Raw genomic sequence first — 115,343 nt, 5'->3', positions numbered from 1 at the left:
GGCATCCACATGTGGGCGCAAGCGGCTGAAAAAGCCAAGTCCACCGATGTCGACAAAGTCCGCGAAGCCCTGGCTGGCCAGACGTTTGCCGCGCCATCGGGTTACACACTGACTATGGACAAGACCAACCACCACCTGCACAAGCCGGTGATGATCGGCGAGATCCAGGCCGACGGTCAGTTCAACGTGGTCTGGCAGACCGAAGGACCGATCCGCGCCCAGCCGTGGAGCCCGTTCATCTCGGGCAACGACAAGAAGCCGGATTATGCGGTGAAGAGCAACTAAGCCACTGGATGTCGGGTCCCGAGCACTCCACTCGGGACTACACAAATCCCTGTGGGAGCGGGCTTGCTCGCGAATGCTGACTCACATTCAACATCTGAGTCGCCCGACACACCGCATTCGCGAGCAAGCCCGCTCCCACATTGTCCGCGCAAGGCCAATGACATGCCCACTGCCCTTTACCGTTTTCTCCTCGCGATCACACTATTGTTGCCGATGGCCGTACAGGCCGGCGACGCCGAAGACTTCGTCGCCGCCAATCCCGTGCAGCAAGCCAAACTGCTGGAAGCCTGGGCCGCGCAGCCCGAGCCGGCGCGCATCGAATTGATCAATGCCCTGCAACAAGGCGAATTGACCGTCGACGGCCAAGCCAAAACCCTGCGCCTGAACAATCGCCTGCGAGGTCTGATCGACACCGCACTGGCCAGCCATCAACTGCTCGCCGCTGACCCAAAAACCCGTCTGGCCGCCGCGCAGCAATTGCAGAAAAGCGCCAAACCGGCGCAACTGACATTCCTCGACCGGCAACTGGCCGGCGAAAAAGACGAAAGCGTTCACGCCGCCCTGAGCCTGGCCCTGGCCAATCTGCAACTGGTGGATACCGACCCGGCCGTGCGCCTCGCCGCCGTGCGCTTGCTCGGCGAAACCGGTGACCCGCTGGCCCGCACCCGCCTCGAAAGCCTGCTCGAACCGGGTGTCGAAGCCGACGCCAGTGTGCGCACGGCGGCCGAAACCAGCCTCGCGCAAGTCAAACGCAAACTGCTGATCGGCGAGCTGCTCGGACAGGCGTTCAGCGGCATGTCATTGGGTTCGATTTTGCTGCTCGCTGCATTGGGCCTGGCGATCACCTTCGGCCTGCTCGGCGTGATCAATATGGCCCACGGCGAGATGCTGATGCTCGGCGCGTACTCGACGTATGTGGTTCAGTTGATGTTCCAGCGCTTCGCTCCGCAAGCCATCGAGTTCTATCCGCTGATCGCCTTGCCGGTGGCGTTTTTCGTCACCGCTGCCATCGGCATGGCGCTGGAACGCACAGTGATTCGTCACCTCTACGGCCGTCCGCTGGAAACCCTGTTGGCGACCTGGGGCATCAGCCTGATGCTGATTCAACTGGTCCGACTGGTGTTCGGCGCACAGAACGTAGAGGTCGCGAACCCGGCCTGGCTGTCCGGCGGGATTCAAGTGCTGCCTAACCTTGTGCTGCCCTACAACCGCATCGTAATTATCGCTTTCGCCCTGTTTGTGGTGGTGCTGACCTGGCTGCTGCTGAACAAGACGCGACTGGGCCTGAACGTGCGCGCCGTCACCCAGAACCGCAACATGGCCGCGTGCTGCGGTGTGCCGACCGGGCGCGTGGACATGCTCGCCTTTGGCCTCGGCTCGGGCATTGCCGGCCTTGGTGGCGTGGCGCTCAGCCAGATCGGCAACGTCGGCCCGGACCTCGGCCAGAGCTACATCATCGACTCGTTCCTGGTGGTGGTGCTCGGCGGCGTCGGTCAGTTGGCCGGCAGCGTCCTGGCGGCCTTCGGCCTGGGCATCGCCAACAAAATACTTGAGCCGCAGATTGGTGCGGTGCTGGGCAAGATCCTGATCCTCGCGCTGATCATTCTGTTTATCCAGAAGCGTCCGCAAGGCCTCTTCGCATTGAAAGGACGGGTGATCGACTGATGAACCAGCCCCTGTTGCTCACGGCCACACAAAAGGCCGGCCCGAAAGTCACGATTGCCGTTGGCGCGGTGATCCTTGTCTTGCTGTTGGCGTTACCGCTGATGTCGCTGTTATCGCCCATCAGCGTGTTTCATGTCTCGGCCTACACGTTGACGCTGGTGGGCAAAATCCTTTGCTATGCCATCGTCGCCCTGGCGCTGGATCTGGTCTGGGGTTACGCCGGCCTGTTGTCGCTCGGTCACGGCCTGTTCTTCGCCCTCGGCGGCTACGCGATGGGCATGTACTTGATGCGCCAAGCCTCGGGCGATGACTTGCCGGCGTTCATGACGTTCCTGTCGTGGACCGAATTGCCGTGGTACTGGACCGGCACCAGCAGCTTTCTCTGGTCGATGTGCCTGGTGGTGTTGGCGCCTGGGTTGCTGGCACTGGTGTTCGGTTTCTTCGCCTTCCGCTCGCGGATCAAGGGCGTGTATTTCTCGATCATGACCCAGGCCCTGACCTTCGCCGGAATGCTCCTGTTTTTTCGCAACGAAACCGGCTTCGGCGGCAACAACGGCTTCACCAATTTCCGCACCATCCTCGGTTTCGGTATCACAGAACCTGGCACCCGCGCCGTGTTGTTTTTCGCCACGGTGGCGTTGCTGGTGGCGAGTTTGTTCATCGGCTGGCGACTGGCGCAGAGCAAGTTTGGCCGGGTGTTGACGGCGCTGCGCGACGCCGAAAACCGCCTGATGTTCTGCGGCTACGACCCACGCGGGTTCAAGCTGTTTGTCTGGGTGTTGAGCGCGGTGTTGTGCGGCTTGGCCGGCGCGCTGTATGTGCCGCAAGTCGGGATCATCAACCCGAGTGAAATGTCGCCGACCAACTCGATTGAAGCCGCAGTCTGGGTCGCACTGGGCGGCCGCGGCACGCTGATCGGGCCGCTGCTTGGCGCTGGTGTGGTCAACGGGATGAAGAGCTGGTTCACCGTGGCGTTCCCGGAGTATTGGCTGTTCTTCCTCGGGGCGCTGTTCATCATCGTGACCTTGTACCTGCCCAAAGGCGTGATCGGCCTGCTGAAAAAAAGGGGTGAACAATGAGAGTGACTGCGACGGCTGAATTCATGCTCGAACCGGCGTTTTTCCCGCCGCTGGAACCCAACCGGGACGCCGGAAGCAGCCGCGACGTCATCGGTCTCGGGCAACGTGTCGGTCCTGGCCTGGATACGCGCCACGGCACGATCCTGACCCTGGAAGACATCAGCGTGAGCTTCGATGGCTTTCGCGCGCTGAACAATCTGAATCTGTACATCGGCGTCGGCGAGTTGCGCTGCATCATCGGCCCCAACGGTGCCGGCAAGACTACCCTGATGGACGTGATCACCGGCAAGACACGCCCCAGTCACGGCAAGGCCTGGTTCGGTGAAACCCTGGACCTGACGCAGATGAGCGAGGTGCAAATCGCCCAGGCCGGCATCGGTCGCAAGTTTCAGAAACCGACGGTGTTCGAAGCGTTGAGCGTTTTTGAGAACCTGGAGCTGGCGCAGAAAACCGACAAGTCAGTGTGGGCCAGCCTGCGGGCCCGGTTGAGCGGCGAGCAGAAAGACCGCATCACCGAGGTGCTGGAAACCATTCGCCTGAGCGCGTCGGTCAATCGCCCGGCGGGGTTGTTGTCCCACGGTCAGAAGCAGTTTCTGGAAATCGGCATGCTGCTCATGCAAGACCCGCAATTGTTGCTGCTCGATGAGCCGGTGGCGGGCATGACCGACGCCGAAACCGAGTTCACCGCCGAGCTGTTCAAAAGCCTCGCCGGCAAACATTCGCTGATGGTGGTGGAACACGACATGGGCTTCGTCGGCTCGATTGCCGACCACGTCACCGTGTTGCACCAGGGCAGCGTGCTGGCCGAAGGGTCGCTGGAACAGGTGCAGGCCGATGAGCGTGTTATTGAGGTTTACCTCGGCCGCTGAGAATTGATCGTTCCCACGCTCTGCGTGGGAATGCATCCCGTGACGCTCTGCGTCACATAACGGCGGACGCGGAGCGTCCATGGCGGCATTCCCACGCAGAGCGTGGGAACGATCACTGAGGGAGAACGTTGAACATGCTGCACGTCGACAAGCTGCATCAATACTACGGCGGAAGCCACATCCTGCGCGGCCTGACGTTTGAGGTGAAAGTCGGTGAAGTCACCTGCCTGCTCGGGCGCAACGGGGTGGGTAAAACCACGCTGCTCAAATGCCTGATGGGTTTGCTGCCGGCCAAAGAAGGCGCGGTGAACTGGGAAGGTAAACCGATCACCACGTTCAAGCCGCACCAACGGGTTCACGCAGGGATCGCTTACGTTCCGCAAGGGCGGGAAATTTTCGGGCGGCTGACCGTGGAAGAAAACCTGCTGATGGGCCTGTCGCGTTTCCCCGGCAGCGAAGCCAAGGAAGTCCCGGCATTCATCTACGAGCTGTTCCCGGTGCTGCTGCAAATGAAGCAACGCCGTGGCGGTGACTTGTCCGGCGGTCAACAGCAGCAACTGGCGATTGGTCGAGCCTTGGCCAGTCGTCCGCGCTTGCTGATCCTCGACGAGCCCACCGAAGGCATCCAGCCGTCGGTGATCAAGGAGATCGGCGCAGTGATCAAAAAGCTCGCGGCCCGCGGCGACATGGCGATTTTGCTGGTGGAACAGTTTTACGACTTCGCCGCCGAGCTGGCCGATCAGTACCTGGTGATGTCCCGGGGCGAGATCGTGCAACAGGGTCGCGGTGAAAATATGGAAGCCGAAGGTGTGCGCGGCCTGGTTACGATCTAGTCTGTAGCGTCCTGACGATTATTAGAAATCATGAATTTACCTTTACTGCCCCTGACCAAAGAGCCGGCCCTGTTTACCCCGAGTTGGCACGCCGAGCTGGAGCTGGGTTATGCCCGCTTCGGCGAGAGCACGCGCCCGGTCCAGCGCCGGCACCAAGGCCCGTTGCGGGTGCAAAAGCACCTGTACGCCGAAGGGCCCGAGGTGTGCCAGCACATCATCGTTCACCCGCCGGGCGGGATTGCCGGGGGTGATCGACTGGACATCAGCGCCAGCGTCGGCGCTGACGCCTGGGCACAAATCACCAGCCCCGGCGCCGCCAAGTGGTATCGCGCTGCAGGGCCCGCTTATCAGCAGCTGGATTTGCACGTCGCGGCCGGTGCGACACTGGAATGGCTGCCCCAGGAGACGATCATTTTCAGCGACGCCCAGGCCGAACTCAGCACCTCGATCAACCTTGAGGGCGATGCCCGACTGTTCTACTGGGACGTGGTGGCGCTGGGTCGCCCGGCCAGTGGTGAGCGCTTCGACCTCGGGCATTTCCAGGCGCAATTGAATATCCGCCGCGACGGCCAGTTGCTCTGGCACGAACGCCAGCGCATTGTCGGGAATGATGGTTTGCTCGACTCTCCGATTGGCCTGGACGGGCAACCGGTTTTTGCCACGCTGCTGGTGACGGGCGAAGTCGATAGCGAGTTGCTGGAGACGTGCCGCTCGCTGCCCAATGAAGTGCGCGGGGACCTGACGCAGTTGCCGGGGCTATTGGTTGCCCGGTGCCTGGCCAGTGAAGCGCTGTTGGCACGGGGTTGGCTTATTGAATTGTGGCGATTGCTGCGGCCTGCGCTGTTAGGCCGAGAAGCCGTCCCGCCAAGAATATGGAGCACCTGAAATGCAATCCCACAGGGGGTTTGTATTTACAGATCCGAATACTTTTTTATCTGCCCAGATGGATTCCAACGATGGACCTGACCCCACGTGAAAAAGACAAGCTGCTGATCTTCACCGCTGGCCTCGTGGCCGAGCGGCGTCTGGCGCGCGGCGTGAAACTCAATTACCCGGAGGCCATGGCCTACATTTCCGCCGCGCTGCTCGAAGGTGCCCGCGATGGCCGGACCGTGGCCGAGCTGATGCACTTTGGCACCACCCTGCTGAGCCGCGATCAAGTGATGGAAGGCATCCCGGAAATGATCCCGGAGATCCAGGTCGAAGCGACGTTCCCCGACGGCACCAAACTGGTCACCGTCCACCAACCCATCGCCTGAGGCCGAGCCATGACTTACATCATCCGTGATGCCGTGCATGCCGACCTGCCGGGAATCCGCGACATCTACAACGACGCCGTGCTCAACACCACGGCGATCTGGAACGAACAGGCGGTAGACCTGGGCAACCGTCAGGCCTGGTTCAGTGCGCGCCAATCCCAGGGTTATCCGATTCTGGTGATCGTCGACGGCGATAACAGCGTGCTGGGCTACGCTTCATTTGGTGACTGGCGGCCGTTCGACGGTTTCCGCCACACCGTCGAGCATTCGGTCTACGTGCGCAGCGACCAGCGGGGCAATGGCCTGGGTCCGCGACTGATGGACGTATTGATCGAGCGCGCCAAAGGCTGCGACAAGCACGTGATGGTGGCCGCCATCGAAAGCGGCAACGCCGCTTCTATTCGTCTGCATGAACGGGCTGGATTCGCGATCACTGGTCAGATGCCCCAGGTGGGCACCAAATTTGGCCGCTGGCTGGACCTGACCTTCATGCAACTGACCCTCAATCCTGGCGCGGAGCCGCCGACTGCCAGCAAGGAGTAACGCCCGATGAACCCCGCCCAACTGCGACGCGTCAATGTTGAAAGCTTTGCGCACTACCGTCAGGGATTGATTGACCTGTTGCTCGACGCCGTCGGTTATGGCGCCAGCGTCGGGTTCATGGCCAATCTGGACGCCGCCCAGGCGCGCGCCTATTTCGATGAGGTTCAGGACAACCTGAACAAGGGCAACGTGTTGTTGTGGGTGGTGGTCAAGGACGAACAGGTCCAGGCCAGCGTGCAACTGACCCTGTGCCAGAAAGCCAACGGCCTGAACCGTGCCGAAGTGCAGAAATTGCTGGTGCGCGAACACGCACGTCGCCGGGGTCTGGGCCAACAGTTGATGAACGCACTGGAACAGGCAGCCCTCCAGCACAAGCGCGGCATGCTTTACCTCGACACCGAGGCCGGCTCCCCCGCTGAAGACTTCTACAAAGCTCTGGGCTACACCAAGGCCGGTGAAATCCCAGACTACGCCTGCGACCCGAGCGGCCAGTACAAACCGACCGCCCTCTACTACAAAATTCTCCAAGGAGCCCATTGATGATTCCCGGTGAATACCAGATCCAGCCCGGCGACATCGAGCTTAACGTGGGCCGACGCACGGTCAGTCTGAAAGTGGCCAACAGCGGGGACCGGCCGATCCAGGTCGGCTCGCATTACCACTTTTTCGAAACCAACGACGCCCTGACTTTCGACCGCGCCGCCAGCCGCGGCATGCGCCTGAACATCCCCGCCGGCACCGCCGTGCGCTTCGAACCGGGGCAAAGCCGCGAAGTCGAGTTGGTCGAGCTGGCGGGGTTGCGTCGGGTATTCGGGTTTGCCGGCAGAATCATGGGCGACTTATAGGTCGACTTCAGCAGCAAGTGACAAGCCTCAAGCTGCAAGAAAGAGCAGTTTGCGGCCCCCCTATCCGCTTTTACTTGAGGCTTGCAGCTTGAAGCTTGCAACTCAATTACGAGGAACGAGTAATTGAAGATTTCCCGTCAGGCCTACGCCGACATGTTCGGTCCCACCGTCGGTGACAAGGTCCGTCTGGCCGATACCGAGCTGTGGATCGAAGTGGAAAAAGACTTCACCACCTATGGCGAAGAAGTGAAATTCGGCGGCGGTAAAGTGATCCGTGACGGCCAGGGCCAAAGCCAGTTACTGGCGGCTGAAGTCGTCGATACGGTGATCACCAACGCGCTGATCGTCGACCACTGGGGCATCGTCAAAGCCGACGTCGGCCTCAAGGACGGCCGCATCGCCGGGATCGGCAAGGCCGGCAATCCGGACGTGCAACCGGACGTGACCATCGCCATCGGTGCAAGCACTGAAGTGATCGCTGGCGAAGGCATGATCCTCACCGCTGGCGGCATCGACACGCACATCCATTTCATCTGTCCGCAACAGATCGAAGAAGCGCTGATGAGCGGCGTCACCACCATGATCGGCGGCGGCACCGGCCCGGCAACCGGCACCAATGCCACAACGTGCACCTCCGGGCCGTGGCACCTGGCACGCATGCTTCAGGCCGCCGACGCGTTCCCGATGAACATCGGTTTCACCGGCAAGGGCAACGCGAGCCTGCCGGAACCGCTGATCGAACAGGTCAAGGCCGGCGCCATCGGCTTGAAGTTGCACGAAGACTGGGGCACCACGCCCGCGAGCATCGACAACTGCCTGACGGTGGCCGACCAATACGACGTCCAGGTCGCCATCCACACCGACACCCTCAACGAGTCCGGTTTTGTCGAAACCACCCTCGCCGCTTTCAAGGGCCGCACGATTCACACCTACCACACCGAAGGTGCGGGCGGCGGTCACGCGCCGGACATCATCAAGGCCTGTGGCTTTGCCAACGTGTTGCCGAGTTCGACCAATCCGACCCGGCCGTTCACCCGCAATACCATCGACGAACACCTCGATATGCTGATGGTCTGCCACCACCTGGACCCGAGCATCGCCGAAGACGTGGCCTTCGCCGAAAGCCGCATCCGCCGCGAAACCATCGCCGCCGAAGACATCCTCCACGACCTCGGCGCGTTCTCGATGATCAGCTCCGACAGCCAGGCCATGGGCCGCGTCGGCGAAGTCATCACCCGCACCTGGCAGACCGCCGACAAGATGAAAAAACAGCGCGGCGCGCTGCCGGAAGATGGCGAAGGCAACGACAACTTCCGCGCCAAACGCTACATCGCCAAGTACACCATCAACCCGGCGATCACCCATGGCATCAGCCATGAAGTGGGCTCGGTCGAAGTGGGTAAATGGGCGGATCTGGTGCTCTGGCGCCCAGCGTTTTTCGGCGTCAAACCGACGCTCATCCTCAAGGGCGGCGCCATTGCCGCCAGCCTGATGGGCGATGCCAATGCCTCGATTCCGACACCGCAACCGGTGCATTACCGCCCGATGTTCGCCAGCTACGGCGGCTCGCTGCACGCCACCAGCCTGACCTTTATCAGCCAGGCGGCGCAGGCAGCTGGATTGCCCGAAGCGTTGGGTCTGAAAAAGAAAATCGCAGTGGTCAAAGGCTGTCGCGAGGTGCAGAAAACCGATCTGATCCACAACGACTACCTGCCGAAGATCGACGTCGATCCGCAGACCTATCAGGTCAAGGCTGACGGCGTACTGCTGTGGTGCGAACCGGCGGATGTGTTGCCGATGGCCCAGCGGTATTTTCTGTTTTGATTTCCAGTCAGGCATAAAAAACCCGGCACGAAGGGCGTCAATCTTCGTGCCGGGATGGCTGTATTGTCAGGTCAATCAGTTGCTCGGTTTGACCGTAAAGGGAATTTACACCCTTTGCAGTTTCGCCCGATCCATCGCCTGTTGGGTCAGGGTTTTGAGCAGTGTCTTCATTTCGTTATAGATCAAGTCCAGCTCGGCGGAATAGGCCTCGTGAGTCATGATCTGTCCTGGGGCAATCTCGCTTTCCGGTTTGCCCAGCTCTGCGGCGAGCACCCTCAGTTCCTCTTTCAGGCCGGCCTTTGCCTCAAGCGAAAGATCCTGTTCGTTGGCGCGCTTATCAAGCGCCATGAAAAACTCCGTCGTCGCATCGATTCGACGCCTGAACACCTTGAACGCGCGACGATTCGAGCCCTGGACGTAAGACGCCCAAAATGGCTGTTCAACGATGGAATCACGCAGCAAATCGCCGGCCTCCAGATCCAGTACCCGCCGATAGGCATCTTCGATCATCTCAGACGTGACGCCCGTGTGCGTGCGGAACTGCAGATCACGGGATTGCCAGGGCAGATCCAGTCGCTCGGCCAGGTCCGTCATGTAGCCCAGATGTACCTGGACCTCATCGATGGTCCCCGAAACTTCGCCATTGGCATCGATCACCATGAATCGTTCACCGCCCGCCAGTCGTTTGGCGACCACTTGGTGGGCAATCCTGCTCAACTCATCCAGACGGGATTTGCCTCTGGCAAGCTGCACCAGTTCAGCCTCCACCAGGCTTGGACTCCCCAGCGCATAAGCTTCGTGGATCAGCACCTCCACACCCATTGAATTGAACAACTGGGCCCCGGCATCCACACAGTTGGTAGCCTCGTCCCTGCCCATGACGAAAAGGTTGCGCCGCAACTCACTGTCCTTGGACATCGCTTCCAGCATTCGCCAGACCTTGCTCGTCATGTCCACTCTGAATGCGTTGTCGTTCTGGAAATGGCTGGACTCAGTGAGCTTCCTGATCTTATTGAAAAAATGCACCGAGCCGAACTCGTCCTCGACACTGTTCCATATCGCCTGTTTGGCGACCCAATCTCGTCGCGTCAGGCCTGCCTCCCAATCAAGGCTGTCGCGCACACCACGAGGCGGATACGGACGATCGGGGTCCAGGCCGACGGACCTGATGTAGTTTCTGAGCGTGTTCAGAGTATCGGCCGACATCCACTGCCGTTCCCGGCTCACTACCGTCCGAGCCAACATCTCCGCCCCGACAGAGCCGGGCGTAGCCTGAGGGATGACCGTCAGTTCATTGCGTTGAAGATTCAAGTAAAAATGCCGGAATCGGGGTTGAGAAAACAATCCGTCCGGCCAGGTATTAATACCCGTCTCACCCAGCATAACTAAATGCAGCAGGCGCATGCCGCCGATATCCGGCACTCGACCCAACGGGTTTCCCTGAAGATCCAGACTTTGAAGCCGGGTAAGCCATCTCAAATACGTAGCGCCCTGCGCATCCAGCACAATCCGGTTATCGCCGAGGAACAACTCCGTCAGCCCTACCATTCGACCCACCGAAGGAGGAAATTGCGTGAGCCGGTTGCGGGTGAGATTCAGCGAACGCAGGCGCGGAAAATGGTCAAGAAAGGTGATGTGTGCGTCGGTCATCTCAGTGCCCAGCAAGTTCAGGCTGGTCACGTGCTGAAAATCGGCTTCCAGAGGGGGCATGGTCCCCAAGTGCCGCCCCATGGGCATATTGCTGAGGTCAAGCACTGTTCCCTGCAGAATCTCGTAAGAGTCCACATGCCTGGGCCCGGTTTGCTGCCAGCACTGACGAATGGCCTTGTACAACTTGTTTCTGGACTGCCATTCGGCAACGCCCGCAGGGCTGAACCTGTACGCTTCGGTCGGCGAATTCAGCCAGCGCTGGAAGTTGGTATTGAGGCGGTTGAATTCCGCTTCCAGCGCGCTGGCCCGCAGCTCCGGGTCAGCCTCGTCGCCAGCACCGTCCAGATAAGCCTGGGCTTGCTCCTCGGTCCAGCCCGGCCGCACGCTCCTGACGCGTTCCTGCAACGTCAGGCGTCCGGTGAGCCGTCGAATGCCTTGAGGAAGAGGCATTCCACCGAGCAGCTTCATCGTTTCGGGATCATAGGCAGGCTTGCGCAGTGGGCTGTCCGCCAGCATCGGGCGCAGCTGGTCACGCCCCAATGGTGCATTTTGAACGGTGTGCTTGAGTGTCGCGCCTTGATTGATTTCAAAACCCAGTGCTTTGCGTTCAGCGTCAGGCAGGGCATGCAATACCGAAGAAAACAGGTCATCGGCGCCGTGCAGATGGTTGTCCTCGGCATCCCGCACTTCATAACCGTTCTCCGTGCTGACCAGGACTTTGCGCACATCCGCTTCTTCTGGGCCAATGCTGTCGCGCAGACGGCCAGTGAAAGAATGCTCGCGAATTTCGATGCGCACCTCCGGCGGCCAGTTCGGCAAGCTTTCCAGGCTATGCAGTGCCAGTTTTTCCGTATCCAGCGCCTGCAGTGAATCAAGGAACAGCCCTTCATAGGCACGCGACAGACGCACCTCCAGCGAGGCGGCGCGCGCCTGCTGCCTGAGGTGCAAGCCAATACGCTGTTGCTCGGCCAGCACTCGCAAGTCATCCGGATCAGCGGCGCTCAGTAGCTCCTCTGCCATGTTGGCGGGCAATTGCGTGAAGGTATCCTGAAGCGTTCTGGCGTCGGCAATGTTTGACTGGGCGTTCTCAGGCAGTTTCCCCGTTTCCGCCCACACCTTGAACCGGTTGAGGGTGTCGACCAGCAACGCGGGCGGCGCTTCGTTTTCGACATGCAGCCGACGCAACACATCTTCTTCGATACCACTGGCGATACGGATGCGTTCAAGCATTGCATCTTCGAACGCTTCTGACTTCGTCCCCAGCCCACGCATGAGGTCGGCCGAGGTCCACTCGACAGGGCGGTCGAGTTCGGTGTGCCAGGTACCGGCGCCATCGTGGTCAAGCTTTGGCTGGTAAGCTGTGGGCCGGTCCGGATGCTGCATCCTTGGTTCGCCGGTCAGTGGATCGTCCTGCACCGCGAAATATTTGCCGTCGCGCGGCAGCAACTCCTTATCGCCGTGCGCGTGAAGGCCTCGCTCGTTGGGCGTCGAGTCGGAACTCAAACTGACTTGATGCTCATACGGGCTCAAGTCCGGGTTCCAGAGGCGGGTCTTGCCGTCAGCGAGTACGACCGGCTTCAACTGGTCGACAAATGCCGAAAGCTTGATCGCGGCCGCTGCGCCCGTCGGCAACACATGCCCTGCTCCCATGATTGCCAGCTGGGCCGCATTGATCAGGACGCCAGTCAATAATGCCGCCGCCTCGTCCTTGTCGCCCTTGCTCCAGTCTTCGATGCCCTCCATGGTTTCAAGCAGCATTTGCCCGATCATGATGCCCAGCATGGCTTCTCCCAGGCCCGGCACCAGCATCGCGCCGAAGTTGAATACATTCCAGCCGATGCTCACGTAGCTGCTCAATCGCGCCCAACGGGCGTTGGCATCTTCATCGCCAGTGGGAACGGCAATGTGCCGCGAATCCGCGATGGCCTTATCGCACCGCCATCGGCCGAGCGCCGGCCAGAGCAAACCGTCAATCAGGTTGGTGACCGGCTCGGCATCGGGGTTCTCCACCGCAGTCTCTCGCCACCACGGCCCCATGCTCAACGGTTCGCGCTGTTGCCAGGTGAAGGTGCTAAAGCGCTCTTTGACGCGAGTGAAAAACTGTCCTTTGTCTTTTTGCGGTACGAAGCGGCTGAAAAATTGTTGGTAGTCCGAGGAGCGCAACTGGCTCGTCAGCTCCTTCATGAAATCGGTGAAGGATTTATATTCCTTGAGAGGATGCTCAGGATCGTCGGGCACATAAACGATCAAGGTACCGTCGAGCCGACTTTGATTATCGATATCTTTGCGGCGCAGCATCTCATCGACGGCACCGCTGGGACCGTTGGCAAAAAAGGCTTTGAGAAACTTGAACTGGTCAAATTCCTGCCCGGGCAGAATGAGCAGTTTGCGTGCCCAATCCACCATTATTCGTTGATGTGTCGGCTCCAGGGCGTCGTAAATCTTTTTGATTTTCTTTGGATCTGCCACAGCACTGAACAACACGATACCCGACAGTTTCACGCCCATAAGGGTCAGTCGATGAGACTGTAACGGGCGCTTGCCCATCGTGATGTTTGTCTGGTTGTCTCGCAGTTGCTGCAACTTGCCGTACGCATATGAAGTGATATCGCCCTTCAAATATGCAATCAGCGCCGACTCATTGAACGCGGCTTTTTCGGTGCCGATGAAGTGTCGCTCGAGGGACGCCTTGGCATCGGCCCGGGCAGGACTCAACAGACCAGTGATGTGCCGCTGATACTGCGCACCGAGATCCAGGTCCCGACAAAGGCTTGCAAAACTTTCGATGGTCAACGAATGACGTTGCAGCTCACCTTCGGCATCGGTGGTGAAAATTCCCGAGCCATCGCGAAAGGCGCCGGCACGGGTTTCAGCGTCCTCGAAGTTATGCAGCGCAGCCTCCAGCAACGTTGACTCCCTGAGCCGGCTGGCATTGTTGTCGATGCCAAACCCCAGCAGGGCTGGCACGTAAAGCCGAACCGTCGTGGCCCGCACATCCAGTTTCAGGCTCAGCTTTTCTTGCAGGGCTTGAACGAGCAAGGGCTCTGCGAACTCGTTGATGTCCTTTTTCAGATCACCCAGCGTGTCATCCAGATCGCCTTGCAATCGCCAGCGCTCGTTGCCGAGTTCCTTGAGGTATTGACGGTCAATGGCGCTTGCCTTGACGTACCACTCAGGGAAGTCGACTGCCTGGGTTGCCGTCGCTACACGTTTAGACAGAGTAGGGCTTTTTATAAGCGCTGGAACGTTGGTTGCCAGGTAACTCAAATACCGATTGTCGCCTGCCGGATTATTGGCAGAAATATCCGACACAGATCCTTCTGATGATTCGTTCATTGCGCATGTATCCCTATGCGTTCAATAGAGCGTCCAGCTTATTCAATGACGGCAAAAACAAAAGTTTAAATAACTGCTGGGAAACGGCCCGAAAACCAATAACAACACCTAACTTAAGCACCTTAAAAACAACTAAATACCACCCAGGGAATGGCCAGGCATGATCCGACTTGCCAGCGGTAGTTTTTACCCGTGTGCAAAGGAGATAAGATGCCAAGACTTTTCAGCCAGGAAACGGTCATGCGCTTATCCGAATTCATCAGGCAACACGTAGACCGTATCGTTGATGAATGGGAACAGTTCGCTAAAACGATCACCCCGGCCGCCATTAACATGGACCGCGTTGCCTTGCGCGACCACGCCAAGGCGATTCTGCTGGCGGCGGCACGGGACATGACCACCGCGCAAACCGCCAGCGAACAACTGGCGAAAGCCAAGGGCGAAGGCCCGGAAAAAACCCCAAGCCTGGATGAAGCGGGGGCCAGTCATGGTGAGTTGCGCCATACCGTAGGGTTCGACCTGGTGCAGATGACCAGTGAATTCCGCCATTTGCGCGCTTGTGTGATTCGGATGTGGGTCAGCAGCCTGGAAGTGCCGGACCTGGCTTACTTGCAGGACATGATCCGTTTCAACGAAGCGATTGATGAGGCACTGGCAGAGTCCACCGCGGCGTACGCCGAACAGGTCAATCACTCGCGGGATCTGTTCCTGGCGATACTCGGTCATGACCTGCGAGCGCCGTTGCAGGCCATAAGCATGTCCACCGAGTTGCTGTTGCGCAAAGCGCCGCTTGAAGGTGATGCGCTGACGTGCGCAATCAATATCAAGCGTGGCGCGCGGCACATGGCGGTGATGGTCAGCGATTTGCTGGAGCTGGTCCGTAGCCGGTTGGGCAAGAGCCTGCCGATCGAGCCCAAGCCCATGGACCTGGCCGATGCCGCGCATGCGGCGATTGCCGAGGCATGCGCCGGTAACCCGGAATGCGATCCAATAATCAGGGTGGTCGGCGATACCCGCGGTGTCTGGGATGCCGGGCGACTCGATCAGCTGTTACAGAACCTGATCGGCAACGCGTTACAGCATGGCTTGAACAAACGTGATGTGACCGTCACCGTCACCGGCGAGCCGGACTCGGTGCGCCTGACTGTGCATAACTTTGGCGTACCGATTCCCGACGATGCCATCCCCACCCTCTTCGATCCATTGGTGCGCAGCGCCAGCGAAGACCTCGGGCAACCGACGACCAGCCTTGGCCTGGGATTGTTTATCGTCAAGGAAGTGGTCGACGCCCACGGCGGGACCATCGACGTCAGCTCGAATCAGACCGATGGCACGCTGTTTACCGTGGTGTTGCCCAGAAACCAGTAAGGCCAAGGGCCGCGAAAGGGCCCTGAGGCAATACAAACACAAAGTGCTTACTCGACCACCAACCGCCCCAGCCGCTGCCTGAGCATGCGGTTCTCGGCCCGCAGTTGCTGGACCTCGTCAAGCAGGTTCAGCGCCAGGGCGACGCCTTCCCATTCCAGCTCCAGATCGCGCCGCAGCTTGGCGGCACGCTTGGCCAGCACCAGTTCATAATCGGTGAAACGCCAATCCTTGGGCTGCTTGCCCTGAGGTTCGAGGATGCCGTGTTCGACGATTTCGATCACGTAGACGTCCGACAGCTCGGTCGCCTCACAGAATTCTGCCATGTCCAGTTGAACGATCAGGGGGTTGCTCATGATGGGCTACTCCGTCTCTTGGATCAGAAGTTTTCTCTTGGGTTGAAAGCGGCTTTTTTCGCCAGCTCTTCCCACAGCGCCTTGACCTCGTCGTTCGAGGTTTTGGGCATGACGGCCTTGAGCTGCACGAACAGATAACCTCGATGACCGGCCTTGTTCAGCAAACCGTGCCCCTTGGCACGCATGCGCTGACCATTCTGGCTGCCGGCCGGCACCTTGAGGTTGATCTTGCCCGTCAGGGTCGGCACTGCCACTTCGGCGCCCAATGCCAATTCCCACGGTGCCAGCGGCAACGTGATAATCAGGTTTTCGCCTTCCACATCGAATTTCGGATGTGGCGCAAAACGAATGATCAGGAACAAGTCGCCATTAGCCCCGCCACCGATACCCGGCGCGCCCTGGCCCTTGAGGCGGATACGCTCGCCGTCGGCCACGCCGGCCGGGATCTTCACGTTCAGGCTTTTGCTGGTATTGCTGACATGTTGACCAGCAGCGTTGTACTGCGGCACCTGGAAAGTGACCTTCTTCGACTCGGTCGAGAGGGATTCTTCCAGGAAAATCGGTAGTTCCATTTCCACGTCTTGCCCTCGACGCCCGGCGCTTCGGCCCGACTGTGCACCACCAAAACCACCGCCGCCACGGTTGCCAAAGATCGAACTGAAGAAGTCCGAGAAATCCCCCGTGTCCTGACCACCGCCAAAACCGCCACGCCCCTGCCAACCTGGCGGGCCCTGGAACGGTTGGCCGTGCTGGCCGTATTTGCGCAAGTCGTCATATTCGGCACGCTTGTCGGCGCTTTTCAGCGCTTCATAAGCCTCCGAGGCGTCCTTGAACTTGGCCTCGGCATCCTTTTCCTTGCTGACGTCCGGGTGGTATTTGCGCGCGAGCTTGCGATAGGCGGCCTTGATCGCCTTATCGTCAGCCGTCGGCTCCACACCGAGAATCTTGTAATAGTCTTTGAAGTCCATCGAGGGAATCACCATCCGTTATCGAAATCGCGCTACCGCTGTCAGCATGCGCTCATTACCAGCCGCCAGCTTGACCAATCTCAAGTTTGTGACCGGGCAGCGCATCAGAAGTTTATCGGCAGCAGTCGGGGGTTCTTTCGACCGTCCGGTGGCTGCCAGGCCCAATGCAGACAAGTTTGGGGCAAAGGATAGTCTTTCAAGGCGCTAATAGCCGAGATTTAGCGGATAGTCGGCCTTCGAATATTCGCCGCACTGGCATACACTGCGCGGCCGTTTTTTAACCGGAACTCGAAAGACATGAAAAACGCATCTCCAGCCCGTGCCTGTGGTATCGACTTCGGCACGTCCAACTCCACCGTCGGCTGGCTGCGCCCCGGCATGGAAACGCTGATCGCGCTGGAGGACGACAAGATCACCCTGCCCTCGGTGGTCTTCTTCAATATGGAAGAACGTCGCCCGGTGTACGGACGGCTGGCGCTGCACGAGTACCTGGAAGGCTACGAAGGCCGGCTGATGCGCTCGCTCAAGAGCCTGCTCGGCTCCAAGCTGATCAAGCACGACACCAGCGTCCTGGGGACGGCCATGCCGTTCAAGGACCTGCTGGGTCTGTTCATCGGCCAGTTGAAGAAGCGCGCCGAGACCGCCGCCGGTCGCGAGTTCGAGGAAGTGGTGCTGGGTCGTCCGGTGTTTTTCGTCGATGACGATGAAATGGCCGACCAGGAAGCCGAGAACACCCTGGTGGACGTGGCCCGCGCCATCGGCTTCAAGGATGTGTCGTTCCAGTACGAACCGATTGCGGCGGCGTTCGACTACGAGTCGACCATCGAAAAAGAAGAGTTGGTGCTGATCGTCGACATCGGCGGTGGTACGTCCGACTTCTCGCTGGTGCGCCTCTCGCCAGAGCGCCGCAACCACGACAACCGCCACGACGACATCCTCGCCACCGGCGGCGTGCACATCGGCGGGACTGATTTCGACAAGCAGTTGAGCCTGCAAGGGCTGATGCCGCTGTTCGGCTACGGCAGCCGCATGAAGAGCGGCGCCTACATGCCCACCAGCCACCACATGAACCTGGCAACCTGGCACACCATCAACTCGGTGTACTCGCAGAAGTCGACCCTGGCCCTGGGCAGCATGCGTTACGACATCGAAGACACCGGCGGCATCGACCGCCTGTTCAAGCTGATCGACCAGCGCGCCGGTCACTGGCTGGCCATGGAAGTGGAAGAAACCAAAATCCAGCTGACCCACGCCGACAGCCGCCATGTGCCGCTGGACCGCATCGAGCCGGGATTGAGCGTTGAGCTAAGCCGGGCGCTGTTCGAATCGGCCATCGACAACCTGCTGGAGCGCGTGCGCAACAGCGTCACCCAACTGCTCAACGATGCCAATGTGCGCGTCGATCAGGTCGATACGGTGTTCTTCACCGGCGGTTCGAGCGGGATTCCGGCGCTGCGCAACAGCGTGTCGGCGATGTTGCCGAATGCACAGCATGTGGAAGGGAACATCTTTGGCAGTATCGGCAGTGGCCTGGCGATTGAGGCCATGAAGCGTTACGGCACGATGGACTGATCCTGAATCGAGTCGCGCCCTTCGCGAGCAAGCCCGCTCCCACACTGACCGCGTTCTACATTTGAAATGCGGTCAACTGTGGGAACGGGCTTGCTCGCGAAGGCGTCAGATCAGGCAATACATCACTTGGATCAAACCATCCCGATCTGTCTTAACTCGCTCTTCAGATACGCGTAATAAATCGGCCCCGCCACCACTCCCGGCAGGCCGAACGCGGCCTCGAACACCAGCATCGCCAGCAGCAACTCCCACGACTTGGCTCTGATCTGCCCGCCGACGATGCGCGCGTTGAGGAAGTATTCGAGCTTGTGGATAAAAATCAGATAACCCAATGCCGCCACGGCGACCCAGATCGACAGCGACAAGCCGACGATGGTGATCAGCGTGTTCGACATCAGGTTGCCAATGACCGGCAGCAAGCCAAGCAGGAAGGTCAGCACGATCAGGGTTTTGGTCAGCGGCAACTTGATCCCGAACAGGGGCAAGACCACCACCAGGAAAATCGCGGTAAAAAAGGTGTTGAGCAGGGAAATCTTGATCTGGGCAAACACGATATTACGAAACGCCTGGACCACCAGGTGCAGGCGATCGAACAGCGCGGCAGCCAGTGGTTTGCGCTTGGTCACGTCCGGCGCGCGCTGCAAGGCGATGATCGCGCCCAGCACCATGCCGATCAGCAACGTCACAAACATGTGCGCTGCGTCCTTGCCCACCAATTGCAACTCGCTCAGGTGCTTGCTCATCCACTCGCCGATGGCCACGCGGAATTCGGCGGCACTGGCCGGCAGATAGGCATCGATGAACGGTGGCAGTTGCCCCCGTGCACGGTCGACCACGTGCATGAATTTATCGAGGGAAGCGCCGGGGTTTTCCGCCTCGTGCAGCAGAAAGCTGATGGCACCGGCAAAGATCAGCGCCAGCACACTGACCACTAACGTCCCCAGCAACGCCACCGCCAGCCAGCGTGCGCGCCGACCTTCGATCAATCGCTGCAGTTGCGGGGTGAGCATGTTGACCAGTTCGAACACCAACAACCCGGCCAGCAGGCTGGGCAGCAATCGCAGCGGGATCACCAGTAGCAAGCCACCAAAGATGATGATCCAACTGATAAGCAGCAAGACGTGACGTTGAGAAAACGTTGGCATACAGCCTCAAAACGAACGGCGTAAAAGGATTGGCAGTCTGCCAGCGTTCCGGTGCCAGCACTAGGGATTGTGTGGGTCGACCTTGGTCGGGAGCCCAGCGGTTTTTTTACAACGCCCATTCCGGTCCCATCGCGAGCAGGCTCGCTCCCACAGTGGGTCTGTGTTCACCGCACCAATGTGGGAGCGAGCCTGCTAGCGATGGGGCCACCCTACATCTTCCAGCCAATGTTTATTTTTTCTTCAGGCAATCACTCATGAACGCCTTGCGCGCATCACCTTTCAGCGCTTTGGTGGTGGCATCGGCATTACAGGTTTTCATCTTTTCTTGCTGAGGTGTAAGGGTTTTGGCGTCGTTGGCGGCCGGCGCGGCTTTGAGGCAGGTGCTCATGAAGGCTTTGCGTTCATCGCCCTTGAGGCTTTTTGCGGTGGCGTCGGCGTTGCAGGTGGTCATCTTGTTCTGTTGTTCAGTGGCGGCGAAGCCTTGGGCGCAGAGCAGTAAACCGATCATCAACAAAGGGACACGCAACATCTTCATGGAGTTTTCTCCTTGTTGCCGCACCGAGGGGTACGGCCTCATTCAGGAGTGTAGACAACCCCTGTTACACCTTCCTGCTTTCAAGGTGGCTGCGTCGATACTGCTCAGGTGTGCAGCCGGCCTGACGTTGAAACATCGCGATGAACGCCGAGCCGGTGCTGTAGCCCATGTCGAAGGCGATTTCCTGAATGCTGCGTTGACTGTCCAGCGCTTCGATGGCCGCGAGAAAACGCAAACGTTGCCGCCACTCGCCAAAACTCATGCCCAGTTCGCGAACACATTGCCGCGCCAGGGTGCGCTCGCTGACATGGATTTGCGCCGCCCAGTCTGCCAAGGGCCGGTTATCGCCCGGCTCGGCCTGCAAGGCTTCCAGTATCCCGAGTAATCCCGAGCTGCTGGCGTAGGGCAAATAGCACTCGTGGATGGGCGCCTGTTGCAGCTGATCCACCAGCACCTGGGCCAGGCGTTTGTCCGCCTCGTGCTCGGGCACCTTGACGTCGCGGGCGGCGAAGTCCTTGAGGATCGCCTTGAGAATGTCGCTGATCGCCAGGGTGCAGGCCTGGGGCGGCAGATCGCGACACAACAGCGGATCCAGGCAGACGGCGCGATAGTTGATCGGCTGGTTGCTGTAGAAACTGTGCTCGGTCTGTGGCGGCACCCACACCGCGTATTGCGGCGGCGACATGAAACGGCTGCCGCCGATTTCCATGTGCAGCACGCCGTGGGCCGAATACTCCAGCGTGCCCCACGGATGACGGTGCGCCGAGGCAAAACGGTGCGCATCGAAATCGGCGTAGCGAAAGTAGACCGGCGCTGGCAATTCGCTGAAATCCAGCAGGTCGATGTGTTTACTGTTCATGCTGTCCGTCATCAGGGGCAGGTTGTCTGGATCGAAGTATAGGCTTGCATCCAGACAAGGGATAATTGCCCCTCATTAACGCTCTGGTTTTCTCTGATGCAATACGCTTACCCCCTGCTGGCCATTTTTATCTGGGCCGGCAACACCGTAATCACCAAAATGTCAGCCGGGGCGATCTTCCCCGCCGAGATTGGTTTCTATCGCTGGCTGCTGGCCGGGTTACTGTTCACGCCGTTCATGCTCAAACCGGTGATCGCCCATTGGCCGTCGATCCGCCCGAACCTCGGCAAAATCTTCATCCTCGGTGTGCTCGGGATGGCGGTCTATCAGAGCCTGGCGTACTTCGCCGCGAGCCTGACCTCGGCCACCAACATGGGAATCATCCTGTCGCTGATGCCATTGATGTCGCTGGCCATGGCGATTGTCAGCCTTGGCCAACGCCTGACGGCGGGGGCGCTGGCCGGTGCAGTGTTGTCGTTTGCCGGCGTGCTGGTGGTGGTGTCGTCCGGCAGCCTCGGCGTACTGCTTGAACACGGGATAAACCTGGGCGATGCAATGATGCTGATCGCCACCCTGGCCTATGCGATCTACAGCACGCTGCTGAAAAAATGGCAGCTGCGCCTGCCGCCGCTGGTATTGCTGTATTTACAGGTGCTGGTGGCGGTGGTGGTGCTGTTTCCGCTGTTTATGGCTTCACCGAAGACTGGTCTGACTCTGCAGAATATTCCGCTGGTGTTGTACGCCTGCCTGCTGGCCTCGATGATCGCGCCGTTGGCGTGGATGCAGGCCGTGGTGCGCCTGGGGCCAAGCCGGACCACGCTGTTTTTCAATCTGCTGCCGTTGATCACCGCGTTGATTGCAGCGCTGGTGCTGCATGAGCAACTGGCGCTGTATCACTTGGTGGGCGGGGTGTTGACGTTGGGTGGGGTGATACTGTCGGAGCGTTGGACCACCGTGTTAGGCCGCAAGATTTGCGTTGCCTGACCTGACGCCATCGCGAGCAGGCTCACTCCCACAGGGCATGCGCTCAACTGTGGGAGCGAGCCTGCTCGCGATGAACGATAACGCGGTCTAGACCCCTGCCGCTTTCAACCGGGCGGCATGCTCGACAAACAATCGCACCGGATCAGCCCCTTTGCCCACCAGTCCCAGCGACTGATTGACGATGTCGAAGTGATCCAGCGGATACTCATCGCCAATCACCGTCCCCAAGTGCGAGCTGTAACGCCCGACCATTCCGTCGCAATGCCCGGTTTCGCGCACAAAGGTTCTGGCAAACAAGCGACAGCTGCGATTTGTCCCGTCGAACAGGTTACCGCCGCGATCGGTCTTGCCCGGCTGCAACGTCCCCGACCATGAGTAATAGCGCACGCCATTGACCTCTTCCGGCCCCTGCCCGCCCCAGGTTTCAGGCAGGCCCTGTGGATAACGCTGGTTGAACAGCGCCACGCCCTTACTAGTCAGCGCCTGATGCGAAGCCGGGATATCCACAGGCAGTTTCGGCCCGCGATATCCGGTATCCAGCAGGCTCATCAACGCACCGACCCAGCGCAGCAAGACGCTGAGCACACGCCCCCTGAAGCTGTTTTCCGGGTAGTGTTTTTCCAGGTAATCGGCAAGCTCGGAGCCATGATTCGGCCCGGCCACCGAGGTCACGGAGGCCACGCGATCCGGGCGTTTGGCGGCCGCGTAACGCGCCGTCAGCGAGCCTTGGCTATGCCCGATCAGGTTGACCTTTTCAGCCCCGGTCTCGCGCAGGATCTCCTCGATCCGCGCCAGCAACTGCTCGCCACGCACCTCACTGGAATTGAGCGGCGAGACCTGCACCGCAAACACGATCGCTCCGCCCCGGCGCAATGCCGAAATGATCCCGTACCAATACGGATAGAACACCAGGCGGATGAATCCGAGCATCCCCGGGACCAACACCAACGGGTAGCGCGTAGCGGAACCTTGCGACATGGGCGAACGTCCTTGTGATCGGAGAGATGAGGCAAGGCGCGATGCAAGACGTCAGCCAAGCATCGTCACCCAAGATGACAACTCGACGACCAGTCTATGACATCCCGCCTCACTTCAGCCCCACCACACCCGCCACGATCAACCCCACCGACACCAGTTTGAGCGCTGTGAGGCTTTCGCCCAGCAGCGCAAAGCCCAGAAACACCGTGCCCAGTGAGCCGATGGCAGTCCAGATCGGGTAGGCGATGCTCACCGGCAACTCGCGCATGGCCAGGGTCAGGGTCAGGAAGTAAATCCCGCCCACCGCGGCGACCACCGTGATCAGCGACGGCCAGAGCCGGGTGAAGCCTTCGGCGTACTTCATGCCCATGGCGAAGGTAACTTCAAACCCGGCGGCGATCAGCAAAAACAGCCAGGCCATCTAGAACTCCCTGGCCAGCGCGAGCAAACGCTGTTCGGCCTCCGCCGCCGAAAGCTCGAAGGTGCGCGCGGCGGATTCTTCGCCCTCGGCGGCGACCACGGTGATGTCGCTGATGCCGATGAATCCCAGTGCCGTACGCAGCAACGGGTCGGCATGGTTCATCGCCTCCAGCTCGCCACCCGGGCCGAAGCCGAATCCGCCACGGCTGGTGACGATCAGGGCTTTCTTGCCCTGCACCAACGGCTCGTACTGGGCGACGCCGTTGTCCAGGGTGTGATTGAAGGTCAACCCGAGACGCACAATCTGATCTATCCAGGCCTTGAGGCCACTGGGCACGCTGAAATTGTGCATCGGCGTGGAGATCACCAGCAGATCGTGGCCCAGCAACTCAGCGACCAGTTCATCACTGAATGCCAAGTCAGCTTGCATCGACAACGGTCGCGTATGGGGCTCGGGGTAAAACGCCGCGGCGACAAACGCTTCGTTCACCGGTGGAATCAATGCCCGACCGACTTCGCGACGCGTCAGCTGCGACTGAGGATTACGTGCCTGCCAGGCCGCCAGAAACACCTCGGCCAGACGCCGGGAGTGGGAACGTTCACCGCGAGGACTGGCGTGAATAGCAAGAATTTTACTCATCTGATTCTCCTTGAGGACTAAACTCGAACTGCTGTGTGATTCACAGCTTGACGCTCGTGAATGCACCTCTTCAAATGAGCAGAAATCAGTCTGAATGAATTCATTTCATCCATGGAGTGTTCCCATGTTTGCCTCGTTGCCGCTGACCGCCCTGCGCGCCTTCGAATCCGCCTCGCGCCTGCTGAGCTTCAAGGCTGCCGCCGAAGAACTCTCGGTAACGCCGACGGCGGTGTCCCACCAGATTCGCTCGCTGGAGAACTGGCTCGGCGTGCCGCTATTCGAACGGCTGCCACGGCAAGTGCGCCTGACCGATGGCGGCGAACGGCTATTTCGCAGCTTGCACGGCGCGTTGCTGGAAGTGGCACAAAGCGTCGACACCCTGCGCCCGCAACGCAGCGGCGCGAGCCTGACGATTTCCACCACCGCCGCCTTCGCGGCGCTGTGGCTGGTGCCACGACTGGGACGGTTTTACGCACGCCATCCGACTATCAACGTTCGGCTCGATACCCATTGCGAGGTTATCGATTTGCATCAGGACGCCAGCGTCGATCTGGTGGTGCGTTACAGCCTGGATGACTATCCGAACCTGTATGGGTTGTGCCTGTTCGATGAGTCCTTCGGCGTTTACGGCTCGCCCGAGCAGGTGGCCCTGGCCGCTGGCCGGGCACCGACGCTGATCAGCGTGCACTGGCACAATTCCAAGCTGTACGCCCACGGCTGGGAGGCCTGGTGCGCGCAATCCGCTGAGACCTGGCTGACGGGGCAACCGGCGGTCCGTGAATACGACGAAGAGCATTACGCCCTGCAAGCGGCGATCGCCGGGCAAGGGCTGGTGCTGGCGAGCAATATTCTGGTGTCGCAAAGCGTGGCCAGTGGTTTGCTGGTGCCTTATCGCGGCGAGATCCAGGTCGATGGCGCCAGCTACAGTGCGCTGTGCGTGCCCGGGCGTGAACGGCATCCGCCAGTGCGGGCATTTTTTGCGTGGCTGCGCGAAGAGGCGCTGCTGTCGGGGCTGGCACTGGCGTGATCGTCTCGGTCACGGCTTGCGATTGCCAAATTACATAAAACTTTTCGCCGCGCCCGTCACTCACACTTTAGGCAGCGATCACTTCCCCAGAAGGTGACGCAAACCGGATTAGCCTCAGGAGAACGAGATGAGCGACATGCATTTGTCTGATGTAACCACTCTTCGCGAACGTGCCCGCAAGAACGTCGAGAATGGTGCGGTGACCGAAAGCTACAGCGCCGACCGCGAAGAAGTCCTGCGCCTGCTCAATGAATCGCTGGCCACCGAACTGGTCTGCGTCTTGCGCTACAAGCGCCACTACTTCATGGCCAGCGGCTTGAAAGCCAACGTTGCCGCCGACGAGTTCCTCGAACACGCCACACAGGAAGCCGAGCACGCCGACCGACTGGCCGAGCGCATCGTGCAACTGGGTGGCGAGCCTGAATTCAACCCTGACCTTCTGTCGAAAAACTCCCACGCGCAATACGTGGCCGGTAATTCACTCAAGGAAATGGTGTACGAGGATTTGGTGGCCGAACGCATCGCCATCGACAGCTATCGCGAGATCATTCAGTACATAGGCGATAAAGACCCGACGACCCGGCGCATCTTCGAAGACATTCTGGCTCAGGAAGAAGAGCATGCCGATGACATGGCCGACATCCTGAAAGATCTGTAGCGCCTGTCAGATCGCCATCGCGAGCAAGCCCGCTCCCACAATTGAACTGTATTTACAGAACCAATGTGGGAGCGGGCTTGCTCGCGATGGCGTCTTCATAGACGCCGCAAATTACTTGGTAGGTTTAACGGTCACAGGCGCCTTACCCGCCTTCATCTGCTCCAGCAACGGCGCACACTGGTTCGGCTCTCCACCACTGGGCGCCACCAACGCCAACAACCCGGCCGCCGGTGCCGCGATCACGCCCAGCGCCACCATCCCCGCCCCACGTAACATCAGCGGTACTGCCTTCACACCGGCATCGGGCTTGATGAACTTGCCCCGCACATACAGCGGCGAGCGCAGTGAAATCAATCGCCAGCCCTTGGATTCCGGGGTGATGATCAGGTCCAGTTGCTCAGTAGCCATGTTCGCCGTGCCGTCGATATAGATGATCGCGTTCTCGGTATCGAACACGAACAACCGCGTGGTCGCCAACCCGGCCTTGATGTCGAAGTCGGACGCCGCGCAGTTGATCTTCACTTCCTTGTCGCCAAAGATCTTGCCCACCACGTAGTTGCCGACGTTGAGCCCCGCCAGTTCCATCAGCTCACGGCTGATGGCGCCATCGTTGATCAGCATCTTCAGAGTGCCGTTGGCGCTGCCCAGCAGCTTGGCCACCGAATTGCCACGACCGGTGATGTCGGCATCGCCATTCAGCTCACCGAAGCTGGTTTTCATCGGTTCGAAGGTGGGGAACAACTGCTTGAGCTTGAACTTGCGCGCGGTGAGTTTGGCCCGGCCTTCCAGGGGCTCAGTGCGGCCATTGAGGCGAATCTGCGCATCGAGGTTGCCGCCCGCCACGCCGAAACGCAGGGGTTCGAGGCTGAGGACACCGTCAGTGAGCACCAAGTGAGTGTAGAGATCGTTGAACGGCAGCTTTTCGCTGTGGACGATGCGCTTGCCGGTGAACTCGACGTCGGCGTCCATGTCGCGCCAGCGTTCGGTCTTGAACTCCTCGACCGGCAACACCTTGTCCGCCGGCTGCTTGCTTTCGCCACCCCGGACTTTTTGCTTGGCGTTGGAGTCGGCGCCGATCAGCGGCGCAAGGTCGGCGAACAGCAGTTGATTGGACAGCAACGAGCCACTGAGCTTGGGTCGCGGCTGGCTGGCGACATAGGCCAGGCTGCCATGAATGTCGCTGCCGCCGATCTTGCCGTTGAACTCGTCATAACGGAACACCGCGCCGCCCGCGTCATGCAGCTTGGCAATCAAATGCCCGTCGGTCTCGTACGGCGGCGTAGCCGGCAGGGTTACGCCGGTCAACGGGTAGAGCGTGCTCAGGCTGGCACCGGCCAGTTTCAGGCGCAGGTCCAGGGCACCGAGGTTCAGCGGATCGGTCAGCGTGCCGGCCAGTTCGACGCTGGTGTCGGCAATTTTTACCTGGGCCTGAAGGGGGAACGGCTTGGCGGCGTCTTGCAACGCCAGCAATCCGCCGATCTTGCCTTCGCCCGCGAGTTTCTGGTCGTGGTATTGGCCTTTGACCTTGAGGGCAAACGCGTAGTCCTGCGGGGCCGCACCTTTTTCCAGCGCGGCTTTCGCGGCTTTGTCGCCGACGATATCGCTGAACGGAATGGGTTTGCCCAGCGGATCAATGATCAAGTCGAGCTGAGTCTTGAGATTTTGGTCGTCGAGGGTGACGTGGCCTTTGTCGAAACCGATAGCACCGATATCCACCACCCAACTTGAAGGTGCGGCGTTCGGGTCTTTGGGGTCGAATTTGAACGTCCAGTTGGCACGTCCGTCGGCCAGACGCTGCAGGTCCGCACTGGGTTCGGTCAGGTCAATGCGCGGGATCACCACCCGCTGCGCCAGCAGTGCCAAGGGTGAAATGCGCAGTTCGACGCGTTTGAGCGTGACCATCTGCGGCTTCTTCGACCAGTCGGGGTTGCCCAGGCTCAGGTCTTCGGCCACCACATGCGGCCATGGCACCCAGGACCGCCAACCGCCCTCGTCGGGTTCGCGCCGCCAGACCACCGCCAGGTTGCCGTTGATGGCGAAAGGACGATGCAGTTCATCAGAGACTTTGGCATTAAGGGACGGTTTGATGCGGTTCCAATCAAAGAACACGATGATCAGAACCAGGACCGCCAGCAACACAACCAGACTGGCGAAGGTCCAGGCAACTATTTTACGAGTGCGCGTCATTGCACAGGGCTCCTGATACGACTGAGCGCCCTGACTGCGACGCGTATGTGAAACGTTAGGCCGGAACCGGCCTGCCATGGAATCTACGACTGAAAAACGGCCCGCAGGTTTAACAGAAAAGTCGATTAATCCTCAAATAATCGGCCAGGGAGAGACTGCGCCCGAATCCAGCGTTACCGCCCCGCACTTTCGTGCGGCACGAGTGAGTCGAAAATACCCACCTCAGTGCAAAAACGGTCGCCGGAAACGCCCGTTCTAGAGCGCTTCAGTGGAACAATCAATTCCGTTGATTATTACCATTGCGTTTATGAACTTTTATATCGACTTATCGAGAGTAGCATTGCCCTCGTACCCACTTTATCGCCCTCCCAAGGAGCACCCCATCATGAAACGCCAATTACTGCTTAGCCTGTCACTCTCACTGCTAGCCAGCACCGCTTTTGCCCTGCCAGCCGCTGACCAGGCTACCCCACAAGTCAAAACCAGCTACTCGGTATTCAGCCAAACCGTCGCTGCCGATGGCTCCGAGCGCACTCCACAAGGTCAAACCCTGGCCGAAGGCGGTAACGATCGCCTGAAAGAAAAAGGCCTGATCACTCAAGACGGTTCTGATCGCACCCCACAAGGCCAAACCCTGGCTGCTGACGGTTCAGAGCGCACTCCACAAGGTCAAACCCTCGCTGAAGGCGGTTCCGATCGCACTCCACAAGGCCAAACCCTCGCTGAAGGCGGTTCCGATCGCACTCCACAAGGCCAAACCCTTGCTGAAGGTGGTTCTGATCGCACCCCACAAGGCCAAACCCTCGCCGAAGGTGGTGGTGACCGTGTAATCGAACGCAACAGCGCCTTGAGCTAAGCCCATGGCGGCCCTGAAAAAAAGCCCAATCACCGGATTGGGCTTTTGACTTTTACAGAAGCTGCATTTCCCCGCCTGATCCTCCGATAATTGCCCCCGATAGTCGTTCGACGCCACCGAAGCCGATTTGCTAGAGTGCGTCGCTGTCCTGTCCAGAAAACACTTTTGCGATGCTGCCCCGCGCCGAACAGAAACAACAAACCCGCAACGCCTTGATGGACGCTGCCCGTCACCTGATGGAATGTGGCCGCGGATTCGGCAGCCTGAGCCTGCGCGAAGTGGCGAAAACCGCCGGGATCGTGCCCACCGGTTTCTACCGGCATTTCGCCGATATGGACGAACTGGGCCTGGTGCTGGTGAGCGAAGTCGGCCAGACCTTCCGTGAAACCATTCGCCTGGTGCGCCATAACGAATTCGTCATGGGCGGCATTATCGACGCTTCGGTACGAATCTTCCTCGACGTCGTCTCGGCCAATCGCTCGCAGTTCCTGTTTCTGGCCCGCGAACAATATGGCGGCTCACTGCCGGTGCGTCAGGCCATTGGACGTTTGCGCGAAGACATCAGCTCCGACCTGGCCGCAGACCTTTCCTTGATGCCAAAACTTCAGCACCTGGACATCGCCGGCCTCAGCGTCATGGCGGATCTGATTGTTAAAAGTGTGTTTGCGACCCTGCCGGACATCATCGATCCACCGGCTGAGGCTTTGCCTGAGCACCTGACGCCACAGGCAAAAATCACTCAGCAACTGCGCTTCATCTTCATCGGCCTCAAGCATTGGCAAGGTCTCGGCAGTACCGAGTAAAACTTAGGGAGCAGGCTCGCTCCCACAAAAAATCCTCAAGGCATCAATTTGGTGCCACTCAAAAACCCCCGCACCATTCTGGCTCAAAATTCCGCAACATCCTGAAACACCCACTAAGCTCCGACGGGTATTTCCTACGTATCGTCTGATTGGCAAGCCCCTTGCTCTAGCCTGAGCATTGTCCATTGCTGGAAGCCTTCCGATGCTGGTGATTCATCGCAGAATCGACCCTCAACCCGTCTGGGCCGCCGAGTTGCACCTGAACTTCGAAGCCCGGAGCAAAAGCCGTTTGCGCTGTTTCAGTGCCGAGGGCGAAGACGTCGGGTTGTTTTTGGAGCGCGGTCAGCCACCGCTGTATGACGGTGAATGCCTGCAAGCCGAAGACGGTCGTGTCGTGCGCGTCTGCGCCCGCCCCGAACAACTGCTGCACGTCACCTGTGCCAATGCCTTCGAACTGACTCGCGCCGCCTATCACCTGGGCAATCGCCACGTGGCCTTGCAAGTCGGCGATGGCTGGTTGCGACTGCTCGACGATTACGTGCTCAAAGCCATGCTCGAACAGCTCGAGGCCAAGGTCGAGAACATCGAAGCCCCGTTCCAGCCGGAACACGGCGCCTATGGCGGCGGCCATCACCATTCCCGTCACGGCGACGAGGACTTCAACTACCCGCCGAAACTGCACCAGTTCGGCGTGCGTTCATGAACCCAGCCTGGGCGCTGCTGCGTCTGGCCAGCCCGCAGCTGCCGATTGGCGGCTACAGCTATTCCCAGGGTCTGGAAATGGCGGTGGATAACGGCCGGGTCAATGATGCCGCCAGCGCACGTCGCTGGATCAGCGATCAACTGCTGCTCAACCTCGCTCGTTTCGAAGCGCCGCTGCTGCTTGCTCATTGCACCGCCGCCGCGGAAGAGAACTGGGGCGAGTTGCTGCAACGCTGCGAAGAACATCGCGCCAGCCGGGAAACCCGTGAGCTGCATCAGGAAAGTCGGCAAATGGGCTATTCCCTGCAGCAGTTGCTCAACGGTTTGCCGGAACTCGATGGTCCGGCCCGCGCCTTTCTCGAACAACGTCCCGAGCCTCACCTGGCCCTCGGCTGGGCGCTGGCCGCTCGCGCCTGGCAGATCAGACCGCAAGACGCGCTGGCCGCGTGGCTCTGGAGCTGGCTGGAAAACCAACTGGCGGTGTTGATGAAAACCCTGCCGCTGGGCCAGCAAGCCGCGCAACGCCTGACCAGTGAATTGCTGCCATTGCTGCAACAAGCCCAGCAAGACGCTACCCGAATCAACCCCGAACACTACGGCAGCGCCGCTTTCGGCCTGTCCCTGGCGTGCATGGCCCATGAGCGCCAGTACAGCCGTCTGTTCAGGTCCTAGGGCCTTTAAATTTGGAGAACCACATGAACACACAACCCCTGCGTGTCGGCATCGGCGGCCCGGTCGGCTCCGGCAAAACAGCGCTGACTCTGGCGCTGTGCCTGGCCCTGCGCGAGCGCTACAACCTGGCCGTCGTCACCAACGACATCTATACCCGCGAAGACGCCGATTTCCTGGTGCGCAACGAAGCCCTGGCGCCCGAACGCATCATCGGCGTGGAAACCGGCGGCTGCCCGCACACCGCGATCCGCGAAGACGCGTCGATCAACCTTGAAGCCGTGGATCAACTGAATCGACGCTTCCCCGGGCTGGACCTGATTCTGGTTGAGTCAGGTGGCGACAACCTCTCGGCGACCTTCAGCCCGGAGTTGTCCGACCTGACCATCTACGTGATCGACGTCTCGGCCGGCGACAAGCTGCCGCGCAAGGGCGGTCCTGGCATCTGCAAATCCGATTTGCTGGTTATCAACAAAGTCGACCTCGCGCCGTTGGTGGGCGCCTCGCTTGAAATGATGGACAGCGACACCAAGCGCATGCGCAACGGCAAGCCGTTTGTTTTCAGTAACCAAAAGACCGGCCTTGGCCTGGAAGAAATCATTGCGTTCATCGAACGCCAGGGTTTGCTGACCGCCGCCTGATCGAAACTTATCAACAAGGAAGCTTATTCATGACACTCAAACGTATCCTGGGCGCCATCGCCCTGCTGCTGACCCCAGCCATCGCCTTCGCCCACCCGGGTCATGGTGATAACGGTCTGATCGCGGGCATCAGCCACCCAATCGGCGGCCTCGATCACTTGCTGGCAATGGTTGCCGTCGGTCTGTGGGCGGCGCAGCAAAAAGGCGCGGCGCGCTGGGCGCTGCCGTGCACATTCGTTGGCACCATGCTGATGGGTGGCTTGCTCGGATTTGAAGGGCTGAACCTGCCGGCGCTGGAAAGCGGGATCGCGGCGTCGGTGCTGGCGCTGGGCCTGGCAGTTGCGTTGGCGGTGCGTCCGCCGTTGAGTGTGGCGGTGGCGGCGACGGCATTGTTTGCACTGTTCCACGGCGTGGCCCATGGCCTGGAACTGCCGGACATGTCGAGCCCTTGGGCCTATGCCGCAGGGTTTGTGGCAGCGACGGCGGCATTGCATGCCGCGGGTTACGCGGTGGTGCGAGTGTTGCCGCAAGCGGCTGCTCCACTGGTTCGGTTGGCGGGCGCGGCTTCGGCGGCGACCGGGGTCTGGTTGCTGGCGGGCTAAGTCTCCAAAGATCGTTCCCACGCTCTGCGTGGGAATGCAGCCCGGGACGCTCTGCGTCCCAGGAGCCGAACGCGGAGCGTCCGTTGAGGCATTCCCACGCGGAGCGTAGGAACGATCAATGCGTTCACTCTGCTAACATGTCGCGCAATTAACCCTGCCGTGACGACGCCAGCCAATGCCGCCTGTTTCCCGCTCCGCCTCCGCGCCTGAATTGACCGCTCTGTTTGCTTCTGTGCAACAGCATTTCCAGGAAGTGATCGTGCCGCTCTGGCAGGGCCCAGGCTGGAATGCGGACATGGCGCTGCCCTATGAAGCGCTGGACGCCGGGCATCAACCGCTGCCTCCCCAACGCTATCGGGCCATGGCCTGCGCCCGTCAGCTCTACCTTTTCTCCAGCCTGATCGGCGAGGTGCCGGCCGCCGAAGCGCGCGCCGCAGCGCTGTTCCGTTCCTTGCAACAGCATTTCCATGACGCCGAACACGGTGGCTGGTTCTACAGCATCGATCCGCAAGGTGCGCCGCTGGATCGGCGCAAAGACCTGTACACCCACGCTTTCATCCTGTTCGCCTGCGCCCACTACTGGTCCAAGGTGCGCGAGCCACTGGTGGAGTCGGTGCTCAACGCGGCACTGGAAGTCATCGGCCAGCGCTTCGCGACAGGCGACGGCCTGTATGAAGCCAGCCTCGACCGTAACTGGTCGTCGCTTGCGTCCGGCCCTCTGCAAAATCCATTGATGCACCTGGCTGAAGCCTTCCTCGCGACCTTGTCGGTGCGTGAAGACATCGCCGTGCAGCGTGCGCTCGTCGAGTTATGCACAGCCATGCACAAGCGTTTCATTGACCCACAACAGAATGTGTTGATGGAGAAACCGCTGGGCGCTGTGGATAACTGGTTTGAACCGGGGCATCAGTTCGAATGGTATTTCCTGCTGGAGTCTTCGCCATTGCTGCGCGGTTGCAGACTGCACACGTCGCTGGATCGTGCATTTGCGCTCACCGAACAACTGGGCGTAGATCCACAGACAGGCGCGGTAGCCGCCATGCTTGATCTGGACGGCTGCGCGAAGGATGCCACTCAACGCATCTGGGCTCAGGCTGAATACCTGCGCGCGCTGACCTTGCGCCCGAACAGCGAAGCCTCGGTGCAGCGCCAGTTAAAGGCGTTGCAGCAGCGTTTTTTGCATGCGGGCGGTTGGCATGAGTGTCGGGATGAGAACGGTGAAGTCAGCCGTAAGGACATGCCGTCGACGACGCCTTATCACTTGGCGACCTGCTATCAAGGGCTGGTTGACTATCTCGGTTGACTGACCGATCGCCTTCGCGAGCAAGCTCGCTCCCACAGGGATTGCGCTGAACCTGTTGAAGCGGGCTTGCTCGCGATGGCCGTTACGCGGTCTTAAGACTTGGCATTGCGCTCAATCGAAAAACCAGCCCACGTCTGGCTTACCGGCATCAATTCCAGGCTATTGATGTTGATGTGCGCCGGCGCATTGAGCACCCAGAAAATGGTCTCGGCGATGTCCTGCGGCTGGATCGGTTCGGCACCGGCATAGGTCGCGTTGTAACGCTCCTGGTCACCGGCAAAACGCACCAGCGAGAACTCGCTTTCGCACAGGCCCGGCTCAATGTTGCTGACCCGCACGCCAGTGCCCTGCAGGTCGCAGCGCAGGTTCAAGGAGAACTGTTTGACGAACGCCTTGCTCGCGCCATACACGTGGCTGCCCGGGTACGGGTAGTTGCCGGCGATAGAACCCAGGTTGACGATACCGGCGCCACGACCGTGGGCGATCAGGCGCGGCAACAGCAGACGAGTGCTGTACATCAGGCCTTTGATGTTGGTGTCGACCATGGTGTCCCAATCGTCGAGGTCGCACTTGGGCGCCGGATCAACACCCAGCGCCAGGCCGGCGTTGTTGATCAGCCCGCGCAGCTTGGCAAAGGATGGCGGCAGGTTGGCAATCGCTTCCTCCATCGCCTTGCGATCACGCACGTCGAGCACCAGGCCATGCACTTCGGTCTGCTTCGACAACTCGGCGCACAGGGCGTTGAGGCGCTCTTCACGACGACCTGTCAGCACCAGCTTCCAACCCGCCTCGGCAAAACGACGGGCACAGGCTTCACCAAAACCGGAGGTCGCGCCGGTAATAAACAGGGTGTTGGACATCGTGTTCTCCTTGCTTCGGCTGATCGGCAGCCATTGGAATAGAAAATCAGCTGGCAGCATGCCCGCCCCGGCTTCTACGGGCAACCTTCGTATTGTTGTATAAAAAACAACCAACCATGGCTACGCCTTGTCCGCCGTGGCTTGTAGCCATGTACGCGCACCTTATCCACAGGCCGGTCCACAGTTTCCGGGGGCAAGTCGAAAAGCTGAAGGCCGCTATCCACAAGGCTTTGCGGGCAATTTGGAAATTTTTTTGCTTGACCCTGAACGGTCGGCTGTGTAGCCCCATGGCAATTTGCACGATTGGCGGTAAAAGCGGCGATGGCGCCAAGCCAGTAACTACGGCCCTCAGCCGAGTCTTTCCAGAGTTTAACCACAGACTTATCCACAGGCATGGCGAGCACATGCCGAGCCTTTTATGCGACCAACAAAAAGGTTGACAAAGCCAAGTCAGACTCCAGTAAAAACGCCTGATCAAAAAACAACCACATCGCTGCAAGCCACGGATTCAAAGGCTCTCAGACAGCTACTCCCACGTTATTCACAGCCAGCTCCACAGCAAACGGGGACAAGTCAAAACCGTGACAAAACAACTATTTGCAGCGGCTTTATGTCGCGCTTTGAGAGCTTGTGAATATTGTTTTCCACAATTTCCCTTTACCGCTTTTCCAATTCCCCTGTAGGAGCTGTCGAGTGAAACGAGGCCGCGATCTTTTGATCTGTTTTTTTTAAAAGCAAAGTCAAAAGATCGCAGCCTCGTTTCACTCGACAGCTCCTACAAACGGGCATAAAAAAACGCCCTGAGTTCGTCAGGGCGTTTTGGGGGTTTTACGGTTAGTGGCCGCCGAGATAAGCGTTACGCACCTCCTCGTTCACCAGCAGCTCCTTGCCGGTGCCCGTAATGCGGATCTCGCCGTTGACCATCACGTAAGCGCGGTCCGACAGCTTGAGTGCATGGTTGGCGTTCTGCTCGACCAGGAAGATGGTCATGCCGGTACTCGCCAGTTCCCGCAGGGTCGCGAAAATCTGTTTCACCACGATTGGCGCCAACCCCAGGCTCGGCTCATCGAGCAACAACAGCTTGGGCCGGCTCATCAACGCACGGGCGATGGCGAGCATTTGCTGCTCGCCGCCAGACATGGTCATTGCACGCTGGTTGCGCCGCTCTTCGAGTCGCGGAAACAACTTGAACATGCGTTGCATGTCTTCCTTGGCGTACTTGTCGCCAATCGGGATGGTGCCCATCAACAGGTTTTCCTCGACGGTCATGTCGGGGAACACGCGCCGGCCTTCAGGCGATTGAGCGATGCCGTTGGATGCGATGTAGTGGGAGGATTTGTGCGTGATGTCCACGCCCTGATAGATGATCTGCCCGTCAGCCGCCCGAGGCTGACCGAAGATCGACATCAGCAGGGTCGATTTACCGGCGCCGTTGGAACCGATCAGGCTGACAGTTTCACCTTCATTGATGTGCAGCGAGACATTCTTCAGGGCCTGGATCGGCCCGTAGAACACGTCCAGGTCCTTGAGTTCGAGGATCGGCTGACTCATAACACCACTTCCTCTTCATCAGCGCCCAGGTAGGCCGCAATCACTTTCGGATCGTTACGGATCGCATCAGGTCCGCCCTCGGCAATGACGATGCCGTGGTCCAGCACCACGATGTGGTCGGAAATGCTCATTACCATGCCCATGTCGTGTTCGATCAGCACCACGGTCAGATCGTGTTCGTCGCGCAGCAGACGGATCATCGCGCTCAGCGCTTCGGTTTCCTGAGGGTTGAGGCCGGCAGCCGGTTCGTCGAGGCAGATGATCTGCGGCCGGGTGCACATGGCCCGGGCGATTTCCAGACGGCGTTGTTGCCCGTAGGACAGTTCACCAGCCAGACGGTTGGCGCAATCCACCAGGTCGACCACTTCCAGCCAGTAAAAGGCATGGTCCAGCGCATCGCTTTCGGCCTTGCGGTAGGCCTTGGTGTTGAGGATGCCGGACAGCATGTTGCGGTTGACCCACATGTGTTGGGCCACCAGCAGGTTTTCCAGCACCGACATTTCCTTGAACAGTCGAATGTTCTGGAAAGTACGTGCCAGGCCGGCGCGGTTGACCAGGTGGGTGCCGCCGAACATTTTGTAGAACAGGCGCGTGGCGAAAGATTTCGGCGAGACGAAATCGATTGGCTTGAAGGACTCGCCCAGCAACTGGATGACGTTGGTCCGTTCGCCACGCACATTGAGTTCGATCTTGCCGCCGGAGGCCTTGTAGAACCCCGTCAGGCAGTTGAACACCGTGGTCTTGCCGGCACCGTTGGGGCCGATCAGGGCAAAGATCGAGTTGCGGTGGACTTTCAGGCTGACATCACTCAACGCCTTGATGCCGCCGAAGTGCATCATCAGCTTCTCGACCGAGAGTACGACTTCGCTCATGGCGCTACTCCTTTACGCGGGGTCACACCGGTACGGCTGATCCGAATCAGGCCGCGCGGTCGCCAGATCATCATCAACACCATCAGCACGCCGAACAGCAACACGCGATATTCCGCGAAGCCACGCAGCAGTTCCGGGGCGACGGTCAGCACGAACGCCGCAATCACCACGCCAATGGTCGAACCCATGCCGCCGAGTACCACGATGGCGAGGATCAGGGCGGATTCGAAGAAGGTGAACGAGGTCGGGTTGACGAAGCCTTGATAGGTGGCGAAGAACACACCGGCCAAACCGGCAGTCGATGCCCCGATGGTGAACGCCGAGAGCTTGACCAGCACGTGGTTCAGGCCCATGGAGCGGCAGGCGATTTCGTCTTCACGCAAGGCTTCCCAGGCGCGACCGACCGGCATGCGGGTCAAGCGATGCTTGATGTAGAGCACAGCCAGCACGACCAGGAACAACACCGTATAGATGAAGTAGTACTTCACGTCAGGGTTGTAGGCGATGCCGAAGAACTCATGAAACGGTATGCCGCCATCCTTCGCTCTTTTGCCGAACTCAAGGCCGAAGAACGTCGGCAGCGGTGCCGGCATGCCGTTCGGACCGCCAGTCAGCGACAGCCAGTTGTTGAGGATCAGCCGGATGATTTCACCGAAGCCCAGGGTCACGATCGCCAGGTAGTCACCGTGCAGTCGCAGTACCGGGAAGCCAAGGATGCAGCCAGCCAGCCCCGCCGTGATCGCCGCCAGTGGCAGCACGGTCCAGAAACCCAGCCCCAGGTATTGATAACCGAGCGCCAGACCGTAGGCACCGATCGCATAGAACGCCACGTAACCGAGGTCGAGCAGACCGGCCAGGCCGACCACGATGTTCAGCCCCAGGCCGAGCAATACGTAGATCAGCCCGAGGATGACCACGCCCAGCAAGTAGGAGTTGGAGAAAAACGGGAACACCACGGCGATCAAAATCACCAGCGGCACGATCCAGCGCAAACGGGATTTGTAATCAGGTGGCAGTACATGAACCCCGGAGCCGGTGGTTTCAAAGCCTTCAAGGATTCTCAGGCCCTTGGGCGTTTGCAGGAACAGGCTCAGGGCAAAGCGGCCCGCCATGACGATGGCGACAATCCACGCCACTCGCTTCGGTTCCAGGTTGAAGCCGTAGCCGTCGAGGACCACGCCGACAATCGGACCGAACACTATGAGCGCTACAAGGCCGGCAAGAATCGCGTCAACCAGGCTTCTTTTGATATCAATGGTTTTTTTAGTGGTTGAAGACATCGCTTACACCTTCGACACAAGAGGACGGCCGAGCAGGCCTTGAGGCCGAAAGACCAGAACGAGAACGAGCAGCGAGAAGCTGAACACGTCTTTGTAGTCCGAGTTCACCAGGCCCGAGAACAGCGACTCGGAAATCCCGAGGATGATCCCGCCGAGCATCGCGCCAGGCAGCGAGCCGATCCCGCCGAGTACCGCCGCGGTGAACGCCTTGATCCCGATGACGAAGCCTGCGTAGAAGTCGAACGTGCCGTAGTTCATGGTGATCAGTACGCCGGCCAGGGCCGCCATCGCTGCACCGATGATGAACACGTAGGAAATCACGCGATCGGTGTTGATCCCCAGGATCGAGGCCATCTTGCGGTCTTGTTGGGTCGCGCGGCACATGCGGCCGAGCTTGGTGTACTTGATGACATAGGTCAGCAGGCCCATACCGACGAACGCAGCGACCAGGATGAAGATCTTGGTGTAGGTGAGCTGGACGAAGCCGGTCCCGACTTCAACGCGCCATGCACCGGTCAACAGTGTTGGCACGCCTTGTTGGCGGGCGCCCTGGGCGATCTGTGCATAGTTTTGCAGGATCAGGGAAATACCGATGGCGCTGATCAGCGGAGCCAGTCGTGTGGAGTTACGCAGCGGTTTGTAGGCGACACGCTCGATGACCCAGCCGTACACCGCCGTGACGACGATAGTGAAGACCAGTGTGCCGAGCATCAGCAGAGGGAAGGATTCAATACCGAAGTATGCCAGCAGAGCCAGACTGATCGCCGCGAGGTACGCAGAGATCATGTAAACCTCGCCATGGGCGAAGTTGATCATGCCGATGATGCCATAGACCATTGTGTAGCCGATGGCGATCAGGCCATAGACCGACCCGAGGGTCAGGCCGTTGACCAGTTGCTGCAGGAAAATACCATCCATAACGCAATCTCACGCATTTGAGAGACTGCACAGAAGCGGGTTGCTACGGACCGGGGTTCAGCCGCCGACGCAACACGGTTGTGTGCAGCTCTACGAGAAAAGACAGGTACTGCACGGACATGTTCTTTGATTGCCCGGCGCACAAGGCGCCGGGCATCAGCTCATATCACTTCTGTTTTTCCAGCTGGTGGTATTTGCCGTCCTTGTCCCACTGGTAAACCACGTAGTCGGAGACTTTCAGGTCGCCCTTGCTGTCCCAGGTCTTCTCGCCCATGACGGTTTTGACCGGGTGTGCTTTCAGCCATTTGGCAGCGTCTTCACCCTTGTTGGATTTGGCACCGTTGAAAGCTGCAGCGAGGGTCTGGACCGAAGCATAGGCATACAGGGTGTAGCCTTCAGGCTCGGTGCCTTTTTTGCGGAAATCGTCCACCACTGTCTTGCTGTCTGGCAGCAGGCGAGGGTCGGCGCCGAAGGTCATCAGCACGCCATCGACGTATTGCGGACCGCCAGCGGTGGTTACCAGTTCGTCGGTCACGATGCCGTCGTCGGACATGAATTTCACGTCCTTGAGGCCTTCGGTACGCAGCTGTTTAACCAGTGGACCGGCTTCCGGGTGCAAGCCGCCGAAGTAGACCACGTCGGCACCGGCCGCACGGATCTTGGTGACCACGGCGCTGAAGTCTTTCTCGCCACGGGTCAGGCCTTCATACAGCACCGGCGTTACGCCGCGCTTGACCAGTTGAGCCTTGGTGGCGTCTGCCAGGCCTTGGCCGTAGGTGTCCTTGTCGTGCAGTACGGCAACTTTCTTGCCCTTGAGCACGTCGACGATGTAGTCGCCGGCGACAATGCCTTGCTGGTCGTCACGCCCGCACATACGGAACATGGCGCTCAGGCCGCGTTCGGTCACTTGTGGGTTGGTAGAGCCCGGGGTGATTGCGATGATGCCCGCTTCGTCGTAGATCTCGGAGGCCGGGATGGTCGACGAGGAGCAGAAGTGACCGACCACGCCGGCAACTTTCTGGTTGGTCAGGTCCTTGGCGACCGTCACAGCCTGTTTCGGTTCGCAGGCGTCATCGCCCTTCACCAGTACGATTTTTTCCCCGTTGACGCCGCCCGCCGCGTTCACTGCGTCGGCTGCAGCCTGTGCACCCTTCATGTACTGCTCGCCAAATGCCGCGTTGGCACCTGTCATCGGACCCGCCACACCGATTTTCACATCAGCCTGTGCAAACGCAGAAACACCCAAAGCAGTTGCCACTGCGAGGGCCAGAAAGCCTTTCTTGTAAAACGTCTGGGACATGAGGTGGTGCTCCAAGGTTTTTTTTTAGTTGGCACTGCGACTTCACTGAATGCTCAGAGCAAGGGCCGTGCCATCGGTTTTTTATTCTGAGAAAAGTCGCTGCTTTATTGTTTTTTCGACTGTTTCGATCCCATTTTCATTGGGCGTGCAACCGTCTAAACCGCGGAAGGTGAAACCTTTTATTTTTAACGGCGCAACCCACGCGCGCCATCATTGCAACCGCGGCGCCAAACGACGTGCAACCAGCCTGTAACAACCAGCGTCACCGAAGTGCACACTGCTGGTGCGGTACTGCTACAACCCGCACCTTTTACAGGCTAGTCGCTGCGCGAAAAAGCGCCGCTTCAAGCAACAAATTTCAACAATCAAATAACGATCCGCAAGCACTGGCCTGCGTGATACAGCGAGAACCCGGCTTCGTACAAACAGCTGCGCAACCCCACCCCCGCAAGCGGCTGCATGGGGGCGAAGGGAATCGGCAGCGCCTGAGGATTTCCGTTACACAGATAGTCGGCAAATGCCTTGCCGACCACCGTCCCCGTCGTCACACCCCGACCGTTATAGCCAGTGACTGCCACTAAACCGGGCGCCGGTTCGAACAAACGCATCAAGTGGTCAGGGGTAAATGCAATGCAACCGGTCCAGGTGCACTCCCACTCCACAGGTTTGAGGTACGGAAAGTAGTGCTGCTGAACCCTGTCGGCCCAGGCCTTGAGGAACCAGGTCGGCTTCTGGTTGCCATTGCCCAGGCTACCCAGCAACAATCGCCCGTCCTTGTCGCGACGGATACTGCTGAGGACCTGCCGAGTGTCCCAGGAACCCTGGCCGCCGGGCAGAATCTGCTGTGCAGCCTCTTCGGTCAGCGGGACCGAGGCCACTTGGTAGTAATAACCGGGGAAGAAATTGCGTCGAAGTTCGGTCCAGTCGCCCTCGGTGTAGGCGTTGGAAGCGATGACCACTTGTTCGGCAAGCACCGAACCCTGAGCAGTTTGCACCGACCAGCGCTGACCCTGACGTTCGAGCCGGGTGACCGCAGAATGATCGAACAGCTGACCGCCGAGACTGATGGCCGCTTTGGCCAGTCCGGTCGTATACGCCATCGGGTTGATCGTGCCCGCACGCCGATCAAGCAGCGCCGCAGCAATCTTTTTGGTCCCCGTCGCTTGCTCACACGCTTGCCCGGTCAACAGTTCGACCGGGGCGCCACGACGTTTCCATTGTTGTTCACGACTGCGCAGATCGGCTTCGCCACGGGCGTTATGCGCCATGTGCAGCGTGCCTTCACGGCGTAACTGGCAATCGATGTTGTATTTGTCGACCAGGCTGAACACCAGGGAAGGTGCCGCCCCCAGCATGCGGTTGAGCTGACTGCCGACCGCTTCGCCGAAGCCGGCTTCGATCTCGTCCGGTGGAATCCACATACCGGCGTTGACCAGCCCGACATTGCGTCCCGAACCGCCATGACCGGCGCGATGGGCTTCCAGCACACACACCGTCTTGCCTTGCTCCAGCAGATGCACCGCCGCCGACAGACCGGTGAAACCGGCGCCGATGACGCAGACATCGACTTTGACTTCGCCCTTGAGCGCCGCATTTTCAGGCCTTTGCGGCGTCAGTTTTTCCCACAGACACTCTTCGCGTAACCGCATTGCCAGACTCCGACAGAAACCTAACTAACACACACTTCCCAGTGTGGGAGCGGGCTTGCTCGCGAAGCGGTGTGTCAGACAACATTAATGTCGACTGACAGATTGCATTCGCGAGCAAGCCCGCTCCCACAGGGGATCACCGCTTGACTCAATACTTAGTCGAACGTAATGCCCTGAGCCAACGGCAACTCCAGCGAGTAGTTCACGGTATTGGTCTGGCGACGCATGTAGCCGCGCCATGCGTCGGAGCCCGATTCACGACCACCGCCGGTTTCTTTCTCGCCACCAAACGCGCCACCGATTTCCGCGCCGCTCGGGCCGATGTTGACGTTGGCGATGCCGCAGTCGCTGCCGACCGCCGACATGAACTGCTCGGCTTCACGCACGTCGGTGGTGAAGATGCACGAGGACAGGCCTTGCGGTACGGCGTTGTTCAGGCGCAGGGCTTCGTCGAAATCCTTGTAGCCGATCACGTACAGAATCGGTGCGAACGTTTCGTGGCAGACCACATCGCTCTGTTCCGGCATTTCAACGATGGCCGGCGCGACGTAGTAAGCGTTCGGGAATTTATCTTCCAGCTGGCGTTTGCCGCCGAACACTCGGCCGCCTTCGCTCAAGGCCTGCTCCAGCGCGTCCTGCATGTTTTCGAAACTGTTTTTGTCGATCAGCGGGCCGATCAGGTTGCCTTCCAACGGATGGCCGATGCGCACTTTGGAGTACGCAGCTTTCAGGCGGGTAACAATTTCTTCCTTCACCGACTCGTGAGCGATCAGGCGACGCAGCGTGGTGCAGCGTTGACCGGCGGTGCCGACGGCGCTGAACAGGATGGCGCGAACGGCCATGTCCAGGTCGGCGCTTGGGCCGAGGATCATCGCGTTGTTGCCACCCAGTTCCAGGATGCTGCGGGCGAAACGTGCGGCGATTTTCGGCGCCACTTCACGGCCCATGCGGGTGCTGCCGGTGGCGCTGATCAGCGCGACACGCGGGTCATCGACCAGTGCTTCGCCGGCATCGCGACCGCCGATGATCACTTGGCTCAAGTGTGGCGGGGCGTCGCTGAAGTTCTTCAGTACGCGGTCGAACAGTGCCTGGCAGGCCAGCGCGGTCAACGGGGTTTTCTCGGACGGCTTCCAGATCACCGGGTTGCCGCACACCAGCGCCAGCGTGGTGTTCCAGGCCCAGACGGCGACCGGGAAGTTGAAGGCGCTGATCACGCCGACGACGCCCAGCGGGTGCCAGGTTTCGCGCATGTGGTGGCCCGGACGCTCGGAGGCGATGGTCAAACCGTACAACTGACGGGACAGACCGACCGCGAAGTCGCAGATGTCGATCATTTCCTGAACTTCGCCCAGGCCTTCCTGAGTGATCTTGCCGGCTTCCCAGGACACCAGCTCGCCGAGGTCGGCCTTGTATTCACGCAGGATATCGCCCAGTTGACGCACCAGTTCGCCACGGCGCGGGGCCGGGACCTTGCGCCACAATTCGAACGCATGATCTGCACGACTGATGTGCTGCTCGACTTCGGCAGCGCCTTCCCAGTTCACGGCGGCGATCTGGCTGCCATCGATCGGCGAATGCACCGGCACTTTGCCGTTCTGGTACAGGGCCGGGTTCACACCAAGACGATCAAGCAATGCGGCAACCATGGGTCACTCCTCAAGCAAAAAACAGAAAACGTGCAGCCGTAATTTCACGACTGATCAGACCTGTAGTTTTAGCTCGCCCGAGGTTACCCAACAAACGACCTTTAAGAGAGATATCATTCCGTTTATTCATGCTTTGAATTGCTGGTAGTAAAAGAAACAAGAAAAAGGACCGTCCATGCTGAATAAACGCTACCTGCCGTCGATCACTGCCCTCCAGTGTTTCGAGGCCGTCACCCGGCATTTGAGCTTCACCCGGGCCGCCGAAGAGCTGAACCTGACCCAAAGCGCTGTCAGCAAGCAGGTGGCGCAACTTGAAGAGCTGCTGCAACACCTGCTCTTCCGCCGGGTCCGTCGACGCCTGCAAATGACGCCCGCCGGTGATTTGTACCTGGTGGAAGTGCGAAAAATCCTCACCCAGGTCGAGATGTCGACCCATTACCTGCGTTCCTACGGCGGCGAAACCGAAGTCTTGCGGGTCTCGACGCCGCCGACCTTCGGCGCGCGCTGGCTGGTGCCGCGCTTGAAAGGCTGGCGCCTGCGTCATCCTTCGATCCATCTGGACCTGTGCAGCGAACAGGAAGCCGACGACTTGCTGCAAGGTCGCAGCGACCTGGCGTTCTATTTCGGCCAGGGCTCACGCCCCGGCACCGAATGCCTGAAGCTCTTCGGCGAAGAGCTGGTGCCGGTTTGCGCACCGGGCAGCATGCCGGACACGCCGTTCACCGATCCCACGCAGCTCACTGACCTGGTCCTGCTGCAAAACGCCTCCCGGCCCCAGGCCTGGCACGACTGGTTCGACAGTCAGGGCTACCACACCGAACACAGCTACCACGGCCCGCGCTTCGAAACCTTCTACATGTGCATCCGCGCCGCGCAAGTCGGCTGCGGCGTCGCGCTGTTGCCGAGGTTTCTGGTGGAAGAGGAATTGGCCGACGGCAAACTGGTCATACCGTGGCAGCACGCAATGCCCAGCACCGATGCCTATTACCTGGCGTATCCGGAGCATTCGGCGGAAGTGCCCAAGGTTCGGGACTTTGTGAAGTGGATGCTGGAGCAGATTGACAACCCGGATACCCCGCAGATTTAGCGTCGCCTCACCCCCTGTGGGAGCGGGCTTGCTCGCGAAAGCGGTGTGTCAGGCAACGTTGATGTCGACTGGAACTCCCTCTTCGCGAGCAAGCCCGCTCCCACAGGGATCTGCTATAGCCAAAAAAATCGCTGGCAATCACCACTGCCGATATGCGCCACTAGCCCCATTCATTGAAGCAGCTGAAACGTCGTGGCCACGGGCCACGGCCCGCCTGGAGAACCCCCGTTATGAGCGAGAGCGTGTTTGGCGATCGCATCGTGCAGAACCTGCTCGACACCGACTTCTACAAACTGACGATGATGCAGGCGGTGCTGCACAACTACCCGAACGTAGACGTCGAATGGGAGTTCCGTTGCCGTAACAGTGAGGATTTGCGTCCCTACCTGGCCGAAATCCGCTTCCAGATTGAACGTCTGGCCGATTTGAGCCTGAGCCCCGATCAATTGAGCTTCATGGAGCGAATCAGCTTCATGAAACCGGATTTTTTGCGCTTTCTCGGGCTATTTCGCTTCAACCTGCGCTACGTCCACACCGGCATTGAAAACGGCGAGCTGTTCATCCGGCTACGCGGGCCGTGGTTGCATGTGATCCTGTTCGAAGTGCCGCTGCTGGCGATCGTCAGCGAAGTGCGCAACCGCTATCGCTACCCGCAAGTGACGATGGAACAGGTGCGCGAGCAGCTTTATCGCAAGTTCGACTGGCTGACTGCCAACGCCAGCAGTGACGAATTATCCGAACTTCAGGTCGCCGATTTCGGCACACGCCGACGCTTTTCGTTCCGTGTGCAGGAAGAAGTGGTGAACGTGCTCAAGCACGATTTCCCCGGGCGTTTCGTCGGCACCAGCAACGTGCACCTGGCACGAGAGCTGGACATGAAGCCGCTGGGCACGATGGCCCACGAGTGGATCATGGCGCACCAGCAACTCGGGCCACGGCTGATCGACAGCCAGATTGCCGCCCTCGATTGCTGGGTGCGCGAGTATCGGGGGCTGCTGGGGATCGCCCTGACCGACTGCATCACCATGGATGCCTTCCTCAACGACTTCGACCTGTTCTTTGCCAAGCTCTTCGACGGCCTGCGCCATGACTCTGGGGATCCGGTGATCTGGGCAGAAAAGGCGATCGCCCACTATCAAAAGCTCGGCATCGACCCGATGAGCAAGACCCTGACGTTCTCCGACAGTCTGACGCTGCAAAAGTCGCTGGAAATATTTCGGGCGCTGCGTGGTCGGATCAATGTCAGCTTTGGTATCGGGACTAACCTGACGTGTGACATTCCGGGTGTTGAACCGATGAGCATCGTGCTTAAAATGGCCGCCTGCAACGATCAGCCCGTGGCCAAGATTTCCGATGAGCCGGGCAAGACTCACTGCAAAGACCCGAATTTCGTCGCCTACTTGCGACATGTTTTCCAAGTACCTGCCGCCCTTTCCAGCGCATCCAGTCTATCTAGCAAGGAGTGAATTCATGCAAGCCGTACAGCGTGAGATTGCTGAGCAGCTCAAGGTTCAACCACCGTTCGCCGACCATGCCGCCCTCGAGGCGGAAATCGCCCGGCGCATTCGTTTCATTCAGGATTGCCTGGTCAACTCCGGGCTCAAGACGCTGGTGCTGGGCATCAGCGGCGGTGTCGATTCGCTGACCGCCGGCCTGCTGGCCCAGCGCGCCATGCGCGAATTACGCGAGACAACCGGTGATAAAAGTTACAAATTCATCGCCGTACGCTTGCCGTACGAGACTCAGTTCGATGAACACGACGCTCAGGCTTCGGTGGACTTCATCGCCCCGGACGAACGTCACACGGTGAACATTGGCCCGGCAGTCAAATCCCTGGCCAATGAAGTCGCGGCGTTTGAAGGCAAACACGCCGTCTCCGTGGACTTCGTGCTCGGCAACACCAAGGCGCGGATGCGCATGGTCGCTCAATACACCATCGCCGGTGCGGCCCACGGGCTGGTCATTGGTACCGACCACGCGGCGGAAGCCGTGATGGGGTTCTTCACCAAATTCGGTGACGGTGCCTGCGACCTCGCACCACTCAGTGGCTTGGTGAAAAACCAGGTCCGTGCGATCGCCCGCCAATTCGGCGCCCCCGAGTCGCTGGTGGAAAAAGTCCCGACGGCCGACCTTGAAGACTTGTCGCCAGGCAAACCGGATGAAGCGTCCCATGGCGTGACGTATGCCGAGATCGATGCGTTCCTGCACGGTCAGCCCGTACGTGAGGAAGCGTTCAAGATTATTTGCGACACGTACAAGAAGACTCATCACAAGCGAGTGATGCCGTTCGCACCCTAAACGCCAAGCTCCTACAGGGATGAGCCAGGCACAAAAAAAGCGTCCCAAGCGGACGCTTTTTTTATGCGCTCAATTCGATTACTTCAGGGTGACAGTGCCTTTCATCATCGAGATGTGGCCTGGGAACGAGCAGAAGAAACCATAGGTTTCGCCAGCAGCCAGTTTCGATACGTCGAAGGTCACTGAATCCGTCTCGCCGGCACCAATGACTTTGGTGTGAGCGATGATGCGCGCATCACCTTCTTTCAAGTAGTTCTTGTCGATACCTGCGGACAGGCCGTCGGTAGCAATCGGTTGCATATCAGCTGTTTTGCTCAGCACCCAGTTATGGCCCATGACGTTTTTCGGCAGGCTGCCCGAGTGCTTCAGGTCCACGGTGAACGTCTTGCAACTCTTGTCGATGCTGATCTCCTTGGTGTCATAGGACATCTGATCAGTCGAGTCGACAGTGACCTTGCATTCAGCAGCCATCAATTGACTGCTGGCCAGTGTCAGCAGGGATACCGCAACAAGTTTGGCAAACATGGTGAATCTCCAAGGCAGGGTTAACAGAAGTGCTGATGGACAGAAGACTGCCTGAAAACTTCGCAAGTTCCTATGACCTGAATCAAAAATTGTATACAACTTTCGGGCTATGACACCTATCGAAACAATCTACCAGCCAGACGTCTAGGTCGGCCCTATCATCAGGTCGTCATCTCTCACCCGGAGCGTCAGTCATGTCCATCAACAGCTTTTTGTGCAGTTTGCTCGCCGCCTACGCCTGTGGCGCCAGCGGCACCTTTGAAACACCTGAACGCGAAGTTTAGCCCTTGGATCGCCGCTTGCCTGCCATTACTCTGTGGCCATCCTGACCATGGAGTAAGGCATGTCTTTAGCGTCCGTTTGTGTATTTTGCGGTGCCAGCACCGGCACCCACCCGGCTTATCGTGAAGCGGCTGTCGCCCTCGGGCAGGCATTGGCCGCGCGCAAGCTGACCCTGGTCTATGGCGGCGGCGCCGTCGGGCTGATGGGGATCGTCGCCGATGCTGCGCTGGCAGCCGGCGGTGAAGTCATCGGCATCATTCCGCAAAGTCTCAAGGACAAGGAAATCGGCCACAGCGGCCTGACCCGTCTTGAAGTGGTCGACGGCATGCATGCACGCAAGGCGCGGATGGCCGAGCTCAGTGACGCGTTTATCGCGCTGCCCGGCGGCCTCGGCACCCTGGAAGAACTGTTCGAAGTCTGGACCTGGGGCCAACTCGGTTACCACGGCAAACCGCTCGGCCTGCTGGAAGTGAACGGTTTCTACAGCAAATTGACGGGTTTTCTTGATCATATCGTCGGTGAAGGCTTCGTTCGCGAACCACACCGTGACATGCTGCAAGTGAGCGAATCGCCGCAAACCCTGCTCGACGCACTGGATGCCTGGCAACCCTCGGTACCGCCAAAATGGGCCGAGCAAAAACCCAGCTAACGGCTCGGTGCCGATACAGGGCAGAATATGCGCCGCTCAACCTCACCTTCGACCCCAGAGGATCGCCCATGGCTAAACCTAATTATTCCTTCGCCAAACGTCAGAGAGACTTGGCCAAGGAGCAGAAGAAAGAGGAAAAGCTTCAGCGCAAGAAAGCTACAGCTGAAGAAGAAGCAGCAGCACTGAACCCGGATGCAGAAGGCGAAGTGGCTACAGACGAAACTGAAGCACCGAAAGATCAGGCGCCCGACGCCTGAGACCCTCAGGGCCCGATGATCTGATCAGGCCCACCGGATCTGTGTCCAGGGTCAGCAGTCACTTTGCTGACCCTCACAGTCCCCTCTGAAATACCCCTTCTCAAGAATTGCACATTCCCTTGTGGGAGCGGGCTTGCTCGCGAAAGCGGCGGCACATCCGACATCTATGTGACTGTGTGATCGCTTTCGCGAGCAAGCCCGCTCCCACATTTGATTTCTGTTACTCCAGTGGCATCACGGTGACGCGCACTTCCGGGTCATGATTCCCGCCACCCAGAATCACCCCACGCAGTGGCGAAACATCGGAAAAATCCCGCCCCCAGGCCAGGGTGATGTGTTCCAGTGCCGGCTGCACGTTGTTGGTCGGATCGAAATCCACCCAGCCCAGCACCGGACAAAACACCGAAACCCAGGCATGCGACGCGTCAGCGCCGATCAGTCGCGGCTGGCCCGGCGGTGGCTGGGTCAGCAGGTAACCGCTGATGTAACGCGCCGCCAACCCACGGGAGCGCACACACGCGAGCATCAGGTGAGCGAAGTCCTGGCAAACCCCGCGCCGACGCTCCAGCACTTCCACCAGCGGTGTCGCCACTTGAGTGGCTTCGGCGTCGAAGGTGAATTCGCTGAAGATTTTTTCCATCAATGCCTGGACGCCCAACAACAAGGGCTGACCCACCGGGAAGCAACTTTCCGAGAATTCGACAAAGTTGCTTTTCAAATGCACGTAGGGCGACTCGAACCGGAAACGGCACGCTTCCAGCAACTCAGGCGAAAGTGGCTGGCTGCTATAGCTCAATGCGTTGCGGGTTTCTTCCCATGCCGGGGATTGATTGAAATCCAGCGTCGGCCGGGCCAATATCTCGACCGTGAGACTCGCGTTGACCAGCAATTCATCGTGCGGCCTCTCGAATGCCAACCGGGTCAGCGGATTGCCGAACACATCCAGCTCATCGCGGCGCGAGGTCGGGTCGGGGCTGATCTGCAGCTGCCGCTCGGTACAGCGTTGCCAGGCACAGGCGCGCGGCCACAGGTGCGCGAGTTGCTGCGCCAGGGATACCGGGCTGTCGTAGTGATAATGGGTGTCGTGGAAAATCTGGTAATGGGCGCTCATCAGACGGACACCGTGCGCTGGCTGACATCATCGACGTGGGCGAAATGGCGCAACGCCAGGCGATCCGACACCTGCCCGCTGGCATCGGCGATCTGTTGCAGCAAATCGGCCAGCCCCTCGATGGCGGCGCGAACGCTGGCTTCGCCGAACAACGAGTTCTCCAGGCAGCCCAAGTCGAACTGCGCCAACCGTTCGACCATTTGCGGCAGCCCGGCTTCGCGCGGCACGCCAAAGTCATCGTTCAAACGCTTGAGCGTGCGGGTCACCAGTTTCAACTGGAACAGCACCGCGTGCGGGTTTTGCTCATCGAGCAGCAACAGGTCGAGCACCGGAATCAACTGGGCCACGGCCAGGTACCGCGAGCGGTAAGTGATGCTGCTGTTGCCCAGCTCCAGCAGCCATTCCAGACCGGCCTGATCAAACGCGCCGGCTCCGCGCAGAAACGCCGCCAGGCTGCCACTGAGAAACTGCAGTCGCTCGATCCGCCGGCCGATCATCAAAAAGCGCCAGCCTTCGTCTCGCGTCATGTCATCCAGGGCGAAACCGGACAATGCCGCGAGAGACATCACCAGGCGGTTGAGGAAATCCAGCAACTCGCCGAAATCCGGCTCCTCGGTTTCCAGCTCCACGGCCTCACGCTGCAACTCCACCAATGCCTGCCAGTTTTCCCGCGAGAGCTTGCCCCGCACCTGGGATGCCGCCCATTGCAAGCGCTGCAAGTTGGAACGCAGGCTGAACGGCCAGTCGTCGCCGAGCAACGCGGCCAATAACCGCTCGGGCAATGTGCCTTCGTCCGGCAACAGGTTCAGGCGCTCGCCGAGATCGACTGCCGCTTCCAGCGCCTGCGGGTCGTCTCCATCGACATAGCGTGCAAGCATGATCCGCAGCAGTCGGGCGCTGTCATCACAACGCTCGCAATAGCGGCCAAACCAGAACAGGTTTTCCACCACCCGCGACGGCAGATAGGGATCACGCCGCACCAGATCATGCACGCCGATCGTGCGCTGGGTTTTCCATTGTTCGCCGCTCGGCGGACGATCCCCCAGCACCCACGTGTCCTTGCTTGCGCCACCGCGTTGCATCGACACCACTTCGGCGTCTGCCTCTGCAGCAACCCGAGTCAAACCACCCGGCAATACCCGGTAGCCGTCGCGGCTGGCCACCGCATACATGCGCATGCCGATGGCACGTGGTTGCAGCTGACCATCCTCGGCCTGCCAGATAGGCGCCTGAGACAATTGCGCCAATTCTTGCGCGACATAGGCATAAGGCCGCGCCTGCATGCGCTCTGCCAACGCCTCGCGCTGTTTTTCACTCAAATCCCGGCCAAATACCGGAGCAAAGCTTTGCGACGGAAAGGCCGGTTTGATCAGCAACTCGGGCAGTTTTTCCAAGGCCTGAGCCAGCACTGGCGCTTCACCACACCACCACGTCGCGATGGACGGCAGGATCAGCTCTTCGCCGAACAGGAACTGATTGATCCGCGGCAAAAAGCCCAGCAATCCCGGCGATTCCAGCACGCCGCTGCCGAGGGCATTGGCCACCAGCACGCGCCCCTGTCGCACCGCTTCAAGCAGACCCGGCACGCCAAGCGCCGAGTCGGTGCGCAGCTCCAGCGGATCGCAAAAATCATCGTCAAGGCGACGCATGATCGCGTGGACGCGACGCAAGCCACTGAGGGTTTTCAGGTAGACCGTGGCATCGCGCACCGTGAGGTCGCCACCCTCAACCAGCGGATAACCGAGCTGACGCGCCAAATAGAGATGTTCGAAATAGCTTTCGTTGAACCGCCCCGGCGTCAGCAGCACAATCAGCGGCGCCTCATCATCACTTGGCGCCTGGCGGGCAAGGGTTTCCTGAAGCGTGCGGAAGAACCCGGCCAGATGCTGCACCTTCAAATCGCGATACAACTCGGGAAACGCCCGGGACACGATGGTGCGGTTTTCCAACGCATAACCGGCACCGGATGGCGCTTGAGTGCGATCTGCCGTGACCCACCAGCGGCCATCAGGCGTGCGCGCCAGATCCACGGCGTACAGATGCAGAAAGGTCCCGTCGGGCGGCGCAATGCCCTGGCAAGGCCAGAGGAAGTTGTTGTGGCCGAAGACCAGTTCCGCCGGCAGCAGACCTTCGGCGATCAGCCGTTGCGGCCCATAGAGGTCCGCCAGCACAGCATTGAGCAAACGTGCACGCTGGGCGATCCCGGCCGATAACCGTGCCCATTCATCAGCGGCAATCACATGCGGCAGCAGGTCAAGTTCCCACGGGCGGTCAGCGCCCTTGGGGTCGGCGTAGACGTTGTAGGTCACGCCGTTTTCCTGGATCTGCCGGGTCAACAGCGCCTGACGCTGCACCAATTGCATTGGCGTGCTGCGTTGCAATTGGTCGAACAGACGACGCCAGTGCGGGCGTACGCCACCGCTGTCGTCGAGCAGTTCGTGATAAGTGCCCGCCGTCAGCGGGTAGCGGTCAAGCAGGTCAGGCATGGAAAGCTCGGCAGACAGCAAAGAACGGTCAGACTAACGCAGGCTCATGACACCCGGATAGACGAAAGATCCGGGCGTCGCGTACGGTTTAGAAACGTCGTAAATCGAGCGTCATAGGCAACTCGTCGTTTATTTCCAGGATCGGTACAGGCAGTTTCCCAGGCGTGTGCCCGATACGGAAAAACCGCGCCATCCGCCGGCTTTCGGCCTCATTGGCGTTCACCGGCAGGCTGTCGTAGTTGCGTCCGCCTGGATGGGCGACGTGGTACTGGCAGCCACCCAGCGAACGTTGCATCCAGGTGTCGAGCAGGTCGAACACCAACGGTGCGTGAACCGGGATGGTGGGTTGCAGGCAGTTGGCCGGTTGCCACGCGCGGAAACGCACGCCGGCAACAAATTCGCCAACCCGCCCGGTAGGCTGCAAGGGCACCGGGACGCCATTGCAGGTCAGCATGTAACGCTGCGGCGCGAGACCTGTGAGCTTGACCTGCAAGCGTTCCAGCGACGAATCGACGTAGCGCACCGTGCCGCCGACCGCGCCCTCCTCGCCCAGCACATGCCAAGGCTCCAGCGCCTGGCGCACTTCAAGCTCGATGCCACTGACCGCGTAATCGCCGACCTTGGGAAAGCGAAACTCCAGATGCGCCGCAAACCATTCCGCCCGCACCGGATAACCGGCGGCATTGAGATCAACGATCACATCAGCGAAGTCCTGCTCGATAAAGTGTGGCAACAGGAACCGGTCATGCAGCTCGGTGCCCCAGCGCGCCAGCTTCGGCGGCGCATAAGGCTCACGCCAGAACCGCGCGACCAGCGCCCGCAGCAATAACTGCTGAGCCAGACTCATGCGCGCATGCGGCGGCATTTCAAATGCTCGCAATTCAAGCAATCCAAGCCGCCCCGTCGCGCCATCCGGCGAATAGAGTTTGTCGATGCAGAACTCGGCGCGGTGCGTATTGCCGGTCACGTCGATCAGCAAGTTGCGCAACAACCGGTCGACCAGCCACGGCGCACACGCCTCGCCCGGTTCGGGCATCTGGGCGAAGGCGATTTCCAACTCGTACAACGCATCGTTGCGCGCTTCATCGACACGCGGCGCCTGGGACGTCGGGCCGATGAACAATCCGGAAAACAGGTAAGACAGCGACGGATGGTTATGCCAATAGCTGATGAGGCTGCGCAGCAGATCCGGACGGCGCAGAAACGGTGAGTCCGCCGGCGTTGCGCCACCCAGCACGAAATGGTTACCGCCGCCGGTGCCGGTGTGTCGCCCGTCGATCATGAATTTCTCGGTGGTCAATCGGGTCTGGCGCGCCTCTTCGTACAGAAATTCGGTGCGCTCGACCAACTCGTCCCACGTGGCGGACGGCTGCACGTTGACCTCGATCACGCCCGGATCGGGGGTAATGCGGAAGTTGCTCAGGCGCGGATCGCTCGGCGGTTCATAGCCTTCCAGCAATACCGGGCAATGCAGTTCTTGAGCCGTGGCCTCGATGGCTGTGACCAGTTCCAGATAGTCTTCGACCCGTTCCAGAGGCGGCATGAACAAGTACAACCGCCCTTCCCGGGCCTCGGCGCAGAACGCGGTGCGGGTGAGCCAATCAGCGGACTCATCGACCTTCGGCGTCCGCTCAACCGCGTCGGCCGGCACGCCCGGGCTGTTCAGCTGCATCGTGTCTGGCAGTGCCGAAAATTCCTGGTTCGGATCGGCAGGATGGATGAACGGATACTCCGCCGCCTTCACCCAAGGCTGCGAGCCCAGCGGCAAGCGGTAGCCCAGCGGCGAGTCCCCCGGCACCAGCCGGCAATGTTCGTCGCGCAGATACCAGCGACCGCTTTGCCACTGATCACCTTTGGCGGTCCGTGCCAGCGGCAAGACCTGCCCAATGACTTTATCCAGGCCCTGGCCGAACACTTTGCGCAGGCGCGCACGCTCCAACGGTTCTTCCAGACGTGAGTCTTCGGCGCTGACGTTCAGCGGCAAAGTGCCTTCGCGCCACAAGTAATAGAAATTGTCTTCGTAGGCCGGAAACACAAAGCGTGTCGGAATTTTCAGGCGTTCGGCGACACTCGCCAGAAAACGCCCGGCCAGTTCGCCATCGGCGCCATAGTCTTCCTGCTCATCGGCGATCAAGGCGCTGTTGTGCCAGATCGGCACGCCATCGCGGCGCCAGTAGCAATTCAGTGACCAGCGCGGCAATTGTTCGCCGGGGTACCACTTGCCCTGACCGAAATGCACCAGGCCTTGGGGCGCGTAATGCTTGCGCATGCGCTGGAACAGCTCGGCGGACAGGCGTCGCTTGTCCGGCCCTAGCGCGGCGGTGTTCCATTCGGCACCGTCCGGGTCATCGATGGACACGAAAGTCGGCTCGCCGCCCATGGTCAGGCGCACATCGCCTTCGAGCAGGTCGGCATCAATCTGCCGGCCCAGGGCCTGGATCGCCAGCCACTGCTCTTCGGTGTAGGGCTTTGTGACCCGCGGCGCTTCCCAGATCCGCTCCACGGACATTTCGTGGGTGAACTCACATTCGCACGGCTCCACCAAGCCACTGATCGGTGCCGCAGAGCCCGGATCGGGACTGCACGCCAACGGAATGTGTCCTTCCCCGGCAAACAGCCCTGAGGTCGCGTCCAGGCCGATCCAGCCAGCACCGGGCAAATACACCTCGCACCAGGCGTGCAGGTCAGTGAAATCCACTTCGGTGCCAGAGGGGCCGTCGAGGCTTTTGACGTCGGCGGTCAGCTGGATCAGGTAACCGGAAACGAATCGAGCCGCCAGGCCGAGATTTCGCAGCAGTTGCACCAGCAACCACGCCGAGTCGCGGCACGAGCCAGAGGCGTGTTCGAGGGTGTGTTCCGGCGTCTGCACGCCCGGTTCCATGCGGATCAGGTAGCCGATGTCTTCGCTCAAACGCTGGTTGAGCGCCACGAGGAAATCCACGCTGGGCAGCGGCGTGCGGTCGATGCCGTCCAGATAGGCCTTGAACTTCGGCGTCAGGGGCAAGGTTTCCAGATAGGGCGCCAGTTCCTTGCGCTCATCCGCGGCGTAAGCGAAAGGGATCTTTTCCGCGTAGGGCTCGAGGAAGAAGTCGAAGGGGTTGAACACCGCCATCTCCGCCAGCAGATCGACTTCGATCCGCAGCTCGGAGGTTTTTTCCGGGAACACCAATCGCGCCAGGTAATTGCCCTGGGGGTCCTGCTGCCAGTTGATGAAGTGCTGCTCGGGCGAAACTTTCAGCGCATAGGAGAGAATCCGCGTGCGACTGTGGGCGGCCGGGCGCAGGCGAACGATCTGCGGACCGAGCTCGACGGCGCGGTCGTAGCGGTAATGCGTGACGTGGTGCAATGCGACATGAATCGACACGGCGTGCCTCCTGCGAGCCTTAAGCGTATTGGAAAGCGCGCAAGACTTATGCCATCCCGTGGCGCTGGCGCTTTCTTCCTTTGCTTGAGGCAGTACAGCACCAAAATCGGGCGATGCGGGAAATTGGTTGGGGGCAGTTGCACGAAAATGTTGCGAAGGGAGGGTTGAGGGCTTGATCGTTCCCACGCTCCCGCGTGGGAATGCAGCCCGTGACGCTCCGCGTCACTGGACGCGGAGCGTCCCTTGAGGCATTCCCACGCGGAGCGTGGGAACGATCAGGTTGGCGTTTTGTTCAGCTCAAGCGAGGCTTAGCGCGGTACGACCGGCTTACGTGCGGGCTTGGGCCCTTTGCCTTTGGCCGCGTCCTTGCGTTCCTTGGCCGCCTGCTGGTTGCGGGCGAACGCCGCAGCCTTGGCCTGTTCACGCTTGTCCCACGGATTACCGCCATCGCTGGCGCGCGGTGGCAGGCCGGTGTGCTGGGTCAGAATCTTGGTGGTCTTTTCCCCGGCCACTTTGTGGCTGCCAGCCGGCGTTGAGTTCTTGCGACGGGCGCTCTGGTAGCTGTCGGTCGCTGGCTGATGCAACGGAATCAACTGATTCTTGCCCGGCCCGATCAGGTCGGCGCGGCCCATGCGGGTCAACGCTTCACGCAGCATCGGCCAGCCTTTCGGATCGTGATAGCGCAAGAACGCCTTGTGCAGACGACGCTGCTCTTCGCTCTTGACGATGGTCACCGCGTCGCTCTTGTACGTCACCTTGCGCAGCGGGTTCTTGCCCGAGTGGTACATCGCGGTGGCGGTGGCCATCGGCGACGGGTAGAACGCCTGCACCTGGTCGGCACGGAAGCCGTTGCCCTTGAGCCACAGGGCCAGGTTCATCATGTCTTCGTCAGTGGTGCCCGGGTGAGCGGCGATGAAGTACGGAATCAGGTACTGCTCTTTGCCGGCTTCCTTGGAGTACTTCTCGAACATGCGCTTGAACTTGTCATAGCTGCCGATGCCCGGTTTCATCATCTGGTTGAGCGGACCTTCCTCGGTGTGTTCCGGGGCGATCTTCAGGTAACCACCGACGTGGTGGGTCACCAGCTCCTTGACGTATTCCGGCGACTCGACCGCGAGGTCGTAGCGCAAGCCGGAAGCGATCAGGATCTTTTTCACACCCGGCAAGGCACGGGCGCTGCGATACAGCTGGATCAGCGACGAGTGATCGGTGTTCAGGTTCGGGCAGATACCCGGGAACACGCACGATGGCTTGCGGCACGCGGATTCGATTTCCGGGCTCTTGCAGGCGATGCGGTACATGTTCGCGGTCGGGCCGCCGAGGTCGGAAATGACGCCGGTAAAGCCCGGGACCTTGTCGCGGATCTCTTCGATTTCGCGAATGATCGACTCTTCGGAGCGGTTCTGGATGATCCGGCCTTCGTGCTCGGTGATCGAGCAGAAGGTGCAGCCACCGAAGCAGCCACGCATGATGTTCACCGAGAAGCGGATCATGTCGTAGGCCGGAATTTTTTCCTTGCCGTACGCCGGGTGTGGAACGCGGGCATAAGGCATGCCGAACACGTAGTCCATTTCCTCGGTGGTCATCGGAATCGGCGGCGGGTTGAACCAGACGTCGACGTCGCCGTGCTTTTGCACCAGCGCGCGAGCGTTGCCCGGGTTGGTTTCCAGGTGAAGCACGCGGTTGGCGTGAGCATAAAGCACCGCGTCGCCACGGACCTTTTCAACGGATGGCAAACGGATCACGGTCTTGTCGCGAGTCATCTTCGGGCTGGCCAGGATCTGCACGACCTTGGCTTCGCTCGGGTCTTCAACCGGACCCTTTTCCTGCTCGATGGCGCAGGCCTGGGTATCCTGGGTGTTGACGTACGGGTTGATGATCTTGTCGACCTTGCCCGGACGGTCGATACGCGTGGAATCGACTTCGTACCAGTCCTTCGGCGTATCACGACGAATGAACGCGGTGCCGCGCACGTCGGTGATGTCTTCGATCTTGTGACCGTAGGACAGACGCTGGGCAACTTCGACGATCGCACGTTCGGCGTTGCCGTACAGCAGGATGTCGGCGCAAGCGTCGATCAGGATCGAGTTGCGCACCCGGTCCTGCCAGTAATCGTAGTGGGCGATGCGGCGCAGGGAGGCTTCGATGCCACCGAGCACGATCGGCACGTTCTTGTAGGCTTCCTTGCAGCGCTGGCTGTAAACCAGGCTCGCGCGGTCCGGACGTTTGCCCGCCAGGCCACCGGGGGTGTAGGCGTCGTCGGAACGGATTTTCTTGTCGGCGGTGTAGCGGTTGATCATCGAGTCCATGTTGCCGGCCGCGACGCCGAAGAACAGGTTCGGCTCGCCGAGCTTCATGAAGTCGTCTTTGGACTGCCAGTTTGGCTGGGCAATGATCCCGACGCGAAAGCCTTGCGACTCCAGCAGCCGGCCGATGATCGCCATGCCGAACGACGGATGGTCAACGTATGCATCACCGGTGACGATGATGATGTCGCATGAATCCCAGCCAAGCTGATCCATCTCCTCCCTGCTCATCGGCAGGAATGGCGCGGGACCGAAACATTCGGCCCAGTACTTGGGATAGTCAAATAACGGCTTGGCTGTTTGCATGACGATGACCGGTGTTGAGATGAAAAATCGCGGGCGCGGAATATAGCACAAAAAATAACCAATTCCGACGGCTATGGTCGGAAATAACCCATGTGGGAGCGGGCTTGCTCGCGAAAGAGGTGTGTCATTCAGCAATCAGGTTGAATGCACTACCGCATTCGCGAGCAAGCCCGCTCCCACAAGGTTATTCGTCGTCGAAGTTATAGCTGCCCGGCGCCAGGTTTTCGAAACGGGTGTACTTGCCGATGAACGCCAGTCGTGACGTACCGATGGGACCGTTCCGCTGCTTACCGATGATGATTTCAGCAATGCCCTTGTGCTCGGTTTCCGGGTGGTACACCTCATCCCGGTAAACGAACATGATCACGTCAGCATCCTGCTCGATCGCTCCGGATTCCCGGAGGTCGGAGTTGATCGGGCGTTTGTTCGGTCGTTGCTCCAGGGAGCGGTTGAGCTGGGACAGCGCCACCACCGGGCAGTTGAATTCCTTGGCCAGGGCTTTCAAGGACCGGGAAATCTCGGAAATCTCGTTGGTCCGGTTATCGCCACCGGAACCTGGAATCTGCATCAACTGCAGGTAGTCGATCATGATCAGGGCGATGTCGCCGTGCTCACGCACCAGACGCCGGGTCCGCGCGCGCATCTCAGAGGGGCTGATACCCGCCGTATCGTCGATGAACAGTTTGCGATCATTGAGCAGATTGACTGCCGAAGTCAGGCGCGGCCAATCGTCATCGTCCAGGCGACCGGCCCGGACCTTGGTCTGGTCGATACGGCCAAGCGACGACAACATACGCATGATCAGCGATTCGCCTGGCATCTCCAGCGAGTAAACCAGGACGCACTTGTCGCTGCGCAACACGGCGTTTTCCACCAGGTTCATCGCAAAGGTGGTTTTACCCATGGACGGACGGCCGGCGACGATGATCAGGTCGGACGGCTGTAGGCCGCTGGTCTTCTCGTCGAGGTCGGTGTAACCGGTGGACAGGCCAGTGATGGCGTTGTCGGTGTTGAACAGGGTGTCGATGCGGTCGATGGCCTTGGTCAGCAGGTCATTCACACTCACCGGGCCGCCGGTTTTTGGCCGGGCCTCGGCGATCTGGAAGATCTGCCGTTCAGCTTCATCGAGAATTTCTTCAGCCGTGCGGCCTTCAGGGTTGAAGGCACTGTCGGCGATTTCGGTGGCGATACCGATCAATTGCCGCAAGGTCGCTCGCGCACGAACGATCTGTGCATAGGCCTTGATGTTGGCGACAGACGGCGTGTTTTTCGCCAGCTCACCCAGGTAACCGAGACCACCGACTTGCGAGGTCTGGCCTTCCTTGTCCAATTGCTCGGCCAGGGTCACCACGTCGATTGGTGAGTTCTGGTCGGCCAGTTTGGCGATCGCACGGAAGATCAAACGGTGGTCATGTCGATAGAAATCGCCATCCGAAACCTGATCCAGCACGCGTTCCCAGGCGTTGTTGTCCAGCATCAGACCACCGAGCACGGCCTGTTCGGCCTCGATGGAATGCGGCGGCACCTTCAGGGCAGCGGTTTGCAGATCGTATTGCTCGGGTGCGGAGATATCGTTCATGGCCACTTGAATAGTTGTGTAAATCAGGAACTGCAGAAAGACAAAGGGCACGACCTGTAAACAGGATCGTGCCCGATGTTACCGGCAAGCACCCGAGGGTGCCAGCCGACAAGTGCTGCTTAAGCTGCTACCACGACAACGCGTACGGTGGCTTCAACTTCGGCGTGCAGGTGCACGGCCACGTCGAATTCACCTACGTTACGGATAGTGCCGTTCGGCAGACGAACTTCGCTTTTTGCAACTTCAACGCCAGAGGCGGTCAGTGCATCAGCGATGTCGTGAGTACCGATCGAACCGAACAGCTTGCCTTCGTCGCCAGCGGTGGCAGTGATAGTCACTTCCAGCTCAGCCAGTTGGGCGGCACGGCTTTCAGCCGAAATCTTACGGTCTGCTGCGGCTTTTTCCAGCTCAGCGCGACGCTCTTCGAACGCAGCCAGGTTGGCAGCGGTCGCAGCGGTAGCTTTGCCGTAAGGCAGCAGGTAGTTACGACCGTAACCAGCCTTGACGTTTACTTTGTCACCCAGGTTGCCCAGGTTGGTGACTTTTTCCAGAAGGATCAGTTGCATGTGAAAATCCTCTTAACTTTTAACCTTCACCGTTCGCGCTATCGGCGTCTTTCGGCGCCGAACGACCGCGAAAATCAATCAGGCTGTCGACGATGGCCAAGACCACCAGCAACGGATAGATCAGCTGCATGAACAGCAACAGCGTGACGTACAACCCCACCAGCCAGAACCTGGCCAGTCGCTTCTTCGCCACCAGCCCGTGAATCAGGGCCAGCCCGGCGAACACCAGCGGAACACTGCACAACGGTGTCAACATCGCCATCTGTGGACCGATGTTCGGCCCCAGAAGCATCAACACCAGCATTGCAATCGCCGGTCCCAGCGGGAATCGGATGGCGCGAAACTCGCGACCAAAACCACCCGGGTTGTACAACAACGCCTGCCAGTAGCGCCCGACAATCAGGCTCAGCACACTGACGATTTGCAACAAGGCCGCAATCAGGCCGGTCAGGACCGGTGCAATCAGGGACGCAAAATGCGCTTGCTCGTCTACCGACAACTTCTGGTAGACATCACCGAGTAGCGACGGCATGACCTTTATCAAGGCCTGCGCCAGCATCTCGATCTGGGGCGCAAAAGCCGCCCCCAGCACCACCGAAAACACCGTTCCCACTGCTACGCTGACCAGCAGCACGCGGACCCAGGACTCGCTTGCGCGCAAAACCAACGCAAGGCTCGAAGACCCCAGCAGCACCAGAAGTGCCCGTGGGTCGTCGGAGTAAAGCCACCAGACCAATGCCGGCAGCAATCCCAGAGCAAGTACGCCAATGGCGTCCTTCAATCCGCGCCGCAAGAGCACAAGGCATCCAGCGGCAGCACCCAACCAATACAACAACGGCAATGTTGCGCATCCGGCCACTACGAGAGTGGCCTGCATACGGCCGCGCATGATGAACTCAGCTAAGGCACGCATGCTTTCAATCCTTTGCTACGTGTCGACTGCCCGGTCTCAGCGGCCGTGGCTGTCGGTGTAGGCCAGCAGGGCCAGGAAGCGGGCGCGCTTGATAGCGGTGGCCAGCTGACGCTGATAACGTGCTTTGGTACCGGTGATGCGGCTTGGAACGATTTTGCCGGTCTCGGATACATAAGCTTTCAGAGTGTTGAGATCTTTGTAATCGATCTCTTTCACGTCTTCAGCGGTGAAGCGGCAGAATTTACGACGACGGAAGAAACGTGCCATTTGATAGGCTCCTTAAAAGGTCCGTGGATTACTCGTCAGCGTTATCGCTGTTGTCGCTGTCATCACTATCAGCGCTTTCAGCGCCTTCGTGCTCAGGACGGTCGCGACGCTCACGGCGCTCACTGCGGTTTTCTTCAGCCTTGAGCATCTCGGATTGGCCGGTAACGGCTTCTTCGCGACGGATGACCAGGTTACGGATCACTGCATCGTTGTAGCGGAAGTTGTCTTCCAGCTCGGCCAGGGCCTTGCCAGTGCATTCAACGTTCAGCATCACGTAGTGAGCCTTGTGAACATTGTTGATTGCGTAGGCCAATTGACGACGACCCCAATCTTCCAGACGGTGGATTTTGCCGCCGTCTTCTTCGATCAGCTTGGTGTAACGCTCAACCATGCCGCCGACTTGCTCGCTTTGATCCGGGTGGACCAAAAAGATGATTTCGTAATGACGCATGAATGCTCCTTACGGGTTGTAGCCTGCCGCTCAAAAGCGGTCAGACAAGGAGTGAATGACACTAATGGACTTGCTTGCGATAGACACATGCGTGCCTGCCGTCACAGCAAGGGGCGCAATTGTAGAGAAGGGACCGAAGAGGTGCAAGGCAATTGGTGATTATTTGAACAGTTCGTTCAACCACCCATTTTTGCTTCACCACAAACCACTGTGGGAGCGGGCTTGCTCGCGAAAGCAGTATCACATTCAACATATTTGCTGAATGACACTCCGCTTTCGCGAGCAAGCCCGCTCCCACATTTGGATTGCGTATGGCTTAAGACTTTTTGGCGGTTCCAGCGGCTTTGACGCTACGCTGGCGTTGCGCTTCGAACAGACAGACGCCGGTCGCCACGGAAACGTTGAGACTGCTGACGCTGCCAGTCATCGGCAAGTGCACCAGGTAGTCGCAAAGATCGCGCGTCAGGCGCCGCATGCCGCTGCCTTCGGCACCCATGATCAGGATGGTCGGGCCGGTCATGTCCTGCTGATACAGACTCTGCTCAGCCTCGCCCGCCGTACCGACAACCCACAGGCCGCGCTGCTTGAGCTTTTCCAGGGTGCGCGCCAGGTTGGTCACGGCAACCAGCGGAATCACTTCCGCCGCGCCACAGGCGACTTTTCGCACCGTCGGGGTCAGCGTGGCCGACTTGTCTTTCGGAACAATCACCGCCAGTGCGCCGGCCGCATCGGCAGAACGCAGGCAAGCGCCGAGGTTGTGCGGATCGGTCACGCCGTCGAGCACCAACAGCAGCGGTGCGCCTTCGGTGCGATCGAGCAGTTCGTCGAGCATCGCTTCGCCCCAGACCTGGCTCGGGCTCACGTCCGCCACCACGCCTTGGTGAACGCCTTCGACCCATGCATCCAGTTCACGGCGCTCGGCGTTGCCGACCGCTACGCGATTTTCCGCCGCCAGTTGAATCAGCGTCTGCACACGCGGATCACTGCGGCCTTCAGCCAGCCAGATCTGCTTGACGCGTTTCGGGTGGTGACGCAGCAATGCTTCTACCGCATGCACGCCGTAGATTTTTTCCAACTGACTCATGACTTGGCCTTAGGTTTACGCGCCCCGCCGCTTTTGGCTGGGGCTGAACCCGCTTTCGGCGGGCCTTTACGGTGTTTGCTCGGTTTGCTGCCGGAAGCCTTGTCAGGCGCCGACCGTCCGGTCTTTCCCCCAGACGCCGCTTTACCGCCGCTTTTCGCTTCAGACAGCAACGCCTGTTTCAATTCACGGCTTTTACGCAGTTCGGCATTTTTGGCCGCGGCATCGCTCGGGCGATAAGCCTCTACAGCCTTTTCCTTCGCAGGACGGCGACCGGTTTTCGCCGGGGCCGGCTCTGCAGCGGTTTTAGCGGCTGCCTTGGCGACTGGCTCAGCCTTTTCATTCCCGCGCTTCTTGCGACCGATCGGCGCACTGATGGTTTTTTCAGCCATCTCGAAGTCGATCTTGCGCTCGTCGAGGTCAACTCGCATGACGCGCACTTCAACGGTGTCGCCCAGGCGGAAGCTGCGACCCGTACGCTCACCGGCCAGGCGGTGATGCACAGGGTCGAAGTGGTAGTAATCGCCCGGCAGCGCGGTGACATGCACCAGGCCTTCGACGTAGATGTCGGTCAGCTCGACGAACAGGCCAAAACCGGTCACGGCGGTGATCACACCCGGGAACGATTCGCCAACACGATCTTTCATGAACTCGCACTTGAGCCAGTTCACAACGTCGCGGGTCGCTTCGTCGGCACGCCGCTCGCTCATCGAGCATTGCTCGCCGAGCTGCTCCAGCGCCGCTTCGTCATACGGATAAATGCGCGCTTTCGGAATCGTCATCGCGCCGGCACGGCGAACGTGCGGCGTGTCCTGCTTCGAATGGATAACGCTGCGAATCGCCCGGTGCGTGAGCAAATCCGGGTAGCGACGGATCGGCGAGGTGAAGTGGGTATAGGCTTCGTAATTCAGGCCGAAGTGGCCCTGGTTATCGGCGCTGTACACCGCCTGGCTCAACGAACGCAGCATGACGGTCTGGATCAGATGGAAATCCGGACGATCCTTGATGCTCGCCAGCAACGCCTGGTAATCCTTCGGCGACGGGCCGTCCTTGCCTTTGTGCAGGGACAGGCCGAGCTCACCGAGGAAGGCGCGCAGTTTTTCCAGACGCTCCGGTGGCGGACCGTCGTGGACGCGATACAGCGCAGGGATTTCGTGTTTTTTCAGGAATTCAGCGGTGGCCACGTTGGCCGCCAGCATGCATTCCTCAATCAGCTTGTGCGCATCGTTGCGAACGGTCGGACGGATTTCGGCAATCTTGCGCTCGGTCCCGAAGATGATTCGGGTTTCCTGGGTTTCGAAATCGATCGCGCCACGCACGTGTCGCGCGGCCAACAGCACTTTGTACAGGGCGTAAAGCTGCTTGAGATGCGGCAGGACGTCGTTGTACTCGCCACGAAGCTGACGCGCCTCGGTGAGTTTCGGCGTCTCCAGCATCGCGCTGACTTTGTTGTAGGTCAGGCGGGCATGGGAGTGAATCACCGCTTCGTAGAAGCAGTAGTCGGTCATCTCGCCGGACTTGGAGATGGTCATCTCGCAAACCATGGCCAGGCGATCGACGTGCGGGTTCAGCGAGCACAGGCCGTTGGACAGCTGCTCAGGCAGCATCGGCACCACGCGCTCGGGGAAATACACCGAGTTGCCGCGAACCTGGGATTCGGCGTCCAGGGCCGAACCGATCTTCACGTAGCTGGAGACGTCGGCAATCGCCACGTACAACTTCCAGCCACCGGAGAACAGGCGCAGCTTGCCCGGCTTGGCTTCGCAGTACACCGCGTCATCGAAGTCGCGAGCATCTTCACCGTCGATGGTCACGAACGGCAGATGACGCAGGTCGATGCGCTTCTCTTTGTCTTTCTCTTCGACTTCCGGCTTGAGCTTGGCGGCTTCTTTGAGCACCGCTTCAGGCCAGACGTGAGGAATATCGTAAGTGCGCAGGGCGATGTCGATTTCCATGCCTGGCGCCATGTAGTTGCCCACGACTTCAACCACGTCGCCTTGCGGCTGGAAGCGTGGCGTCGGCCAGTGAGTGATCTTCACTTCGACGAACTGACCGATCTGCGCATTGGCGTTACGGCCCGGAGTGACCAGCACTTCTTGCTGGATCTTCGGGTTATCCGCCACAACAAAACCGATACCGCCCTCTTCGAAGTAGCGACCGACGATGGTCTCGTGGGCACGGGACACCACTTCGACGATCATGCCTTCACGGCGACCGCGACGGTCGAGACCGGAGACGCGGGCCAGGGCACGGTCGCCGTCGAACACCAGACGCATTTGCGCCGGGCTCATGAACAAGTCGTCACTGCCGTCGTCCGGGACCAGGAAGCCGAAGCCGTCACGGTGACCGCTGATGCGGCCAAGGATCAGGTCGAGCTTGTCCACCGGCGCATACGTGCCGCGACGGGTATAGATGAGTTGAGCATCGCGCTCCATGGCGCGCAGGCGGCGACGCAGGGCTTCGATCTGGTCTTCTGTGGTCAGACCAAACTCTTCGACCAGCTGCTCGCGGTTAGCAGGCGAACCCCGATCAGCAAGGTGCTGAAGGATCAGTTCGCGGCTAGGAATAGGGTTGTCATATTTTTCCGCTTCACGAGCGGCCTCGGGATCGAGGGTCTGCCAATCGGCCATTAGAGAGTTTTCACCTTGTCTATATGCGGGTTAGTTTGGCATAGGCGTAATGAAACGGGAAATTTCAGGCTGTGACAGCCTATCTAAAGCACTTTATCGACAACACAATGATGATTTGAATGCCACTGGTAACATTTTTCAGGTTTTTTTAATTCCAGGGGTTTACAGTTAAAAAGACGCTCCGTATAGTGCGCGCCATCGACGACGCACTAGCGTTGCCGATACTGCCCAGATGGTGAAATTGGTAGACACGCCAGCTTCAGGTGCTGGTGACCGCAAGGTCGTGGAAGTTCGAGTCTTCTTCTGGGCACCAATTTCGAGCTTGAGATTAGATCAATTTCAAGGCTCACACAAAAACCCGCGAAAGCGGGTTTTTTGCATTCTAAACATCTGATTTATTAAATCTAAATCAGGGGTTTACAGATCAAAACGCTCTCCGTATAGTGCGCCACATCAACAGCGGCAACGCTGAAGATATGCCCAGATGGTGAAATTGGTAGACACGCCAGCTTCAGGTGCTGGTGACCGCAAGGTCGTGGAAGTTCGAGTCTTCTTCTGGGCACCAATTCAAATTTCAGAGTCGATCTGGAATTGCACAAAAACCCGCGAAAGCGGGTTTTTGCGTTTCCGGGCTTTGTGTAGGAGCTGCCGAAGGCTGCGATCTTTTGATCTTCAGCAAGCTCAGTTCCGCCAACATTCAAGATCAAAAGATCGCAGCCTTCCGCAGCCCCCTCCCCTCTCAGCCGCCGCAAGGCGCACTTGAGAAACAATATCGTTTATCATTGTTGCAAGTTTTTGCAATGCGACAGTGAGGAACCCTGCGAATGATGTTTCGAAATACCCTGCGCCGCGGCCTGACCTTCACCCTGCTCAGCCTGGCCCTCGCCACTCCCCTCACCCAGGCTGCTGATCCAGTTTCCCTGACACTCTATAACGGTCAACACAAAGAAGTCGGCGATGCCGTCGCCAAAGCCTTCGAAGCCAAGACAGGCATTCACGTCAACGTGCGCAAAGGCAGCAGCAACCAGCTGGCCAGCCAGGTCGTCGAAGAAGGCGATCGCTCCCCCGCCGACGTGATCTACACCGAAGAGTCGCCTCCGCTGAACAAGCTCGGCGAACAAGGCCTGCTGGCGCAAACCGATGCCGCCACCCTTGCCGTCCTGCCCAAAGACTACGTCGCCGGCAACGGCACCTGGATCGGCATCACCGCCCGGGTCCGCGTGGTGGCTTTCAACCCGAAACTGATCGACGAAAAAGACCTGCCCAAGTCGGTGATGGAGTTCTCCGATCCGAAATGGCAAGGCAAGGTCGGCTTCGTGCCGAGCAGTGGCGCGTTCCAGGAACAGGCCGTGGCAATCATCAAAGTGCACGGCATGGATGCCGCCGAAGAATGGCTGACCGGCCTGCGCGCGTTCGGCAAGACCTACAGCAACAACATGGTCGCCCTGAAGGCCGTGGAAAACGGCGAAATCGCCACCGTACTGGTGAACAACTACTACTGGTTCGCCCTGCAACGCGAAAAAGGCCAGCTCGATTCGAAACTGCATTACTTCACCGGCGGCGACGTCGGTGGGCTGATCACCGTTTCCAGCGCTGCCGTGCTGAAATCGACTAAACATCCAAAAGAAGCCCAGCAACTCCTTGCCTACATGGCCAGCGAAGAAGGTCAGCGCGTGATCACCCAGACCACTGCCGAATACCCGCTGCACAAAGGCATGGCCTCGGATCGCGGCCTCAAGCCGTTCAGCGAGCTGCAAGCGCCGAAAGTCACGCCAGCCGACCTCGGCAACGCCGAAGAAGCCCTGGACCTGGAACGTGACGTTGGCTTGAACTGATGAGCGCATCGTTATCCGCCGCCGCCGAGCGCGGGGTTTACGTGCCACGGCGCAAGCGGCCATCGATCTGGCTGCTGCTACCGGTTTTGCTGTTGGTCGTACTCAGTCTGTTGCCGCTGGCTTATGTCGGGCTCAAGACCTGGCAAGCCGGCTGGGCCGAGGCGCTGCACCTGCTTTGGCGGCCGTATGTGTTTGGGCTGCTGCGCAATACGCTGGCCCTGATGGTCGGTGTAACACTGGCCTGCGGCGTGATCGGCTTGTCGCTGGCCTGGTTGCTGGAACGCAGCAATCTGCCGTGGCGGCGACTGTGGGGCGTGATCCTGTGCTTGCCATTCGCGGTGCCGGCGTTTGTCAGCAGTTTTACCTGGGTCTCGCTCAGCGCTCACTTCGAAGGCTTGGGCGGGGCGATCCTGGTGATGACCCTGTCCAAGTACCCACTGATCTTTCTGCCGGTCGCGGCGACACTGCGCAATCTCGATCCCTCGCTTGAGGAATCGGCCCGGACCCTTGGACAGAATCGCTGGGGCGTGTTTTTCAAAATCACCTTGCCGCTACTGTGGCCGTCTTTGCTGGCCGGCTCGCTGCTGATTGCCTTGCACATGCTGGTGGAGTTCGGCGCGCTTTCCATCATCGGCCTGCAAACCTTCACGACAGCGATCTATCAACAGTTCGAACTGGAGTTCAGTAACGCCAATGCAGCGATGCTGTCTGCGGTGTTGCTGGCGCTGTGCCTGATGCTGTTGTGGCTCGAATTACGGGTTCGCGGCAAGGGCCGACATGTCCGCACCGGCCAGGGCGCAGCCCGGCGCGCGGAGCAGGTTCGGCTGGGGCCTTGGTCGGCGCTTGGCCAGGTTTATTGCCTGGCGCTGGCGGTCATCGGCAGCGGCATTCCGCTGGGCATGTTGGCGTACTGGCTGGCAGTGGGTTCCTCAGCCGCATTCCCCGTGGCCGCGATCAGCGAAGCGCTGTTGTCGTCGCTGGCACTGTCCCTCGGTGGCGCAGCAGTGTGCCTGGTGCTGGCGGTGCCGGTCGGCCTGCTGGTGGTGCGCCATAAAGGGCAACTGGCAATCTGGGCCGAACGCTTGCCGTATCTGCTGCATGCACTGCCAGGGCTGGTGATCGCACTGACGCTGGTGTACTTCGCCCTGCATTATGTGCCTGCGCTGTACCAGACCTCGGCGTTGCTGCTGATTGCGTATGCGCTGCTGTTCCTGCCGCTGGCCCAGGCACCGATTCGTACGGCACTGAATAAAGCCGCACCACAATTGGAAGAAGCGGCCCGCACGCTGGGGGCGTCGTCATTCAGCGCGTTTTGCCGAGTGACGCTGCCGATCATTTTTCCAGCATTGGGCGCGGCGTTTGCGCTGGTGTTTCTAGATGCGATGAAGGAGCTCACGGCGACGCTGCTGTTGAGTCCGACCGGGCTAAATACGCTGGCTACCGAAGTGTGGGCGCATACCGCAAACGTGGAATTTGCGGCGGCGGCGCCTTATGCGGCGTTGTTGATTTTGGTGTCGGGATTACCGGTCTATTTGCTTACGACCCGGATGTATCTGAGCCGCTGAGATCGCTATCTCGAGCAAGCCCGCTCCCACAGGGGAACGCATTCCAATGTGGGAGCGAGCTTGCTCGCGATGACTTCTGACGCAGCAATATGAATCTTAAGCCCTGAACTGCCCCAGGCTCGCCTTCAACTGCGCCGCCAAGCCATCCAGCACTTTGCCGCTGGCCGTGGTTTCCACCACCGCCTGTGCCGCTTTCTCAGCCTGAGCATGAATGGTCTCGACCCGCCCCCGCACAGCCTGCGCGCCTTGCGCCTGATGCGCCGCAGCCTGAGTCGCCAGACCAATCGCCGCATGCACCTGCTCGACCGATGCCTGCACCGATTGCTGCAACCGCGCACTGTCACGCAGCACCAGCAAACCTTCACTGGCCTGACGCCCGGCCTGGCCAATCGCTGCCACCGCCTCACGCGCCCCTTGCTGCAAGGCCACGATGTGCGCCTGGATGTCGCCGGTGGAGCTCTGGGTCTTGCTCGCCAGCGCCCGCACTTCATCCGCCACCACCGCAAAGCCACGACCGGTCTCACCCGCTCGCGCCGCTTCGATGGCGGCGTTCAGCGCCAGCAAGTTGGTCTGCTCGGCGATCCCGTGGATCACCGTCAGCACCACTTCAATCTGCTCACTCTGCTGCGCCAGCCGCTCGATGACTTTCGCCCCGGTATCGACCTGACCGGCCAACGCCTCGATCAGGCTGCCGACCTTCGCCGACGTCCGGGTGTTTTCATCCGTGGCCGAACGAATGTCCACCACTTGCTGCAAGGCCGCCTGCATGGCATGGCTTTCAGACTGGGCTTCATCGGCCATCTGCGACAACGCGCGCAGGCTCTCGGCCACTTCATCGCGCTGCATGCCGGCCGCTTTATCGGCACCGGCATTGCGCAGGGTCATGGCGCCAATTTCGACGCCGGTGCGCTGAGCCACATCGCCCGCTTCGCGCACAATCGGCTGCAACTTGTCGACGAAGCGATTGACCGCCGAGGCCATGTCGCCGATTTCGTCCTTGCTGTTGATTTGCACACGCTTGGTCAGGTCACCCTCGCCCGCCGCCAGATCATCCATGGCGCTGATCAGCATCTTCAAGCGATTGACCACTCGACGCCCCAGCACCACAGCCAGCAACAGCAGCACGCCGCAACCGACCAACGCCAGGCCCATACCGATGCGCCAGCGCAAAGTGCCCGCCGCTTGCTGCACGGTACTGGTGGTATTGGCCTGCATTTCAGAGGCCGTGGACTGCGCCGACTTCAGACGCGCGCCCATCGCCGCGGCACTATCAGCCGCCGCGCCTTTGAGGCTATCGCCGACCAGTTGATCACTGCTGGCGATCAGCGCGCTGAAGCGCTTGTCCAGGGCAGCCAGATCGACTTCCACCGAAGCGGTAGATACACCCATCAAGACCTTGCCGATTTCCACGCCATTGGGGCTGATCGAGGCTTCGATGTAGTAGACCGACGGATCGCTCTTCGCCGCATCCAGCACTTTGTCCAAGGCACGCTCGCCTTGGCCTTTCTCCAGAAGCGCTTTGTTGATCGGGTTCTCGCGATTCAAATAGCGTGTCAGGTGCTGGCCGGTGGCGTCGTCGTAGATCACGAACAACACGTTGGGATTACGCTGGGCCCGACGGGCGAATTCGGACAGGGTTGGAACGTCGCTGTCCCACATGGCGCGGGGTGCGACCGAGGCCAGAAGCTGCGCCATATCATTGGCGGAGTCCTTCAGGTCTTTTTCCAATGTCCCACGCAATTGCGCCTGCTCGTCCTTCAGACGCGAGGACAGGCCGGCGGTGAGTCGCTGACGGGTATTGGTCGAAAGGCTGTCCAGGCTCGACGTGACTTCACGCCCCGCTTGCTCCAGCTCACCGGAGAGTTTTTGACTGTCAGCACCCAGGCGCACGCCTAGATCGGCCTCCAGCGCGGTGACTGTGCTCCGGGTCAGAGCGACGGCAACCAGCACTTGCACCAAAAGGGCGATACCAAGGGTAACGAACACGGGCCGCAGAAGACGGCTTTGTAACAGTGAGAGAATGGCTGACACGGGATTATCCCTCTGCTTTGACGCCATTAAATTGATGGCACGCCAGAAGGCATAATTACAGCAAAGGTCGTGCCGCCCAACGGGCATAAACGACAAAGGCCCCGATTAAGGGGCCTTTGCGTTTTACATCAACGACTTATTAAGCGAACGGATGACGCAGAACGATGGTTTCGTTGCGGTCCGGCCCCGTCGAAATAATGTCGATCGGCGCACCGACCAACTCTTCAACGCGTTTGATGTAGTTGCGAGCAGCTTGCGGCAGCTCTTCCAGCGTCTTGGCACCGACGGTGGATTCGGTCCAGCCCGGCATCTCTTCGTACACCGGCTCCAGGCCGATGTAGCTGTCGGCGTCAGTCGGTGCGTCGATCACTGCACCATCCTGGTTCTTGTAACCAACACAGATGTTGATGGTTTCCAGGCCGTCCAGCACGTCCAGCTTGGTCAGGCACAGACCCGAGATGCTGTTGACGTCGATGGCACGACGCAGGATGACGGCATCGAACCAGCCGCAACGACGGGCACGGCCGGTGGTCGCACCGAACTCGTGGCCACGCTTGGCCAGGAATGCACCGACGTCGTCGAACAGCTCAGTCGGGAAAGGACCCGAACCAACGCGAGTGGTGTAGGCCTTGGTGATGCCCAGGATGTAATCCAGGTACATCGGGCCAAAACCCGAACCGGTGGCGATGCCGCCTGCAGTGGTGTTGGAGCTGGTGACGTACGGATAGGTACCGTGGTCGATGTCCAGCAGGGAGCCTTGGGCGCCTTCGAACATGATGTCTTTGCCAGCGCGACGCAGCTCGTGCAGCTCAGCGGTAACGTCGAGCATCATCGGCTTGAGCAGCTCGGCGTATTCCATGCACTCATCAAGAGTTTTCTGGAAGTCAATGGCCGGCTCTTTGTAGTAATTGACCAGCACGAAGTTGTGGTAATCCAGCAACTCGCCCAGCTTGGCGGCGAAACGCTCACGATGGAACAGGTCACCGATGCGCAGGCCACGACGTGCAACCTTGTCTTCGTATGCCGGGCCGATGCCGCGACCGGTAGTACCGATCTTCAGCTCGCCACGGGCCTTTTCACGGGCCTGGTCCAGCGCGACGTGATAGGACAGGATCAGCGGGCAGGACGGGCTGATACGCAGGCGCTCACGCACCGGTACGCCTTTCTCTTCCAGCTTGATGATTTCCCGCAGCAGAGCGTCGGGTGCAACCACCACGCCGTTGCCGATCAGGCACTGAACGCCTTCGCGCAGCACGCCCGACGGGATCAGGTGCAAGACGGTTTTCTCGCCGTCGATCACCAGCGTGTGACCAGCGTTGTGGCCACCCTGGTAGCGCACTACGGCGGCAGCATGTTCGGTCAGCAGATCAACGATCTTGCCTTTGCCCTCATCACCCCATTGGGTGCCCAGGACTACGACATTCTTACCCATAACACTTGTCCTCATTCGCGCAAACTTGGTGCCGGCGGCGAGCCGGCAGGAAAACTCAAGAAGCCAGCGGCAATACTTGCCAAAGCCCGTTCTGCTGAATCAATTGCCGGTCGCAGTCCGCTTCACGGGCGGCGGCCAAAGGTTGCCCAGGCAATGCCTGAACGACACGCTGACCCTCACTGCGCAACTGGCAAACCTGCTGCCAGAGTGCCGCATCCGTACTGTCAGGCATCCAGATACCGCCAGACGGTAACTTGATCTCAGCACGCCCCAGGGTCACCAGGGTTTTTAAATCGGTGGAAAATCCGGTAGCCGGACGCGCGCGACCGAAGTCGGCGCCGATGTCGTCGTAACGACCGCCCTGGGCAATGGACTGGCCAACACCCGGCACGAACACCGCGAACACCACACCGGTGTGGTAGTGATAACCGCGCAACTCACCAAGGTCGAAATACAGCGGCAACTCAGGGAAGCGCACCGAAAGACGCTCGGCAATCGCCAGCAAATCATCCAGCGCTGCCAACACCGGCGCCGGCGCACCCGCCAGACGTTCACGGGCAGCACTCAATACTTCACGACCGCCACACAGGTCGACCAACGCTCGCAACATGCCCGACAGATCGGCAGGCAAGCCTTCGGTCAAGGTAATGACCTCGTCGATGGCTTTACGTTGCAACGCATCGAACAACTGCTGCTCGACTTCACCGGACAAACCAGCGGCGCGGGCCAGGCCGCGGTAGATCCCCACATGACCGAGGTCCATGTGCACATCCGGCACATCGGCCAGTTGCAGCATGGCCAGCATCAGGCTGATGACTTCCACGTCGCTGCTCGGGCTGGCATCGCCGTACAACTCGGCGCCCAGTTGAATCGGGCTGCGCGAGGACGAAAGGGCGCGCGGCTGAGCATGCAACACGCTACCGGCATAGCACAGGCGACTCGGGCCTTCGCGACGCAGGGTGTGCGCATCGATGCGCGCCACTTGCGGCGTGATGTCGGCACGGAAACCCATCTGCCGGCCCGATTGCGGGTCGATGACCTTGAAGGTACGCAGATCGAGATCCGAACCCGCACCGGTCAGCAGGGATTCCAGGTACTCGATATGGGGAGTCACGACAAACTCGTAACCCCAGCTCTGGAACAGATCCAACACCTGACGACGCGCGACTTCAATACGCGCGGCTTCTGGTGGCAGTACTTCTTCGATGCCATCTGGCAGCAGCCAGCGGTCTACCGTTGCCATTACGCCATTCCCCTATGATCCGGGCGGCAAGCCGTTGGGCGAGCCTTGAGTGAAGCAGAAAATGATCGGCCCATGTGCAAACAACGCGCATAAACAACGTGGCGAAAAGCCTGGAACCGGCTTCGCCCACCACTTTCCTCGAAAAACCGTCGTGCCTGCATAAAACAAAAAACAGCAATCAAACGTGCAGACGCAAAAAAGCCGGGAATTTCCCGGCTGCCGCATCATACACACGTTTTCCCAAAGGATCACCCCGCCCGAGGCTTTAGCCGCCAGGCGGGGGATGATTCAGGTCAACGTCGTATCAAGGCTTGGCTTTTTCCAGGTAACGGAAGAAGTCACTGCTTGGGTCCAGGACCATGACGTCGGATTTGTTCGCGAAGCTTTCACGGTAGGCGCGCAGGCTACGATAGAAACCGTAGAACTCCTGATCCTGGCCGTAAGCCTTGGAGTAGATTGCAGCGGCCTGGGCATCACCGTCACCGCGAACCTCTTCGGATTCACGATAGGCTTCAGCCAGCAGCACGCGGCGTTGACGATCGGCGTCGGCACGGATGCCTTCTGCCAGCTCGTTACCCTTGGCGCGGTGCTCGCGAGCTTCACGCTCACGCTCGGAACTCATGCGCTCGAACACGCTGCGGTTCACTTCCTTCGGCAGGTCGATCGCCTTGACCCGGACATCGACTACTTCAATGCCCAGCTCTTTTTCGGCCATCTTGTTCAACGATGCAGTGATATCGGTCATCAGCGCATCGCGCTCACCGGATACCACTTCATGCAGCGTACGCTTGCCGAACTGGTCACGCAGGCCCGATTCCAGACGACGGGAAAGACGTTCGTCAGCAATCTGCTTGAGGCCGGAGGTCGCGGTGTAGAAGCGCTCGGCATCTTTCACGCGCCACTTGGCGTAGGCATCGACCATGACGGCTTTCTTTTCCAGCGTCAGGAAGCGTTGTGTCGGTGCGTCCAGCGTCATCAGGCGTGCGTCGAATTTACGCACCTGGTTAACGTAAGGCACTTTCACGTGCAACCCTGGTTGAACGTCAGCCTGAACCACGCGACCGAACTGCAGCAGCACCGCACGCTCGGTCTGAGCCACGATGTAGAAGCAGTTCCAGGCTGCGATCGCCACGACGACGCCGACAATAAGGGCGATCAGCGATTTATTGCTCATCAGCGACTCTCCCTGGTACGTGCCGGCTGCTGCAGATCAGCTGCCGAACGCACATTCGCTTCATTGCTGGTAGCTGCCGCACCGGTCACCGGAGTGCTGGTGTTGCGACCACTTTCGACCATCTTGTCCAGCGGCAAGTACAGCAGATTGCTCTGGCCATTCTTGTTGCCGGTCACGAGAACCTTGCTGGTATTGCTGAAGACTTCCTGCATGGTGTCCAGGTACAGACGCTCGCGGGTGACTTCAGGCGCCTTGCGATATTCGGCGACCAACTTGGTAAAGCGATCCGCTTCACCCTTGGCGCGCGATACCGTTTCGTCACGGTAACCGTTGGCATCTTCAAGGATGCGCTGGGCCTGACCGCGGGCTTCCGGCACGACACCGTTGGCATAGGTTTCAGCCTGGTTACGCGAACGCTGCTCGTCTTCACGGGCACGGATCACGTCATCGAAGGCTTCCTGTACTTCACGCGGTGCAGCTGCGCTCTGTACGTTGACCTGGGTGACAGTGATGCCGGTGCGATAGGTATCCATGAAGCGCTGCAGACGCTCCTTGATTTCGCTGGCCATCAATTCACGACCTTCGGTCAGCACCTGGTCCATCGCCGTGGAACCCACGACATGGCGCAATGCACTTTCGGTCGCGTGCTGCAGGCTGATTTCCGGCTGATCGACGCTCAGCACGAAATCCTGCAGGTTGCTGATCTTGTACTGCACGGTCAACGGCACTTCGACGATGTTCTCGTCTTCAGTCAGCATTTGACCCTGCTTGGTATAGGCACGCTCACGCGTGACGTTTTCCAGGTACTTGTGATCGATCGGCGGGAAGTAGATGTTCAGGCCAGGACCAACCGTCTCGTAGTACTTGCCGAAGCGCAGCACCACGGCTTGCTCCTGCTCGTCGACTACATAGACTGCGCTGTACAGCCAAATAGCCGCCAGCACGACAAGGCCGATGCCGAGCAGGCCGCCGAAGCCACCACTCCTGCCCGGACCACCGCCGTCATCACCGCGTTTCTTACCACCACCGAACAACCCGTTCAGGCTTTCCTGCAGCTTTCGGAAGGCCTCGTCGAGATCCGGTGGTCCCTTGCGGTCGCCGTTATTGCGGCGCTTGCCACCCCAAGGATCCTGATTATTCGAGTTGCCACCCGGCTCATTCCAAGCCATAGCGCTCTCCATCTGATAAAGCAAAGACGCACCCACGGCGCGCCGACCAATGCTACAGAATGCCTGTCACCACGGCACAACCGCTTTCTCAGGCTTTTATTGCAAAGTGTGTTGCTCGATGAAGTCCGTCGGCTGCAATCCTTCGCGGCTCACCAGTCGATTCAACTCGATTCGTGGCAAACGAACGGCCAGCAGGCAGACGCCTTCTTCGTCGTGTTCTTCTTTCTGTACCGCACCGGCTTCGAAAAACTGCGCACGCAGTCGAGCAAAACGTTGCGGCAAGCGCAAGGTGCCAACAAACAAATCATTGCCGAGCAGTTCGGCCACGGCCTGCTTGAGCAAGTCCAGACCTGTACCGTCCTTGGCCGACAACCAGACCCGCAGCGGCTTGCCATCGGCATCGCGCTGGATTTGCGGCTCAACACCCTCAAGCAAATCGAGTTTGTTGTATACCTCGAGGATCGGCAAGTCCTGGGCACCGATCTCGCCCAGCACCACCATCACCTGCTCGATCTGCAACATGCGATCCGGTTCGGCCGCATCGATCACGTGCAGCAGCAGGTCGGAGTTGCTCGACTCTTCGAGCGTAGACCGAAACGCCTCGACCAGTTTGTGGGGCAAGTGACGTATGAAACCCACAGTGTCGGCCAGGACGATCGGCCCCAGGTCGTCGATTTCCAGACGGCGCAAGGTCGGGTCCAGCGTGGCAAACAACTGGTCAGCCGCGTACACGTCGGATTTCGTCACGTTATTGAAGAGCGTGGATTTGCCGGCGTTGGTGTACCCCACCAGGGACACGGTAGGAATGTCCGCACGCGAACGGCCGCGTCGCGACTGTTCGCGCTGGCTGCGCACTTTTTCCAGCCGGCCCTTGATCTGTCTCAGGCGAACCCGCAGCAAGCGGCGGTCGGTTTCCAGCTGGGTTTCACCCGGGCCGCGCATACCGATACCGCCACCCTGACGCTCAAGGTGAGTCCAGCCACGAACCAGCCGGGTGCTCATGTGATCAAGCTGGGCCAGTTCTACCTGGAGCTTGCCTTCATGGGTACGGGCGCGCTGGGCGAAAATATCGAGAATCAGACCGGTACGGTCGATCACGCGACACTCGAAAACACGTTCGAGGTTACGTTCCTGACTGGGCGTGAGGATGTGATTGAAGATCACCAGATCTGCCTTTTCGGCATGGACCAGGTCGCGCAGCTCCTCGACCTTGCCGCTGCCAATCAGGAATTTGGCGGTTGGCCGATGACGCGGCACGTTAAAAAACGCAACGGTCTCGGCGCCGGCCGAATTAGCCAATTCCTGAAACTCCTGCGGATCTTCGCGCGCCTCAGGGTCCTGTCCATCCAAGTGAACGAGGATTACTCGCTCACCACCACCGTGGCGCTCAAAGAACAAAGGAGACTCCTATCAGGCGTTACCTGGCTCAGCGTCACCTGCTTCGGATTCGGTTGCGCTAGGCAGACGAATTGGACGAACCGGCACCACTGTAGAGATAGCGTGTTTGTAAACCATCTGGCTGACGGTGTTTTTCAGCAGGATAACGAACTGGTCGAAAGACTCGATCGTGCCTTGCAGTTTGATCCCGTTGACCAGGTAGATGGACACCCCAACTTTCTCTTTACGTAAAGTATTCAAGTAAGGGTCTTGTAGCGAATGCCCTTTTGACATGTGCCGCACTCCTTTAAGGATTCAATATAAAAAATAGGTAAACAGATGGCTTGTGGCCGTCACACCCCCAAGGATAGACGGCAATTGCAAGGACTCAGCTCAATATGGAGATGGTCCCCAGGTATTTCAAGGCGCGCGGCAGATTGTCGCAATCCAGGCTGTCCAACCAGTGTAAATCAGCCCAGCTGCGCAGCCAGGTGAACTGGCGCTTTGCCAATTGGCGCGTGGCAATGATTCCACGCTCCTGCATCTCGGCTTGCGTCAGCTTGCCATCCAGGTAGTCCCAGACTTGTCGGTAGCCTACCGCACGTATAGACGGCAACCCTGAATGCAGGTCACTGCGTTTACGCAGGGCTACGACCTCGTCAATGAATCCCTGTTCCAACATGTTCGTGAATCTTTGTTTAATTCGCTCGTGCAGTACTTGGCGATTTGCCGGAGCAATAGCCAAGTTCGCGACAGTATAGGGCAATTGTTGCAGTCCCGAAGCGGCTGCTTCAGTACTTTGAGCAGATTGTCGCAACCTGAGCTCAGTCATGCTCTGACCACTGACACGATAAACTTCCAGTGCTCGACTGAGCCGCTGGGGATCGTTCGGATGAATACGCGCTGCAGATACCGGGTCAATGACCGCCAATTGTTCGTGCAGCGCAGGCCAGCCAAGGCGTGCAGCCTCTTCTTCGATCTGCGCCCGAACATCGGGATCAGCCGCCGGCATGTCCGCCAGGCCTTCAACCAAAGCCTTGTAATAGAGCATTGTGCCGCCTACCAGCAGCGGAATTTTACCCCGCGCGGTGATTTCGGCCATTGCTTCCAGGGCATCACGACGAAAATCCGCTGCCGAATAACTCTCCGCCGGGTCGAGAATATCGATCAGACGGTGTGGGAATTCGGCCAACAGTTCTTTGGAAGGCTTGGCGGTGCCGATGTCCATGCCGCGGTAAACCAGCGCTGAATCGACACTGATCAGTTCGCAAGGCAGGACTTTGGTGAGTTCGATGGCCAGGTCGGTCTTGCCGGCGGCAGTCGGGCCCATCAGGAAAATCGCAGGAGGGAGCTGGCTCATCAACGACCGCGCAAAAACAGTTTGTCCAGATCGTCCAGCCCCAGTTGGGTCCAGGTCGGTCGGCCATGGTTGCATTGACCGCTGCGCTCGGTGTTTTCCATGTCGCGCAGCAGACCGTTCATTTCCGGCAGCGCCAGGCGCCGATTCGCCCGAATCGCGCCGTGACAGGCCATCGTGCCGAGCAGTTCGTTCAGGTGCGCCTGAATCCGGTCGCTGGTGCCGTATTCCATCAAATCCGCCAGGACATCGCTAACCAGGCGGTTGGCCTCGGCTTGTTTCAGCAACGCGGGGATTTGCCGGATGGCCAGTGTTTCCGGGCCCAGGCGCTGCAGCTCAAAGCCCAGGCGCTGGAACCACGCGACGTTTTCTTCGGCGCAATCGGCTTCGCGCTGGCTAACCGCCAGAGATTCCGGAACCAGCAATGGTTGGCCACTCAGCCCTTCACTGGCCATGGCGACTTTCAGGCGTTCGTACATGATCCGCTCGTGGGCGGCGTGCATGTCCACCAGCACCAGGCCCTGGGCGTTTTCCGAAAGAATGTAGATACCTTTGAGCTGCGCCAGCGCATAACCCAGCGGCGGGATATCGTCCTGTCCGGCCGGTAATGCGACGGCGTTGGCTTCTGGCAGCGGTGCAAAAAATTCACGGTACGCAGCCTGCGCTTCAGCCACCGGGACACCGGACTGAGGCCGCGGGGTGTATTGATATTGATAACCCGCGCCTGCGCCCGAGCCCGCCGGCGTATTGAACGACGGCTGCGCCTGAGGCTGTTCCAGCAAGGCATTGGCCGCCAGGCGCATTTCGCCCTGCGGACCGAATTCGCCAGCATCGATGCCGGTGGGTCGCACAATGGCGGTCGCCACCGGGCTGGCCAAATGATCTTCCGGCCGCACATCGCCCAAGGCACGGTGCAAGGTGCCATAGAGGAAATCGTGGACCATGCGCCCGTCACGGAAGCGCACTTCGTGTTTGGTCGGGTGGACGTTGACGTCGACACCCGCCGGATCGACTTCGAAAAACAGCACGAATGTCGGGTGCCGGCCGTTGAACAGCACGTCGCGATAGGCCTGGCGTACCGCGTGGGCCACCAGCTTGTCGCGGACCGCACGGCCATTGACGAAGAAATACTGCAAGTCCGCCTGGCTGCGGTTGAACGTCGGCAACCCGACCCACCCCCACAAATGCAGGCCATTGCGCTCGATTTCGATCGGCAGTGCCTGCTCGAGGAAACCGGAACCGCAGATGGCCGCCACACGCCGGGCGCGGGCCGCGTCGTCATGGGCTTCATGCAGGCTGAGGATGGTCTTGCCGTTGTGGCGCAAATGGAACGCCACGTCGAAACGCGCCAACGCCAAGCGCTTGATCACTTCTTGCAGGTGATCGAATTCGGTTTTTTCAGTCTTGAGGAATTTGCGCCGCGCCGGTGTGTTGAAGAACAGGTCGCGCACTTCGACCGAGGTACCCACCGGATGGGCGGCCGGTTGCACCCGAGGCGCCATGTCCCGGCCTTCGGTCTCGACCTGCCAGGCCTGATCGGCATCCTTGGTGCGGGATGTCAGCGTCAGGCGCGCAACGGAGCTGATCGAAGCGAGGGCCTCACCACGAAACCCGAGGCTCATGACTTGCTCGAGGTCTTCGAGATTACGAATCTTGCTGGTGGCGTGTCGCGCCAGGGCCAACGGCAAATCATCGGCAGAAATGCCACTGCCATCGTCACGAACCCGCAGCAACTTGACGCCGCCCTGCTCCACGTCCACATCGATGCGCCGGGCACCGGAGTCGAGGCTGTTTTCCAGCAGTTCCTTGATGACCGACGCCGGGCGCTCAACCACCTCACCCGCGGCAATCTGGTTCGCCAGCCTTGGGCTGAGCAGCTCGATGCGAGCTGCCTGAGTCACCACCTGATTCATTCCTTGGCCGCCAGTTCGGTACCGGGAATGGTCAAGGTCTGACCGATTTTCAGCTCATCGCTTTGCAGGTTGTTGGCGCTGCGCAATGTGGCCGGCGATACCTGATAACGCACGGCGATCATCGCCAGCGTCTCGCCCGGGCTCACCCGGTGATCGCGAGGGCCTTGCACGATTTTCCCGGAGTCACGCAGCCAGGCGATGTAAGTGCCCGGCGGCGGATTCTGCTGGAAGAACTGACGCACACCACTGCTGATCGAACGCGCCAGCGCCTGCTGGTGATTCGCTGCCGCCAGCTTTGACGCTTCGTTGGCATTGGAGATGAACCCGGTTTCGACCAGGATCGATGGAATGTCCGGCGACTTCAGCACCATGAACCCGGCCTGTTCCACACGCTGCTTGTGCAACGGCGTGACCCGGCCAATGTTGCTCAGAACCTTCTGGCCAACGTTCAGGCTGGAGGTCAGGGAAGCGGTCATCGACAAGTCCAGCAACACGCCCGCAAGCATGCGGTCCTTGTCGTCGAGACTGACGTTGCCGGCGCCGCCGATCAAGTCGGAACGGTTTTCGCTGTCGGCCAGCCAACGGGCGGTCTCCGACGTTGCGCCGCGATCGGACAAGGCGAACACCGATGCACCAAAGGCAGCAGCCGAAGGCGCGGCGTCGGCGTGGATCGAAACGAACAGGTCAGCGCCCTTCTTGCGGGCGATTTCGGTACGGCCGCGCAACGGGATGAAGTAGTCACCGGTGCGGGTCAGTTCTGCGCGGAAGCCTTTCATGCCGTTGACTTGACGCTGCAATTCACGGGCGATGGCCAATACCACGTCTTTTTCCTTCTGGCCGCGAGAGCCTGAGGCCCCCGGGTCTTCACCACCGTGGCCGGCGTCGATCACCACCATAATGTCGCGTTTGCCAGCCGGCGCGGGCGGCAGCTTCACTGCCGGCTCCGTCGGAGTCACCGGAGTCACCGGAACCGGCGCTACCGTCGCAACGTTGGTCTGCACGGGAATCGGCGCGGCGGCGTCGGCGCTATCGAACAGGTCGACCACCAGGCGATTGCCGTATTGGGCGTTTGGCGCCAAGGTAAAACTTTTCGGGGTGACGGCTTTTTTCAGGTCGATGACCACCCGCAGGTCCGTCGGCGTGCGCTGGGCCGAACGCATGGCGGTGATCGGGGTGTTCGAGGTGTTGAGCTTCAGCGGCGCCGCAAGGGTCGCGCCATTGATATCGATGACCAGCCGGTCCGGGGCGCTCAAAGTGAATACGCTGTGTTGCACCGGCCCCGTCAGGTCGAACACCAACCGTGTGTTGTCCGGAGCCCGCCACAGGCGAACGCTGTTGACCTTTGTCTCGGCCACAGCGTCGACGGTCACCGCCAAAAACAACACTCCTACGGCAGCTACCATCGCGCGAAAGCGCATACCTAACCCCATCATTTAATTGGTTTCCAATGCCAAAGCGGCACACCAGGACTCGCCACGCGAGCCTTGGGACAAAATTTTCAGCGAACGCCCGCTGTCTTGCGGGCTAATGGTAATGGTCAGGTCGGGCTTTGGCAAAAAGCCTGCACCCTTCTGGGGCCATTCGATCAGACAAAGCGCATCGTCTTCGAAATAATCGCGGATGCCCAGGTACTCCAGTTCCTCAGGGTCGACCAATCGATAGAGGTCGAAATGGAAGGCCCGGATGTCGCCGATTTCGTAGGGCTCGACCAGGGTGAACGTCGGACTCTTTACCGCCCCGACATGCCCCAGGCCACGGATGATGCCCCGTGAAAGCGTGGTTTTCCCCGCCCCCAGATCCCCTTCCAGAAAAATCAGACCGTGCCCTTGGGTGGTTTTTGCAATGCGTTCGCCAAATGCGGTCATCGCCTCTTCATCAGCCAGATACAGGGTTACTTCAGACACGGTGCTTGCTCCTCCAACAACTGACGAATGGCCGGAATCAGATCACTGGCCGCCAGCCCACGGCCCGATTTACCGACTTGCGCGCCGGCATTGGCGTGTAACCAGACTGCCAGGCAGGCAGCATCGAAGGCGTCCATGCCTTGGGCCAGCAACGCGCCGACCAGACCGGCCAGCACGTCGCCCAAACCAGCGGCAGCCATCGCCGGATGGCCCTGATGACACACCGCCAGACGCCCGTCAGGACTGGCGACTAGACTGCCAGCGCCTTTCAAAATCACTACCGCTGTATATTTTTTGCTCAATGCATGGGCCGCGGCCGGCCGATCGGCCTGAACCTCGGCGGTGCTTATCCCCAACAACCGCGCCGCTTCCCCCGGATGCGGCGTGATCACGCAGTCCTTGGGCAAGCTCACCTGCCCTTGTGCCAGCAGATTCAGCGCGTCGGCATCCCAGACTTGCGGCAACGGTGCATTGGCTGCCGCCGACAATAGGCTGCGCCCCCAGGAAGTCTGGCCCAGGCCCGGGCCGACCACCAGTACGGAAACCTTTTGCAGCAGTCCCATTAGCTGATTGGCCGACGAAACCCCGAGTACCATCACCTCAGGGAGTCTCGCCAACGCCGCCGGAACATGTTCACTGCGCGTGGCCACGGACACCATGCCTGCACCGCTGCGCAGGGCACTTTGCGAACTCAGCAGGATCGCGCCACCCAAGCCACGGTCACCGCCAATCAGCAAAACATGGCCGAATTTGCCTTTGTGAGACGTCGGCGCACGGCTCGCCAGACGCGGCAGGTTACCGGCCGACAGACGGCAAGCGCTGACAGCGACCCCACTGATGGTCTCGGTGCTCGCTTGCAGATCATTGAAAACCAGCTCCCCCACCACATCAGCCGCGTCACCGGTAAACAGCCCCAGCTTCAAGCCAATGAAGGTCACGGTCAGATCAGCACGAATGGCCACGCCGAGTACGCGCCCGGTATCGGCACTCAGTCCGGAAGGAATATCCACCGCTGCGACGGGCAAGCCACTGGCATTGATCGCTGTGATTGCGCTGGCATAGGGCTCTCGCACCTCGCCGGTCAGACCGGTGCCGAGCAAGGCGTCCAACACCACACCACGCAGCTCGGAGTGCGGGCCCCAGGCTTGCACGGCAATGCCTTCCGAAACAGCCTCGGCGTGAGCCAGCGCCGCATCGCCCTGCAAATGCTGGGGATCGCCCGCCGCCAACACCCGCACATGCCAGCCGGCACGCCGGGCCAGCACCGCCACCAGATAACCGTCGCCGGCGTTGTTACCGCGACCGGCCACGACCGTTAATTCGTTCGCCGTCGGCCAATGACGGACCAGCGCCCGCCAGGTCGCCCGGGCAGCACTCTGCATCAATTCGAAGCCCGGCGTACCGGCCGCGATCAGGCTCGCGTCGAGGGCTCGCACTTGCGCGGCGCTGTACAGCGCGTCGGGTAAATCATCTTTAGTGTGCGGCATGCGTCTTCGGGCTCCGATGTCTGGCAGAATTATACGCACCTCAGCTCCGGTTTCTCTCGCCTCATGCCTGCTATTAACACAGACCTCCCCGCCCTCGCCCAATCCATCAAGGACTGGGGCCGCGAGCTGGGCTTTCAGCAAGTCGGCATCAGCGGCCTGGATCTCGCCGAGCACGAACAGCACCTGGAACGCTGGCTCGCGGCCGGCTACCACGGCGAAATGGATTACATGGGCGCTCACGGCAGCAAACGCTCACACCCGCAAGAGTTGGTTCCCGGCACACTTCGAGTCGTATCCCTGCGCATGGACTATCTGCCGGGCGACACCGAAATGGCCAAACGCCTGACTCAACCTGAAAAAGCCTACGTCTCGCGTTATGCCTTGGGCCGCGATTACCACAAATTGATCCGTAAACGCGTGCAACAACTGGCCGAAAAAATTCAGGCGGTGATCGGGCCCTTCGGTTACCGCGCCTTTGTCGACAGCGCTCCAGTGTTGGAAAAAGCCATCGCCGAACAGGCCGGTCTTGGCTGGATCGGCAAAAACACCCTGGTCTTGAACCGCAAGGCCGGCAGTTATTTCTTCCTCGCCGAACTCTTTGTCGATTTGCCGCTGCCGGTCGACCCGCCACACAGCACCGAGCATTGCGGCCGCTGCACCGCGTGCCTGGACATCTGTCCGACCAACGCCTTCGTCGGCCCCTATGTACTGGACGCCCGGCGCTGCATCTCGTACCTGACCATCGAACTCAAAAGCGCGATCCCGGAAGATTTGCGCCCGCTGATTGGCAATCGGGTGTTCGGCTGCGATGACTGCCAGATCGTCTGCCCGTGGAACCGTTTCGCCCGTCCGTCCGGGGAAAGCGACTTCAAGCCACGGCACAACCTGGACAACGCCGAGCTGGCTGAGCTGTTCATGTGGGACGAGGACAAATTCCTCAGCAGCACCGAAGGTTCTCCGCTGCGCCGGGCGGGTTACGAGCGCTGGTTGCGAAACCTGGCGGTGGGCCTGGGGAACGCGCCGTCGAGCATTCCGGTGTTGGAAGCGTTGAAGGCGCGCCGCGACTATCCTTCAGAGCTGGTGCGTGAACACGTCGAATGGGCGTTGAAGCAACACGGCCTGTGATTTCAGGCCTCGTCGTTGTAAACGAACTTCGGCATTTCCCAGTGAAAACGAATCGCCAGCAAGCGCAACAGGAAGCCGCCAAACAGGGTGATCAAAATCGCCTGTTCACCCGGCAGTTGCAGGTAAATGCAGAGCATGTAGCACCACGCCGCCGCGAACGAGACGCTGGCGTACAGCTCGCGCCGGAAGATCAGCGGGATGTCGTTGCAGAAAATGTCGCGCAGGATGCCACCGAAAACCCCGGTGATCACGCCACTGACCGAGGCCACCAGCATGCCGTGGCCCATTTCCAGGGCGGTCATGCAGCCGATCAGGGTAAACGCCACCAGGCCGACGGCATCGAGCACCAAAAACAGCGAGCGCAGGTGACGCATCCAGCGTGCAGCGAAGACGGTGAACATGGCCGCAATCGAGGTCAGCACCAGGTATTCCGGGTGTTTGACCCACGTCAGCGGGTAGTGGCCGAGCAGCACGTCGCGCACTGAGCCGCCGCCGAGGGCCGTGATGCAAGCGATCAGCACCACACCGAACCAGTCCATGCCGCGCCGACCTGCAGACAGGGCGCCGGTCATGGCTTCGGCGGTGATGGCAATCAGGTAAAGCATCAGCAACATGGTGGCGGTCCTTGCAGGAAGGCGCGCAGTCTACTCACTTCACTGAAGCCCCAAAAGAGGGCAGACGCCATGTAGGAGCTGTCGAGTGCAACGAGGCTGCGATCTTTTGATCAGAAAAATCAAAGTCAAAAGATCGCAGCCTCGTTTCACTCGACAGCTCCTACAAGGGCCGGGGTACCCGATCAGAACTTGATGAAATGCTTGCGGTAGTGCTGCAGCTCGGCGATCGATTCGCGAATGTCGTCCAGGGCCAGGTGGGTGCTGCCCTTTTTGAAGCTGTCGCGCACATCCGGCGCCCAGCGCGCCGCCAGCTCTTTCAGCGTCGACACATCAAGGTTGCGGTAGTGGAAGTAGCTTTCCAAGGATTTCATGTGGGTATAAAGGAAGCGACGGTCCTGGCAAATGCTGTTGCCACAGATCGGCGACTTGCCCTTCGGCACCCATTGTTCAAGGAAGGCGATGGTCTGCGCTTCGGCTTCGGCCATGCTGATGCGGCTGTCGCGAACCCGTTGGGTCAGGCCCGAGCCGCCGTGTTGACGGGTGTTCCACTCATCCATGCCGGCGAGGATTTCGTCGCTGTGGTGGATCGCGATCACCGGACCTTCGGCCAACGTGTTCAGGTCGCTGTCAGTGACGATGGTGGCCATCTCGATGATGACGTCGGTATCAGGGTTCAGACCGGTCATTTCCAGGTCGATCCAGATCAGATTCTGCGGGTTTTGCATGTGTCGGCTCCTAGGCAATGCTGCGCAGTTTAGCCTAGGGCGGCGCCGGGGCGTGCTAAACTCGCTGCCGTTTTACCTAATCGCTGCATTCTTCATACGGAACACCCATGGCCAAACGCCAACTCAATCGTCGTCAAAACTGGCGCATCGAAAAGATTCAGGGCGAACGCGCTGCCCGCGCCGCCAAACGCGAGTCCTCGGCTGTCGAGGCACTTGAAGGTGGCGACCTGGGCCCGGAACAGACCGGCCTGGTGATCGCGCACTTCGGTGTGCAGGTCGAAGTCGAAGCCCTCGAAGGCGATTTGGCCGGCGAAGTGTTCCGCTGCCACTTGCGTGCCAACCTGCCAGCACTGGTGACCGGTGATCAGGTGGTCTGGCGTGCCGGCAACCAGGGCATCGGGGTGATCGTGGCGCAATTGCCACGTAAAACCGAACTCTGCCGCCCGGACAGCCGTGGCCAGCTCAAGCCGGTAGCGGCCAACGTCGACATGATCGTCATTGTCTTCGCCCCGCTGCCCGAGCCTCATGCGAACCTGATCGACCGTTACCTGGTCGCTGCCGAGCACGCCGGGATTCGTCCGCTGTTGCTGCTTAACAAGTTCGACCTGATCGACGAGCAGAACGCCCCGGCGCTGAATGCCTTGCTGGCGGTTTACCGCACACTCGGTTACCCGGTGCTGGAAGTGTCGGCGCACCACGGCAATGGCATGGAGCAACTGCAGAAGCAACTGGACGGACGCATCAGCGTCTTCGTCGGCCAGTCCGGCGTCGGCAAGTCCTCGCTGGTCAACAGCCTGTTGCCGGAAGTCGAAGCCCGTGTCGGCCCGCTGTCCGAGCTGTCCGGCCAAGGCACCCACACCACCACCACCGCGCGGTTGTTCCACTTCCCCGGCGGCGGTGAGTTGATCGACTCCCCGGGCATCCGTGAATTCGGCCTGGGCCACGTCAGCCGTGCCGATGTCGAAGCCGGCTTCATCGAGTTCAACGACCTGATCGGCACCTGCCGCTTCCGCGACTGCAAGCACGATCGCGAACCGGGTTGCGCCCTGCTCAAGGCCCTCGAAGAAGGTCGCGTGCAGCAGCAACGGATGAACAGCTACCGCTCGATCATCGCCAGCCTGCCCGAAACCAGCTACTAAACAGACACGCCCACCACCCCGAGCCTTTCGGGGCGGTGGGTGGCTCGTCCGTCCTACAAAAAATCCTCGCAAATTAAACGTCAGACCTTTCCGTAAGGCTTCTTCGCGCCCGCATGAAGGACACTTCTCTTTAACCGCGCAGGCCTTGTTGCTGCCACTCAAGTGCATACATTCATGCCCTCTTCGCACTTTGGCGATACCGAGGGATAGCCATGCAAACCTACCATCTGTTCATCAGTCATTCATGGAATTACCCGCACGCCCACGACAATCTCGTGCGCTTGCTGAACGCGAAACCCGACTTCGCGTTCAAGAACTTTTCAGTGCCGCCGGACAACCCCATCGTTGGCGCAAAAACCGATGAAGAGCTGGAAGAAGCCATCGAAAACAAGATACGAGCGTGCTCGGCAGTGCTGATCATGGCGGGGATGTATTCGACCTACAGCAAGTGGATCAACAAGGAAATCGAGATCGCCCGACGCATGGGCAAGGTGATCATTGCGGTCAAACCGTTTGGTGCCGAGCGGATCTCCACCGTGGTACGCCGGGCGGCACATGCCGAATGCGCCTGGAACACCAACAGCATCATCAGCGCCATTCGCACTCACGCGGCGGGTTGAACCATGCGCAAGGGACTGTTCATTGGAATCAATCACTACCGCCACGTTTCACAACTCAGTGGCTGCAACAACGACGCGATGGCCATGGCCTCGGTGCTGGAACGCCACGCCAACGGGCGGCCCAATTTCAGCAGCAAGGTGCTGACCTCATCCGAGGAAAACCTGACTCACGCCACTTTGAAGCAGCATATCCAGAGCCTGTTTTCCGGTGATTGTGATGTCGCGCTGCTGTACTTCGCCGGCCACGGCCAGTTCGATACCAGCATCGACGAGGGCCTGCTGATTCCGCAGGACTTCGGTCAGGGCGTCGAAGGCATTCGCATCAGTGACATCCTGAACTGGGCGGACAATGCCACCCATATCAAGAACAAAATCATCATCCTTGATTGCTGTCAGGCCGGTGCGGCAGCCGCCATGCGCGGGTTGCGAGGCGGTAGCAGCGTGATCGGCGAAGGCATGACGATCCTCACTGCCTGCAAGAAAGAACAGGTGGCTCTGGAAGGTGGCGGCCACGGCGTCTTCACCGGGCTGCTGCTCCAGGCACTGCATGGCGGAGCCGCCAATGTACTGGGCAAGGTGACGCCCGGCAGTGTGTATTCGTTCGTCGATAACGCGCTGGGGGCGTGGGAACAACGGCCCGTGTTCAAAACCAACGTCTCGCAATTCGTTCCATTGCGCGAAGTCACGCCACTGATTGCCGAAGAAACCCTGCGCAAGCTCAAGGACTGGTTCCCGGAACCAAGTCATGTCTTTGCGCTGGACCCAAGCTACGAACCCACAGAAGCCTCGTATGACCCGGAGCACGGCGACGTGTTCGCCCAACTGCAAAAGTGCAATCGCCATAGCCTAGTCGAACCGGTAGACGCCGAGCACATGTACTACGCCGCCCTCAACTCCACAGGCTGCCGCCTCACCGCCCTCGGCGCCTATTACCGCGAACTCGCAATCAAGGGACACTTCTGATGCCAGTATTTATCAGCTATCGCCATACCGACCGGCCACACGCTATCGCCATCAGCTCCCGCCTGATTCAGGCCAACATCAAGACCTACTTTGACGTGCTGGATCCGGAATCACAGACCACTGACGACATCACCGGAGTCATCACCCGCAACATCACAGCGTGCACGCATCTGATAGCAGTGGTCTCGGACCAGACCGCATTGTCATGGTGGGTGCCCTTTGAAATCGGCGAAGCGACGATCAGTAACCGACGGATCTGCTCATTCAAGACAGAGCCGACGACACTGCCGCTGTACCTCGATAAATGGCCAAAGCTCAGCACCGACAGGGATCTGGAGTTTTTCATCGATGCCTATCGAGAAGAAGTGGCGACCAAGCGCTCAATGGCGCTGGATTCGATCAGCGAATCCCTATACGGGACCTACAGACGCAATGCCGACCTGTTCCACGACCACCTCAAGAACCGCATCAAGCGCGGTTTCTGAGTGCCTGGTTCTGAAATAGGAGTGAACCCAATTCAGGACGAAACAACAGGCACAAAAAAGCCGACATTTCTGTCGGCTTGATTGTTGTGGATCACCGCTTTGGAGAATCAGCCGGTTGTTGATCGTTCCCATGCTCCGCGTGGGAATGCCGCCGGGGACGCTCTGCGTTCCACTGCCGACACCAGGCTTGAGTCTTGCGCAAGGGTGACGCGGAGCGTCACGGGATGCATTCCCACGCGGAGCGTGGGAACGATCAGGGTCAGGATCAGGACGCGCAAGCGTTGAAGAACCAGGTCGGCCCGTAGGCCGCCTCGCTTTGCTTTTGCGGTGCTCGCCCCCTCGAGAGGCCGAGCGCAGGTTCTGCGCAGTGGGCAACCCGGCATGGATGCCGGGTTAGCCGCCCCCGGCCATGGATGGCCGATGGCGGCGGGCCCACGGAGCAGGACCGAAGCGAGGGCATGCCGAGCCTAGGCGAGGCACCGAACGTCAGGGGCAAAAGCGCTTGGTTACTTGGCGCTCTTCCAAGTGACCCGCCGTCAGGGCGGAACCCTAAGCCGCCGTTACCGCAAAAACGGATATGCCCCCAACCCCACCCCAACCCCAACCCCACCCCCAAACCCCAAGATCGGAAGTGCACAAAAAAGCCGACATCTCTGTCGGCTTGATTGTTGTCGATCACTGCTTTGGTGAATCAGCCGGTTTGGCCGGTGCACCCGGTTTCGGCGCCGCATCCTCGAACAGGTTCAAGCGTTCGCGCAGTTCGTGGGCCGGCACCGGTTGCTGGTCCGGTGGCAACGCATTTGGATCAACCGGTGTGGCAGGGGCATCACCCGGCGCGGTCGCCGGGGCAGGCTCTGCGCCTTGCGAACCTTCGATGGCCTCCTGGGCCTTCTTCGTCAGCACGACGATGTCGATACGACGGTTGACCGGGTTGAACGGATTCTTGCGATCGAACAAGGCCGACGACGCATAACCCACGACACGGGCAACCTGCGAATCCGGATAGCTCCCGGCGACCAGCGCACGGCGAGCGGCGTTGGCTCGGTTGGCCGACAGCTCCCAGTTACCGAAGTCGCCCGTGCCGGTGTAAGGCTTGGCATCGGTGTGGCCGCTGATGCTGATCTTGTTCGGCACCGCTTTAATCGTGTCGGCCATGGCCAGCAGGATGTCTTCGAAATACGGTTTCAGGCGAGCTGAACCAGAGTCAAACATCGGACGGTTTTCGGCGTCCATGATCTGGATGCGCAAGCCGTTCGGCGTGATTTCGAACAGGATCTGGTCCTTGAATTTTTGCAGCTGCGGATTTTCATCGACCTTGTTCTGCAACTCTTGCAGCAACAGTTCAAGGCGCTCCTTCTCCACCTGCTCGGCCATGCCTTCGACCTGGTCGGTGTCGACGGTGACTTTGTCCGGCTGCGGCTGGGACTTCACCTCGGGATTGAGGGTTTTATCCGGTGCCAGGGTCGGGGAACCGCCCAAATCGATGATGAATGGCGTGCCGCTTTCGCTGAAGCCGACCGGGTCCTTGAAGTACCCGGCGATGGCGATCTTCTGTTCCGGCGTTGCGGTGGACAGCAGCCACAGCACCAGGAAGAACGCCATCATCGCCGTCGCGAAGTCCGCGAAGGCAATTTTCCAGGCGCCCCCGTGATGCCCGCCGGCGATGCGCTTGACGCGCTTGATGATTATCGGCTGGTTATTTTCCATACAGAGTGCTCTGTCTCACAAATACTGTTCCTTTTTGACGGTGCCTGTTATCGCCATACGGCGTTGCCGCTCCTCGCCATAGCGAGCTATGACTCGTCGCGGCGCCTTGTCTGGCAACAACAGTCACTCGCCAAAAAAGGAACGTATTTGCAAAACAGAGCACTATCGACCGCGAACCGCTTGTTCCAGCTCAGCGAAGCTTGGACGGTGCGCCGGGTACAGAACCTTGCGGCCGAATTCCACCGCCAGCGATGGCGGCATGCCGGACGCTGAAGCCACCAGCGAAGCCTTGATGGCTTCGTAGACGTTGAGTTCTTCCTTGGCATCGTGGGCCAGGGAATGGGCCAGCGGACCGAAGAAACCGTACGCCGCGAGAATACCGAAGAAGGTACCGACCAGGGCCGCACCCACGTGCAGGCCGATGGATTTCTGATCGCCTTCACCCAGGGAAGCCATGGTCACCACGATACCGAGTACCGCCGCGACAATACCGAAACCAGGCATGGCGTCGGCAATACCGTTCACCGCGTGGGACGGATGCTCAAGGTCTTCCTTGAGGCTGTAAAGCTCCATGTCGAACAGGCCTTCAAGCTCATGGGGAGCCATGTTGCCGGAGGACATGATGCGCAGGTAATCACAGATGTACGCGGTCATGCGCTCATCTTTGAGGACCGTAGGGTACTTGGCGAAGATCGGGCTCGCGGCGGCATCTTCGATGTCGCCTTCAATCGCCATCATGCCTTCGCGACGGCTCTTGTTGAGGATTTCGTAAATCAGCCCCAACACTTCCAGATAGAACGTGTGGGTAAAACGCGAACTGAACATGCCCAAGGATTTCTTGAGCACGTGCATGGTCATGTAACCAGGGTTGGCCTGGAGGAATGCGCCAAGGGCCGCGCCACCGATAATCATCACCTCGAAAGGCTGAATAAGGGCGGCAATCTTGCCGTGGGAAAGCACGTATCCGCCGAGCACGCTCGCGAATACGACGATGATGCCGATAATTTTAGCCATAGGTAGGAGAGCACTTACTGAGTCGGGTTCAAGGTCATATTCGGAAGTTAAAAAATCTCTTCTTCTACTTATCGGCAAAACTGCGCCAGACTATAGCCAGTTCAGGCGAAAAGCCAATTTGGCCCGCTCCAGGCATAGGTAATGCAGACGATGATCGCGTCCAACCATGGCTAACGAAACGAACATCCCTACCGCGAAACCAACCACGCTTGAAGGCTGGGTCAAACTGCTTGACGGCGTGCGCCTGCCGGTTCCGCAAGACAGTCACGACCGGGTCTGCAAGGCCATTGCCGATAACCGCAGTTCACTTCGCGACATCGCCGAGCTGTTGCAAGGCAGCCCGGCACTGGCCTTGAGCGTGATTCGCGAAGCCAACCGCCACACCCACGGCAGCATGGCCGAGCCGGCTGAAAACCTTGAGGTGGCCCTCAATCGCCTCGGTTTGAAACGCACCGAAGAATTGCTCGCCCGTCTTCCCGCCGAACCTTTGTCACAGATACCGGTTGCGCTGCGTCAGCTTCAACTGATCAGTCAGCACGCAACCCAACAGGCCAACGGTTTTTTTGCCAGCCGTCTGGCGCGTTTGTGGCAGGACATTCATTGGGGCAGCCTGCTGTTTCTTTCACCGCTGTGGCCGATGGCGCTGACTCATCCACAACTGCTTGAAGAGTGGGAACTGCGGGTCATTCATAAAGGCGAGTCGGCACGCACCGTCGAAAAGCAATTGTTCGGCGTGCGCCTGCTGGATATCTGCCTGGCACTGGTGGATATCTGGCGCCTGCCGATCTGGGTCCAGCAAGGCTATCGACTGCTGCTGAACGAACAGCGCGAACTGGTCAAAGTGCTGCGCATCGCCCGCGACGTCGACCATCCGCTGCGCCAGCAAAACCGCCTCGATGACGATCCGACCCTGCGCCGCTGGCTCAATCAGCCCGCGAATACTGTGTTGCTGGCCAATGGGCTGGCGCTGTCGGCGCAACATGCCTGGGACAGCCCGCATTGTGAGCGCTGGCAGTACCTGACCAGCCTTTATCTGCAAATGCCGATGAGCGAGGTGCAGCAGCAATTGCACCAGCAGGCGGTCAACAGCGCGCACCAGCACGCCATGCCGGACCTCTGGCACCCGGCTGTCTCGCTAATCTGGCCTACGGGCATGAACCGCATTCACGCCGGTTTGCTCCCGGCCCCGGCGCCCACCGCCGAAGACTTGGCGAACTGGCGCAAGCAATGCGCCGAACTGCTGGTCGAGCCGAGCCGTTTCACCAACGCCATGCACTTGACCACCTCGGCCCGGGACGCACTGGTCGCGTGCGGCATGCGGCGGGTGATGATTTTGATGGCTGACCGTACCCACGCCAATTTGCGCGTGCATCAAACGGCCGGACTGACGAAGGAAGCGGCAGGTCTGAACTTTGTGGTCAGCCAGAGCACCGTGCTGCAACGCTTGCTCTCGCAACAGGCCCAAGTGCGCCTGGTGCCGGCGAACAACGCGCAGTTTTCAGCTTTATTACCCGCCAGCTTGCGCGCGCAGTTTCGCGGTGAACACTTGCTGCTGCGCTCACTGGTCAACAACGGTCGAGTGATCATGGTCGTTGTTGCCGATCAGGGCGGCGGGCCGTTCTCGGAGATCACCGTGCAAGCCTTCGGCAAAACCGCGCAGTGCATCGAAAAGGCCCTGCACAGCTTTAGCCACCGCGGCCAATAAGGCTGCGTTACAATCCTCTCCCTTTGTGCTCTGGAGACCTCACATGTCTGACTTCTCTGGCTTGGCGCTGGTCATCGAGCCGAGCGACTTGCTCCCTCGCCTTGAGTCCCGCGAACTGATTCTGGTGGACCTGACCAGCAGCGCCCGCTATGCCGCAGGGCATATTCCCGGAGCGCGCTTTGTCGATCCCAAGCGTACTCAACTCGGCCAGGCGCCTGCGCCAGGGCTGATGCCGCCGCAAGCGGCACTCGAAGCGTTGTTCGGCGAGTTGGGACACAACCCCGATGCCGTCTACGTGGTGTATGACGACGAAGGCGGCGGCTGGGCCGGACGCTTCATCTGGCTGCTGGATGTCATCGGTCATAAAAAATACCACTACATCGACGGTGGCCTGACGGCCTGGCTGGCAGAAGGATTTCCAATGTCGATCCAGATCCCGCCATCCGCAGGAGGCTCGGTTGCGTTGACCCTGCACGACGAACCCACCGCCACCCGTGAATACCTGCAAAGCCGTCTCGGTGCCGCCGACCTGGCCATCTGGGACGCGCGCGGCCCGCTGGAGTACTCCGGCGAGAAGGTGCTGGCGGCCAAGGCCGGGCACATTCCCGGCGCGGTGAACTTCGAATGGACCGCCGGCATGGATCAGGCGCGCAACCTGCGCATCCGCCAGGACATGCCGCAGATCCTGGAACAACTCGGCATCACCAAAGACAAAGAAGTGATTACCCACTGCCAGACTCACCACCGCTCTGGCTTCACCTATCTAGTGGCCAAATCCCTCGGTTATCCGCGGGTCAAAGGCTACGCCGGCTCTTGGGGCGAATGGGGCAACCACCCTGATACGCCCGTAGAAACTCAAGGTTTTTAAGGACAGTTAATGAATAAGCGTTTGTTTATCCTCAGCCAATACCTGCTGCCTCATCATCTGCTTTCGCGACTGGCCGGCTGCATTGCCGAATGCCGCGTACGCTGGTTCAAGAACGCCTTTACCGCCTGGTTCGCCAAGCGTTATCAGGTGGACATGTCTCAGGCGCTGGTCGAGGATCTGACTGCCTACGAGCACTTCAATGCGTTCTTCACCCGCGCACTGAAAGATGGCGCTCGCCCGCTGGACAAAACCCCGGGCGCGATTCTCAGCCCGGCCGACGGCGCGGTCAGCCAGCTTGGCCCGATCGAACACGGTCGCGTGTTCCAGGCCAAGGGCCACAGCTTCAGTGTCCTGGAATTGCTTGGCGGCGATGCGGCGAATGCTGCGCCGTTCATGGGCGGTGATTTCGCGACGATCTACCTGTCGCCGAAAGACTACCACCGCGTGCACATGCCACTGGCCGGCACCCTGCGCGAGATGGTCTACATCCCGGGGCGGATTTTCTCGGTCAACCAGACCACCGCTGAAAACGTACCGGAGCTGTTCGCCCGCAACGAGCGCGTGGCGTGCATTTTCGACACCGAGCGCGGGCCGATGGCCGTGGTGCTGGTCGGCGCAATGATCGTGGCTTCGATTGAAACCGTATGGGCCGGGCTGGTGACGCCACCCAAGCGCGAACTGAAAACCTTCCGTTACGACGAAGCTGCCCGCGCACCCATCCATCTGGAAAAAGGCGCCGAACTGGGTCGCTTCAAACTGGGTTCGACCGCGGTCGTGTTGTTCGGGCCGGACCAGGTGAAATGGGTTGAAGGGCTTGGCGCCCTGTCGCCGGTTCAAATGGGCCAGGCGTTGGGTCTGCCAAACGCCTGACCTGGCTGATCCGCCCCGCCGAATGAGTTCGACGGGGCGGACATTACGGTTGCACCGTCGCTCGACTCGCCCACAAAAGCCCGAGCGACACGCGCCTGACAGTCAAACAGTCGAGGCGCATAACTGCTACAGTCACGTCATTCACTGCCCATTTCCCGGTCGGAGTTTTTCCACGGCATGAATGAGACCAGCCCCCACCTGTTGTTACGTGTCCCGATCCCGACGCAACAGCGTCTGTCGTTCTGTGAACCCACGCCACGCGACCTCAAGCGCTGGATCGCCGACCTGCCCAAGGCCAACATCGGCGAAACCGCTCGCTTGCTCTATCAGGGCCTGAGCGAACTCAACCAGCTGCTCACCCCCAGCGACAATCGCCTGCAACTGCTCGAACTGCTGCGACCCGAGGTGTATTTCGTCTGCAAACACCTGGAGCGGCATTTTCTGCATCAAGCCATTGTGCTCGACGAGCGCTCGCGCAAAATCGCCAACCTCTGCCAGGCGCTGCAAAATCACTTGGCGACCGGCTACAAACAGATCGTCGTGCGGATCACACCGCGTTTCAGCAAAGACCGGGCGCCATTGCTGGCACAAGCACTACAGCGGGCGATCCATTGCCTCAATGGCCCGCTGATCCGTGCGACGCAACTCTACTGCCCGGTGCCGGAAGGCCTGTGGCTAGAGTCGCACCAGCTGTACCGGATCGCCTGCGCGCATAAACTCCAGCACTTGAGCCTGCGCGATGAACTGGCCAGCCAGACGCGAACCCTGAGCATCGAACAGACTTACGTGGTCGCCCTGCTGCTGGGCGCCGCACGCTGTAATCAGCTGCGTCAGAACCAGATCGCCCGACTTGCCGAGGTACTGGAGCCCTGGAGCCAATGGATCAAACTGCAGCCCTCCAACCCCGCCGACGGGCTGTTCGCCGTCGCACCGGACCTCGACGTCGGGCCGCGCTATCGCTCCAAATTCAGGGCCGAGCAGCAGGCCAGTTTGCTGGGGGTTGATCCTCAGCTCCTGGTCGCCGCCATCGAAGCGCATCTGCAGGGCAATAACAGTGGCTCAACGCCGCTGCCGGTACCCGCCGGCTTGACCCTGGATACGCTGCAACACTTGCACGCCGCGTGGGGGCAGGCGGCCGAGCGCAGCTTTCAACGTACCGTCGGCCAAGGCACCCTGACCCTGTGCGTGGGCATGAGCGCGCTGCACTTTTACCTGGGCGGGCAACGTTCATTCAGCGACATCCTGAAAAACCCCGGCACCCGACTCGCGAAATTTTCTGCATTGCCCCTGACAGGCCAAGGCAAGGACCAATGGAGCCAGGCGTTCGATGCTGCGCCCAACGCCAGCGCCGATGCCTTGCTGCCTTATGAAGAGATTGAATACCCGCAATTGCAGAACGACGATGGCAAGGATGCCGCCGACAGCAATCGGCATTTTCCGACCTATGCCCTGCCGATCATCAATCACAGCCCCGGCGGATATTGCCTGGCGTGGCCCGGCGCAGTGCCCGCCGAGCTACAGGCCGGCGAGATGGTCGGAATCGAGGACTCCGCCAATAAAGGCTGGAGCATTGCGGTGGTGCGCTGGATTCGTCAGGTGCGTGGCGGCGGCACGCAGATGGGCATCGAACAAGTTGCGCCTTACGCAGAGCCATGCGGCTTGCAACTGGTGCGCTCGCGGGACGATCACAGCCAATACCTGCGCGGTCTGTTGCTGCCCGAGATCAGCGCCATCGACCTGCCCGCCACCTTGCTCGCCCCGCGCCTGCCGTTCCAGGAAGGCAACAAAGTGTTGATCAACACCAACGGCCAGGAACGCCGGGCCGGGCTCGATCGGCGGGTGGCGAGTACCAACAGTTTCAATCAGTTTGCTTACCGTTCGCTGGAAGCGAGCAGAAACGACAACGCCGCTGAAAGCGGCGTTGAAGAGGAGTTTGATTCGTTGTGGAAGTCGCTTTGATCCCGAAAGCAAAAGATCGCAGCCTTGTTTCACTCGACAGCTCCTACAGAGGATTGCGTGCACTGTAGGAGCTTGCGATCTTTTGATCGTTAATCAGAGCTGCCCGTCACGATCGCGGAAGCCCAACAGGTACAACACCCCATCCAGCCCGAGGGTGGAAATCGCCTGTTTCGCCGACTGCTTCACCAGCGGCTTGGCGCGGAAAGCTACACCCAGACCAGCAATCGCCAGCATCGGCAAATCGTTGGCACCGTCACCGACCGCGATGGTCTGCTCCAGCCGCAAACCTTCCTTGTGCGCCAGCTCACGCAGCAGATCAGCTTTGCGCTGCGCGTCGACAATCGGCTCGACTGCCACGCCGGTGACCTTGCCGTCGACCACTTCCAGTTCGTTGGCAAACACGTAGTCGATACCCAGCTTGGCCTGCAATTGCTTGGCGAAGTAGGTGAAGCCACCTGACAGGATTGCAGTCTTGTAGCCCAGACGCTTGAGTTCGGCGAACAGAGTTTCGGCACCCTCGGTCAGGCGCAGGGATGCGCCGATCGAGTCCAGCACACTGACGTCCAGCCCCTTGAGCAAGGCCAGACGTTCTTTGAAGCTGGCGCGAAAATCCAGCTCGCCGGCCATTGCGCGCTCGGTGATTTCAGACACCTGATCGCCCACGCCGGCGGCCTTGGCCAGTTCATCGATGACTTCGGCCTCGATCAGCGTCGAGTCCATGTCAAATACCGCCAGACGGCGGTTACGGCGAAACAGCGAATCTTCCTGGAAGGCGATGTCGACGTTCAGTTCCTGCGCGACACTGAGAAATTCAGCCCGCAACGCCTGCGGATCAGCCGCTTCGCCACGCACGGAAAACTCGATGCAGCCCTTGCCCTTGTCGGCCGGGGTGTCCAGCGGCATGCGACCGGACAGACGGTCGATATGATCGATGTTCAGGCCATATTTGGCAGTGATCGAACTCACGGCCTGCAATTGACCGGCGGTCACTTTACGGGTCAACAGGGTCACGATGTGGCGTTTTTTGCCTTGATTGCCGACCCACTGCTGGTAATCCTCTTCGGATACCGGGGTGAAACGGACTTGTTGATCAAGCTCGTAACCCTTGAACAGGATGTCCTTGAGCACTGATTTGCCTTGCTCGGTGTCAGGAATCTCAACCAGGATGCCGAACGACAGGGTGTCGTGGATCACCGCCTGACCGATGTCGAGAATGTTCACACCACCCTGGGCCAGAACGCCAGTTATGGCCGCAGTCAGACCCGGACGGTCGACTCCCGTGATGTTTATCAGGACGATTTCGCGCAAGGCGCACCCCCGCAGGTGGAAAAAAACCGCATTCTACCCACTTTCAGTGACCATCGGGCACCGTCAACGCTTTGCCGGTCTAGGGCCTGTCGCTATACTGCGCGTCAACTTCACGGACAAAAGAGCCGAGCTCAAGTGAACCGGCCCACGCCAGTAAAAACCGATAACTTCTTTCTGCTGATCTTCCGGGCACTGCGCCATCGCCGTGTACCGATTGCATTGCGCATTGCCAGCCATAACGTGATCCTGGTCGCTTTGGCCCTGGTCATCTATGCCTGTGTGATGGGTTTGCAGTTCAAGCAGGCCATGCACGAGCAGGCAGATGCGCTGGGCGAAAGCCTGACCACGCAGACCGCCACCTCCGCCACGGAGCTGTTGGTGTCCAACGACATCCTCAGCCTCAACGTGCTGCTCAACAACCTGACCAAAAACAAGCTGGTGGCTCACGCGGCTATTTATAGCGTGGATAACCGCATCCTCGCCGAAGCCGGTCAACGTCCCAAGCACAGCCTGCTGGGCGAAGCCGAGGGCATGTACCAGAGCAAGATCACCTTCCAGGACGTGACCGCCGGGCAACTGCGCATCAGCCTGGACATGGATCAGTTCCAGCAGCCGATGACCATCAGCCTGCAAAGCATGGGCATTTTGAGTGCGATCCTGCTGGCCCTGTCCCTGGCGCTGAGTTTGCGCCTGGGGCGCAATATCTCCACGCCGCTGCTGCAACTGCGCGTGTGGCTGCGCAATATCGACGAATACACCCCGGCCACCGAACGTCAGGATGAAGTCGGCGACCTGGCCCGCCAGCTGCACGCCAACTTCGCGCCGGAACCGGCCGAGCCTGCGCCTGCACCGCAGCCCGAGGTGGACGATAGCGAATACGAAGACGCGGACGATAACGAGCCGACCTTCGAAGTGCGCAACCTGCGCGACCCAAGCTTTGACGAAACCAAACCTGTGGCGGGTCTCAAGCCTGCGCCACGGCGCAGTGTCAGCACTGTCGAAGACGATGATGACGATGACGCGTTTGCCGACTTGATTGACGAATCGGCAACCAGCGCACCGATAGCACAGGCAAAACCGGTCGTCTCGAACGTGCCACAGCACAGCGCAGTACTGGCCGTGCAGCTGGGCGCCCAGGATCAACTGCGTCGCCTGCCACGTACCCGCCTGGAAGAACTGCTGAAACGCTATCGCGATTGCCTCGATCAGGCGGCCTCGCTGTACCAGAGCGAGCTGCACACGCTGAACGACGGCAGTACGCTGATGCTGTTCCACACCGAAGACAGCGGCGACGACTACCTGACCAACGCGATCTGCTGCGGTGAGCTGTTGCGGGCCCTGGGCCATCAGTTGCAGATCGAAGTCGCTGACAGTGGCATTACCCTGCAGCTGCAGCTGGGCCTGACGTTGGGCGACGAGTTGTTCGGTCTGAGCCAGATCGACCTGCTGCTGACCGAAACCGCTCAGGACGCCCTGGCCTTGTCGCAACACAGCCGCAATCTGCTGCTGGTGGAGCGCAAGATCGGTGACGATGCGCTGATCCGTCAGCGCGCGCGGATTCGTCCGATTGCCAGCCCTGAGGGCGCTTGCTGCGTGGAACGGTTGATGGAGCCTTATCCGTCGATGCTGGAACGGCAACTGGCGCGGATGCACGAGCGTCGGGCGTAAGCCTTAAAGCCCAGAAGTGAAAAAGCCCGCAGATGAGTGATCGTCTGCGGGCTTTTTGTTGCCTGTCCCGGCCCCATCGCGAGCAGGCTCGCTCCCACATGGGATTTGTGGGGCGCCGAGATCACCTGTGGGTGCGAGCCTGCTCGCGATGGGGCCAGGACGAACAATAGATAACTGCACCCTGCAGAAACAACAAAGCCCGCATCTGTGCGGGCTTTGTGTTGAATCAATCCAGCGTTAGAACCTGAACACTTCCATATCCGTGCGGATTGGCGAGGCCATCGGGATCTTCGGCTGTTTCTCCTGCTCGGCCGCCGGTGCGGCAGGTTTCGGAGCAGACTTGCGTGGTGCTTCGGCAATGGGTGGCTGATTAGCCAGCGGCTTGAGGGCCACCGACAATTGCTCGGCCAGACGCTGCAGCAACACGCCCTGCGCCTGAACCTGAGCCGCCGTACCGCCAGCATGCTGTTCTTGCAGATGAATGATGCGGTTATCGCGAACCTGACCACGACGGTCGATCAGACGCCATTGCGCATCCAGGATCGCTGGCTGCGATTTGCCCGAATCCAGACGGGTAATCGTCAGCAGCACCTGAACGTCCGGCGTGAAGCCCAAGGTAGCCGGCGCCAGGACAACACGCTGACTGTCCAGGCGAGCGGCGACCTGACGCAGCAACAACTGATCGATGTCTGACGACAGGCTCCCGGCCCAACGACCGTCGGTCGAGGCCTGAAGGCTGCCATCGGGCTGTCGCTGCAGCAAGGTTTCACGTTGCAGGTAATCCGCAACCGTTACCGGGCCCAGCAATACCGCCATGCCCGCGCTTTGCGCAGGCGGAGCCGGACTACCGCTGTCCAGCTGATACAGCGACACCGGTTGGTGAACGCTGCAACCCGCCAGGCCAAGAACGCCAGCGAGCATCAAAATAAAAGGAAGGCGCAGAGCAGTCATCGTCCCATCCAGGTGGTTGCCACAAGGCTCACCACAGTGAAAATACTCAATAAAAATGAAGAACGCTCGGCCACGCCGGCGCTTGAAAGGCCATATCATCCGTGAATATGCGTTCCGACTCCAGCGCCAAAGCGTCGATCTACGCGTTAAATCGTAGATCGAGCGCTCTAGCACGCTTAATTGAGGTTTTCGACGAGCAGCGCATCTACCCTCTGGAAGCCACGTGGCAGTTTGTTGCCTCGACGGCCACGCTCACCTTTGTAGTGTTCGAGGTCGTCAGCTTTCAGTGACAAGGTACGTTTTCCGGCCTGCAACACCAGCGTGGCGCCCTCCGGCAGTACGGCGATGTCCGTGACATATTCTTCGCGACTGGCCACACGCTCACCATTGATTCCGATGATCTTGTTGCCTTTGCCTTTTCCTAATTGTGGCAGATCGCTGATCTTGAAGATCAGCAGGCGACCTTCGGTGGTCACCGAGGCCAGCCAATTATTCTCGCGGTCCGTTACCGGACGCGGAAGAATGACCTTCGAATTGTTCGGCAGGCTCAACAGCGCCTTGCCCGCCTTGTTCTTGGCTTGCAGGTCTTCACCTTTGACCACGAAACCGTACCCGGCGTCGGAGGCGATCACGTACAGCGAATCGTCTTCCGGCATCAGCACGCATTCGAAGCTTGCCCCTGGCGGTGGTGTCAGACGGCCGGTCAGGGGCTCGCCCTGGCCCCGTGCCGATGGCAACGTGTGGGCGGCCACCGAATAGCTGCGACCGGTGGAGTCGATAAACACCGCAAACTGGTTCGAGCGTCCCGGCGCCAAGGCCTTGAAGCCATCGCCAGCCTTATAGGAAAGCCCGGTGGCGTCGATTTCATGGCCCTTGGCCGAACGCACCCAGCCTTTTTCCGACAGCACGACAGTCACTTTCTCGTTCGGCAGCAGATCGTGCTCGGTCAGGGCCTTGGCCTCGGCACGCTCGACGATCGGCGAACGACGGTCGTCGCCGTAGGTTTCGGCGTCCTTGATCAGTTCGGTGCGTACCAGTTTTTTCAGCTTGGCTTCACTGCTCAGCAAGGCTTGCAGCTTGGCCTGCTCTTTGAGCAGTTCATCTTGCTCGGCACGCAGCTTCATTTCTTCCAGTCGCGCCAATTGACGCAAACGGGTGTCCAGAATGTAGTCGGCCTGGATTTCGCTCAGGGCGAAACGCTCGATCAGCGCGGCTTTGGGGTGTTCCTCGGTACGGATGATGTGGATCACTTCATCCAGGTTGAGGTAGGCGATCAACAAACCGTCCAACAGGTGCAGGCGACGCTCGACCTTGTCCAGGCGGAATTGCAGGCGACGGCGCACGGTCTGGACGCGGAACGCCAGCCATTCCACCAGCAGCGCACGCAGGTTTTTCAACTGCGGCTTGCCGTCCAGGCCGATGATGTTGATGTTGACCCGATAGCTCGACTCCAACTCGGTGCTGGCGAACAGGTGTTGCATCAATGCATCGTGGTCGAAGTTCTTGCGCGCGCCCGGGATAATCACGATCCGGCATGGGTTCTCGTGGTCGGACTCGTCTCGCAGGTCGGCGATCTGCGGAGCCTTGGACGGCTTGGCCTGCATCATGGCCGCGATCTGTTCCAGCACCTTGGCGCCGGAGACTTGATGCGGCAGCGCGGTGACGATGATGTCGCCGTCTTCGATGTGGTACACGGCGCGCATGCGCACCGAGCCCTTGCCGGTTTCGTACATTTTCAGCAGATCGGCGCGGGGCGTGATGATTTCCGCTTCGGTCGGGTAATCCGGCCCCTGGATGTGCTCGCAGAGCTGTTCGACCGTGGCTTTGGGCTCATCAAGCAAACGCACGCATGCCGTCGCCACCTCGCGCAGGTTATGCGGCGGCACGTCGGTGGCCATGCCCACGGCAATGCCGGTGGTGCCGTTGAGCAGGATGTTCGGCAAACGTGCCGGCAACACCAGAGGCTCGTCGAGCGTACCGTCGAAGTTCGGCCCCCAGTCCGCGGTGCCCTGGCCCAGTTCACTGAGCAGCACTTCGGAATAACGTGACAGCCGCGCTTCGGTGTAACGCATGGCGGCGAAGGACTTGGGATCATCCGGCGCACCCCAGTTGCCCTGACCGTCGACCAGCGTGTAGCGATAGCTGAACGGCTGGGCCATCAGGACCATGGCTTCGTAGCAGGCCGAGTCGCCGTGCGGGTGGAATTTACCGAGCACGTCACCGACGGTACGCGCCGATTTCTTGTGCTTGGAATCGGCGTCCAGCCCCAACTCGCTCATCGCGTAGATGATGCGTCGCTGTACCGGTTTCAGGCCGTCGCCGATATGCGGCAAGGCACGGTCCATGATCACGTACATGGAGTAGTTGAGGTAGGCATTTTCGGTGAAGTCAGCCAGTGACCGGCGTTCTACACCGTCCAGGCTGAGATCAAGGGAGTCGCTCATGCGGGCCTCATCAGTTCGTTGTCTGGCGCAGCAGCATGGTGCCACCGCGCTGGGTAAATTCAAGTTTGTTCAGCGCGCTCATTCCGAGCAGCACTTGATTGCCATCCAGGCCTGGCACGACGATGGCGCGCACATCACGCAACACAATATCGCCCAGTTGCAGCCGGTCGACGCGGGTTCGATACCCCTCCGTGCGACCGTTGGCCGTACTCAGGGTGACCCCGAAGCCTTGTTCCAGCTTCAGCCTTTCGGCCATTTCTGCCGGGATCGCCACATCGGTCGCCCCGGTATCGAGCATGAAATTCACCGCCTGGCCGTTGATCTGGCCGCTGGCGACGAAATGCCCCTGTGTGTTACTGGCCAGCTTCACCTCGATAAAACCTTCGCCCTGCTGCGAGGTGACGACGACATAGGGGTTCTGCTGACGCGCCTCCCACTGCCCGAAAAACCGCGTCGCCAAAAACAGTGCAGCGCACCAGGCCAACACCATAAAAACGCGACCGGCACGTTTTCCTGGCGTCTGTTGGCTCAAAGCTGGGCGCTCCAGCCACCTTCAGGCGCTGCGAAGCGCCAGACAACCGGGCGGACCTCGCCATCGGCGCGGGGGCCAAAGTTGTTGTCGACGCCAATCCAGGCACCGTCGGCGTCGATGATCAATGCCTCTTCCAGACCGTAGTTCTGCGAATACCGTCGGTTTTCCTGCAACAACTCGGCGGCATACGACCAGCAGCGCTCGACCTTGGCAGTCTGTGGATCGCGACGACAGATCTGATAGGCGTTGCGATCAAGGGTAAACAGCTTGCCCTCGAACAATGACAGGTCGGAAAAATCCCGGTTGACCGCTCTGGCCTTGGGAAATTGCGGCGGTTGCATTTCCATGCCTGCTTCGCTCAATAGCACACAACGCCCGTCGCAATCCCAGACAGTCTGTTTGCGCTTGATCAGCAGCAAACCGCGGCTTTGGCGCTCTGCGGCGAGCCACATTTGGTCGCCTGCCGGATTGATCGCCAGACCTTCGAATATTGCATTGAATTGCAGCAACATGCCGCTGGCCCGAGCCTCGCGAACCATCATGGGCGAAATTTTCAGCCAGTTTGCCGGCCCCGTTAGCGGTACTTGCAGGACCGCCGCATGGCCTTCGCTGACGATGTAACGATTGCCCGCGCTGTCGCAGGTGATCCCTTCGAAATCCAGATCCCCGCCCCGCACGAAAGAGGCCGCCCAGGTCCGCGCCCGCAACCCCCAGGGCAAACCGGTGTCCGGCACCGGAGGTACGTCGATATGCACGGTTTCGGCTTGCCAGATGTTGGCCGTCGTGTCGAGACGGTAGATCTGATCATCGTCGCGATCGGAAACCGTCCACAGGTCCTTGCCGCACTGGGCCAGCCCCGACAGATTGCCGCCGCGCATGCCATCGACGGCATGTTCGGACAACACGCGCAGCTCCGGCGCCGGTTCGGCAGAGACCGTCAACGAGGTCAGCAGCAACCCACACGCCAGGACTAAGCCAAGCCGCATCAACCAAGAACCTCGGCCAGGTTGCCTTTGGATTCCAACCAGGATTTGCGATCCCCGGCGCGTTTCTTCGCCAACAGCATGTCCATCATTTCCGAGGTCGCGGCAAAATCGTCCAGCGTCAGCTGTACCAGTCGCCGAGTGTTCGGGTCCATGGTGGTTTCGCGCAACTGCGGCGGGTTCATTTCACCCAGGCCTTTGAATCGGGTGACCTGCGGCTTGCCGCGTTTCTTCTCGGCCACCAGGCGATCGAGAATGCCATCGCGCTCGGCTTCGTCCAGGGCGTAGTAAATCTCTTTGCCCAGGTCGATGCGGTACAGCGGCGGCATCGCGACGTAGACGTGACCGGCATCCACCAGCGGGCGGAAATGCTGGACGAACAAGGCGCAAAGCAACGTGGCGATGTGCAAGCCGTCGGAGTCGGCGTCGGCGAGGATGCAGATCTTGCCGTAGCGCAGCTGGCTCATGTCCGCCGCGCCAGGATCGACTCCGATGGCCACGGCGATGTTGTGCACTTCCTGGCTGGCCAGCACTTCGCTGCCGTCGACTTCCCAGGTGTTGAGGATCTTGCCGCGCAACGGCAGGATCGCTTGAAACTCTTTGTCGCGCGCCTGCTTGGCCGAACCACCGGCGGAGTCACCTTCCACCAGGAACAGCTCGGAACGCATCGGGTCCTGCCCGGCGCAGTCGGCGAGTTTGCCCGGCAGCGCCGGACCTGCGGTGATGCGCTTACGCTCAACCTTTTTGCTGGCCTTCAGACGACGGCCAGCGTTGTTGATGGCCAGTTCCGCCAGCAGCATGCCGGTTTCCGGGTTGGCGTTGAGCCACAGGCTGAAGGCGTCCTTGACCACACCGGAGACGAAAGCCGCCGCTTCACGGGACGACAGACGCTCTTTGGTCTGGCCGGAGAATTGCGGCTCTTGCATCTTCATCGACAGGACGAAGGCGATGCGCTCCCAGACGTCTTCCGGCGCCAGCTTCACGCCGCGCGGCAGCAGGCTGCGAAATTCGCAGAACTCACGCATGGCATCGAGCAAACCCTGACGCAAACCGTTGACGTGCGTACCGCCCTGCGCCGTCGGGATCAGGTTGACGTAGCTTTCCTGAACGCTGTCGCCACCTTCCGGCAACCACAACAAGGCCCAATCGACCGCTTCTTTATTGCCGGCCAGGCTGCCGCAGAACGGCTCGTCCGGCAGACGCTCGAATTCGCTGACGGCATCGACGAGGTAAGAACGCAGGCCGTCTTCGTAATGCCATTCGACTTTTTCGCCGGTGGCCTTGTCTTCAAAACTGACCAGCAGCCCCGGGCACAGAACGGCCTTGGCCTTGAGCACGTGCTTGAGGCGACTGATGGAGAATTTCGGTGAATCGAAGTATTTCGGGTCCGGCGCGAAGAACACGCTGGTGCCGGTGTTGCGCTTGCCAACGGTGCCGATCACTTCCAGCTCGGTTTTCTTGTAACCGTCGGCGAAGGTCATCTGGTATTCATTGCCGTCACGCTTTACGCGCACCCGGACTTCGGTCGACAAGGCGTTGACCACCGAAATACCCACCCCGTGCAGACCGCCGGAGAACTGGTAGTTCTTGTTGGAAAACTTGCCGCCCGCATGAAGCTTGGTGAGGATCAGCTCGACGCCTGACACACCCTCTTCCGGGTGAATGTCCACCGGCATGCCACGCCCGTCATCGCTGACTTCCAGAGAGTGATCGGCATGCAGGATGACCTGCACCGACGTCGCATGCCCGGCCAAGGCTTCGTCGACGCTGTTGTCGATGACTTCCTGGGCAAGGTGGTTCGGCCGACTGGTGTCGGTGTACATGCCGGGGCGTTTGCGCACCGGGTCGAGGCCCGAGAGGACTTCGATGGCGTCTGCGTTATAGGAGCTAGCGCTGGGAGTGGCCATGGGGTCTCGTCGTCCGTCTTCTGTAAATATGTTCAAGGAAAAAGAGGTGAAGGCTCACAGTGCTGTGAAATCAATCGCCTGATACAAATCTGCGCCGATGCCGGCAAAACTGAGCATTGCCGGTAACTGCGCGGCAAAACCCTGAAAACCGTGATCGCCACCGGCCTGAATGCGCAAGGCACAGGCTCGGTAATACTGCTGGGCAAGGCGATAGTCCAGCGTTTCGTCGCCGGTCTGCAACCACACCTGAAACCGCTGCGGATCCTGGGGCGCCGGCACTTCCAACTCAGCCAGCGCCGTTACATGGTCGTGGGTCAATTCCCAGGCTTCATCGGTATACAGGTTTTTCTGCGTCCCCAGGAACCCGTCAAACATCCGGTGCGGACTGACCGCAGGGTTGATCAACAGAGCCTTCAAACCATGGCGTTCAGCCAAGTGAGTCGCATAGTAGCCGCCGAGTGAGCTGCCGACCAGCAGCGGCCGCCCCAGCTCCTCAATCGCCCTCTCCAACTGACCGATGGCCTCGCGGGGATGATGATGCAAGGCCGGGACACGCAACTGATCACTCAGACCCAGACGATCCATCACCTGCATCAACTGAGTGGCCTTTTTAGAGGCTGGCGCGCTGTTGAAACCGTGGATATAAAGGATCGAACCGGACATTTGAGCTCCCTGTGCGTCGGTAAAAAGGCGCAGTTTACAGGGAGTCAGGAGAATCGGGGACATCCGCAAAAAATGGGGTGCCAGCGAGGACGCCATCGTCGGAACGCCGCCCGGAGCAGACCAGCTCCCACAATTGAATTTTGTACAGCTGCGAGAGATTGGTCGGCTGGTAGGCCGCCTTCGCTGGCAAGCCAGCTCCCACAGGGTTTGGTGTACACCTGCAGGAGACTGGTCGGCTGTCAGGCCGTCATCGCTGGCAGGCCAGCTCCCACAGGGTTTGGTGTACATCTGCAGGAGATTGGTCGGCTGTCAGGCCGTCATCGCTGGCAGGCCAGCTCCCACAGGTTTTTGTGTACACCTGCGAGAGATTGGTCGGCTGTCAGGCCGCCATCGCCGGCAGGCCAGCTCCCACAATTGAATTTTGTACACCTGCGAGAGATTGGTCGGCTGTCAGGCCGCCATCGCCGGCAGGCCAGCTCCCACAGTAAATCGAGGTGTACCCCCGCTCTTCACCACTCAACAGGCCGAGCGGTAGCTCGCCTGCAGCTTTTGATCTTGATCTACCCGCCCCTTCGGCAGGCTGAGTGGAGGCGTTCATCTGGGGGGTGGGCGCGTAGCGCCGTTCGACGAAGTCGAACACATCGAGAGGAGGTCGTCGCGAAGCAGACCGAAGGCGATGCCCCCAGATGAATGCCGGAACGAAGGAACACCGAGCCTAAGCGAGGGGCCGGACGCCGGGGCGAGCCTTTTTTTTGCTTACTTTTTTTGAGGCGTTTGTCAAAAAAAGTGAGTCGCCGTCAGGGCGAAACCCTAAGCCGCCGTTACCGCAGCAACGGATATGTACCCGGTCACCCCACAACATGGTCGGCCCAAAGGCCGCCAAGACCAAAACCAAAACCAAAACCAAAACCAAAACCAAAACCGTCAATACCCGTTAGAACCGTAATCAATCCGGAAGGCAAACCCGGAAACCCGCTCAACGCCAGTCTCAACCCGCCCATCAGGCAAAAGCCGCAACCACCGATACCCCGGCGCCTCATCACTGACACTGAAATCATCACTCCCCGGCTCAAACTGAATGCACGTAGAAGGCGAAGCAATCAACCGAACACCATTACGCTCAAGATCAACCTCCTGATGCACATGCCCCCACAAAACCGCACGCACCTGCGGAAAACGATCAAGCACCGCAAACAGCGCATCAGGATTACGCAACCCGATCGGCTCCATCCAGGCACACCCGATCGACACCGGATGATGATGAAAACACACCAGATGATGCCGCTCCGGCGCCTCACTCAATGAACGGACCAACAACTGCAACTGCTCATCCTGCAAAAACCCCGGCACCGACCCCGGCACCGCCGAATCCAGCAACGTGACCCGCCAATTGCCGACATCCACCACCGACTCCAGCAAAGCGCTTTGTACCGCCGCCTCGGCCATGATCCGCGGCTCATCGTGATTGCCGGGAATCCAGCGCGCCGGCGCATCAAGCGGCCGCGTCAAATCGCGAAACAGCTGATAGGACTCCAGCGTCCCGTCCTGAGACAAATCCCCACTGGCAATGATCAGATCGATCCGTGGCTGCTGAAGCCGCACCAACTCGATGACTTTTTGCAGACTGTCGCGCGTGTTCATGCCCATCAGCGTCCCGTTCGCGTCGGCAAACAGATGACTGTCAGAGAGTTGCACCAATAACGCCGAATCGGCGGTGGTCAATGTGGATACGCTCGGCAAGGCGTTCTCCCAAGGCTGAATCACGGGATGGATGAATGCCGCAATTATGCTGGGGGACGATCAAAAGAGGAAACCTGTGAACCGGACACAGTTCACAACTCACGTTAACGGACGACTTCGTACTCATGCCCCAACGCCAGGCAATGGCTCAGCCATTCGCCCAGAAACATATTCAGTTGAGCCTTCTCGTCAGGCTGATGCATCGAGGCATTCGGATAAGGATAGATGCCACGAAAGCGTCGCGCATGTTCGGCGCTGACCACTTCAGCCATGCATGCGTCGTGATAGACCTGGACTTCCAGTTGCGGCACTGGCAGCCATGGCAGGCTATGTTCCTGCCGGACCTGCAGCGTCGTGGTGTACGGACAGACTTGAAGCACCTCGAGGGCCAGCACGCCGAGCATCTGGTCACCGTTAGTCACGGCAATGCGCCGCGCCGCCGGCTCGTTGCGCATGTCCGGCAGCAGTCGCATCAGACGCGCGTAGTTGGCCTCGCAAGAGGCTTGCAGCCCTACAAGGTCAACCCGGTAGCGATCGCGCAGCTTGTTTACGACCATAGCCCCCTCACTTCAACGCGGTTCAAAGCCAGCCATTGCAAAGCAATGATACAAGGCGCGTTGGCAATTCTTCCGTCGCGTACGGCTTGCAAGGCATCTTCGAATGCCCAGACCGTGACGCGGATATCTTCCGCTTCTTCCTCCAGCCCATACAGGCCGCCGACGCCGGTGCTGTCACAACGCCCCAGGTACAAATGCACAAACTCGTTGCTGCCGCCCGGCGATGGAAAATATTTGATCATCGGCCAGAGCGCCCCGAACACAAGCCCAGCTTCCTCCTGCGCTTCGCGGTGAGCAACTTCTTCCGGCACTTCATCCTTGTCGATCAGACCGGCGACCAGTTCGATCAGCCATGGATTGTCGGTCTTGCCCATGGCGCCTACACGAAACTGCTCGATCAGCACCACTTCATCACGCCGCGGATCGTACGGCAGCACGCACACTGCATCATGGCGAACAAACACTTCACGATTGATCTCACGACTCATGCCACCGGCAAACAATTCGTGGCGCAAGTGCACACGATCGAGTTTGTAGAAGCCCTCGTAGCACTTTTCACGCCGAACGATATCTACGGCGGTCGGAATGGCGTTGGCAAAATCAGTCATGACTATCCTCGTTTACTGCAGTCCGTTACGAGGCTCCTTTGGTGACTTGCAACCTCGACTTCGCGCCATCCTAACGCGCTCGCACCGTTTGATGCAGCCCCTTTCCAGTCAGCGAGATAGACGGTGAGGGCGAAACCAACTCTAATTAGCTTAGTGGCGAACTGACCGCTTCGTTGAGAGTCGAAGCGGATAACTTTTCGCCTTTCCCTGTTTTGTGAAGGACGCCCATGTCGTTTTTTAAAATCGCCTCCGTGGCCGCAATCGCCCTGACCCTGGGTGCCTGCCAGAGTTTGTTCCAGCCCAATTACCGGACGCCGCTGGAGACCACCCGCGATGCCTCGGAAACATTGAAGCCGGGTTGCTCCACTCCTGATTGCCCGCTGGTGAACATCGACACCGTGCACTTTCCGGCCGAGCCACAACTGGATGGCCTGGTGGAAAAAAACCTGTTGCTATTGACCCGCACCCCGGAGGCCCCGGCAGCGCCGACCCTGGCCGCGTATCGCGATCAGTTCCTGCGCACCGCCGCACCGCACTCCAGCAGCTACTTGCAAGCCAAGGTACGTGAGCAGCATGACGGCTTGGTGATTGTCGAATTTTCCAGTTACCTGGACACCGGCAACGCGCAGGGCACGCCGGGGCGCAGCTTCATCAACTATTCGCGCCAGCAGCATAAAGTGCTGACGCTGTCGGATATGTTGCTGCCGGGACAGGAAGAGGCGTTCTGGAAAGCCGCGCAAGTGGCGCACAACAGCTGGCTGATCAGCACCAAACTCGATCAGGAGCCGGAGTTCCTGAAGAGCTGGCATTTCCAGAAAACCCAGAACGTTGCGCTGACCTACGGCGGGGTGATCCTCAAGTACGAAGTGAGCACCATCGCGCCTTACGCGCTGGGCCACATCGAGCTGAAGATCCCTTACCCGCGCCTGAACGGCATTCTCAAGCCTGAGCTGTTTCCCGGCCGTAACTGAAGGCCCGACCCAGCACGAACTGAAGCAACCCTGCCAGAATCAACGACGGCAGGGTTGCGCCGATGTCCGGATACAGATTTGCCAACAAGTGATAAGTGCTCACCCCGCCCAACCAGGCGAGCAACGCCGGCCAGCGCAATGCCGCTGACGCCACTTGAGCACTGCGTTTGCGCAAGATGAAGTGATCCACCAGCACCACGCCGAACAGCGGCGCAAACACCGAACCGATCAACAGCAAAAAGTTCTGGTACTGGGCCAACGGCGCCAGGCACGCAATCAGTGTGCAGATCACGCCAATCGCCAAGGCCAGGTGCTCGACCTTCAAGCGCAACAGAATCCCGCTGGACACCGCCGCCGAGTGAATATCGGCAAAGGCATTTTCCGACTCATCCAGCAGAATCAGCAGCAGCGGAATCCCCAGACCTGCACCGGCCAGTGCCAGCAACAAGGCATTCACTTCACCACTCGGCGCGAACGCCAGGGTGTACGCCACGCCCAGGCTCATCAGCCAGAAGTTACCGATAAAGAAACCCAGCGCCGTACCGCCGAACACGTTTTTCGCACGCTTGCCGAAACGTGAGTAGTCGGCAATCAGCGGCAACCACGACAGCGGCATCGCGATCGCGATGTCGAAACCGACCGCGAATGGCATCGAACCGTCACCGGCCTGCGCCCACAAGGCGGCCAGATCGGCTTTGGCAAACAGGTTCCAGGTCAGCCAGATGCACGCCGCCAGCAACAGCCAGATGCCCCACTTGCGCAGGATCTGCCGCACGAATGTCAACGGCCCGCTGACTGCCAGCAAGGTCGCGAGTGCGCCGAAGAACAAGGTCCAGAGCAGCGGATTCGACAGCAGGCTGCCTTCGCTGAATGCACGGGCGCCGAGCAGGCTGGCCGCGTCGCGCATGACGATGATTTCGAACGAGCCCCAACCGATCAGTTGCAGCAGGTTCAGCACGGCCGGCAGGCTGGCGCCGCGTTTGCCGAGGCTGAGTTTGAGCGCGGCCATCGAGGACAGGCCGGTGTCGCTGCCGATCACACCGACGGCGGCCAGCAGCAGAACGCCGACCAAGGTGCCGAGGAAGATCGCCAGCAACGAGCCGGACAGGCCCAGACCTGGCGCGAGCAAAGCGCCGGTTTGCAGCACCATCAAACCGATGCCGAGGGAGAACCACAGGGAAAACAGATCGCGACCGCCAAACACGCGCCTATCGGCGGGTACGGCTGTGTCAGGGGAGTAGGTGTTCAAGTCAGATATCTCAAGGGAACCATGGGTTACAAGCTTCAAGCGGCAAGCCTCAAGAAAAAAGCAGATCCAGCCTTTGCTTCTAACTTGCAGCTTGCCGCTTAAACTTGCCGCTTAAACTTTCTTATAAAGCTGACTGCCTTCCTGCTTGAACCGCTCGGCCTGTTCCGCCAATCCCTGGGCGACTTCGGCATCGACGGTTTCGATCCGTTGGTTGGCCGCGTATTCGCGGACTTCCTGGGTGATTTTCATCGAGCAGAATTTCGGTCCGCACATGGAGCAGAAATGCGCGACCTTGGCCGAATCCTTCGGCAGGGTTTCATCGTGATACGAGCGTGCAGTGTCCGGATCGAGGCCCAGGTTGAACTGGTCTTCCCAACGGAATTCAAACCGCGCCTTGCTCAAGGCATTGTCGCGGATCTGCGCGCCCGGATGCCCTTTGGCCAGATCGGCGGCATGTGCGGCAATCTTGTAGGTGATGATCCCGGTCTTCACGTCATCCTTGTTCGGCAGGCCCAAGTGCTCCTTCGGCGTGACGTAGCAGAGCATCGCGCAACCGAACCAGCCGATCATCGCCGCGCCAATGCCCGACGTGATGTGGTCGTAACCCGGCGCAATGTCGGTTGTCAGCGGGCCGAGGGTGTAGAACGGCGCCTCGTCGCAGCACTCGAGCTGTTTGTCCATGTTCTCTTTGATCAACTGCATCGGCACGTGACCCGGGCCTTCGATCATGCACTGCACGTCGTGCTTCCAGGCGATCTTGGTCAGCTCGCCGAGGGTTTCCAGCTCACCGAATTGTGCGGCGTCGTTGGCGTCGGCAATCGAACCCGGACGCAGGCCATCGCCCAGCGAGAAGCTGACGTCGTAGGCCTTCATGATTTCGCAGATGTCTTCGAAATGGGTGTAGAGGAAGTTTTCCTTGTGATGCGCCAGGCACCACTTGGCCATGATCGAACCGCCACGGGAGACGATACCGGTCACGCGTTTGGCGGTCAGCGGCACGTAGCGCAGCAGTACGCCGGCGTGGATGGTGAAGTAGTCGACGCCCTGCTCGGCCTGTTCGATCAGGGTGTCGCGGAACAGCTCCCAGGTCAGGTCTTCGGCCGCACCGCCGACTTTTTCCAGGGCCTGGTAAATCGGCACTGTGCCGATTGGCACTGGCGAGTTACGGATGATCCACTCGCGGGTTTCGTGAATGTGCTTGCCGGTGGACAGGTCCATGACCGTGTCCGAACCCCAGCGAATGCCCCAGGTCAGTTTCGCCACTTCTTCTTCGATGGACGAGCCCAAGGCGCTGTTGCCGATGTTGCCGTTGATCTTCACCAGGAAGTTACGGCCGATGATCATCGGTTCCAGTTCGGTGTGGTTGATGTTGGCCGGAATGATCGCGCGACCGCGGGCGATCTCGTCGCGGACGAATTCGGGGGTGATGATTTTCGGCACGCTGGCACCGAAGCTGTGGCCGGCGTGTTGCTGGTCCAGCAGACCGGCGGCGCGGGCGACTTCCAGCTTCATGTTTTCGCGGATGGCGACGTATTCCATCTCGGCGGTGATGATGCCTTTGCGCGCGTAGTGCATCTGGCTGACGTTGGCCCCGGCCTTGGCGCGGCGCGGGTTGTTCACGTGGGCGAAACGCAGCTTGGTCAGCTCGGCATCGGCCAGGCGCTCCTGACCGAAGTTGGAGCTCAGGCCGGGCAGGCGCTCGGTGTCGCCGCGGGATTCGATCCATGGCGAGCGCACATCGCCCAGGCCTTTGCGCACGTCGATGATGACGTTGGGATCGGTGTACGGG

General features: G+C 59.9%; 99 protein-coding genes and 2 tRNA genes (2 of these 101 only partly in view). 43 read left to right on the top strand and 58 right to left on the bottom strand.

Translation table 11 applies throughout. The features are described from left to right. The 11 genes from urtA to ureC form a co-directional block, all read left to right on the top strand. Positions 1 to 285 carry the 3' portion of an urea ABC transporter substrate-binding protein gene (urtA, locus tag K5K95_RS11820; RefSeq protein ID WP_222589582.1) on the top strand. The gene continues 981 nt to the left of window position 1, outside the view, so 285 of the gene's 1,266 nt are visible here — the last part of the coding sequence; its start codon lies off the left edge, out of view; it ends in the stop codon at positions 283 to 285. Positions 286 to 447: 162 nt separating this feature from the next. Beyond that, the gene (urtB, locus tag K5K95_RS11815; protein WP_222589581.1) at positions 448 to 1,950 is read left to right on the top strand and encodes an urea ABC transporter permease subunit UrtB; all 1,503 of its coding nucleotides are present in this window, start codon (positions 448 to 450) and stop codon (positions 1,948 to 1,950) included. Then, positions 1,950 to 3,029 (top strand): urea ABC transporter permease subunit UrtC, encoded by a 1,080-nt coding sequence (urtC, locus tag K5K95_RS11810; protein ID WP_222589580.1) that lies wholly within the window; start codon positions 1,950 to 1,952, stop codon positions 3,027 to 3,029. The genes urtB and urtC overlap by 1 nt, the downstream gene beginning before the upstream one ends. Next, complete coding sequence (gene urtD, locus K5K95_RS11805; RefSeq protein WP_222589579.1) at positions 3,026 to 3,898, top strand: urea ABC transporter ATP-binding protein UrtD; 873 nt, start codon at positions 3,026 to 3,028, stop codon at positions 3,896 to 3,898. Before urtC ends, urtD begins: the two co-directional genes overlap by 4 nt. 134 nt (positions 3,899 to 4,032) lie before the next feature. Further along, entirely contained in the window at positions 4,033 to 4,731 is a 699-nt protein-coding gene (urtE, locus tag K5K95_RS11800) for an urea ABC transporter ATP-binding subunit UrtE (RefSeq protein ID WP_208670277.1), read from the top strand. 30 nt (positions 4,732 to 4,761) lie between these two features. Then, positions 4,762 to 5,616, top strand: a complete 855-nt coding sequence (locus tag K5K95_RS11795; protein WP_222589578.1) for an urease accessory protein UreD — start codon at positions 4,762 to 4,764, stop codon at positions 5,614 to 5,616. Positions 5,617 to 5,687: 71 nt separating this feature from the next. After that, complete coding sequence (ureA, locus tag K5K95_RS11790; RefSeq protein ID WP_222589577.1) at positions 5,688 to 5,990, top strand: urease subunit gamma; 303 nt, start codon at positions 5,688 to 5,690, stop codon at positions 5,988 to 5,990. A 9-nt stretch (positions 5,991 to 5,999) separates the two neighbouring features. Beyond that, positions 6,000 to 6,533: a GNAT family N-acetyltransferase gene (locus K5K95_RS11785; protein ID WP_222589576.1), complete on the top strand. Its 534-nt coding sequence runs from the start codon at positions 6,000 to 6,002 to the stop codon at positions 6,531 to 6,533. Positions 6,534 to 6,539: 6 nt separating this feature from the next. Beyond that, positions 6,540 to 7,073, top strand: a complete 534-nt coding sequence (locus K5K95_RS11780) for a GNAT family N-acetyltransferase (protein ID WP_222589575.1) — start codon at positions 6,540 to 6,542, stop codon at positions 7,071 to 7,073. Beyond that, positions 7,073 to 7,378, top strand: a complete 306-nt coding sequence (locus K5K95_RS11775) for an urease subunit beta (RefSeq protein WP_149660627.1) — start codon at positions 7,073 to 7,075, stop codon at positions 7,376 to 7,378. The genes K5K95_RS11780 and K5K95_RS11775 overlap by 1 nt, the downstream gene beginning before the upstream one ends. A gap of 123 nt (positions 7,379 to 7,501) precedes the next feature. Further along, a complete protein-coding gene (gene ureC, locus K5K95_RS11770; RefSeq protein WP_222589574.1) occupies positions 7,502 to 9,202 on the top strand; it encodes an urease subunit alpha in 1,701 nt (566 codons plus the stop codon). A gap of 105 nt (positions 9,203 to 9,307) precedes the next feature. On the opposite strand, the gene K5K95_RS11765 is transcribed toward ureC, so the two are convergent. Then, the gene (locus K5K95_RS11765; RefSeq protein ID WP_315903121.1) at positions 9,308 to 14,188 is read right to left on the bottom strand and encodes a dermonecrotic toxin domain-containing protein; all 4,881 of its coding nucleotides are present in this window, start codon (positions 14,186 to 14,188) and stop codon (positions 9,308 to 9,310) included. A gap of 240 nt (positions 14,189 to 14,428) precedes the next feature. Between K5K95_RS11765 and K5K95_RS11760 the strand changes: the two genes are divergently transcribed. After that, positions 14,429 to 15,556 carry a sensor histidine kinase gene (locus K5K95_RS11760; RefSeq protein ID WP_222589573.1) on the top strand — a complete coding sequence of 376 codons (1,128 nt, stop codon included), beginning with the start codon at positions 14,429 to 14,431 and terminating at the stop codon, positions 15,554 to 15,556. 47 nt (positions 15,557 to 15,603) lie between these two features. On the opposite strand, the gene K5K95_RS11755 is transcribed toward K5K95_RS11760, so the two are convergent. Both K5K95_RS11755 and K5K95_RS11750 read right to left on the bottom strand, forming a co-directional pair. After that, positions 15,604 to 15,909 (bottom strand): chaperone modulator CbpM, encoded by a 306-nt coding sequence (locus K5K95_RS11755; RefSeq protein WP_222589572.1) that lies wholly within the window; start codon positions 15,907 to 15,909, stop codon positions 15,604 to 15,606. A gap of 23 nt (positions 15,910 to 15,932) precedes the next feature. After that, the gene (locus K5K95_RS11750) at positions 15,933 to 16,877 is read right to left on the bottom strand and encodes a DnaJ C-terminal domain-containing protein (protein ID WP_222589571.1); all 945 of its coding nucleotides are present in this window, start codon (positions 16,875 to 16,877) and stop codon (positions 15,933 to 15,935) included. 297 nt (positions 16,878 to 17,174) lie between these two features. On the opposite strand from K5K95_RS11750, the gene K5K95_RS11745 reads away from it, so the two are divergent. Then, entirely contained in the window at positions 17,175 to 18,449 is a 1,275-nt protein-coding gene (locus tag K5K95_RS11745) for an Hsp70 family protein (RefSeq protein ID WP_090176158.1), read from the top strand. A gap of 131 nt (positions 18,450 to 18,580) precedes the next feature. Here K5K95_RS11745 and K5K95_RS11740 read toward each other — a convergent pair whose 3' ends face one another. The 3 genes from K5K95_RS11740 to K5K95_RS11730 all read right to left on the bottom strand — a co-directional run bounded on the left by K5K95_RS11740 (position 18,581) and on the right by K5K95_RS11730 (position 20,988). Next, positions 18,581 to 19,594, bottom strand: a complete 1,014-nt coding sequence (locus K5K95_RS11740) for an AI-2E family transporter (RefSeq protein ID WP_222589570.1) — start codon at positions 19,592 to 19,594, stop codon at positions 18,581 to 18,583. Between the two features lie 229 nt (positions 19,595 to 19,823). Then, a complete protein-coding gene (locus tag K5K95_RS11735; protein WP_222589569.1) occupies positions 19,824 to 20,129 on the bottom strand; it encodes a PsiF family protein in 306 nt (101 codons plus the stop codon). 64 nt (positions 20,130 to 20,193) lie between these two features. Continuing rightward, positions 20,194 to 20,988 (bottom strand): AraC family transcriptional regulator, encoded by a 795-nt coding sequence (locus K5K95_RS11730; RefSeq protein WP_222589568.1) that lies wholly within the window; start codon positions 20,986 to 20,988, stop codon positions 20,194 to 20,196. Positions 20,989 to 21,084: 96 nt separating this feature from the next. Here K5K95_RS11730 and K5K95_RS11725 point away from each other — a divergent pair, with 96 nt between their 5' ends. After that, the gene (locus K5K95_RS11725) at positions 21,085 to 21,972 is read left to right on the top strand and encodes a DMT family transporter (protein WP_222589567.1); all 888 of its coding nucleotides are present in this window, start codon (positions 21,085 to 21,087) and stop codon (positions 21,970 to 21,972) included. Positions 21,973 to 22,059: 87 nt separating this feature from the next. On the opposite strand, the gene K5K95_RS11720 is transcribed toward K5K95_RS11725, so the two are convergent. The 3 genes from K5K95_RS11720 to K5K95_RS11710 all read right to left on the bottom strand — a co-directional run bounded on the left by K5K95_RS11720 (position 22,060) and on the right by K5K95_RS11710 (position 24,010). Beyond that, positions 22,060 to 22,950: an esterase/lipase family protein gene (locus tag K5K95_RS11720; RefSeq protein ID WP_222589566.1), complete on the bottom strand. Its 891-nt coding sequence runs from the start codon at positions 22,948 to 22,950 to the stop codon at positions 22,060 to 22,062. A gap of 109 nt (positions 22,951 to 23,059) precedes the next feature. Continuing rightward, positions 23,060 to 23,371, bottom strand: a complete 312-nt coding sequence (locus K5K95_RS11715) for a DMT family transporter (RefSeq protein WP_222589565.1) — start codon at positions 23,369 to 23,371, stop codon at positions 23,060 to 23,062. Continuing rightward, entirely contained in the window at positions 23,372 to 24,010 is a 639-nt protein-coding gene (locus tag K5K95_RS11710) for an FMN-dependent NADH-azoreductase (protein ID WP_222589564.1), read from the bottom strand. It lies immediately after the preceding gene. 94 nt (positions 24,011 to 24,104) lie between these two features. Here K5K95_RS11710 and K5K95_RS11705 point away from each other — a divergent pair, with 94 nt between their 5' ends. Both K5K95_RS11705 and K5K95_RS11700 read left to right on the top strand, forming a co-directional pair. Beyond that, positions 24,105 to 25,037 (top strand): LysR substrate-binding domain-containing protein, encoded by a 933-nt coding sequence (locus tag K5K95_RS11705; RefSeq protein ID WP_222589563.1) that lies wholly within the window; start codon positions 24,105 to 24,107, stop codon positions 25,035 to 25,037. 127 nt (positions 25,038 to 25,164) lie between these two features. Continuing rightward, complete coding sequence (locus tag K5K95_RS11700; protein ID WP_222589562.1) at positions 25,165 to 25,695, top strand: bacterioferritin; 531 nt, start codon at positions 25,165 to 25,167, stop codon at positions 25,693 to 25,695. Positions 25,696 to 25,806: 111 nt separating this feature from the next. Here the strand turns inward: K5K95_RS11700 and K5K95_RS11695 are convergent, their stop codons facing one another. After that, positions 25,807 to 27,882, bottom strand: a complete 2,076-nt coding sequence (locus K5K95_RS11695) for an AsmA family protein (protein WP_222589561.1) — start codon at positions 27,880 to 27,882, stop codon at positions 25,807 to 25,809. Positions 27,883 to 28,267: 385 nt separating this feature from the next. Here K5K95_RS11695 and K5K95_RS11690 point away from each other — a divergent pair, with 385 nt between their 5' ends. The 7 genes from K5K95_RS11690 to K5K95_RS11660 all read left to right on the top strand — a co-directional run bounded on the left by K5K95_RS11690 (position 28,268) and on the right by K5K95_RS11660 (position 33,458). Next, positions 28,268 to 28,738, top strand: a complete 471-nt coding sequence (locus tag K5K95_RS11690) for a hypothetical protein (protein ID WP_222589560.1) — start codon at positions 28,268 to 28,270, stop codon at positions 28,736 to 28,738. A 170-nt stretch (positions 28,739 to 28,908) separates the two neighbouring features. After that, positions 28,909 to 29,541 (top strand): TetR family transcriptional regulator, encoded by a 633-nt coding sequence (locus K5K95_RS11685; protein ID WP_010464134.1) that lies wholly within the window; start codon positions 28,909 to 28,911, stop codon positions 29,539 to 29,541. Between the two features lie 202 nt (positions 29,542 to 29,743). After that, a complete protein-coding gene (gene ureE, locus K5K95_RS11680) occupies positions 29,744 to 30,244 on the top strand; it encodes an urease accessory protein UreE (protein ID WP_222589559.1) in 501 nt (166 codons plus the stop codon). Continuing rightward, a complete protein-coding gene (locus K5K95_RS11675) occupies positions 30,241 to 30,915 on the top strand; it encodes an urease accessory protein UreF (RefSeq protein ID WP_222589558.1) in 675 nt (224 codons plus the stop codon). The genes ureE and K5K95_RS11675 overlap by 4 nt, the downstream gene beginning before the upstream one ends. Before the next feature lie 23 nt (positions 30,916 to 30,938). Continuing rightward, positions 30,939 to 31,553 carry an urease accessory protein UreG gene (gene ureG, locus K5K95_RS11670; protein WP_007947546.1) on the top strand — a complete coding sequence of 205 codons (615 nt, stop codon included), beginning with the start codon at positions 30,939 to 30,941 and terminating at the stop codon, positions 31,551 to 31,553. Positions 31,554 to 31,582: 29 nt separating this feature from the next. Beyond that, the gene (locus tag K5K95_RS11665) at positions 31,583 to 32,155 is read left to right on the top strand and encodes a HupE/UreJ family protein (RefSeq protein WP_222589557.1); all 573 of its coding nucleotides are present in this window, start codon (positions 31,583 to 31,585) and stop codon (positions 32,153 to 32,155) included. A 175-nt stretch (positions 32,156 to 32,330) separates the two neighbouring features. Continuing rightward, positions 32,331 to 33,458, top strand: coding sequence for an AGE family epimerase/isomerase (locus tag K5K95_RS11660; protein WP_222589556.1), 1,128 nt, complete (start codon positions 32,331 to 32,333; stop codon positions 33,456 to 33,458). Positions 33,459 to 33,550: 92 nt separating this feature from the next. Here K5K95_RS11660 and K5K95_RS11655 read toward each other — a convergent pair whose 3' ends face one another. The 8 genes from K5K95_RS11655 to K5K95_RS11620 form a co-directional block, all read right to left on the bottom strand. Beyond that, the gene (locus K5K95_RS11655) at positions 33,551 to 34,318 is read right to left on the bottom strand and encodes an SDR family oxidoreductase (protein WP_222589555.1); all 768 of its coding nucleotides are present in this window, start codon (positions 34,316 to 34,318) and stop codon (positions 33,551 to 33,553) included. 834 nt (positions 34,319 to 35,152) lie between these two features. Next, the gene (locus tag K5K95_RS11650) at positions 35,153 to 35,869 is read right to left on the bottom strand and encodes an ABC transporter ATP-binding protein (protein WP_222589554.1); all 717 of its coding nucleotides are present in this window, start codon (positions 35,867 to 35,869) and stop codon (positions 35,153 to 35,155) included. Beyond that, positions 35,866 to 36,741 (bottom strand): ABC transporter ATP-binding protein, encoded by an 876-nt coding sequence (locus K5K95_RS11645; RefSeq protein ID WP_222589553.1) that lies wholly within the window; start codon positions 36,739 to 36,741, stop codon positions 35,866 to 35,868. The genes K5K95_RS11650 and K5K95_RS11645 overlap by 4 nt, the downstream gene beginning before the upstream one ends. Further along, positions 36,738 to 38,021 (bottom strand): high-affinity branched-chain amino acid ABC transporter permease LivM, encoded by a 1,284-nt coding sequence (gene livM, locus K5K95_RS11640; protein ID WP_222589552.1) that lies wholly within the window; start codon positions 38,019 to 38,021, stop codon positions 36,738 to 36,740. Before livM ends, K5K95_RS11645 begins: the two co-directional genes overlap by 4 nt. Positions 38,022 to 38,024: 3 nt before the next feature. Beyond that, positions 38,025 to 38,939, bottom strand: a complete 915-nt coding sequence (locus K5K95_RS11635; RefSeq protein ID WP_027921961.1) for an ABC transporter permease subunit — start codon at positions 38,937 to 38,939, stop codon at positions 38,025 to 38,027. A 166-nt stretch (positions 38,940 to 39,105) separates the two neighbouring features. Continuing rightward, the gene (locus tag K5K95_RS11630; protein WP_208670311.1) at positions 39,106 to 40,239 is read right to left on the bottom strand and encodes a branched-chain amino acid ABC transporter substrate-binding protein; all 1,134 of its coding nucleotides are present in this window, start codon (positions 40,237 to 40,239) and stop codon (positions 39,106 to 39,108) included. Between the two features lie 365 nt (positions 40,240 to 40,604). Next, positions 40,605 to 41,888 carry an NAD(P)/FAD-dependent oxidoreductase gene (locus tag K5K95_RS11625; protein ID WP_222589551.1) on the bottom strand — a complete coding sequence of 428 codons (1,284 nt, stop codon included), beginning with the start codon at positions 41,886 to 41,888 and terminating at the stop codon, positions 40,605 to 40,607. Positions 41,889 to 42,043: 155 nt separating this feature from the next. Then, a complete protein-coding gene (locus tag K5K95_RS11620; RefSeq protein WP_208670312.1) occupies positions 42,044 to 43,534 on the bottom strand; it encodes an aldehyde dehydrogenase family protein in 1,491 nt (496 codons plus the stop codon). A 175-nt stretch (positions 43,535 to 43,709) separates the two neighbouring features. Here K5K95_RS11620 and K5K95_RS11615 point away from each other — a divergent pair, with 175 nt between their 5' ends. From K5K95_RS11615 to nadE, 3 genes are all read left to right on the top strand, one after another. Further along, a complete protein-coding gene (locus K5K95_RS11615) occupies positions 43,710 to 44,621 on the top strand; it encodes a LysR family transcriptional regulator (protein ID WP_222589550.1) in 912 nt (303 codons plus the stop codon). A gap of 230 nt (positions 44,622 to 44,851) precedes the next feature. Beyond that, positions 44,852 to 46,087, top strand: coding sequence for a nicotinate phosphoribosyltransferase (gene pncB / locus K5K95_RS11610; RefSeq protein ID WP_222589549.1), 1,236 nt, complete (start codon positions 44,852 to 44,854; stop codon positions 46,085 to 46,087). 4 nt (positions 46,088 to 46,091) lie between these two features. Beyond that, positions 46,092 to 46,919, top strand: coding sequence for an ammonia-dependent NAD(+) synthetase (gene nadE / locus K5K95_RS11605; RefSeq protein ID WP_222589548.1), 828 nt, complete (start codon positions 46,092 to 46,094; stop codon positions 46,917 to 46,919). A gap of 78 nt (positions 46,920 to 46,997) precedes the next feature. Here nadE and azu read toward each other — a convergent pair whose 3' ends face one another. Then, positions 46,998 to 47,444, bottom strand: a complete 447-nt coding sequence (gene azu / locus K5K95_RS11600; RefSeq protein ID WP_222589547.1) for an azurin — start codon at positions 47,442 to 47,444, stop codon at positions 46,998 to 47,000. 343 nt (positions 47,445 to 47,787) lie between these two features. Here azu and K5K95_RS11595 point away from each other — a divergent pair, with 343 nt between their 5' ends. Further along, on the top strand, positions 47,788 to 48,375 hold the full coding sequence (locus tag K5K95_RS11595) for a TIGR00730 family Rossman fold protein (RefSeq protein WP_222589546.1): 588 nt from the start codon (positions 47,788 to 47,790) through the stop codon (positions 48,373 to 48,375). Between the two features lie 68 nt (positions 48,376 to 48,443). Next, positions 48,444 to 48,632 (top strand): hypothetical protein, encoded by a 189-nt coding sequence (locus tag K5K95_RS11590; RefSeq protein ID WP_007947526.1) that lies wholly within the window; start codon positions 48,444 to 48,446, stop codon positions 48,630 to 48,632. A 220-nt stretch (positions 48,633 to 48,852) separates the two neighbouring features. On the opposite strand, the gene K5K95_RS11585 is transcribed toward K5K95_RS11590, so the two are convergent. From K5K95_RS11585 to rnr, 11 genes are all read right to left on the bottom strand, one after another. Further along, complete coding sequence (locus K5K95_RS11585) at positions 48,853 to 49,743, bottom strand: transglutaminase N-terminal domain-containing protein (RefSeq protein WP_222589545.1); 891 nt, start codon at positions 49,741 to 49,743, stop codon at positions 48,853 to 48,855. After that, positions 49,743 to 52,229 carry a circularly permuted type 2 ATP-grasp protein gene (locus K5K95_RS11580; RefSeq protein ID WP_222589544.1) on the bottom strand — a complete coding sequence of 829 codons (2,487 nt, stop codon included), beginning with the start codon at positions 52,227 to 52,229 and terminating at the stop codon, positions 49,743 to 49,745. The genes K5K95_RS11585 and K5K95_RS11580 overlap by 1 nt, the downstream gene beginning before the upstream one ends. A gap of 88 nt (positions 52,230 to 52,317) precedes the next feature. Further along, complete coding sequence (locus K5K95_RS11575) at positions 52,318 to 55,593, bottom strand: DUF2126 domain-containing protein (RefSeq protein WP_222589543.1); 3,276 nt, start codon at positions 55,591 to 55,593, stop codon at positions 52,318 to 52,320. 308 nt (positions 55,594 to 55,901) lie between these two features. Next, positions 55,902 to 58,205: a YgiQ family radical SAM protein gene (locus K5K95_RS11570; RefSeq protein ID WP_222589542.1), complete on the bottom strand. Its 2,304-nt coding sequence runs from the start codon at positions 58,203 to 58,205 to the stop codon at positions 55,902 to 55,904. 184 nt (positions 58,206 to 58,389) lie between these two features. Further along, positions 58,390 to 59,784: a replicative DNA helicase gene (gene dnaB, locus K5K95_RS11565; protein WP_007902695.1), complete on the bottom strand. Its 1,395-nt coding sequence runs from the start codon at positions 59,782 to 59,784 to the stop codon at positions 58,390 to 58,392. Between the two features lie 119 nt (positions 59,785 to 59,903). After that, positions 59,904 to 60,350 (bottom strand): 50S ribosomal protein L9, encoded by a 447-nt coding sequence (gene rplI / locus K5K95_RS11560; RefSeq protein WP_033055552.1) that lies wholly within the window; start codon positions 60,348 to 60,350, stop codon positions 59,904 to 59,906. A gap of 19 nt (positions 60,351 to 60,369) precedes the next feature. Continuing rightward, positions 60,370 to 61,263: a hypothetical protein gene (locus K5K95_RS11555; protein WP_090176231.1), complete on the bottom strand. Its 894-nt coding sequence runs from the start codon at positions 61,261 to 61,263 to the stop codon at positions 60,370 to 60,372. Positions 61,264 to 61,299: 36 nt separating this feature from the next. Beyond that, complete coding sequence (gene rpsR, locus K5K95_RS11550) at positions 61,300 to 61,530, bottom strand: 30S ribosomal protein S18 (protein WP_002551829.1); 231 nt, start codon at positions 61,528 to 61,530, stop codon at positions 61,300 to 61,302. Between the two features lie 28 nt (positions 61,531 to 61,558). Next, a complete protein-coding gene (gene rpsF / locus K5K95_RS11545) occupies positions 61,559 to 61,981 on the bottom strand; it encodes a 30S ribosomal protein S6 (RefSeq protein WP_003217491.1) in 423 nt (140 codons plus the stop codon). Between the two features lie 316 nt (positions 61,982 to 62,297). Continuing rightward, positions 62,298 to 63,065 (bottom strand): 23S rRNA (guanosine(2251)-2'-O)-methyltransferase RlmB, encoded by a 768-nt coding sequence (rlmB, locus tag K5K95_RS11540; RefSeq protein WP_027921975.1) that lies wholly within the window; start codon positions 63,063 to 63,065, stop codon positions 62,298 to 62,300. Continuing rightward, positions 63,062 to 65,692: a ribonuclease R gene (rnr, locus tag K5K95_RS11535; protein ID WP_222589541.1), complete on the bottom strand. Its 2,631-nt coding sequence runs from the start codon at positions 65,690 to 65,692 to the stop codon at positions 63,062 to 63,064. The genes rlmB and rnr overlap by 4 nt, the downstream gene beginning before the upstream one ends. Positions 65,693 to 65,918: 226 nt before the next feature. Between rnr and K5K95_RS11530 the strand changes: the two genes are divergently transcribed. From K5K95_RS11530 to K5K95_RS11515, 4 genes are all read left to right on the top strand, one after another. Next, positions 65,919 to 66,005 (top strand) — tRNA-Leu (locus tag K5K95_RS11530). A 165-nt stretch (positions 66,006 to 66,170) separates the two neighbouring features. Further along, positions 66,171 to 66,257, top strand: a tRNA-Leu gene (locus tag K5K95_RS11525). 259 nt (positions 66,258 to 66,516) lie between these two features. Beyond that, positions 66,517 to 67,527 (top strand): extracellular solute-binding protein, encoded by a 1,011-nt coding sequence (locus K5K95_RS11520; RefSeq protein WP_222589540.1) that lies wholly within the window; start codon positions 66,517 to 66,519, stop codon positions 67,525 to 67,527. Next, complete coding sequence (locus K5K95_RS11515) at positions 67,527 to 69,092, top strand: ABC transporter permease (RefSeq protein WP_222589539.1); 1,566 nt, start codon at positions 67,527 to 67,529, stop codon at positions 69,090 to 69,092. The genes K5K95_RS11520 and K5K95_RS11515 overlap by 1 nt, the downstream gene beginning before the upstream one ends. A 96-nt stretch (positions 69,093 to 69,188) precedes the next feature. Here the strand turns inward: K5K95_RS11515 and K5K95_RS11510 are convergent, their stop codons facing one another. From K5K95_RS11510 to K5K95_RS11455, 12 genes are all read right to left on the bottom strand, one after another. Then, a complete protein-coding gene (locus K5K95_RS11510) occupies positions 69,189 to 71,123 on the bottom strand; it encodes a methyl-accepting chemotaxis protein (protein WP_222589538.1) in 1,935 nt (644 codons plus the stop codon). Positions 71,124 to 71,262: 139 nt separating this feature from the next. Next, complete coding sequence (locus tag K5K95_RS11505) at positions 71,263 to 72,555, bottom strand: adenylosuccinate synthase (protein WP_010464193.1); 1,293 nt, start codon at positions 72,553 to 72,555, stop codon at positions 71,263 to 71,265. Between the two features lie 55 nt (positions 72,556 to 72,610). Then, positions 72,611 to 73,798, bottom strand: a complete 1,188-nt coding sequence (locus K5K95_RS11500) for an ATP phosphoribosyltransferase regulatory subunit (protein ID WP_090176247.1) — start codon at positions 73,796 to 73,798, stop codon at positions 72,611 to 72,613. 304 nt (positions 73,799 to 74,102) lie between these two features. After that, positions 74,103 to 74,972 (bottom strand): protease modulator HflC, encoded by an 870-nt coding sequence (hflC, locus tag K5K95_RS11495; RefSeq protein ID WP_059405812.1) that lies wholly within the window; start codon positions 74,970 to 74,972, stop codon positions 74,103 to 74,105. Further along, entirely contained in the window at positions 74,972 to 76,141 is a 1,170-nt protein-coding gene (gene hflK, locus K5K95_RS11490; protein WP_222589537.1) for an FtsH protease activity modulator HflK, read from the bottom strand. Before hflK ends, hflC begins: the two co-directional genes overlap by 1 nt. Before the next feature lie 96 nt (positions 76,142 to 76,237). After that, entirely contained in the window at positions 76,238 to 77,539 is a 1,302-nt protein-coding gene (hflX, locus tag K5K95_RS11485; RefSeq protein WP_222589536.1) for a ribosome rescue GTPase HflX, read from the bottom strand. A gap of 12 nt (positions 77,540 to 77,551) precedes the next feature. Then, on the bottom strand, positions 77,552 to 77,812 hold the full coding sequence (hfq, locus tag K5K95_RS11480; RefSeq protein ID WP_007902656.1) for an RNA chaperone Hfq: 261 nt from the start codon (positions 77,810 to 77,812) through the stop codon (positions 77,552 to 77,554). Positions 77,813 to 77,906: 94 nt separating this feature from the next. Beyond that, the gene (gene miaA / locus K5K95_RS11475) at positions 77,907 to 78,878 is read right to left on the bottom strand and encodes a tRNA (adenosine(37)-N6)-dimethylallyltransferase MiaA (RefSeq protein ID WP_222590327.1); all 972 of its coding nucleotides are present in this window, start codon (positions 78,876 to 78,878) and stop codon (positions 77,907 to 77,909) included. Next, a complete protein-coding gene (mutL, locus tag K5K95_RS11470) occupies positions 78,878 to 80,776 on the bottom strand; it encodes a DNA mismatch repair endonuclease MutL (protein WP_222589535.1) in 1,899 nt (632 codons plus the stop codon). Before mutL ends, miaA begins: the two co-directional genes overlap by 1 nt. 8 nt (positions 80,777 to 80,784) lie before the next feature. Next, the gene (locus K5K95_RS11465) at positions 80,785 to 82,221 is read right to left on the bottom strand and encodes an N-acetylmuramoyl-L-alanine amidase (protein ID WP_405046069.1); all 1,437 of its coding nucleotides are present in this window, start codon (positions 82,219 to 82,221) and stop codon (positions 80,785 to 80,787) included. Further along, on the bottom strand, positions 82,222 to 82,692 hold the full coding sequence (tsaE, locus tag K5K95_RS11460; protein WP_222589534.1) for a tRNA (adenosine(37)-N6)-threonylcarbamoyltransferase complex ATPase subunit type 1 TsaE: 471 nt from the start codon (positions 82,690 to 82,692) through the stop codon (positions 82,222 to 82,224). Next, positions 82,680 to 84,179, bottom strand: a complete 1,500-nt coding sequence (locus K5K95_RS11455; protein ID WP_222589533.1) for an NAD(P)H-hydrate dehydratase — start codon at positions 84,177 to 84,179, stop codon at positions 82,680 to 82,682. Before K5K95_RS11455 ends, tsaE begins: the two co-directional genes overlap by 13 nt. A 63-nt stretch (positions 84,180 to 84,242) precedes the next feature. Between K5K95_RS11455 and queG the strand changes: the two genes are divergently transcribed. After that, positions 84,243 to 85,304 (top strand): tRNA epoxyqueuosine(34) reductase QueG, encoded by a 1,062-nt coding sequence (gene queG, locus K5K95_RS11450; protein ID WP_222589532.1) that lies wholly within the window; start codon positions 84,243 to 84,245, stop codon positions 85,302 to 85,304. Positions 85,305 to 85,306: 2 nt separating this feature from the next. Here queG and K5K95_RS11445 read toward each other — a convergent pair whose 3' ends face one another. Beyond that, the gene (locus K5K95_RS11445; protein WP_007945604.1) at positions 85,307 to 85,918 is read right to left on the bottom strand and encodes a trimeric intracellular cation channel family protein; all 612 of its coding nucleotides are present in this window, start codon (positions 85,916 to 85,918) and stop codon (positions 85,307 to 85,309) included. A gap of 182 nt (positions 85,919 to 86,100) precedes the next feature. Continuing rightward, positions 86,101 to 86,643 (bottom strand): oligoribonuclease, encoded by a 543-nt coding sequence (orn, locus tag K5K95_RS11440; RefSeq protein ID WP_090176271.1) that lies wholly within the window; start codon positions 86,641 to 86,643, stop codon positions 86,101 to 86,103. 107 nt (positions 86,644 to 86,750) lie between these two features. Between orn and rsgA the strand changes: the two genes are divergently transcribed. The 4 genes from rsgA to K5K95_RS11420 all read left to right on the top strand — a co-directional run bounded on the left by rsgA (position 86,751) and on the right by K5K95_RS11420 (position 89,850). Beyond that, the gene (gene rsgA / locus K5K95_RS11435) at positions 86,751 to 87,782 is read left to right on the top strand and encodes a small ribosomal subunit biogenesis GTPase RsgA (protein ID WP_222589531.1); all 1,032 of its coding nucleotides are present in this window, start codon (positions 86,751 to 86,753) and stop codon (positions 87,780 to 87,782) included. Positions 87,783 to 87,994: 212 nt separating this feature from the next. Beyond that, positions 87,995 to 88,402, top strand: coding sequence for a TIR domain-containing protein (locus tag K5K95_RS11430; protein WP_090176275.1), 408 nt, complete (start codon positions 87,995 to 87,997; stop codon positions 88,400 to 88,402). A gap of 3 nt (positions 88,403 to 88,405) precedes the next feature. Further along, the gene (locus K5K95_RS11425; protein WP_222589530.1) at positions 88,406 to 89,365 is read left to right on the top strand and encodes a caspase domain-containing protein; all 960 of its coding nucleotides are present in this window, start codon (positions 88,406 to 88,408) and stop codon (positions 89,363 to 89,365) included. Then, the gene (locus tag K5K95_RS11420; protein WP_222589529.1) at positions 89,365 to 89,850 is read left to right on the top strand and encodes a toll/interleukin-1 receptor domain-containing protein; all 486 of its coding nucleotides are present in this window, start codon (positions 89,365 to 89,367) and stop codon (positions 89,848 to 89,850) included. Before K5K95_RS11425 ends, K5K95_RS11420 begins: the two co-directional genes overlap by 1 nt. A gap of 675 nt (positions 89,851 to 90,525) precedes the next feature. Here K5K95_RS11420 and motB read toward each other — a convergent pair. Beyond that, positions 90,526 to 91,557, bottom strand: coding sequence for a flagellar motor protein MotB (motB, locus tag K5K95_RS11415; RefSeq protein ID WP_222589528.1), 1,032 nt, complete (start codon positions 91,555 to 91,557; stop codon positions 90,526 to 90,528). 162 nt (positions 91,558 to 91,719) lie between these two features. Beyond that, positions 91,720 to 92,571: a flagellar motor stator protein MotA gene (gene motA, locus K5K95_RS11410; RefSeq protein WP_222589527.1), complete on the bottom strand. Its 852-nt coding sequence runs from the start codon at positions 92,569 to 92,571 to the stop codon at positions 91,720 to 91,722. A 166-nt stretch (positions 92,572 to 92,737) separates the two neighbouring features. On the opposite strand from motA, the gene K5K95_RS11405 reads away from it, so the two are divergent. From K5K95_RS11405 to K5K95_RS11390, 4 genes are all read left to right on the top strand, one after another. Beyond that, entirely contained in the window at positions 92,738 to 94,276 is a 1,539-nt protein-coding gene (locus K5K95_RS11405) for an HDOD domain-containing protein (protein ID WP_222589526.1), read from the top strand. Positions 94,277 to 94,319: 43 nt separating this feature from the next. Next, positions 94,320 to 95,144 carry a rhodanese-like domain-containing protein gene (locus K5K95_RS11400; protein WP_222589525.1) on the top strand — a complete coding sequence of 275 codons (825 nt, stop codon included), beginning with the start codon at positions 94,320 to 94,322 and terminating at the stop codon, positions 95,142 to 95,144. 9 nt (positions 95,145 to 95,153) lie between these two features. Further along, a complete protein-coding gene (asd, locus tag K5K95_RS11395; RefSeq protein ID WP_222589524.1) occupies positions 95,154 to 96,014 on the top strand; it encodes an archaetidylserine decarboxylase in 861 nt (286 codons plus the stop codon). Between the two features lie 177 nt (positions 96,015 to 96,191). Further along, positions 96,192 to 97,973 (top strand): molecular chaperone, encoded by a 1,782-nt coding sequence (locus tag K5K95_RS11390; RefSeq protein ID WP_222589523.1) that lies wholly within the window; start codon positions 96,192 to 96,194, stop codon positions 97,971 to 97,973. A gap of 93 nt (positions 97,974 to 98,066) precedes the next feature. Here K5K95_RS11390 and serB read toward each other — a convergent pair whose 3' ends face one another. Next, the gene (gene serB, locus K5K95_RS11385; RefSeq protein ID WP_027922002.1) at positions 98,067 to 99,281 is read right to left on the bottom strand and encodes a phosphoserine phosphatase SerB; all 1,215 of its coding nucleotides are present in this window, start codon (positions 99,279 to 99,281) and stop codon (positions 98,067 to 98,069) included. A 135-nt stretch (positions 99,282 to 99,416) separates the two neighbouring features. On the opposite strand from serB, the gene K5K95_RS11380 reads away from it, so the two are divergent. Beyond that, positions 99,417 to 100,949: an AhpA/YtjB family protein gene (locus K5K95_RS11380; protein WP_222589522.1), complete on the top strand. Its 1,533-nt coding sequence runs from the start codon at positions 99,417 to 99,419 to the stop codon at positions 100,947 to 100,949. A gap of 237 nt (positions 100,950 to 101,186) precedes the next feature. Here the strand turns inward: K5K95_RS11380 and K5K95_RS11375 are convergent, their stop codons facing one another. The 9 genes from K5K95_RS11375 to K5K95_RS11330 all read right to left on the bottom strand — a co-directional run bounded on the left by K5K95_RS11375 (position 101,187) and on the right by K5K95_RS11330 (position 111,334). After that, positions 101,187 to 101,900, bottom strand: coding sequence for a membrane integrity-associated transporter subunit PqiC (locus K5K95_RS11375; RefSeq protein ID WP_222589521.1), 714 nt, complete (start codon positions 101,898 to 101,900; stop codon positions 101,187 to 101,189). A 176-nt stretch (positions 101,901 to 102,076) separates the two neighbouring features. Then, positions 102,077 to 104,344, bottom strand: coding sequence for a DNA topoisomerase IV subunit A (gene parC, locus K5K95_RS11370; RefSeq protein WP_222589520.1), 2,268 nt, complete (start codon positions 104,342 to 104,344; stop codon positions 102,077 to 102,079). A gap of 10 nt (positions 104,345 to 104,354) precedes the next feature. Beyond that, positions 104,355 to 104,876, bottom strand: a complete 522-nt coding sequence (locus tag K5K95_RS11365) for a TIGR02281 family clan AA aspartic protease (RefSeq protein ID WP_222589519.1) — start codon at positions 104,874 to 104,876, stop codon at positions 104,355 to 104,357. Continuing rightward, positions 104,873 to 105,862 carry an esterase-like activity of phytase family protein gene (locus K5K95_RS11360; protein WP_222589518.1) on the bottom strand — a complete coding sequence of 330 codons (990 nt, stop codon included), beginning with the start codon at positions 105,860 to 105,862 and terminating at the stop codon, positions 104,873 to 104,875. The genes K5K95_RS11365 and K5K95_RS11360 overlap by 4 nt, the downstream gene beginning before the upstream one ends. Beyond that, positions 105,862 to 107,766, bottom strand: coding sequence for a DNA topoisomerase IV subunit B (parE, locus tag K5K95_RS11355; RefSeq protein ID WP_222589517.1), 1,905 nt, complete (start codon positions 107,764 to 107,766; stop codon positions 105,862 to 105,864). Before parE ends, K5K95_RS11360 begins: the two co-directional genes overlap by 1 nt. Before the next feature lie 54 nt (positions 107,767 to 107,820). Further along, a complete protein-coding gene (locus K5K95_RS11350; RefSeq protein ID WP_222589516.1) occupies positions 107,821 to 108,429 on the bottom strand; it encodes a YqiA/YcfP family alpha/beta fold hydrolase in 609 nt (202 codons plus the stop codon). A gap of 924 nt (positions 108,430 to 109,353) precedes the next feature. After that, positions 109,354 to 110,169, bottom strand: coding sequence for a 3',5'-cyclic-AMP phosphodiesterase (gene cpdA / locus K5K95_RS11340; RefSeq protein WP_222589515.1), 816 nt, complete (start codon positions 110,167 to 110,169; stop codon positions 109,354 to 109,356). A 104-nt stretch (positions 110,170 to 110,273) separates the two neighbouring features. Continuing rightward, positions 110,274 to 110,726 carry a DUF1249 domain-containing protein gene (locus K5K95_RS11335; RefSeq protein WP_090176324.1) on the bottom strand — a complete coding sequence of 151 codons (453 nt, stop codon included), beginning with the start codon at positions 110,724 to 110,726 and terminating at the stop codon, positions 110,274 to 110,276. After that, a complete protein-coding gene (locus K5K95_RS11330; RefSeq protein WP_222589514.1) occupies positions 110,717 to 111,334 on the bottom strand; it encodes an NUDIX domain-containing protein in 618 nt (205 codons plus the stop codon). Before K5K95_RS11330 ends, K5K95_RS11335 begins: the two co-directional genes overlap by 10 nt. A gap of 227 nt (positions 111,335 to 111,561) precedes the next feature. On the opposite strand from K5K95_RS11330, the gene K5K95_RS11325 reads away from it, so the two are divergent. Further along, positions 111,562 to 112,305: an RsiV family protein gene (locus K5K95_RS11325; RefSeq protein WP_222589513.1), complete on the top strand. Its 744-nt coding sequence runs from the start codon at positions 111,562 to 111,564 to the stop codon at positions 112,303 to 112,305. Here the strand turns inward: K5K95_RS11325 and cytX are convergent. Then, positions 112,274 to 113,554: a putative hydroxymethylpyrimidine transporter CytX gene (cytX, locus tag K5K95_RS11320; RefSeq protein ID WP_222589512.1), complete on the bottom strand. Its 1,281-nt coding sequence runs from the start codon at positions 113,552 to 113,554 to the stop codon at positions 112,274 to 112,276. The two genes, K5K95_RS11325 and cytX, sit on opposite strands and share 32 nt — an antisense overlap. A 111-nt stretch (positions 113,555 to 113,665) precedes the next feature. Continuing rightward, positions 113,666 to 115,343 carry the 3' portion of a phosphomethylpyrimidine synthase ThiC gene (gene thiC, locus K5K95_RS11315; protein ID WP_222589511.1) on the bottom strand. The gene runs 212 nt beyond the window's last position, so the window shows 1,678 of its 1,890 coding nt (coding positions 213-1,890); its start codon lies beyond the right edge, outside the window — the gene reads right to left on this strand; the stop codon is at positions 113,666 to 113,668.

The organism is Pseudomonas sp. DR48 (assembly GCF_019823085.1).
Lineage (GTDB): Bacteria > Pseudomonadota > Gammaproteobacteria > Pseudomonadales > Pseudomonadaceae > Aquipseudomonas.
This window is presented reverse-complemented; position numbering and strand designations above follow the sequence as displayed.

What these genes read in the sequence shown, in the direction of transcription:
- K5K95_RS11710 (WP_222589564.1), bottom strand. Translation starts at nt 24,010, where the DNA reads ATGAGTAAAATTCTTGCTATTCACGCCAGTCCTCGCGGTGAACGTTCC.
- K5K95_RS11785 (WP_222589576.1), top strand. Translation starts at nt 6,000, where the DNA reads ATGACTTACATCATCCGTGATGCCGTGCATGCCGACCTGCCGGGAATC.
- K5K95_RS11420 (WP_222589529.1), top strand. Translation starts at nt 89,365, where the DNA reads ATGCCAGTATTTATCAGCTATCGCCATACCGACCGGCCACACGCTATC.
- K5K95_RS11555 (WP_090176231.1), bottom strand. Translation starts at nt 61,263, where the DNA reads ATGCGTGCCTTAGCTGAGTTCATCATGCGCGGCCGTATGCAGGCCACT.
- rpsF (WP_003217491.1), bottom strand. Translation starts at nt 61,981, where the DNA reads ATGCGTCATTACGAAATCATCTTTTTGGTCCACCCGGATCAAAGCGAG.
- urtC (WP_222589580.1), top strand. Translation starts at nt 1,950, where the DNA reads ATGAACCAGCCCCTGTTGCTCACGGCCACACAAAAGGCCGGCCCGAAA.
- K5K95_RS11690 (WP_222589560.1), top strand. Translation starts at nt 28,268, where the DNA reads ATGAAACGCCAATTACTGCTTAGCCTGTCACTCTCACTGCTAGCCAGC.
- rpsR (WP_002551829.1), bottom strand. Translation starts at nt 61,530, where the DNA reads ATGGCACGTTTCTTCCGTCGTCGTAAATTCTGCCGCTTCACCGCTGAA.
- motB (WP_222589528.1), bottom strand. Translation starts at nt 91,557, where the DNA reads ATGGAAAATAACCAGCCGATAATCATCAAGCGCGTCAAGCGCATCGCC.
- K5K95_RS11500 (WP_090176247.1), bottom strand. Translation starts at nt 73,798, where the DNA reads ATGGCAACGGTAGACCGCTGGCTGCTGCCAGATGGCATCGAAGAAGTA.
- K5K95_RS11350 (WP_222589516.1), bottom strand. Translation starts at nt 108,429, where the DNA reads ATGTCCGGTTCGATCCTTTATATCCACGGTTTCAACAGCGCGCCAGCC.
- K5K95_RS11390 (WP_222589523.1), top strand. Translation starts at nt 96,192, where the DNA reads ATGAATGAGACCAGCCCCCACCTGTTGTTACGTGTCCCGATCCCGACG.
- urtD (WP_222589579.1), top strand. Translation starts at nt 3,026, where the DNA reads ATGAGAGTGACTGCGACGGCTGAATTCATGCTCGAACCGGCGTTTTTC.
- K5K95_RS11375 (WP_222589521.1), bottom strand. Translation starts at nt 101,900, where the DNA reads ATGACTGCTCTGCGCCTTCCTTTTATTTTGATGCTCGCTGGCGTTCTT.
- K5K95_RS11635 (WP_027921961.1), bottom strand. Translation starts at nt 38,939, where the DNA reads ATGGATGGTATTTTCCTGCAGCAACTGGTCAACGGCCTGACCCTCGGG.
- K5K95_RS11715 (WP_222589565.1), bottom strand. Translation starts at nt 23,371, where the DNA reads ATGGCCTGGCTGTTTTTGCTGATCGCCGCCGGGTTTGAAGTTACCTTC.
- rplI (WP_033055552.1), bottom strand. Translation starts at nt 60,350, where the DNA reads ATGCAACTGATCCTTCTGGAAAAAGTCACCAACCTGGGCAACCTGGGT.
- ureE (WP_222589559.1), top strand. Translation starts at nt 29,744, where the DNA reads ATGCTGGTGATTCATCGCAGAATCGACCCTCAACCCGTCTGGGCCGCC.
- K5K95_RS11795 (WP_222589578.1), top strand. Translation starts at nt 4,762, where the DNA reads ATGAATTTACCTTTACTGCCCCTGACCAAAGAGCCGGCCCTGTTTACC.
- ureA (WP_222589577.1), top strand. Translation starts at nt 5,688, where the DNA reads ATGGACCTGACCCCACGTGAAAAAGACAAGCTGCTGATCTTCACCGCT.
- K5K95_RS11630 (WP_208670311.1), bottom strand. Translation starts at nt 40,239, where the DNA reads ATGTCCCAGACGTTTTACAAGAAAGGCTTTCTGGCCCTCGCAGTGGCA.
- K5K95_RS11695 (WP_222589561.1), bottom strand. Translation starts at nt 27,882, where the DNA reads ATGACGCGCACTCGTAAAATAGTTGCCTGGACCTTCGCCAGTCTGGTT.
- K5K95_RS11570 (WP_222589542.1), bottom strand. Translation starts at nt 58,205, where the DNA reads ATGCAAACAGCCAAGCCGTTATTTGACTATCCCAAGTACTGGGCCGAA.
- hfq (WP_007902656.1), bottom strand. Translation starts at nt 77,812, where the DNA reads ATGTCAAAAGGGCATTCGCTACAAGACCCTTACTTGAATACTTTACGT.
- hflK (WP_222589537.1), bottom strand. Translation starts at nt 76,141, where the DNA reads ATGGCTTGGAATGAGCCGGGTGGCAACTCGAATAATCAGGATCCTTGG.
- parE (WP_222589517.1), bottom strand. Translation starts at nt 107,766, where the DNA reads ATGGCCACTCCCAGCGCTAGCTCCTATAACGCAGACGCCATCGAAGTC.
- K5K95_RS11430 (WP_090176275.1), top strand. Translation starts at nt 87,995, where the DNA reads ATGCAAACCTACCATCTGTTCATCAGTCATTCATGGAATTACCCGCAC.
- K5K95_RS11405 (WP_222589526.1), top strand. Translation starts at nt 92,738, where the DNA reads ATGGCTAACGAAACGAACATCCCTACCGCGAAACCAACCACGCTTGAA.
- K5K95_RS11735 (WP_222589569.1), bottom strand. Translation starts at nt 20,129, where the DNA reads ATGAAGATGTTGCGTGTCCCTTTGTTGATGATCGGTTTACTGCTCTGC.
- motA (WP_222589527.1), bottom strand. Translation starts at nt 92,571, where the DNA reads ATGGCTAAAATTATCGGCATCATCGTCGTATTCGCGAGCGTGCTCGGC.
- K5K95_RS11400 (WP_222589525.1), top strand. Translation starts at nt 94,320, where the DNA reads ATGTCTGACTTCTCTGGCTTGGCGCTGGTCATCGAGCCGAGCGACTTG.
- K5K95_RS11455 (WP_222589533.1), bottom strand. Translation starts at nt 84,179, where the DNA reads ATGCCGCACACTAAAGATGATTTACCCGACGCGCTGTACAGCGCCGCG.
- K5K95_RS11615 (WP_222589550.1), top strand. Translation starts at nt 43,710, where the DNA reads ATGCTGAATAAACGCTACCTGCCGTCGATCACTGCCCTCCAGTGTTTC.
- K5K95_RS11655 (WP_222589555.1), bottom strand. Translation starts at nt 34,318, where the DNA reads ATGTCCAACACCCTGTTTATTACCGGCGCGACCTCCGGTTTTGGTGAA.
- K5K95_RS11645 (WP_222589553.1), bottom strand. Translation starts at nt 36,741, where the DNA reads ATGAGCGAAGTCGTACTCTCGGTCGAGAAGCTGATGATGCACTTCGGC.
- K5K95_RS11585 (WP_222589545.1), bottom strand. Translation starts at nt 49,743, where the DNA reads ATGAGCGCCCATTACCAGATTTTCCACGACACCCATTATCACTACGAC.
- queG (WP_222589532.1), top strand. Translation starts at nt 84,243, where the DNA reads ATGCCTGCTATTAACACAGACCTCCCCGCCCTCGCCCAATCCATCAAG.
- K5K95_RS11720 (WP_222589566.1), bottom strand. Translation starts at nt 22,950, where the DNA reads ATGTCGCAAGGTTCCGCTACGCGCTACCCGTTGGTGTTGGTCCCGGGG.
- K5K95_RS11330 (WP_222589514.1), bottom strand. Translation starts at nt 111,334, where the DNA reads ATGACTGATTTTGCCAACGCCATTCCGACCGCCGTAGATATCGTTCGG.
- K5K95_RS11445 (WP_007945604.1), bottom strand. Translation starts at nt 85,918, where the DNA reads ATGTTGCTGATGCTTTACCTGATTGCCATCACCGCCGAAGCCATGACC.
- urtE (WP_208670277.1), top strand. Translation starts at nt 4,033, where the DNA reads ATGCTGCACGTCGACAAGCTGCATCAATACTACGGCGGAAGCCACATC.
- K5K95_RS11675 (WP_222589558.1), top strand. Translation starts at nt 30,241, where the DNA reads ATGAACCCAGCCTGGGCGCTGCTGCGTCTGGCCAGCCCGCAGCTGCCG.
- K5K95_RS11425 (WP_222589530.1), top strand. Translation starts at nt 88,406, where the DNA reads ATGCGCAAGGGACTGTTCATTGGAATCAATCACTACCGCCACGTTTCA.
- K5K95_RS11725 (WP_222589567.1), top strand. Translation starts at nt 21,085, where the DNA reads ATGCAATACGCTTACCCCCTGCTGGCCATTTTTATCTGGGCCGGCAAC.
- K5K95_RS11780 (WP_222589575.1), top strand. Translation starts at nt 6,540, where the DNA reads ATGAACCCCGCCCAACTGCGACGCGTCAATGTTGAAAGCTTTGCGCAC.
- livM (WP_222589552.1), bottom strand. Translation starts at nt 38,021, where the DNA reads ATGTCTTCAACCACTAAAAAAACCATTGATATCAAAAGAAGCCTGGTT.
- K5K95_RS11515 (WP_222589539.1), top strand. Translation starts at nt 67,527, where the DNA reads ATGAGCGCATCGTTATCCGCCGCCGCCGAGCGCGGGGTTTACGTGCCA.
- K5K95_RS11750 (WP_222589571.1), bottom strand. Translation starts at nt 16,877, where the DNA reads ATGGACTTCAAAGACTATTACAAGATTCTCGGTGTGGAGCCGACGGCT.
- ureG (WP_007947546.1), top strand. Translation starts at nt 30,939, where the DNA reads ATGAACACACAACCCCTGCGTGTCGGCATCGGCGGCCCGGTCGGCTCC.
- K5K95_RS11705 (WP_222589563.1), top strand. Translation starts at nt 24,105, where the DNA reads ATGAATTCATTTCATCCATGGAGTGTTCCCATGTTTGCCTCGTTGCCG.
- K5K95_RS11620 (WP_208670312.1), bottom strand. Translation starts at nt 43,534, where the DNA reads ATGGTTGCCGCATTGCTTGATCGTCTTGGTGTGAACCCGGCCCTGTAC.
- K5K95_RS11465 (WP_405046069.1), bottom strand. Translation starts at nt 82,221, where the DNA reads ATGATGGGGTTAGGTATGCGCTTTCGCGCGATGGTAGCTGCCGTAGGA.
- K5K95_RS11590 (WP_007947526.1), top strand. Translation starts at nt 48,444, where the DNA reads ATGGCTAAACCTAATTATTCCTTCGCCAAACGTCAGAGAGACTTGGCC.
- hflC (WP_059405812.1), bottom strand. Translation starts at nt 74,972, where the DNA reads ATGAGCAATAAATCGCTGATCGCCCTTATTGTCGGCGTCGTCGTGGCG.
- orn (WP_090176271.1), bottom strand. Translation starts at nt 86,643, where the DNA reads ATGCAAAACCCGCAGAATCTGATCTGGATCGACCTGGAAATGACCGGT.
- K5K95_RS11685 (WP_010464134.1), top strand. Translation starts at nt 28,909, where the DNA reads ATGCTGCCCCGCGCCGAACAGAAACAACAAACCCGCAACGCCTTGATG.
- K5K95_RS11325 (WP_222589513.1), top strand. Translation starts at nt 111,562, where the DNA reads ATGTCGTTTTTTAAAATCGCCTCCGTGGCCGCAATCGCCCTGACCCTG.
- K5K95_RS11520 (WP_222589540.1), top strand. Translation starts at nt 66,517, where the DNA reads ATGATGTTTCGAAATACCCTGCGCCGCGGCCTGACCTTCACCCTGCTC.
- K5K95_RS11700 (WP_222589562.1), top strand. Translation starts at nt 25,165, where the DNA reads ATGAGCGACATGCATTTGTCTGATGTAACCACTCTTCGCGAACGTGCC.
- K5K95_RS11775 (WP_149660627.1), top strand. Translation starts at nt 7,073, where the DNA reads ATGATTCCCGGTGAATACCAGATCCAGCCCGGCGACATCGAGCTTAAC.
- K5K95_RS11580 (WP_222589544.1), bottom strand. Translation starts at nt 52,229, where the DNA reads ATGCCTGACCTGCTTGACCGCTACCCGCTGACGGCGGGCACTTATCAC.
- rsgA (WP_222589531.1), top strand. Translation starts at nt 86,751, where the DNA reads ATGGCCAAACGCCAACTCAATCGTCGTCAAAACTGGCGCATCGAAAAG.
- K5K95_RS11765 (WP_315903121.1), bottom strand. Translation starts at nt 14,188, where the DNA reads ATGAACGAATCATCAGAAGGATCTGTGTCGGATATTTCTGCCAATAAT.
- K5K95_RS11740 (WP_222589570.1), bottom strand. Translation starts at nt 19,594, where the DNA reads ATGCCAACGTTTTCTCAACGTCACGTCTTGCTGCTTATCAGTTGGATC.
- K5K95_RS11650 (WP_222589554.1), bottom strand. Translation starts at nt 35,869, where the DNA reads ATGAGTCAGCCGATCCTCGAACTCAAGGACCTGGACGTGTTCTACGGG.
- K5K95_RS11335 (WP_090176324.1), bottom strand. Translation starts at nt 110,726, where the DNA reads ATGGTCGTAAACAAGCTGCGCGATCGCTACCGGGTTGACCTTGTAGGG.
- K5K95_RS11595 (WP_222589546.1), top strand. Translation starts at nt 47,788, where the DNA reads ATGTCTTTAGCGTCCGTTTGTGTATTTTGCGGTGCCAGCACCGGCACC.
- K5K95_RS11745 (WP_090176158.1), top strand. Translation starts at nt 17,175, where the DNA reads ATGAAAAACGCATCTCCAGCCCGTGCCTGTGGTATCGACTTCGGCACG.
- miaA (WP_222590327.1), bottom strand. Translation starts at nt 78,878, where the DNA reads ATGAGCCAGCTCCCTCCTGCGATTTTCCTGATGGGCCCGACTGCCGCC.
- urtB (WP_222589581.1), top strand. Translation starts at nt 448, where the DNA reads ATGCCCACTGCCCTTTACCGTTTTCTCCTCGCGATCACACTATTGTTG.
- azu (WP_222589547.1), bottom strand. Translation starts at nt 47,444, where the DNA reads ATGTTTGCCAAACTTGTTGCGGTATCCCTGCTGACACTGGCCAGCAGT.
- nadE (WP_222589548.1), top strand. Translation starts at nt 46,092, where the DNA reads ATGCAAGCCGTACAGCGTGAGATTGCTGAGCAGCTCAAGGTTCAACCA.
- K5K95_RS11625 (WP_222589551.1), bottom strand. Translation starts at nt 41,888, where the DNA reads ATGCGGTTACGCGAAGAGTGTCTGTGGGAAAAACTGACGCCGCAAAGG.
- rnr (WP_222589541.1), bottom strand. Translation starts at nt 65,692, where the DNA reads ATGGCCGATTGGCAGACCCTCGATCCCGAGGCCGCTCGTGAAGCGGAA.
- pncB (WP_222589549.1), top strand. Translation starts at nt 44,852, where the DNA reads ATGAGCGAGAGCGTGTTTGGCGATCGCATCGTGCAGAACCTGCTCGAC.
- rlmB (WP_027921975.1), bottom strand. Translation starts at nt 63,065, where the DNA reads ATGAGTCAGTTGGAAAAAATCTACGGCGTGCATGCGGTAGAAGCATTG.
- parC (WP_222589520.1), bottom strand. Translation starts at nt 104,344, where the DNA reads ATGAGCGACTCCCTTGATCTCAGCCTGGACGGTGTAGAACGCCGGTCA.
- K5K95_RS11760 (WP_222589573.1), top strand. Translation starts at nt 14,429, where the DNA reads ATGCGCTTATCCGAATTCATCAGGCAACACGTAGACCGTATCGTTGAT.
- asd (WP_222589524.1), top strand. Translation starts at nt 95,154, where the DNA reads ATGAATAAGCGTTTGTTTATCCTCAGCCAATACCTGCTGCCTCATCAT.
- K5K95_RS11505 (WP_010464193.1), bottom strand. Translation starts at nt 72,555, where the DNA reads ATGGGTAAGAATGTCGTAGTCCTGGGCACCCAATGGGGTGATGAGGGC.
- K5K95_RS11730 (WP_222589568.1), bottom strand. Translation starts at nt 20,988, where the DNA reads ATGAACAGTAAACACATCGACCTGCTGGATTTCAGCGAATTGCCAGCG.
- K5K95_RS11660 (WP_222589556.1), top strand. Translation starts at nt 32,331, where the DNA reads ATGCCGCCTGTTTCCCGCTCCGCCTCCGCGCCTGAATTGACCGCTCTG.
- K5K95_RS11665 (WP_222589557.1), top strand. Translation starts at nt 31,583, where the DNA reads ATGACACTCAAACGTATCCTGGGCGCCATCGCCCTGCTGCTGACCCCA.
- dnaB (WP_007902695.1), bottom strand. Translation starts at nt 59,784, where the DNA reads ATGAACGATATCTCCGCACCCGAGCAATACGATCTGCAAACCGCTGCC.
- K5K95_RS11360 (WP_222589518.1), bottom strand. Translation starts at nt 105,862, where the DNA reads ATGCGGCTTGGCTTAGTCCTGGCGTGTGGGTTGCTGCTGACCTCGTTG.
- K5K95_RS11755 (WP_222589572.1), bottom strand. Translation starts at nt 15,909, where the DNA reads ATGAGCAACCCCCTGATCGTTCAACTGGACATGGCAGAATTCTGTGAG.